The organism is Oceanobacillus caeni (genome assembly GCF_019037185.1).
Classification (GTDB): domain Bacteria; phylum Bacillota; class Bacilli; order Bacillales; family Amphibacillaceae; genus Oceanobacillus; species Oceanobacillus caeni.
This window is the reverse complement of record NZ_JAHHXM010000011.1, coordinates 1-85,956: the sequence shown is the minus strand read 5'-3', so window position 1 is coordinate 85,956 and position 85,956 is coordinate 1. Positions and strand designations below refer to the sequence as shown.

78 protein-coding genes, 1 tRNA gene and 5 pseudogenes are annotated in these 85,956 nt (G+C 36.1%); 21 read left to right on the top strand and 63 right to left on the bottom strand.

Annotated features, from left to right (window positions below; all coding sequences use genetic code 11):
- From KM885_RS08560 to KM885_RS08550, 3 genes are all read right to left on the bottom strand, one after another.
- Positions 1-368: helix-turn-helix domain-containing protein (locus tag KM885_RS08560; protein WP_216883783.1), on the bottom strand; the 368-nt coding region annotated here is incomplete at its 3' end.
- Positions 369-379: 11 nt separating this feature from the next.
- Positions 380-778 (bottom strand): IS200/IS605 family transposase, encoded by a 399-nt coding sequence (gene tnpA / locus KM885_RS08555; RefSeq protein ID WP_216883782.1) that lies wholly within the window; start codon positions 776-778, stop codon positions 380-382.
- 164 nt (positions 779-942) lie between these two features.
- The gene (locus KM885_RS08550; RefSeq protein WP_047184240.1) at positions 943-2,982 is read right to left on the bottom strand and encodes a catalase; all 2,040 of its coding nucleotides are present in this window, start codon (positions 2,980-2,982) and stop codon (positions 943-945) included.
- 121 nt (positions 2,983-3,103) lie between these two features.
- Between KM885_RS08550 and KM885_RS08545 the strand changes: the two genes are divergently transcribed.
- Positions 3,104-3,176: transfer RNA gene (locus KM885_RS08545), tRNA-Val, on the top strand.
- Positions 3,177-3,354: 178 nt separating this feature from the next.
- Here KM885_RS08545 and KM885_RS08540 read toward each other — a convergent pair.
- The 10 genes and pseudogenes from KM885_RS08540 to KM885_RS08500 all read right to left on the bottom strand — a co-directional run bounded on the left by KM885_RS08540 (position 3,355) and on the right by KM885_RS08500 (position 10,033).
- Complete coding sequence (locus KM885_RS08540) at positions 3,355-3,789, bottom strand: hypothetical protein (RefSeq protein ID WP_047186222.1); 435 nt, start codon at positions 3,787-3,789, stop codon at positions 3,355-3,357.
- Between the two features lie 516 nt (positions 3,790-4,305).
- Positions 4,306-4,488, bottom strand: a complete 183-nt coding sequence (locus KM885_RS08535; RefSeq protein WP_047186223.1) for a hypothetical protein — start codon at positions 4,486-4,488, stop codon at positions 4,306-4,308.
- 629 nt (positions 4,489-5,117) lie between these two features.
- A pseudogene (locus KM885_RS08530) lies at positions 5,118-5,616 on the bottom strand (transposase); the annotation flags it as partial.
- A pseudogene (locus KM885_RS18255) lies at positions 5,614-5,838 on the bottom strand (transposase); the annotation flags it as partial. The pseudogenes KM885_RS18255 and KM885_RS08530, both read right to left, overlap by 3 nt.
- A gap of 309 nt (positions 5,839-6,147) precedes the next feature.
- Positions 6,148-6,411 (bottom strand): hypothetical protein, encoded by a 264-nt coding sequence (locus tag KM885_RS08525; RefSeq protein WP_047186225.1) that lies wholly within the window; start codon positions 6,409-6,411, stop codon positions 6,148-6,150.
- Positions 6,412-6,532: 121 nt separating this feature from the next.
- Positions 6,533-6,805: a hypothetical protein gene (locus tag KM885_RS08520; protein ID WP_047186226.1), complete on the bottom strand. Its 273-nt coding sequence runs from the start codon at positions 6,803-6,805 to the stop codon at positions 6,533-6,535.
- A 200-nt stretch (positions 6,806-7,005) separates the two neighbouring features.
- Positions 7,006-7,698 carry an amino acid ABC transporter permease gene (locus KM885_RS08515; RefSeq protein ID WP_204798578.1) on the bottom strand — a complete coding sequence of 231 codons (693 nt, stop codon included), beginning with the start codon at positions 7,696-7,698 and terminating at the stop codon, positions 7,006-7,008.
- A gap of 4 nt (positions 7,699-7,702) precedes the next feature.
- The gene (locus KM885_RS08510) at positions 7,703-8,407 is read right to left on the bottom strand and encodes an amino acid ABC transporter permease (protein ID WP_047186228.1); all 705 of its coding nucleotides are present in this window, start codon (positions 8,405-8,407) and stop codon (positions 7,703-7,705) included.
- Positions 8,408-8,441: 34 nt separating this feature from the next.
- Entirely contained in the window at positions 8,442-9,266 is an 825-nt protein-coding gene (locus KM885_RS08505) for a transporter substrate-binding domain-containing protein (protein ID WP_084824108.1), read from the bottom strand.
- 23 nt (positions 9,267-9,289) lie between these two features.
- Positions 9,290-10,033, bottom strand: coding sequence for an amino acid ABC transporter ATP-binding protein (locus KM885_RS08500; RefSeq protein WP_047186229.1), 744 nt, complete (start codon positions 10,031-10,033; stop codon positions 9,290-9,292).
- A 261-nt stretch (positions 10,034-10,294) separates the two neighbouring features.
- Between KM885_RS08500 and KM885_RS08495 the strand changes: the two genes are divergently transcribed.
- Positions 10,295-11,452: an acyl-CoA dehydrogenase family protein gene (locus KM885_RS08495; protein WP_204798579.1), complete on the top strand. Its 1,158-nt coding sequence runs from the start codon at positions 10,295-10,297 to the stop codon at positions 11,450-11,452.
- 79 nt (positions 11,453-11,531) lie between these two features.
- Here the strand turns inward: KM885_RS08495 and KM885_RS08490 are convergent, their stop codons facing one another.
- The 9 genes from KM885_RS08490 to KM885_RS08450 all read right to left on the bottom strand — a co-directional run bounded on the left by KM885_RS08490 (position 11,532) and on the right by KM885_RS08450 (position 21,262).
- Positions 11,532-12,515, bottom strand: a complete 984-nt coding sequence (locus KM885_RS08490; protein ID WP_052771779.1) for a peptidoglycan-binding domain-containing protein — start codon at positions 12,513-12,515, stop codon at positions 11,532-11,534.
- Positions 12,516-12,750: 235 nt separating this feature from the next.
- Positions 12,751-14,283 carry an alkyl hydroperoxide reductase subunit F gene (gene ahpF, locus KM885_RS08485; RefSeq protein ID WP_204798581.1) on the bottom strand — a complete coding sequence of 511 codons (1,533 nt, stop codon included), beginning with the start codon at positions 14,281-14,283 and terminating at the stop codon, positions 12,751-12,753.
- Positions 14,284-14,301: 18 nt separating this feature from the next.
- On the bottom strand, positions 14,302-14,865 hold the full coding sequence (gene ahpC, locus KM885_RS08480) for an alkyl hydroperoxide reductase subunit C (protein WP_047186232.1): 564 nt from the start codon (positions 14,863-14,865) through the stop codon (positions 14,302-14,304).
- 181 nt (positions 14,866-15,046) lie between these two features.
- On the bottom strand, positions 15,047-16,141 hold the full coding sequence (locus tag KM885_RS08475) for a GerAB/ArcD/ProY family transporter (RefSeq protein ID WP_047186254.1): 1,095 nt from the start codon (positions 16,139-16,141) through the stop codon (positions 15,047-15,049).
- Positions 16,142-16,178: 37 nt separating this feature from the next.
- Positions 16,179-16,424, bottom strand: coding sequence for a hypothetical protein (locus KM885_RS08470; protein WP_204798582.1), 246 nt, complete (start codon positions 16,422-16,424; stop codon positions 16,179-16,181).
- Between the two features lies 1 nt (position 16,425).
- Positions 16,426-17,631: a Ger(x)C family spore germination protein gene (locus tag KM885_RS08465; RefSeq protein WP_244986957.1), complete on the bottom strand. Its 1,206-nt coding sequence runs from the start codon at positions 17,629-17,631 to the stop codon at positions 16,426-16,428.
- 21 nt (positions 17,632-17,652) lie between these two features.
- Complete coding sequence (locus KM885_RS08460) at positions 17,653-19,311, bottom strand: spore germination protein (protein ID WP_204798584.1); 1,659 nt, start codon at positions 19,309-19,311, stop codon at positions 17,653-17,655.
- Positions 19,312-19,710: 399 nt separating this feature from the next.
- Positions 19,711-20,835: a zinc-dependent alcohol dehydrogenase family protein gene (locus KM885_RS08455; protein WP_204798585.1), complete on the bottom strand. Its 1,125-nt coding sequence runs from the start codon at positions 20,833-20,835 to the stop codon at positions 19,711-19,713.
- Between the two features lie 31 nt (positions 20,836-20,866).
- Positions 20,867-21,262, bottom strand: a complete 396-nt coding sequence (locus KM885_RS08450) for an acyl-CoA thioesterase (RefSeq protein ID WP_204798586.1) — start codon at positions 21,260-21,262, stop codon at positions 20,867-20,869.
- Between the two features lie 243 nt (positions 21,263-21,505).
- Here KM885_RS08450 and KM885_RS08445 point away from each other — a divergent pair.
- A pseudogene (locus KM885_RS08445) lies at positions 21,506-21,649 on the top strand (DUF421 domain-containing protein); the annotation flags it as partial.
- A 191-nt stretch (positions 21,650-21,840) separates the two neighbouring features.
- Here KM885_RS08445 and KM885_RS08440 read toward each other — a convergent pair.
- The 7 genes from KM885_RS08440 to KM885_RS08410 all read right to left on the bottom strand — a co-directional run bounded on the left by KM885_RS08440 (position 21,841) and on the right by KM885_RS08410 (position 32,774).
- Entirely contained in the window at positions 21,841-23,466 is a 1,626-nt protein-coding gene (locus KM885_RS08440) for an amidohydrolase (protein WP_204798587.1), read from the bottom strand.
- 18 nt (positions 23,467-23,484) lie between these two features.
- Positions 23,485-24,831: an APC family permease gene (locus KM885_RS08435; protein ID WP_204798588.1), complete on the bottom strand. Its 1,347-nt coding sequence runs from the start codon at positions 24,829-24,831 to the stop codon at positions 23,485-23,487.
- 26 nt (positions 24,832-24,857) lie between these two features.
- Positions 24,858-26,426 carry a bifunctional GNAT family N-acetyltransferase/carbon-nitrogen hydrolase family protein gene (locus KM885_RS08430; RefSeq protein ID WP_216883781.1) on the bottom strand — a complete coding sequence of 523 codons (1,569 nt, stop codon included), beginning with the start codon at positions 26,424-26,426 and terminating at the stop codon, positions 24,858-24,860.
- 44 nt (positions 26,427-26,470) lie between these two features.
- On the bottom strand, positions 26,471-27,892 hold the full coding sequence (locus tag KM885_RS08425) for an NAD-dependent succinate-semialdehyde dehydrogenase (RefSeq protein ID WP_216883780.1): 1,422 nt from the start codon (positions 27,890-27,892) through the stop codon (positions 26,471-26,473).
- 11 nt (positions 27,893-27,903) lie between these two features.
- Positions 27,904-28,989, bottom strand: coding sequence for a C45 family autoproteolytic acyltransferase/hydrolase (locus KM885_RS08420; protein WP_204798591.1), 1,086 nt, complete (start codon positions 28,987-28,989; stop codon positions 27,904-27,906).
- Between the two features lie 59 nt (positions 28,990-29,048).
- Positions 29,049-30,431: an aminotransferase family protein gene (locus tag KM885_RS08415; RefSeq protein ID WP_216883779.1), complete on the bottom strand. Its 1,383-nt coding sequence runs from the start codon at positions 30,429-30,431 to the stop codon at positions 29,049-29,051.
- Positions 30,432-30,662: 231 nt separating this feature from the next.
- A complete protein-coding gene (locus KM885_RS08410) occupies positions 30,663-32,774 on the bottom strand; it encodes a sigma 54-interacting transcriptional regulator (RefSeq protein ID WP_216883778.1) in 2,112 nt (703 codons plus the stop codon).
- A gap of 257 nt (positions 32,775-33,031) precedes the next feature.
- On the opposite strand from KM885_RS08410, the gene nhaC reads away from it, so the two are divergent.
- Entirely contained in the window at positions 33,032-34,453 is a 1,422-nt protein-coding gene (gene nhaC, locus KM885_RS08405) for a Na+/H+ antiporter NhaC (protein WP_204798594.1), read from the top strand.
- A 445-nt stretch (positions 34,454-34,898) separates the two neighbouring features.
- Here nhaC and KM885_RS08400 read toward each other — a convergent pair whose 3' ends face one another.
- Together KM885_RS08400 and KM885_RS08395 are read right to left on the bottom strand one after the other, a co-directional pair.
- On the bottom strand, positions 34,899-35,822 hold the full coding sequence (locus tag KM885_RS08400) for an RpnC/YadD family protein (protein ID WP_204798595.1): 924 nt from the start codon (positions 35,820-35,822) through the stop codon (positions 34,899-34,901).
- Between the two features lie 120 nt (positions 35,823-35,942).
- Positions 35,943-36,425: an IS1096 element passenger TnpR family protein gene (locus KM885_RS08395; protein ID WP_204798821.1), complete on the bottom strand. Its 483-nt coding sequence runs from the start codon at positions 36,423-36,425 to the stop codon at positions 35,943-35,945.
- A 270-nt stretch (positions 36,426-36,695) separates the two neighbouring features.
- On the opposite strand from KM885_RS08395, the gene KM885_RS08390 reads away from it, so the two are divergent.
- Together KM885_RS08390 and KM885_RS08385 are read left to right on the top strand one after the other, a co-directional pair.
- On the top strand, positions 36,696-37,058 hold the full coding sequence (locus tag KM885_RS08390; RefSeq protein ID WP_204798820.1) for a helix-turn-helix transcriptional regulator: 363 nt from the start codon (positions 36,696-36,698) through the stop codon (positions 37,056-37,058).
- Positions 37,045-38,043 carry an HAAS signaling domain-containing protein gene (locus KM885_RS08385; RefSeq protein WP_216883777.1) on the top strand — a complete coding sequence of 333 codons (999 nt, stop codon included), beginning with the start codon at positions 37,045-37,047 and terminating at the stop codon, positions 38,041-38,043. Before KM885_RS08390 ends, KM885_RS08385 begins: the two co-directional genes overlap by 14 nt.
- Positions 38,044-38,400: 357 nt before the next feature.
- Here the strand turns inward: KM885_RS08385 and KM885_RS08380 are convergent, their stop codons facing one another.
- Positions 38,401-38,577, bottom strand: coding sequence for a hypothetical protein (locus KM885_RS08380; RefSeq protein WP_204798818.1), 177 nt, complete (start codon positions 38,575-38,577; stop codon positions 38,401-38,403).
- A gap of 307 nt (positions 38,578-38,884) precedes the next feature.
- Between KM885_RS08380 and KM885_RS08375 the strand changes: the two genes are divergently transcribed.
- From KM885_RS08375 to KM885_RS08365, 3 genes are all read left to right on the top strand, one after another.
- The gene (locus KM885_RS08375) at positions 38,885-39,685 is read left to right on the top strand and encodes an Fpg/Nei family DNA glycosylase (protein WP_216883776.1); all 801 of its coding nucleotides are present in this window, start codon (positions 38,885-38,887) and stop codon (positions 39,683-39,685) included.
- A 15-nt stretch (positions 39,686-39,700) separates the two neighbouring features.
- Entirely contained in the window at positions 39,701-40,534 is an 834-nt protein-coding gene (locus KM885_RS08370) for a deoxyribonuclease IV (RefSeq protein WP_216883775.1), read from the top strand.
- A 294-nt stretch (positions 40,535-40,828) separates the two neighbouring features.
- Entirely contained in the window at positions 40,829-42,544 is a 1,716-nt protein-coding gene (locus KM885_RS08365; RefSeq protein ID WP_204798815.1) for an ABC transporter ATP-binding protein, read from the top strand.
- Between the two features lie 160 nt (positions 42,545-42,704).
- On the opposite strand, the gene KM885_RS08360 is transcribed toward KM885_RS08365, so the two are convergent.
- The 14 genes and pseudogenes from KM885_RS08360 to KM885_RS08295 form a co-directional block, all read right to left on the bottom strand.
- On the bottom strand, positions 42,705-43,274 hold the full coding sequence (locus KM885_RS08360) for a Uma2 family endonuclease (protein ID WP_204798814.1): 570 nt from the start codon (positions 43,272-43,274) through the stop codon (positions 42,705-42,707).
- A 1,251-nt stretch (positions 43,275-44,525) separates the two neighbouring features.
- Positions 44,526-45,029 carry a hypothetical protein gene (locus tag KM885_RS08355; protein ID WP_216883774.1) on the bottom strand — a complete coding sequence of 168 codons (504 nt, stop codon included), beginning with the start codon at positions 45,027-45,029 and terminating at the stop codon, positions 44,526-44,528.
- Between the two features lie 51 nt (positions 45,030-45,080).
- The gene (locus KM885_RS08350) at positions 45,081-45,515 is read right to left on the bottom strand and encodes a hypothetical protein (protein WP_204798175.1); all 435 of its coding nucleotides are present in this window, start codon (positions 45,513-45,515) and stop codon (positions 45,081-45,083) included.
- Between the two features lie 919 nt (positions 45,516-46,434).
- Positions 46,435-47,484, bottom strand: coding sequence for a glycosyltransferase (locus KM885_RS08345; RefSeq protein ID WP_204798174.1), 1,050 nt, complete (start codon positions 47,482-47,484; stop codon positions 46,435-46,437).
- 37 nt (positions 47,485-47,521) lie between these two features.
- Positions 47,522-50,851, bottom strand: a complete 3,330-nt coding sequence (locus KM885_RS08340; protein ID WP_204798173.1) for a CDP-glycerol glycerophosphotransferase family protein — start codon at positions 50,849-50,851, stop codon at positions 47,522-47,524.
- 94 nt (positions 50,852-50,945) lie between these two features.
- Positions 50,946-51,554: pseudogene (locus tag KM885_RS08335) on the bottom strand (flagellin); the annotation flags it as partial.
- 278 nt (positions 51,555-51,832) lie between these two features.
- Positions 51,833-52,039, bottom strand: a pseudogene (locus KM885_RS08330) (flagellin N-terminal helical domain-containing protein); the annotation flags it as partial.
- Positions 52,040-52,398: 359 nt separating this feature from the next.
- Positions 52,399-53,385, bottom strand: a complete 987-nt coding sequence (locus KM885_RS08325) for a catechol 2,3-dioxygenase (protein ID WP_216883773.1) — start codon at positions 53,383-53,385, stop codon at positions 52,399-52,401.
- A 226-nt stretch (positions 53,386-53,611) separates the two neighbouring features.
- The gene (locus KM885_RS08320; RefSeq protein ID WP_060668574.1) at positions 53,612-53,803 is read right to left on the bottom strand and encodes a 4-oxalocrotonate tautomerase; all 192 of its coding nucleotides are present in this window, start codon (positions 53,801-53,803) and stop codon (positions 53,612-53,614) included.
- A gap of 27 nt (positions 53,804-53,830) precedes the next feature.
- Positions 53,831-54,619 (bottom strand): 2-keto-4-pentenoate hydratase, encoded by a 789-nt coding sequence (locus KM885_RS08315; protein WP_216883787.1) that lies wholly within the window; start codon positions 54,617-54,619, stop codon positions 53,831-53,833.
- A gap of 31 nt (positions 54,620-54,650) precedes the next feature.
- On the bottom strand, positions 54,651-55,661 hold the full coding sequence (dmpG, locus tag KM885_RS08310) for a 4-hydroxy-2-oxovalerate aldolase (protein WP_204798169.1): 1,011 nt from the start codon (positions 55,659-55,661) through the stop codon (positions 54,651-54,653).
- 21 nt (positions 55,662-55,682) lie between these two features.
- Positions 55,683-56,567: an acetaldehyde dehydrogenase (acetylating) gene (locus KM885_RS08305; RefSeq protein ID WP_204798168.1), complete on the bottom strand. Its 885-nt coding sequence runs from the start codon at positions 56,565-56,567 to the stop codon at positions 55,683-55,685.
- Between the two features lie 15 nt (positions 56,568-56,582).
- Positions 56,583-57,377, bottom strand: a complete 795-nt coding sequence (locus KM885_RS08300; RefSeq protein WP_204798167.1) for a 2-keto-4-pentenoate hydratase — start codon at positions 57,375-57,377, stop codon at positions 56,583-56,585.
- 10 nt (positions 57,378-57,387) lie between these two features.
- Entirely contained in the window at positions 57,388-58,851 is a 1,464-nt protein-coding gene (locus KM885_RS08295; protein WP_216883772.1) for an aldehyde dehydrogenase, read from the bottom strand.
- 255 nt (positions 58,852-59,106) lie between these two features.
- Here KM885_RS08295 and KM885_RS08290 point away from each other — a divergent pair, with 255 nt between their 5' ends.
- Entirely contained in the window at positions 59,107-59,910 is an 804-nt protein-coding gene (locus tag KM885_RS08290; protein ID WP_216883771.1) for an IclR family transcriptional regulator, read from the top strand.
- A 47-nt stretch (positions 59,911-59,957) separates the two neighbouring features.
- Here KM885_RS08290 and KM885_RS08285 read toward each other — a convergent pair whose 3' ends face one another.
- The 6 genes from KM885_RS08285 to KM885_RS08260 form a co-directional block, all read right to left on the bottom strand.
- Complete coding sequence (locus tag KM885_RS08285) at positions 59,958-61,262, bottom strand: TRAP transporter large permease (RefSeq protein WP_216883770.1); 1,305 nt, start codon at positions 61,260-61,262, stop codon at positions 59,958-59,960.
- Positions 61,252-61,821 (bottom strand): TRAP transporter small permease, encoded by a 570-nt coding sequence (locus KM885_RS08280; protein ID WP_216883769.1) that lies wholly within the window; start codon positions 61,819-61,821, stop codon positions 61,252-61,254. Before KM885_RS08280 ends, KM885_RS08285 begins: the two co-directional genes overlap by 11 nt.
- A 16-nt stretch (positions 61,822-61,837) precedes the next feature.
- The gene (locus KM885_RS08275; RefSeq protein WP_244986954.1) at positions 61,838-62,893 is read right to left on the bottom strand and encodes a TRAP transporter substrate-binding protein; all 1,056 of its coding nucleotides are present in this window, start codon (positions 62,891-62,893) and stop codon (positions 61,838-61,840) included.
- Positions 62,894-63,028: 135 nt separating this feature from the next.
- Positions 63,029-64,228 carry a 4-hydroxybenzoate 3-monooxygenase gene (locus KM885_RS08270; RefSeq protein ID WP_216883768.1) on the bottom strand — a complete coding sequence of 400 codons (1,200 nt, stop codon included), beginning with the start codon at positions 64,226-64,228 and terminating at the stop codon, positions 63,029-63,031.
- Between the two features lie 52 nt (positions 64,229-64,280).
- The gene (locus tag KM885_RS08265; protein ID WP_216883767.1) at positions 64,281-65,126 is read right to left on the bottom strand and encodes a DODA-type extradiol aromatic ring-opening family dioxygenase; all 846 of its coding nucleotides are present in this window, start codon (positions 65,124-65,126) and stop codon (positions 64,281-64,283) included.
- 21 nt (positions 65,127-65,147) lie between these two features.
- Positions 65,148-66,605, bottom strand: coding sequence for an aldehyde dehydrogenase (locus tag KM885_RS08260; protein ID WP_216883766.1), 1,458 nt, complete (start codon positions 66,603-66,605; stop codon positions 65,148-65,150).
- Between the two features lie 175 nt (positions 66,606-66,780).
- On the opposite strand from KM885_RS08260, the gene KM885_RS08255 reads away from it, so the two are divergent.
- Positions 66,781-67,734, top strand: coding sequence for an amidohydrolase family protein (locus tag KM885_RS08255; RefSeq protein WP_216883765.1), 954 nt, complete (start codon positions 66,781-66,783; stop codon positions 67,732-67,734).
- Between the two features lie 77 nt (positions 67,735-67,811).
- On the opposite strand, the gene guaC is transcribed toward KM885_RS08255, so the two are convergent.
- Complete coding sequence (gene guaC / locus KM885_RS08250) at positions 67,812-68,795, bottom strand: GMP reductase (RefSeq protein ID WP_216883764.1); 984 nt, start codon at positions 68,793-68,795, stop codon at positions 67,812-67,814.
- Positions 68,796-69,065: 270 nt separating this feature from the next.
- Here guaC and KM885_RS08245 point away from each other — a divergent pair, with 270 nt between their 5' ends.
- The 4 genes from KM885_RS08245 to KM885_RS08230 all read left to right on the top strand — a co-directional run bounded on the left by KM885_RS08245 (position 69,066) and on the right by KM885_RS08230 (position 71,607).
- A complete protein-coding gene (locus tag KM885_RS08245; RefSeq protein ID WP_047184473.1) occupies positions 69,066-69,797 on the top strand; it encodes an alpha/beta hydrolase in 732 nt (243 codons plus the stop codon).
- Positions 69,798-69,853: 56 nt separating this feature from the next.
- Positions 69,854-70,372: a YjcG family protein gene (locus KM885_RS08240; RefSeq protein ID WP_047184472.1), complete on the top strand. Its 519-nt coding sequence runs from the start codon at positions 69,854-69,856 to the stop codon at positions 70,370-70,372.
- The gene (locus KM885_RS08235; protein WP_216883763.1) at positions 70,369-70,791 is read left to right on the top strand and encodes a GNAT family N-acetyltransferase; all 423 of its coding nucleotides are present in this window, start codon (positions 70,369-70,371) and stop codon (positions 70,789-70,791) included. Before KM885_RS08240 ends, KM885_RS08235 begins: the two co-directional genes overlap by 4 nt.
- Before the next feature lie 108 nt (positions 70,792-70,899).
- Complete coding sequence (locus KM885_RS08230; RefSeq protein WP_060668588.1) at positions 70,900-71,607, top strand: YetF domain-containing protein; 708 nt, start codon at positions 70,900-70,902, stop codon at positions 71,605-71,607.
- 170 nt (positions 71,608-71,777) lie between these two features.
- Here KM885_RS08230 and KM885_RS08225 read toward each other — a convergent pair whose 3' ends face one another.
- Positions 71,778-72,020, bottom strand: a complete 243-nt coding sequence (locus KM885_RS08225; RefSeq protein WP_216883762.1) for a hypothetical protein — start codon at positions 72,018-72,020, stop codon at positions 71,778-71,780.
- Between the two features lie 85 nt (positions 72,021-72,105).
- Positions 72,106-72,312: a hypothetical protein gene (locus tag KM885_RS08220; protein ID WP_060668590.1), complete on the bottom strand. Its 207-nt coding sequence runs from the start codon at positions 72,310-72,312 to the stop codon at positions 72,106-72,108.
- A 243-nt stretch (positions 72,313-72,555) separates the two neighbouring features.
- Between KM885_RS08220 and KM885_RS08215 the strand changes: the two genes are divergently transcribed.
- Complete coding sequence (locus KM885_RS08215) at positions 72,556-73,038, top strand: CotY/CotZ family spore coat protein (RefSeq protein ID WP_216883761.1); 483 nt, start codon at positions 72,556-72,558, stop codon at positions 73,036-73,038.
- 76 nt (positions 73,039-73,114) lie between these two features.
- Here KM885_RS08215 and KM885_RS08210 read toward each other — a convergent pair whose 3' ends face one another.
- Positions 73,115-73,693, bottom strand: a complete 579-nt coding sequence (locus KM885_RS08210; protein ID WP_216883760.1) for a CotO family spore coat protein — start codon at positions 73,691-73,693, stop codon at positions 73,115-73,117.
- 189 nt (positions 73,694-73,882) lie between these two features.
- The gene (gene mgtE / locus KM885_RS08205; RefSeq protein WP_216883759.1) at positions 73,883-75,271 is read right to left on the bottom strand and encodes a magnesium transporter; all 1,389 of its coding nucleotides are present in this window, start codon (positions 75,269-75,271) and stop codon (positions 73,883-73,885) included.
- Positions 75,272-75,514: 243 nt separating this feature from the next.
- Between mgtE and prpE the strand changes: the two genes are divergently transcribed.
- The gene (gene prpE, locus KM885_RS08200) at positions 75,515-76,261 is read left to right on the top strand and encodes a bis(5'-nucleosyl)-tetraphosphatase PrpE (protein ID WP_216883758.1); all 747 of its coding nucleotides are present in this window, start codon (positions 75,515-75,517) and stop codon (positions 76,259-76,261) included.
- Between the two features lie 74 nt (positions 76,262-76,335).
- Here prpE and KM885_RS08195 read toward each other — a convergent pair whose 3' ends face one another.
- Genes KM885_RS08195 through yjbM form a run of 3 tightly spaced genes read right to left on the bottom strand, consistent with a single transcriptional unit; the run spans position 76,336 to position 78,662 of the window.
- A complete protein-coding gene (locus KM885_RS08195) occupies positions 76,336-77,205 on the bottom strand; it encodes an RluA family pseudouridine synthase (protein ID WP_216883757.1) in 870 nt (289 codons plus the stop codon).
- 18 nt (positions 77,206-77,223) lie between these two features.
- Positions 77,224-78,024, bottom strand: coding sequence for an NAD kinase (locus tag KM885_RS08190; protein WP_047184462.1), 801 nt, complete (start codon positions 78,022-78,024; stop codon positions 77,224-77,226).
- A 23-nt stretch (positions 78,025-78,047) separates the two neighbouring features.
- Complete coding sequence (gene yjbM / locus KM885_RS08185; protein WP_060668596.1) at positions 78,048-78,662, bottom strand: GTP diphosphokinase; 615 nt, start codon at positions 78,660-78,662, stop codon at positions 78,048-78,050.
- A gap of 281 nt (positions 78,663-78,943) precedes the next feature.
- Between yjbM and KM885_RS08180 the strand changes: the two genes are divergently transcribed.
- From KM885_RS08180 to KM885_RS08165, 4 genes are all read left to right on the top strand, one after another.
- Complete coding sequence (locus tag KM885_RS08180) at positions 78,944-79,516, top strand: CYTH domain-containing protein (protein WP_047184460.1); 573 nt, start codon at positions 78,944-78,946, stop codon at positions 79,514-79,516.
- A 107-nt stretch (positions 79,517-79,623) separates the two neighbouring features.
- A complete protein-coding gene (locus tag KM885_RS08175; protein WP_060668598.1) occupies positions 79,624-80,007 on the top strand; it encodes a globin domain-containing protein in 384 nt (127 codons plus the stop codon).
- 67 nt (positions 80,008-80,074) lie between these two features.
- The gene (locus tag KM885_RS08170; protein ID WP_047184458.1) at positions 80,075-80,908 is read left to right on the top strand and encodes a ClpXP adapter SpxH family protein; all 834 of its coding nucleotides are present in this window, start codon (positions 80,075-80,077) and stop codon (positions 80,906-80,908) included.
- Positions 80,909-81,170: 262 nt separating this feature from the next.
- Positions 81,171-81,353 (top strand): hypothetical protein, encoded by a 183-nt coding sequence (locus tag KM885_RS08165; RefSeq protein WP_204798150.1) that lies wholly within the window; start codon positions 81,171-81,173, stop codon positions 81,351-81,353.
- Between the two features lie 333 nt (positions 81,354-81,686).
- On the opposite strand, the gene pepF is transcribed toward KM885_RS08165, so the two are convergent.
- The 3 genes from pepF to mecA all read right to left on the bottom strand — a co-directional run bounded on the left by pepF (position 81,687) and on the right by mecA (position 85,571).
- Positions 81,687-83,498 carry an oligoendopeptidase F gene (gene pepF, locus KM885_RS08160; protein WP_204798149.1) on the bottom strand — a complete coding sequence of 604 codons (1,812 nt, stop codon included), beginning with the start codon at positions 83,496-83,498 and terminating at the stop codon, positions 81,687-81,689.
- 103 nt (positions 83,499-83,601) lie between these two features.
- The gene (locus KM885_RS08155; protein ID WP_204798148.1) at positions 83,602-84,795 is read right to left on the bottom strand and encodes a competence protein CoiA; all 1,194 of its coding nucleotides are present in this window, start codon (positions 84,793-84,795) and stop codon (positions 83,602-83,604) included.
- Positions 84,796-84,890: 95 nt separating this feature from the next.
- Positions 84,891-85,571 (bottom strand): adaptor protein MecA, encoded by a 681-nt coding sequence (gene mecA / locus KM885_RS08150; protein WP_204798147.1) that lies wholly within the window; start codon positions 85,569-85,571, stop codon positions 84,891-84,893.
- Positions 85,572-85,956 lie beyond the last annotated feature (385 nt).

Sequence of the window (85,956 nt, the reverse complement as noted above, 5' to 3'; positions counted from 1 at the left end):
TGAATATTACCGTTTACAACATTTGTTGTGTAGCTTTGCCTGTGTCGTTTACTTTTGAATTTCGGGAATTTGGCATTTCCCTTGAAGAATGCTTTATATGCCTTATCCAAATTTAGTTGTGCGTTCGCTAACGCTAAGGAATCTACCTCCTTTAGCCATTCGTACTCTTTCTTGTATTTGGCAGGAGTAGGGTTCTTCACCTTTTTTAAGGCATCTTTATCCTCTTTTAATAACTCATAAGTCTCTTTACGTTCAGCTAACATCTTGTTGTAGACAAAACGGACACATCCAAACGTTTTGCGTATGATCAAAGCCTGTTCTTCTGTTGGATACAATCTAAACTTGTACGCTTTATTTTGTTTAGCCATATCAAATCACCTCACTTTATCCCTTGATTTTCAATATATTTTTTCACCACTTCAATTGGTGAACCACCAGTCGTCAACAAACAAAAACTTCTTGACCAAAACATTTCTTTCCATAATTTTTTACGAACATGAGGAAAATCCTTCTTGATAAGTCTTGAACTGGCACTTTTATAGGCATTGATGAATTTCGATAATTCACTGTTAGGTTGTGCTTTGAACAAAATATGAATATGGTCCATATCGTGGTTCCATTCAACTAATGTAATATTATACCTTTCACTCAATGTCACAAATTTATCTTTGGCATAATCTGAAATGGTATCATCTATTACTTTTCTACGATACTTCACGACTAACACAAGATGATAATACATCGAGAACACTGAATGGTTATTACTATCTAATTTCATTTTTATATCAATCCTTATGTTTTATAAGACTGATTATACCTTAATGAACAATAAAGGCAAAAGAAAAAGCCTTGGGGCTGTCGCCCAACCGAAATTCATCTCCCCCTTACCATTGGGCTACGCCCTTCACACGCTTGAAGAGGGAGACTTCTTTCGGAAGTGCGTTAAACAACAGAACGATTCCAATGACGGTGAGCCGCTATTGCCTCTTTAAATTCCTTTGAAAACTTTCTCATATCATTCCCTACCACGACACCAGGATTTCCAACAAAGTGATTTACCTCAAACCATTTAATACCTTCGTGAGTTGCCCCAATCGGCTTATAATGAGAAAAAGCTTTATCAATAAAATATGCTGCATCTTTATTAAACTTTTTGCTTGTTTTACTTCCATTTATCATATATACCGCATCAAATAATACTGAATTCGTCGTTTCAAACGTATTATCTACTTCAAGTTCGGTACCTTTATTACCTACTACTTTCCCAAAGTTTTCGCTAATGATTTCAGGTTGAATTCCAGATGACTTTAATGCATCTAATACAAACAACACATCCGATTCAGGAAATCCATCTGTCAGAATTACAGCTACTTTTCTTGTTTCTACTGTTTTCTTCGTATTTTCCAAGCTCAAAGCTGGGGATGTTTTTGTTATGTTCGAAATCCCGCTTTTAGGCGGTGTTAACCCCAAATACGTGGCAATTTCCGTAGCTAATTGCAAATTAACATTGCCAAACATATCAACAACCTGCTGCTTCACAGATTCACTATGCACCTTACCTAATTCAAACTGAAACGCGTTTATAATATGTTTTTTCTCCGCATCGCTCATGCTATTCCAAAACAATGTGGCTTGAGAAAAGTGATCGGCAAAACTTTCACTTCTCGCCTGAACTTTTCGTCCTTCTACTTTTTCTTCATAATGTTTAAATCCACCTTCTGCCACACTTGCTTCAGCAGGTGTATTTCCCCACAACGTATTTTTATGATAGCTTACTTTCCCAACATTTATCGTTTGGCGATGATACCCATCACGCTGATTATTATGGAATGGACAAACCGGCCTATTAATCGGGATTTCATGAAAATTAGGACCACCAAGGCGGATTAGTTGTGTATCGGTATAAGAAAAAAGACGTCCCTGTAATAATGGATCATTGGTGAAATCAATTCCTGGAACGACATGACCGGGATGAAAGGCCACTTGCTCTGTTTCAGCAAATACATTATCGACATTACGATTCAATGTCATTTTACCTATGATTTTCACCGGTACATCTTCTTCTGGCCAAAGTTTCGTTGAATCTAAAATGTCAAAATCAAATTTAAATTCATCTTTTTCTTCAATAATTTGAACCCCTAATTCGTATTCAGGATAATTTCCCCTTTCAATATTTTCCCATAAATCACGACGATGGAAATCAGGATCCCTACCCGCTATTTCCTGCGCTTCATCCCAGATTAAAGAATGTGCACCTAATGTAGGCTTCCAATGGAACTTAACAAAGTGTGCTTTCCCTTCATCATTCACAAAACGAAAAGTATGAACGCCGAAACCTTCCATCATCCTGAAACTTCTAGGGATAGCACGATCAGACATAAGCCACATCGTCATATGGGCCGACTCTTGATTCGCGACGACAAAATCCCAATACGTATCATGTGCAGAACTAGCCTGTGGCATTTCATTATGTGGCTCCGGTTTAATGGCGTGGACAATATCAGGAAATTTGATTCCATCTTGAATAAAGAAGACGGGCATATTATTCGCAACTAAATCATAATTTCCTTCTTCCGTATAAAACTTCGTTGCAAACCCACGCACATCCCGAAACGTATCCGACGATCCACGATTTCCAACTACCGTTGAGAAACGGACAAAAACCGGCGTCTTCACAGTTGGATCCTGTAAAAACTTTGCTCTTGTATACTGCTTCATACTCTCATAAACTTGAAACTCTCCGTGCGCTGCATACCCACGTGCATGTACTACTCGTTCAGGAATTCTTTCATGATCAAAATGCGTCATTTTTTCACGAAAATGAAAGTCCTCCATCAAAGTCGGTCCACGTACACCTGCTTTTAACGAAAATTCATCCTCAGACACCTTTAGTCCTTGATTTGTTGTTAATTTTTCCCCTTTATCATGGACACGAAAAATTTCCAATTGTTCATCCTTCTTATTTTTTCGATCATTAGTCATTAATCACAATCCTCCTCCCAGTAAATAGTATGAACGCCTATGATAAAGGGTGATAAAACAACAGTGTAAAAGATTGACAGATTGCTAAAAACAGATTATATTGAATATATTGGTTAACAACGATTCCATAGCTCAGCTGGGAGAGCACTACCTTGACAGGGTAGGGGTCGCTGGTTCGAGTCCAGTTGGAATCATCTGAAACAAAAGCCTGAATCTCTTGTGAATCAAGGGGTACGGGCTTTTTTTATAGTCCAAAAATAGTATTAGTTTTTTGAAATAGAAAAAGACGATCCAGCTTAGATCGCCTTGTTTTACTTGCAGCATATAGTGAATTATGTTTCAACAATTGCACCGATAGTTGAATACCGAGTATTATTTCATTCTTTCCAAAATTAAATAGTCCTTCGTTTTAAATATCATTATATCGTGTTTCTCTGCAAATCCAATTAAATGTTCATACGCTTCTTGAGGTTCAAGTACAGATAATCTAATGTTGATTCCTTTTTTCACCTTTATAATTGCAGACTTTTTAGCCCACCCGACACGTATCAATTTCAGTTGATTTACTTGGCCTGGGTAAATTTCCTTTTGAATGATAGGTTTATTAAATAATAATATTTCATATATTAAATGGTCGGTGTGGATGGTAAATTTAAAACGAAAAGAAGCTAACCCTATTGCGATTAATAAAATGAATAAGAATAGCGATAAAGAGCGTCCGTAATAAGTTGACAATACATCCCACAATATAATAATAAATATAGTACTAAAAATTGATATCCTTTGCGAATTTATATTATACTCCACCGGAATCCCCCTCTCCCAAAGAAAGAATCAATTTACTAAACTATCCCACTGTCTTAGTAAAAATAGAACGCCACAGGAACATTGTTAAATTAAAAAACTATTTTTTCTAACAAGACCCTCTTAAAAATTACTGCAATACTATTAAGTTTTTTCTTCACCTGTTGGAAATCTAAAATCAAGAATATAATAAATAGAATAAGCTGAATAAGTCCATAAAAACCTAAAAATCAAGAGAAAACAGCTACATCTTAAGCTAATATCTTAGAAAGAAACATCGCCAATGAATGTGCCACCATAATATATGTATATAAGTTCTAAATCTATATTTTTCAATAAAGCCATAGACCATTATACAGATTGCTATTTTTTAATAATACTTCGCTATTACTTAAATCCTTCTCTCCAATAATATTTTGTGTTCATTTTAACACCTCTTATCCTATTAACCTGCCATTTAGCACAATAGAAGCTGTCTAATCGATAACTCATTCGTTCTTTAAGGCACCAGTACCGGAACTAAAACAGCAGGCTTTGAAAATGCATAATGATTATAACTAATGTAGATAAAGATCCTGCAAACAATAAAGTTATCATTTTTCGCCAGTTTATCTCTTTTGAAGATTTTACAGATTCTCGAGACACCGTAACCCATATTGCCATAGATACTATAACTAAGATGAAAATAACTTCTTTGGACATCTTTGACACCTCCATCATTTTTATTAATCAACGTACCTTATGTACGAATTAGAAAAATTAAAGTTTCACTATTATGGAATGTTGCCAGTAGATTATTTAAGAAACCAGATTCATTTTATTCAATTAGATCGTGTAATAATAGTGATTGTTGTGTTTTTTATTAGCTTTTCAGTTTTTAATCAGAAACAATAAGAGGTTTCTTGCATTCGGTCAAACGTGGGTAGATTGAAGCGGTGCAATCTTTAGGATATATTTTTCTTCCATACGTTAAGGAAGGTAATTGTACCTCAAGCCCTTGTTGAAGCCCTCCCTGATATAATGAGCCTGTTTTTAGTTATTATAAAAGCTTTATCCTTTGCGAACTTTATTATTAAAGAAAATAATACAAAATGATGATACAGTAACACATACGTCAATGAGTGCCGGAATACAAGGAGAAAATCAATATTCCGCAACTCATACAGCCAATACATACACTATGCCTGAAAAGTAAGTATCAAATTGTTCAATTAAAAAAATTAGATGATCAAATTAGGCATTTACTAGATGCTTTTCTCGTTTAAAGAGTTCATACTGTGATAATGTTTTAAATTAAATAGAAAGTCTAATCAAAATTAAAATGATACATGCTAAAAACAATGAGACTGGGACATAACTAGCCAAAAAAAGTAAAATAAAAAGGTTCCAAGCAATAAAAAATTTACTTGGAACCTTTTTTGTGTTTTTTTCCATCTTCCGCCACTATTTTACCGTCCATGGCGGCGTTTTTTCTCAAGTTAACCGCCACCCATGCAAATGCTAATTCATTTTTCACCATCTGTTTTCCCCTAAAGGAAAAACGGGTAAAACCCAAATTAGCCTTCAGAAAACCAAACACTGGTTCTGCGTCAATTTACGTTTTCCGTAAATTTCACCAGTTTTCTCGTCTGAAAGCTTCGTGCGTACATATTCTTTTTGGAACTCCCACTTTTCATTCATGTAGACCGTTCGGTTGTTCCCTTCTTTTGCTTTCGTGCATAAATCGCGGAGTGGACAGCCCAAATAGTCCTCACATTTTTACACTTTAAATTCACTGGTGAATCCGTACCTGTCTGTTCGTTTGGAATGATGGCTAAACCGTACTTTTTTACGACCAGAAAACGCGGATTGCGTATACCCACACAAAATGATTTTCAACATCATACGAGGATGGTACGCAGGACGCCCGGTTTGTCGTACGAAGTCCTCGAAAGCCTCTTCCGGAATACTCTCGACAAGATCATGGATCGCAAAGGCAATATCGTTTTCTTTCAATTTAATTTCTAAATCTAGTGGCAAAACTACTTGGTTCATGGTATAATGTTTAAACATAAGGACACCTCCAAAATTATTGTTTGCTCACTTTAATTTTATCAAAAGGTGTCCTTTTTGGTTACTAAAATAACGTTAAAAAAAGGCGTGGGGTCTACACTTTTTTAGTGTAAACTCCAACGCCTTAATTTTTATTTACTGGAGTTTTTTCCCAGCTTCTTCTAATACACCTTCCTTAAACGGAGTTCAAATTATTAATAAACAAGGTAAAAATAGACCACATAATCTAATAGACTAAGCCACTCTACTAAACTGCCAATTTATGACTCCTTATCTAAGGATTACACCAAATAATTAAATAAGGAATAACTAGTAATATAAAAAATATGAAAAGGAAAAAAATAAAATTAGGGATATAATAACCCTAATCCAGGTCAATTTTTTACTTATCCCTGCTTTATTTTCCAAGTAATTAATATACCCAATCGTTAATATAAAGCCAAAAATTATAAGTGCGTATCCTGTATTATCATTTTCTTTAATCAGATACCTTATTGCAGCTAAAATAATCAGTATGGTTCCAATTGTCCCCAAAACCATATTGAAATACAAAATTCGTTTATCTTCTTTCAATATCGATACCTCCTTCTTCCAATAAAATTTTCTAGTATTATATTTCAATAATATTGTGAAATAGAAACAAACGGCCCGGTTCGGATTACCTTGCTTTACTTGCACCAATTGTGAATTAGTGTTATTCCCTATTATTTATATTTAGCGACTTATAAAAGGAAAAAACCACAGTAGAAAGTCCAATTCCAAAAAGAATGCTACCAGTCACTAAAAAATTATTTGTCTTCGCCTTTACCTTAAATTCATAATCCATTGTGTCAATGTTATCTAAAGTAGCCAACAAACCATTAGTTAAGGTTGTTCCAAAATCATCACTAAAAAAAATAAGTATCAGTCCAATAACTCCTAGCAACGCACCTAAAATCATTAAACCTTTTATTTTATCCTTCCTCATATTCTTGCTCCTCCTTGATACTTCTTTTTTAACGCCACGCCATTTAGCTAGAATTCTTTGTAATGTAATATTAGCATGATATTTCAATTACTTATTAAAAATATTAGTTACTAATTTGACAGATTACCTTAGCAAGCTGCACAAATTATCTCCGTTAATAACAAAAGTCCGAATCTCTTATACAGAGCTTCAGACTTTGCTTAATACCCCTTCCTCAATCGAAGTTCAAATTTATTAATAAACAAGGTGAAAATAGAACACAAAATCCAATAGACGAAAGCCGCAGCAACAAACGCCTCGATATAGCTAAAATTATAAGCACCTAACAATTTTGCTTGTCCAAAAATATCTACAACCGATATTAAATACGCCAAGGATAAAGCTTTTATAATAACTAAAAACGAGTTCATGATATCAGGGAGCGCCTCAACAAGGGCTTGTGGTATAATTACCTTCCATAGCGTATGGAAGAAACCATATCCTAAAGATTGCGCTGCTTCAATCTGCCCGCGTTCGACCGAATGCAAGGAACCTCTTATTGTTTCTGATTGGAAAACTGAAAAACTAATAGAAAATACGACAATAACTGTTATGACAGGATCTAACTGATGAGGATTAAAATCTATACCCATCAACGATACAATATATTGAACGATAAAAGGTAAAGAGTAATATCCTAAGTATAATAAAACAACATTAGGCGTACCCCTTAAAAAAGATTGGACTACTGTAATAATAGTAAAAAGGATTGGTATTTTCTTTCGTTGGATAAGAGCCAGACATCCCCCCATAAATAGGGATAGTATTAGGATAATAACTGCCAATAGCAACGTTTGAGGTACAACCTTTAAAATGCTGAAAAAGTCTTCAATTAAAACATCTAATTGAAACATTTAATTAGGCTACCTCCTTCGTTGACCCATTATATGGAAGTCTTTGTTTTCTTCTCTCTAAATATTTAATCATTTGTTCGGATAACATGGAAACGATCCAATAAATAATTGCAATTAATAAATAAATTTCAATTTGGTTCATTCCATAATTACTGGAAATTATAATATTAGCAAGCCCCATTATATCCACTACACCGATTGCAAAAATCAAAGAGGTATCATGGATTAAATAAATAATAGCATTACCTAACCCCGGGAGCGCTATTGGGGCTACTTGTGGAATAATAATACGGTATAATTTCTTAAAAGGCGAAAATCCCAAGCTATCTGCTGCCTCATGTTGACCACGCTCTACCGCTAAATAAGCAGGGCGAACAACCTCCGACATATAGGCACCATTATAAATAATTAGAGTAATTATAGAAGCAGTCGTTGGGTTCATATCATTAATATGAATTCCCATTAATGCTAATACTACTGGTAAACCATAATAAATTAAAAATAATTGTAACAAGATTGGGGTACTTCTTGTGAAAGAGATGTACATTCCCATTATGGGGTTAAGCAACCTGACTTTCTTAATTCGAATTGCTACGACCAAAACGCTTAACAGAAAACCACATATGGTTGAAACAACAATAATTAATAATGTTATCGGAAGGACGCTTAAAAATTGGGGGAGTATCTCCAACATAAAGGTAATATCCATTTTAGTAACTCCTCCTCCCTTCCATTAATTCGCATCATTCATATTGAAATACATCTTCCCCATAGTATTTTACGGATAGCTCAGATAGTGTGCCATCTTCTTTCAATTCCGCTAGCGCTTTACTAATTTCCTCATTCAACGCTTCATTCTCTTCGGATTTATGAATCAGAAAATAAGTTGGAAATATTTTTACTGGCTCTGTTGTATGAATTTTTAACCCAGCCTGTTCAATAATTTCATTTTGACCTAAATTGGACGGTAAAACTAAAGCATCATATTTTCCAGATTCAACTTCCTTCAATCGATCCGCATAGGAAATACCACTGTCTGAAGTTTTAAATTCAATTTGGTTATCCGGATTTTCTTCATTATATTCAGTTAAAAAGTTAAAAACCCCTCCAGATGGGTTAGGCGGAGAAATATTCTTTCCAACTAAGTCTTCAAGTGTTTCAATATCTTTATTTTCTTCGTTTGTATAGATCTTCATCAAACTTGCCCCATTACTTTCGGAAGGTATTAAATATTTTTCTTCACGTTCCTCACTTAAGAACAAGCCTTGTGCGATTAAATCATATTTCCCTGTGTCTAATCCTACCTCTGCGGCACTATCCCCAACTCCTACAATATGAAACTCATAATCTTGTAATTTTTCATCTACTTTACGCAATATCTCAACTTCATAACCAGTTAGTTCACCATTCTCCGTATAACTTAACGGCTTTGCTGCAGGTGGTACGGCCACCTCAATTGTTCTAACTCCCGCTTCAGAACCTCCGTCTCCTGAAGCACCATCACTTCCACAAGCACCAAGTAGAAAAATTAAGCTCACCAATCCTATAAAAACAAATACCTTTTTCATAAAACCCACTTCTCCTTCCCTTTTTAGTTCTTTCTAGTATAAAATTGATTTAAAAATTCTCTTGTTCTCTCATTTGATGATTGGTTAAAGATTTCTGTTGGAGTCCCCTCTTCTACTATCTTTCCTTTATCCATAAAAACAACTTTTGTTGATATATTTTGCGCAAAGGACATCTCATGTGTAACTAGCACAATGGTTATTCCTGATTTGGCAACGGCTTCAATTACTTTTAAAACTTCCCCAACTAATTCGGGATCAAGAGCCGATGTTGGTTCATCAAATAGGATGACTTCGGGTTCTACAGCTAATGCCCTTGCAATACTAACTCTTTGCTGCTGGCCACCCGATAGTTGAGAAGGATAAGCATTTATTTTATCTATTAAACCAACCTTCTCCAATTCCTCCATACTTTTCTCATAGGCAGCTTTTTTTGATTTTTTTTGCACGACCATTTGCGCTTCCATCACATTCTCAATCACTGTTTTATGCTTAAAAAGATTGTACTGTTGAAATACCATCGCCGTTTTCCGACGGATTTTTAAAATATCTTTTTTCCGAATGGATTTATAGTCTAGGTGAACATCTCCTAATGTTATTTCTCCATCATCGGGTTTTTCCAAATAATTAATACATCTTAATAATGTTGTTTTACCTGTACCACTAGGACCAATTAATGTAACAACATCACCTTTGTTTACGGTTAAATTAATCCCCTTTAAAACTTGCTCATCATTAAAAGATATTTGCAGATTTTTTAATAATAGCATTTTATGTGTACTCACCTCCATAAACATTTAGTGACCCACTCAAGTTATCTTAATATGTATTCTTTACATATATTTCAATATTGTAATTTATTCTAAACACATAATTACTATCTGTCAACTTGGTTTTGATTTTTGATTAAAATATTCGCTATTATACAATTTATTGTATTAGACAAAAAGTTTGAGATTTCTTCAAAGTGGTGAAATAATAAACTATAATTCCAACTAAATTGATTAATTAACACAAAATGGAGGGATATGATGAATTTATTAAAACTAAGCAGTATGGACGAAAGAATAAATTTATTATCCAAAACAGTGAAACCTTTTAAGGAACGGGCAAAAGAACATGATGAAAATGCCAGTTTCCCTTTTGATAACTTTAATGACCTGAAATCAATTGGTTATCCAGCACTAACATTACCTAAGCAATATGGTGGGTTAGGAATCTCATTATATGAAATGCTAAGATATCAAGAAATAATTGGAAAAGCAGACGGTTCGACAGCCCTTTCCATCGGTTGGCATATGGGCATTATGAAACACCTTGGTGAAACCCAAGCATGGGATGAAAATAAGTATGCTTCGGTAGCTCAAGATGTGCTTAAGTCAGGTGCATTACTTAATAATGCTGCATCTGAACCAGCTACCGGAAGTCCTACACGCGGTGGCCAACCCGAAACGTATGCAACAAAAGATAGTTCAGGATGGACAATTAACGGTCGTAAAACATTCACAACACTATCTCCAATTTTAAGTTATTTTGTTGTTAGTGCTTCAATTGATGGTACGGATGAGGTAGGGAATTTCTTAATCAAACGAGAGAGAAAAGGAGTGAAAGTAGATGAAACCTGGGACTCTATCGCAATGCGTGGTTCAGGAAGTCATGACTTAGTATTAGAGAACGTTCATGTAGACGAAGATGATCTTGTACAAAAGTTAACTCCAGGTAAGAAAAAACCTGCTGGATGGCTATTACATATACCTGCATGCTATCTTGGAATCGCACAAGCTGCACAAGAGTCTGCCATTACATTTGCTACAACATATTCACCGAATAGCATTAAAGGCACCATATCGGAATTGCCAAATATTAAGCAAAAAATAGGTGAGATGGAACTTCTGATTTTAGAATCTAAAAACTTCCTTTATTCGATTGCCAATAAGTGGGATGAAAGTGATGAGGTTACAAGATTAACGATGGGACCCGAATTGGGTGCCGTTAAATTATCAGTTGTTAATAAAGCTTTGGAAGTAGTTGACTTAGCGATGAGAATTGTTGGTGCAAGAAGCTTATCACAAAAAAGTGATCTCCAACGTTATTATCGTGATGTACGTGCTGGTTTACACAATCCACCGATGGACGATATGATTATTATGCAGCTTGCTGGAAAATCTATCTCTGATAAGGTCGAATAAATGCCAAAAACCAATCCCCGGTTTCCAAACCGGGGATTTAACAAAATTTATTTGAGTTGTACCTCTATCTCCATTTCATTTAAAAAGTACCTTTATTTAACCTTCGTTGCAATTCTTTTACTACTAATGAAGATGGTCTGCTTAAGGCGCCGTCAACCGGGGTACCGAGATATCTTTGTAATTTTCGTATGGTCTCTGGTCCTAAATAACCATCTGCATTAGCACCAATTTTCTTCTGTAACGCTTTAATAACTAAACTCCCGCCAGAACCAAATGTGACACCGCCATATAACGCATTTGTCACGCTATTTCTCAACTGCTTACTTATCACACCATCTACGACTGTGCCTAATGCTTTTTGTAATGCTCTCGTAGTTGATGGACCCCATTTACCGTCTACAGTTAAATTAGCTTTAGCTTTAGGGGCAGGAGCAGTAGCTGGTTGAGATTTAGCATTAGCTTTTGTTTTAGGAGCGGGAGCAGTAACTGTTTGAGATTTAGCATTTGACTGTCCTGTTGGTTTAACTGCTGCGGTTCCTTTTTCAACATCCATTTTGAACTGTGCTCTAGAAATGCCAAAGGATGCTAGATAAGCATATGGGTCACTGTGAACTGTACCACCAATATTCCTTCTTATCCAATCGTGTGTTTTAATCCCTTTATCTGTAACCCTTGAACCAGTATCTAACTTTATCGGTATTCCTGCATCATTAGCAAGCTTTCGTAATAACCATACATATGCAGCGTAATCTTTTTTAAACGTTTCTATATTATTTGTTCTCGCTAATTCTACTTGAGCATAAGCATAGGGATTGGCTTTCGGACCAGCTCCATACTGTAATCTACCCACTTCAGCTACTTGAACAATTCTTCCTCCACCGCCAACCCAATGGGAAACAAAAGCGTTTTTCCAATTTCTAGTCATGAAATTAACTTCTCTTTCCAAAGAACCTGGTGTGACATTGCTAGGATTACCAGAATCATGAGCAACTATAAAGTTAGGAGCGATTAAACTTCTTTGGTTTAGCCCCGGGATGATTTTCTTCTGAATATTATAAGGCATTCAAATCCTCCCTCCTTTACTATATATCTATTTTTTCGCAATCCTTTTCGATTGGTCGAATAAACCACTTCTGAGAAATCCAATCATTAGCCCGTACATAATTTTTTTAATAAGTTTCCCTTGAAAAAAAATATCCCTGCTACTAAGCCAAGTAACAGGGACATAACGAATAGGTAAAAAAATAAAAGTCGTTTAACCATCAAAAATGACAGTTAAACGACTTTTTTATAAGTATTTAATTCCGAATCATATAATCAAATGCACCTAAAGCGGCTGTTGCACCTGATCCCATGGAAATGATAATTTGTTTGTATGCACTATCTGTACAGTCACCTGCTGCAAAGATTCCAGGAACATTTGTAGCGCCTGTCTTATCTACAACAATTTGACCGAATTTATTAAGTTCAACTTCACTATCTTTAAGGAATCCTGTACTTGGCACTAAACCAATTTGTACGAATACTCCTTCTAACTCAATATGATGTTCTTCCTCTGTTTCACGGTCTACATAACTAATACCGTTTACTGTTTCATCACCTGTAATTTCTTTTGTTGCTGCGTTTTTGATAACAGTAACATTAGGTAGACTGTAAAGACGATCTTGAAGTACGGAGTCTGCTTTAAGCTCTGGTAAAAATTCTAGTACCGTAACATGTTTGACAATACCCGCTAAGTCAATTGCAGCTTCGATACCAGAATTACCTCCACCAACAACAGCTACATGTTTACCTTCAAATAACGGACCATCACAGTGCGGGCAGTAGGCAACCCCTTTAGTTTCATATTCTTTTTCACCTGGGACACCTATGTTACGCCACTTAGCTCCTGTTGAAAGGATAGCCGTTTTACTTTTCAGAACAGCTCCATTTTCCAATTCTACTTCAACGAAATTATCTTTCTTCTCGATGTTTTTAACCGTTTGTAGATTCATTATATCAACATCGTATTCTTTCACATGTTCTTCAAGGCTAGCAGCGAGTTTCGTTCCTTCTGTATGTTTTACACTAATAAAGTTCTCAATAGCTGCTGTGTCTAGGATTTGGCCACCGAAACGTTCAGCGACAATACCTGTACGAATTCCTTTACGTGCGGCATAAATCGCAGCACTAGCTCCAGCTGGGCCACCACCTATAACAAGCACATCAAATGGATCTTTATTTTCTAACTCTGATGCATCCGGACCACTACCAAGTTTGGCAAGAATCTCTTCAAGTTCCATACGTCCATTACCGAAGGATTCCCCATTTAAGAAGATGGTTGGCACTCCCATGATGTTTTTACTATCTACTTCGTCTTTGAAAGCTCCACCCTCAATCATGGTGTGAGATATGTTAGGGTTTAGAACACTCATAATGTTTAGTGCTTGTACCACAACAGGACATTTTTCACAGCTAAGGCTGACATATGTTTCAAAATGATATTCGTCTTCAATTGCTTTAATTTGGTCAATTACTTTTTGTTCTACTTTTGGTGTACGGCCACTTACTTGAAGTAATGCTAACACAAGTGAAGTAAATTCATGACCTAACGGAACACCAGCAAAAGTAATTCCAGTGTCTTCCCCAATACGATTCACACTGAAGCTTGGCGTTCTTTCTAGTTGTGTATGTTCTATTTTTATTTTAGTAGAGATAGTAGCTAATTCATCTATTAGTTCGAGCATTTCTCTAGATACTTTATCAGAACCAAAGCTAACTTTTAGTAAAATATCATTTTCTAAAAGGCCTAGATACTGCTCTAACTGTTGTTTTATTTCTGCATCTAACATATTATAATCGCTCTCCCCTTAGATTTTACCTACTAAATCAAGACTTGGCTTAAGAGTTTCTTCTCCTTCTTTCCATTTAGCTGGGCAAACTTCACCAGGATTGTTACGTACATATTGAGCGGCTTTGATTTTATCAATAAGAACAGATGCGTCACGACCAATTCCTTCAGCATTGATTTCAACTGCTTGAATAACGCCATCTGGATCGATAATGAATGTTCCACGATCGGCACGGCCTTCTTCTTCTACTAATACTTCAAACATACGAGAGATTTGATGAGAAGGGTCACCAATCATAGCGTAAGTGATTTTACCAATTGCTTCTGAATGGTCATGCCAAGCTTTATGTGTAAAGTGAGTATCAGTTGATACGGAGAATACTTCTACACCTAGCTCTTGTAATTTTGGATATTCGTTTTGAAGGTCTTCTAATTCTGTTGGGCAAACGAAAGTAAAGTCTGCTGGATAGAAACAAACAACACTCCAATGTCCTTTAAAATCTTGTTCAGAAACTTCAATGAAATCTCCGTTTTTATAAGCTTGTGCTTTGAATGGTTCAATTTCTTTTCCAATTAATGCCATAGTTATATCCTCCTAAATATTTATTTATAATAATTTTAATTCAATACTTATTATTGTATATATTTGCCATTTAGTCAACTTATTAGGTTGCAATATTTTTGAACAATATCGTAATAATAACGGAATTTTCTCTCAATAATAATATTATCATTTACATATAAACAGAATAGATGCTATTTTTTTATTCTTTCTTTTTTTGTCTTATCTTTCCTACTATCAGAATAACCAACGGAAGACATAGTCCCATTGTAGCTGCGAAAAACACCCAATAATACGCAATCATTTCTTGATAATAAATAATATTCGGGTAAGATATTAACCCAAGAATAATCAGTATAAAACTTAATGGAGTAGAAAGGGTTGAGACATTTTTCAACTTAAAAAAGTGGCTAAAGCCTAAGGAAAGAACATAAAAGTTTACAGTAATTTTAAAAAAGATTGTGAAGAACCAAGCAATTGCAACCAAAATCTCGATTCGTTCTAAGAAATTGGCAATACTAATTTTTTTACCTAAAATATATGTCGGATAAACTTGTCTGCCGGTAAATTCAGCTCCTAATACAGCTAAACACATAAGAGTAATTAGCAATATCATAAAAGAAGCAACTATCGTGCCAATATAAAATCCCTTTTTAGCTTTTTTAAAGGCATTAACATATGGAATAATAGCGAGAAATACAATGAGTTCGAAATACGGGATTCCTAAAGTTGGAATGACGGTAGCAAATGCTGCACTCGCTCTATCTTCCAGAATTGGTTTAATCTTAGTAAAATCTGCTTCAGGAGATACTAAAACTATTAACAAAATTAACGAAACAATAGCATAAGGAAAAAAGATTTCACAACTTCTACCAATCACTTCTAGACCTAATTTTATTCCATATAAACTAGTTAAGGCAAAAAGTAACATAATAAATTGAATCGGAGTATCTACCATAATTTGAGTCGTCATAAAGTCACCAATTTGTCGTAAATTGGTTGCAGTAAGAAATAACATAAAGAATAAAAACAGTAAAATGACGACTTTACCAATAAATTTTCCCAATGCGAATTCCATTAATTCAAATAAATTCTTCTTTTCATCCATTGATGAAACTCGGATTAATAAAAAAACAATGCCAACCCCAATGATGGATGAGATAATGCATGTAATCCAAGCATCCATACTCGCATAATACGCGGTTAAGGATGGGTTTACAATAATACTTGTCCCTAAAGAATACATAAAAACTAATAACATGAATTGTCTGGCACTAATTCTTCCTTTTTCTAGCAATATTACACCATCCATTCTTAGCTCATTATGTGACCTTTTACAAATAACTTTCCAGTAATTTCCGTAAAGGGGTGGCTAGCGGTTCATAAATCCATTTCCATCCCTCTGTTGGATTTAGAAGAGGGACATCAAGGATATAGAGAAGAGTAAGACTAAAGGCAATAACAGAAAAAACGAGATGAAATATTTTATCTTTCATGGAATTTGAATCTTTTTTTATTAAATATTTATCCAGTTTAAAAATCAATCCAGCTAAAATGATAATGAATATTGCCTTAACCACTTTACTCCTCCTCTTGATCCATATTACCTTCTATTTCTTCAAAAAAGGATTGATTGGTCGTCCCAGTTCTTCTGATTTGAACATCCACATTTATATCCACTTCTAATTGATCTGAAAAGACTTCATCCCATTCATCCTCAACTGTTTTCCAGTATTTAAAATTACTCATTTTAAACTTTTCGCCAAAACCAAATAGATCTACACCCATTTCCTGTATTTCTTTAATACTATCTCTCGTAGTTTTTTCTATATCTTTTTCATGCTTTTTCTCTAACTTGGTAATTTCATTTGGATCGGTTAGGTCTACCGTACAAGATACATCCGCTATATTAGATTCAACTCTTATATTCACTTCCATTTTCGGAGTATCACCTTTAACTTTCGCTTTCTTCTCCACTTTGGTCTTAAACACTTCTAGACTCAAGTCCCCGTTTTTTCCACAAGGAATGGTAGTTACCGTACTTTGAACCTTACCGTTAATGTTGTTTACCGTTCTTGTTTGGGCCTCAGTTAACCAATCCACCAATTTATCATTTCGAAATGCACCTTCGTTATATGTTTCAATCCTCGTATATGGTAAAGATTTCTCTAAGTTAGTTAGTTTGGAACCAACCTCTGGGTCGTCAGTAATACTAAGTCCTGTAATGCTAGCCTCTTTCCCTTTGGAAGTAATAGAAGAAACTAAATCATCAATGTTTACGGAAGTAACCCCCGCCCAAATTTTTTCAGAGGTTTTGATCATCCCCCATATATTATTTCCAGGAATTTGTTCAAGAGGAGTTAAAATTTTCAACACGTCTTCCGCTGCGTAATCCTTGGCTACTGCGAAGAAGAAGTCAGTCCTCATCTCATGATCTCGCGAAAGAAAGTCTAATACTCCTCCAATCCCTTCTCTTGCAAATTCCTCTCCAAAAATAACAATTCGTAAATGACTTAAATATATTTTTCTAGGGGCAATACTAGTTAATCTTCTGATTGCTTCTATTAATGTATTTCCAGTTTCTGTGTACGTATTAACAGCAGGTTGAGTCGTTCCCGTATCCCCAGCAATTTCACCTGGGTTTAATATTTGTACGGTTACTTTATATTTATCATCTTCTTTATCAATACCTAGTATCGTGACAATCGATATATCGGTTAATTCTTTGGAATCCCAACAACCGGATAAAATTATGATCATGAATAGGATGATGCTAATTGGAATCATTCGCTTCAATGTCACTCACCATCACTTTCTATTTGGCGAAGGTTTATCCGTGTTTTCTCGAACAATATTTTTTTGATTCATTAATCTAGGCCTCGTACTTAATCTATATAACGGCAAACGAATAAAAGCATCTTTTTGATCTTGTAAAATCAATGGCCCCATTGGAGATAAGTATGGGATTCCAAAGGAGCGCAAACTCGCCAAATGCATAACCATAATAATCACTCCAATAATGATGCCAAGTAATCCAAACATTGCCGCTAAAGTCATAAAAGGGAATCGCAATAACCGAATAGAACTTGATAAATCAGGACTAGGAAAAACAAAACTACTAATAGCGGTTAATGATACAACAATAACCATCGCTGACGAAACAATACCTGCCTCTACAGCAGCTTGTCCTAACACCAAAGCCCCCACAATTGAAATAGCAGACCCTACCGCTCTGGGCATTCGTGTACCAGCCTCACGTAAAATATCGAACGTAATCTCCATGATTAAGGCCTCTACGAATGCTGGAAATGGGACCCCTTCCCTTTGTGCCGCTAAACTAATTAACAGTTGATTAGGAATCATTTCTTGGTGAAATGTTGTTAAGGCAATATATATAGATGGTGTTAACAGAGCTAAGAAAAATCCCAAATAACGTAATAGTCGTAAGAGCGAGCCAATATCCGCTCGTTGATAATAATCTTCACTAGATTGAAAAAAGTCTACTATGAACGTAGGAACAAGTAATACAAAGGGAGTACCATCCACAATGATTGCTACTTTTCCTTCAAGTAACCCCCCACAAATCGCATCCGGCCTTTCCGTATTGTACACCGTTGGAAACGGGGAATGGGGGTAATCCTGTATGTATTCTTCGATATAACCACTTTCCAAAATAGCATCCGCATCAATTGCATCTAACCGCTTTTTTACTTCTTTAACAATCTTGTCACTGACAATGCCGTTCATATAACAGATAGCGACGTCTGTTTGTGTTTTTTTCCCAATGACTTTACTTTCGATCCAGAGATTCGGATCTTTAATTCTCCTACGAATAAGGGAGGTATTCGTTCTTAACGTTTCAGTGAAACCTTCTTTCGGTCCTCTTATAACCGTTGTAGAGGATGATTCTTCTACTGATCTCGATTCATAGTCTTTTGAACCAATAGCAAAAGCTGTTTCATACCCATCCATTAAAATAATCGAATCCCCAGCAAGAATAAAACTAAATAGCTCTTGATAATCCTTACACTCCTCCACCTCACTATTCGCTAACGTTTGATCTTTCATCACTTTAAAAAGATCACTCTCTTGAGGATTAACTTTTGGCTTTATCCATTTTGCCTTTTTCCGTACATTTCCTTGATTTGGGGATGATCCCTTTCCGGAGCTATCTGCATTATTTCCAGTTGGTAAATCAGTTAGACGTAAATCAATCATCAATGTTTCCGTAATATAATCTGAAATGAACATTTTACTAGCCATGCCATCCATATAAAGTAAAGCAACCTTTACTAGTTGAGTCGAACCGATTTTAAATTCCCTTACTACAAAATCCGAGCTATTCCCAAGTATAGACTTCACATTTTCAATCGTTTGATCAATGTCTTTATGTAAGGGAGTAGCCAAATCTGAAGGTATATTCTCTACTTCCATTGGTTCTTTCTTCTTACTTAACCATTTCCTCATATACCAAAAGCTCCTAATCAAGATAATAATTTGTATATTATCTTTCCAAAATGTTGAATAATTATGTAAAGCACAAGGAAGGAATTGACGTTGGGTAGAAAACGGGTTTCATTTACTGAATATCGGGATTCACGTGATGGGTATCGGGATTTGGACCCGGGATATCAGCACTCATACAAGAGATTTCGGCGTTCGCAATCGGGATATCAGCAGCTCATACAAGAGATTTCGGCGTTCGCACTCGGGATATCAAGATTCATACGAGAGATTTCAGCATTCAAACTCAGAATATCAGCATTCATGTACATAAGAAAAACCCGAATATCAGACACTTTTTATCGGTGTCCATTATTCGGGTTTCATTCTTCACCATATCAATAAAAACTCTTTTTCTAACATCTATAATTTAATTATTATCCTACTAGACTCTCCTTTTGCCAACATATCAAATCCTTCATTTATTTGATCCAGCTCGATCATGTCACTCATTAGCTTATCTACAGGTAAACGCCCTTGTTTCAATAAGTTAATGAATTTCGGAATATCCCTTTTCGGGACACAACTACCTACATAGGAACCTTTCAAAGTTCTCTCTTCCGCAGTTAAACTCACATATGGAAACGAGAAATGGTGTTTTGGATCTGGTAGTCCTGTTGTTACGGTGGTACCGCCACGTTTCGTAATTCCGTAGGCTACTTCCATTGCGGGAACGGCTCCAGCAGTTTCAAAGCTATATTCCACTCCTCCACCCGTTGCTTCACGTACTTTTTCAATTACATCCATATCTGTGGAATTAAATGTATCCGTCGCTCCCAATTCTTTAGCAAATTCCAATTTAGAGTCATTAATATCAATGGCAATGATTCGTTCCGCACCTGCAGCAATAGCACCGATAAGCGCACTTAAACCAACTCCCCCTAAACCGACAACCGCAACTGTACTCCCTAGTTTAATATTTGCAGTATTAATTATCGCTCCTACCCCCGTAATGACAGCGCATCCAAATAAGGCTACTTTTTCAAAAGAAATATCCTTGTCCACCTTAATCAAGGAATTCCTAGATACAACCGCATATTCAGAAAATGCCGAAACACCTAAATGATGATTGATTTTTCCTTCCGCATTATGTAAACGTATATCACCGTTTAACAGTGTACCTTCCATGTTAGATTTTGCTCCTTCTTCACATAAAGCTAGGCGCCCTTCTTGACATGGTAGACAGTGACCACAGCTAGGAACAAATACACATACTATGTGATCGCCAACCTCTAAATCATCAACCCCTTCCCCTACTTGCTCTACAATTCCAGATGCCTCGTGTCCTAAAGCCATTGGCAGTGGTCTAGGTCGACTCCCATTCACAACAGATAAATCGGAATGACAGAGACTAGCAGCTTTTATTTTAATAAGCACTTCCCCATGCCCGGGTGGATCAAGATTAAGCGTTTCTATTTGAATAGGTTTACTTTCTGCATATGGTAATTCCTTCCCCATTTCACGTAATACAGCTGTTCTTACTTTCATATTGGCAATCTCCCCTTATAAAACGTTTTCGTTATTCTTGTATTAAGTGCTCTTCTAGTTGCAGTCTAATGTCATCTGGTATTGGTTCTGTGGCTTGCTTTTTACGATTAAAATTGACATATACAGCTCTTCCTTTTACACAGAGTTCTTCATTTTGAAACATCTCTTCATACAAAGTAAAACTAGAATTCCCAATTTTCTCGACGTGCGTTTTTATAATTACATCTCTTCCGTAATAAATTTGTTTCAAATAGTCCACGTTCATGTTTAAAATAATACAACGCCAATCTTCAAAACTTAAATCACTAGTAAACATTTTGAAAATTTCATTTCTGCCGGCTTCGAACCATATGGGGATGGTTGTATTATTGATATGACCTACACCATCTGTTTCACTGACGCGTGGGGTGATGATAGTTTTTAGCAAGACATCTGCCCCTCTCCCTTTCATTTTGATTCTATTATATTATAACACATTGGAATAGGAATTTTCATACTATTACTTCAACCTGCTAAGAAATAAATGACTTCCCCATTTTATTCCACCTTAGACGATAATGCTCCGAGTTTATTCATATATGATTAATTCTTATGGAATGGTTTTTTTAATCTTGTTCACAATATATTTAGGCACTTATTAAATACATTATTTAGAAACGGAGGATTTCACATGCATGATGTTTTGGAAGTAATCCTTAGAAGTATCGGCGCCTTCTGCTTATTATTGATAAGGGCTAAAATTTTAGGAAAACAAACCATTTCAAAAATGACCACTTTCGATTTTGTTGCCTCGATATCACTAGGTGCAATTGCAAAAGACATTAATAAAGATGATGCAGCCTTATGTAAAACGTTCTGTAAGGAAAAATGGGGATAGGCAACCTATGCACTATCTCCATCTCACCTACATTTCACCATTTACATGTTCTTTTATCTTTCTTACATTATCCGATCACTTCACCTCAAAACGCTTTTGGAAAAACTCCCCCCTTTTCCACTTTTCTATTAATTAGCAAGCTCCTTTTCACTTGCGTAAACAACTCTTCCATCCATTATTGTCATAGTCACTTCTGTTTCTGGTATCGTTTCGATTGAATTTTCAAATAAATTTTTATTTAAGACAACCATATCTGCTAATTTCCCTTCCTCAATGGTGCCCAGCTCGTTTTCCCTAAATGAGCCATATGCGGGAGTTGTGGTATATGCCTTGATAGCCTGCGCAAGACTTATCTTTTCAGATTCCTCCCATGACTGACCATTTAAATCTATTCTTTTCATTGCATGATAAATTCCTAATAAAGGATTTAAAGGTGCTACTGGGAAATCCGTTCCAAAAGTGATAGTAGCTTCTGTATCCATAATCGTCTTTACAGGAAAATATAAAGGCTGTTGTTGTTCACTTATTCTGCTTGTATATGCTTCCTTAGGCATTAAGGCAACATGGGATGGCTGAAATGATGCAATTACCCCTAGTTCTCGGAAACGTTGAACATCATCTCGATGGAGTACCTCTACATGTTCTATGACGTGTCTAGCATCTCTTTGACCGTTTTCTCTTTTAGCTTCCTCAAAGGCGTCCAATGCTAAGCGGACAGCTCCATTTCCAATCGCATGAAATCTAATTTGAAATCCATGCTTATCTGCCTGTTTAACCAATTGTTTGATTTCCTCAGGCTCCTTCGTAAGATCCCCCGCCGTCTCTGGACGATCTTTATAACTATCAAGTAAATAAGCCGTGTGACTAGTAACGACGCCATCAATAAATTGCTTAAGTCCGGAAAAAGTTAATTTATCTGACTGATATTTTTCTTTTAATCTATTTGCCTCTTCCATATCCTTTTGTAATTCTGGATAAAAATGAATGCGAGTCGTTAGAATTCCCTGTTCTTCAAGTTGGGAGTACACTTTTACATCCTCTTCCTGTTTCGGCCCAATATTTCCACCAAACAAATCATTAACGGATGTAACCCCGTATTTTGCTGCCTCCTTGAGCAGGCCTTTAATCAATGACACTCTTTTTTCTTCTGAAAACCGGTAAGCAAATTCTGTCACATAACCAACCGCATCTTCAAACAAAAGTCCGGTTAACTCACCTTTTTCATCTTTTCCTATTTTACCGTAATCCGGGTCAGGTGTATCTTTCGTTATTCCGCAAACTTCAATTGCTTTGCTATTGATCCAAGCATAATGAACTTCTGCATTAAACAGGATAACTGGGCGGTCCGGAATATATCTATCCAATACCTCCTTATGTGGTAATTCTTTATGTTGCCAACTGGTATGATCCCAGCCAAGGCCGATAATCCACTCCTCATTCGGTCTCGATTCCGCATATGCTGCTGTCATTTTAACAGCTTCTTCTGCCGACTCTGAATCATGTAAATGAACCATATCATTTTGTACTAAACTACCCATCATAAAATGAACATGGAAATCCTGAAATCCGGGAACAATTAGCTCATCCCCGAACTGATGGACAATAGTTTGTTCTCCAATCATTGGCTGTATTTCCTCTAAAGTACCTACAGCAGCAATTTTATTATTAATAATGGCAATGGATGCCTTTTCAGTTGTCTCTTGCAATCCGGTAAATACATGATTACTAGAAAGAACTAAATCCGCTTTCACCATAATATCCCTCCTTGAATTTTAAACTACCTCATCATCGATTTGATCAATCGAAAGCTCTGGTGGCTTCTTGGTAAACATCTTCGTAATAATCAATAGCAACACAACGCCGATAGCAAACCAACCTAGCCCTAATAGAAATGCATGTTGATCCAAACTGGTCCAAATCCACGCTGTAAAGGCCGCACCAATAAGTGGTAATATTAAATATTTCACTGTGTCCATTCCTGTTCGCCGTTTGCCTTTGATATAATAATGAACAACTACAGATAAGTTAACAAACGTAAAGGCGACTAATGCCCCAAAGTTAATAAGAGAAGATGCTTGCACTAAATCAACAAACAGTGCAGATAAGGTGAATACGCTTACAATTAGTAAGTTTAAAGCCGGTGTACGAAACTTTGGATGAATATAACCAAATATTTTCCTCGGTAATACACCATCCCGCCCCATCGCATATAGAAGTCGTGACACACTCGCATGAGAAGATAAACCAGAAGCTATACCACCTGTAATATAACCCGCTAAAAAGATAGACTGAAATAGATTCCCGCCAATATAAAACGCAATTTCTAATGCAGCAGAATCTGCATCTTGGAAAGAACCAAAGTTAGGAAATACAATGTGACTGACATAAGAAACTAATATAAAAAATCCTCCACCAATCATCGCGATTAAGAATATAGCTTTCGGTAGCGTCCTTTTAGGATCCACAGTCTCCTCTGCAAATGTTGTAACGGCATCAAAGCCAAGAAAAGACAAGCATAATATCGAAGCCCCTGCCATTACCAATTCAAATGGAACTTCTCCATTTACAAAAGGGGAACTCATAAATAAAGTACCTGAACCCAGACCATTCATAACACCTCTAACGGATAAGATGGAAAACAGGACAATAATAAGAAACTGACAAGAGATGAGAAGGATATTCACTTTTGTTGCTATTTTGACACCAACAATATTGACTACCGTTATGAGAGAAACAAAAGCAATTAACCAGACAGGAAACGGTACTTGTGGGAAATAGGCGCTTAAATAAATACCTATTAATAACCCATTAATCATAGGAAGGAATAGGTAATCTAAAAGAATAACCCATCCCACTATGAAGCCAACATGCGAATTAAATGCCTTTTGTGAATAAGTATAGGCGGAACCAGAGATTGGAAAAGCCTTTACCATCTGACCATAACTATAAGCGGTAAACAACATCCCAATTAGCGCAACAATATATGCTGCAGGCACCATTCCTCTTGTTATTTCAGCAACAACACCATATGTGGAAAATACAGTGGTTGGTGCCATATACGCTAAACCGAATACAATCAACGGGAAGACAGTTAATGTACGTTTAAGTTTCACATCCATATATCATTCAGCCCTTCTAAAATAAATCATGATTTTACTGTTATTTCCTTTTCTACCGCTTCTTCCGTTTTAATTTGATAAAGATCACTTCTCCTGTCATGTAAAGGAGTGACCATACCATTTAAACGATTTCGTCGCAATAACTCCAGATCCACTTTTCCAACCACCATTGTTTCCACGTTAGGATCACACTCGCTAACCACACCATTCTCCGATAAATCATAATCAATTGGCGAATAAATTCCAGATTGTGCATTTTGACTATTCATATGATGCACTTGCGTTAGATTTCCTGTAGCACCAGCCGTAACGACAAAAACCTGATTTTCTATAGCTCTTGCTTGTGCACAGAGTTTCATTCTTAATGATTCTTGTTTATCAGAGGCCGTGAATGGTGTAACCAAGATATCTGCTCCACGGTCTACTGCCATTCGAGCTACTTCAGGAAACAGTACATCGTATCCTAAGAGGATGCTAATTTGCCCACAATCCGTATCAAATACGTTTAATTCATTCCCAGGATGGATGCCCCACCACTTTTTCTCATAAGGAGAAATATGCAGTTTGTACTGTTTATCTACCTTCCCGTTTCGATGAAATAAAAAAGCTGCATGGTAAAGGGAATCATCTTTTTGAACAAAGTTAGAGCCCGCAACAATGTTAATACTGTAACGAATAGCCAAATCAGAAAAGAGTTCTTTATATTCATCGAGGTACGATGTTAATTGACGTACCTGTTTACTTGGGACCTTTTCATTAAGGTAAGATTGAAGCTGCATGGTAAATGCCTCAGGAAAAACAATGATGTCGGAACGTATTTTCGAACTGGCATTCACATAGTACTCACACTGAGCAGCAAATTCCTCAAAGGATGAAATCGGATTCAGATTGTATTGAACCGCCGTAATTCGTACTGGTAAAGATTTTTGATACCTTTGATTCGTATCCGCAATATATTCTGGATTTTTCCATTCCATCAATGTGGCATATTCCAATGATGCCTCATCTTTAGCTAAATAGTTTGGCATTACTTTTATTAGTTCAAAATCATTCATTAACTGAAAGGTTAGTACAGGATCATATAAATTCCGTTTGATTACCTGTTCCACATATTGTTCCGCGGTGAGGCTATTCGCATAATTATGATAATTCGGTATACGTCCCCCAAACAAAATACTCTTCAAATTAAACTTACGGCAAATTTCCCGCCGCGCCTCATACAAGCGGCGTCCGATTTTCATATGTCGGTAATCAGGATGAACAACGACTTCAATTCCGTATAAATTTTCCCCATTTGGATTGTGATTGCGGATAAAACCATCATCCGCAATCTGACTAAACGTATGATTCACCCCATAATCATCAAAATTTACAATAATACTGGAACAAGAGCCAATGATCTCGCCTTCATATTCAATACACACTTGACCTTCTGGAAAAATCGACAGTTGGCTTTCAAAATGTTCCCGTTTAAATGCTATTTCAGGATTTCCAAAGCCAAGCTGATTCATTTTTATAATACCTTCTATATCTTCATATCTTGTGTTTCGTACAATCAATTTTTTCTCAAATTCTGCAGTGTCTTCATTTGCCATGTGTCCTCTTCACTCCTTTAAAAATGCATTCCTCTTCCTCTGTCTTATTTTGTATTTACTGAAACAAGTTTCTCTTCCAAATAATCATCAAGGCCATACTTTCCGCCTTCTCTCCCCATACCACTTTCCTTCACTCCGCCAAATGGCGCTTGGACAGTAATAGGTGCAGCATCATTAATCCCTACAATCCCGTATTCAAGTTCTTCCATCATACGGAATCCACGACTTAAATCTTTCGTAAAGCAATAACCTGCCAAACCATAGGTAACGTGATTGGCCTTTTCAATCACTTCTTCTTCGGTTTTAAATGTAAAGATAGGCGCTACAGGACCAAATGTTTCCTCCTCTGCTATCTTCATCGATTCAGTGGCACCTTGAATTACCGTTGGTTCATAAAAATATCCTTGACCCTCATGATTCGAATAAACTTTTCCGCCACTTAACACCTTGCCGCCATGGTTAACAGCATCTTGGACATGGGTTTCTACTTTCTCCAAAGCGTGCTTATTAATGAGTGGACCAACATCTGTACCTTCTTCCATTCCGTTACCAACCTGTAGATGTGCTACTTTTTCAGCAAGTCTTTTGCCGAATTCCTCTGCAATATTTTCTGCAACATAAACCCGATTCGTACTGATACATGTTTGACCAGCATTTCTGAATTTTGATGCCAATACACCATCTACCGCCATTTCAATGTCCGCATCTTCAAATACGATTAAAGGGGCATGACCTCCCAATTCCATGGATACTTTCTTGACTGTGCCAGCACTGTCACGAAGTAGTTTTTTTCCAACAGCTGTTGAGCCTGTAAATGTAATTTTTCGAACATCCGGATTACTGGTCATTTCTGCACCAATCTCTTCTGCTGGCCCGATCACAAGATTCACTACACCTTTTGGTATACCGGCCTCATGAAAGCATTCAAAAACCTTAATTGCTGATAGTGGCGTAGCTGGTGCTGGTTTTAAAACGACAGTACATCCTGCTGCAAGAGCTGGTGCAAGCTTACGCGTAATCATCGAAAACGGAAAATTCCAAGGTGTGATTGCTGCTGCAACCCCGACTGGCTGGCGAAGTACTAAAATACGCTTGTCAGGATGGGAAGCAGGAACTGTGTCTCCATAAACTCTTTTTGCCTCTTCGGCATACCATTCTAAGTACTTGATCCCACTAATTACTTCCCCTGTAGCATCTACTAATGGTTTTCCATTTTCTTTCGTAATGGTTTCTGCTAATTCATCTTGACGTTCTTTCATCAGCTCTACAACCTTCGCGAGATATTCACCTCGTTTTTCACCAGTTTCTTTCTTCCATGATTTAAATGCCTCTTTTGCTGATTGAATGGCTTCCTTTGTTTCCTTTTGTCCTACGGATGCAACTGCTTCTATTACTTCACCTGTTGCAGGGTTGATTACATCTATTGTTTGATTGGACTCTCTCCACGCTCCATTGATATAGACCATTTCTCTTCACCTCACAAAATTTCTTCAAATTGACTTTCTGAAGGTTTTCCAACACATAAGAACATTTTTCGTTTTGATAGATTCATAATAATCGAGAAGACCGTTTCCATTTGTCGGTGTTCTGGCGCCATATGATTTGGAAAATGATTGATGGAATTTGGCTTATTGTATGTGTCTGCTAGCCAAGTTTTAAATAATTCCTCATCAAGTGATTGATTTGAAGCTCTCGCTATTTGAATCAGCTGCTCCGCTCGAAACTTACGCAGCATGGAATCGTCCTGCCGAAATTCATTCATATCTTTTAAGTGTTCTTTGACAACGTTCGAACAAATATGATTTGTATGTACCAATGTACCATTATTATCTGTCACATAATCCATTCCAAATGGGGATACTTCTCCATTTACAGCCATTCCATTTCCATTACCGTCATCACTTCCAATTAAAAAACTAGCGGCAGAAGCCATTTGTTCTCCTTTTATTTTTGAAATTGCCTCCGGTAACGAATGAGAATTCAGAACCGCACGTAAACCCAAATGAATTGGAATGGCGTCAGATTTTTTATCGGTTATCAAGGCATTAAAACAAACCCCAACACCTGCAGAGTTAAAGCCAATTTTTCCAATAATGCCGCCTTCCGTTACCATTTTTATGCTAGGTTTATTTTCACTGTGGATGTCCAATAGCAGCAAGCTTTCCTTCTGACGACCTTTCCAATCCCAGTTTTGTCCAATGATGGTCTCGGATGCTGCTGGTGGCATAACTCCAATTGCCGTACAACCATCAGAAAAGGAGGTTCCCTTATATCCAGCAAGAGCGATTTCACTGCGCGCATTGAGAGCAAGAATATCCTCAAAGTCTACCCCCGCACCAATTGCAATCCCTTCCATTTCTTCTATCATTTCTGCATCATAGCTTTCAATCGCCTTTAAATGCGGTAGTGCTCGTTCTCTGGCTTCTTTCCAGCTAATTCCCTGATAACCATGGAACAATTTTTCATAGGTTTCAAGACTTTGAAAGACTTGTTCCTTCCCCTCGCTCCCATGTGCTTTTCCTATTTCTTTTGAAGACCCTCGAAGTTCTAGTCGTTTAATCATGGTTCACTCCTCTTTCTTTCATAATGGGAAGAATGATTCATTCCTCCCATCTATAATCTTTAACCTAATTTTTTCACAAATGCTGTAATCGAATCATCAATAATTCCAATCATCTCTTCTATTTCCTGTTTATTAATAATGAGTGGTGGTGCTATAGCAATGATTTCTCGGTGCGACCCCAAAGTACGTAGAATCAATTTACGGTCGAAACATTCATCCACCACTACCGTTGCTGGTTGAACAGCGTCATCAAATAATTTATTAGTTTCTGGATCCTCATATAGCTCAATAGCTGCTAATAGGCCGAGTGATCTCGTATTTGTCACATGCTTATGCTTATCTTCTAAATAGCGGAATCCATCTTTCAGCACTTTTTCCATTGCCTGAACATGCTCAATGATATGGTCTCGTTCAAGTATTTCAATATTTTTCAAGGCAACTGCACATGCTGTTGGATGCCCGCTATACGTGAATCCATGACTTAATACTCCATCATACTGTACGAGCGTATTGCGAATTTCATCACGTAACATCACGCCGCCTAATTGCGAATAGCCGCTTGAAATCCCTTTAGCCATACTCATTAGGTCTGGAACTACATCCCAATGATCTACTGCAAACATCTTTCCTGTACGGCCAAAGCCACAAATCACTTCATCTGCAATCATCAAAATACCAAATTCGTCACAAAGCTTGCGAACTGCTTGAATGTAACCTTCTGGTGGTATATGAACCCCGCCAGACCCTTGTACTGGTTCCAAGATGACGGCCGCAATTGTATCCGCACCTTCTTTTTCTATAATACCTCGAATGGAACCTTCATAATTCGGATCACTCTTATCCCCTAACTCACAGTTAGTAAGATGCGCTTTCGCATGGTACACCTCACCAATATTAGACCCGGCAAAATTATGAAATGCAGGAATGCCCGTAGCAGTTTGCGCTGCAAACGTTACACCGTGATATGCATTATGAAGAGCTATAATTTTTCTCTTAGATGGCTTCCCTTTTAATTCCCAGTAAAATCTAGACAATTTGAAGGCGGTATCATTTGATTCTGATCCACCTGAAGTATAAAAGACTGAGTTTAAATCCCCTGGAGCAATTTCTGCCAACTTCTTTGAAAGTTCAATTGCAGGCTCATTGGAATATCCTTTAAACGAAGAAGAATAAGCCATGTTCATCATTTGATCATAAGCTGCTTGAGCAAGTTCTTTATTTCCATGTCCTAAATTCACGTTCCATAACATTGCTAGACCATCTAAATATCTTTCTCCATCTGTACTTGTAGCATAAACACCATTGCCACTTGAAAAAATAAGAGGCGATCCATCTGTAGCTTGGGCTTTTGCTGAAGTAGTTGGATGGATATAATGTTTCTTATCCCATTCTACTAATCTAGCCGTTTTATCTGTTGTAGTTTGTATATTTCTAGTAGTCATAATATAAAAACCTCCCAATTTTTATTGCTTGATAAAGTCCATCTCACATTTATATATGCAAAAACTATGCCAACAGAAGGTGTTTTTTCTTTAAAACCTTCTCAAATACCAATTAATTGGTATTTAAAAACTTTTTCTTTTAAAAAACATGCCTTTTCCTACTATTATAAATACTCTTTATTATGTAAAAATGCATACCATTATGCAGTGAAGCATAACGGTATGCATTCATTAGACAGGTCTTGATTGATTCTTACGTTCCTGAATCTTCTTATATTTACGACTAACTGCAGATTGACTTATTCCTAGTGCCCTAGCCGCTTTAGTTGTTGTTTTATACTGCTGGATTGCCAGTGTAATTAATTGTTCCTCTACATATTCTTGCGCTTTCTGGAGCGGCATTATCCCCGTAATCATTGGTTTAGACTTACCAGAAACATCGAACCGTAAAAATTGACTCACAACATCAGAAGTAATCACATCATCCTCCGCTGTAATAAATAACCGCTCAATTAAATTCTGCAACTCTCTGATATTCCCCGGCCAAGCATATAACTCTAGTAGACTAAGTGCATCTGGTGAAAAATGATATTTCTTCTGATACTTCTTATTTAGCTTTTGAATAAAATGATGAGCAAGTAAAGGAACATCTTCTGGACGCTCCCTTAACGGCGGAATGTTTAGTGGAATAACATTAATCCTATAATACAAATCCTCCCTAAAGGTTCCATCCTCTACCATTTTCTCTAAATTCTTATTCGTTGCTGCAATAATTTGAACATCAATTGGAACCGGATCGGTACTACCAATTGGAACAACCTCATTTTCTTGAAGGACACGCAATAATTTCACTTGCAACTGCTGCGAAATTTCTCCGATCTCATCAAGAAATAAAATCCCACCATTCGCCCTTTGAAAATAACCGATTTTCCCGTTGTTATCCGCACCCGTAAAAGCACCTTTCGTATAGCCAAACAATTCACTTTCCAACAAATTTTCAGGTATAGCCCCACAATTTATCGTAAGGAAAGTATTCTTTGACCGGCTTCCACGTTTATGGACTTCCTTTGCAATCAATTCCTTACCAACGCCGGATTCTCCTTGAATAAGTACAGTGGAGGAGAATTTGGCTAGCTTTTCAATTTGCATGATGATCTTTTCCATTTTTTGACTGCTATAGATAATACGATCGGAAGGACTTTCTTTATTTTTCAAATGATTTAGTTCTTCCTTATATTTATCTGACTTTTCTTTTGTCTTCTCAAGCTCCGACTTTAGCTTCGTATGTTCTGTAATATCCCTTGAAGCAATCACAATCCGAAGAAGTTCTCCATCTTCGTTAAATATTGGATTCCCGATGGATAAGATTTTCAATCCAGAATCCGTCTCTTGAACTACCGAAACTTTTTCCCTTTTCTCCATTACTAGTCTTGTAACGGACGGAGTAAACAAGCCTGCCTGTTCTAAATCAAGTAAACTTTTTCCTATCAATTCCTTTAAGTTGATTCTCCAAAAATCAGAAATATAATTTTCACTATGACGAATAAGCTCTCCTTCACCATTCACAATGAGAATCTCATCATAAATCGTAGCCAGAATAGCATTTAGATCGTGATTTAGGTTTTTGACAAAATCCATTTCCACAGCCATTTCTTCGACCATCGGTAAATCCTGGACAATAATGACCGCCCCGTCCACTTTTTCCTTTTCACCATCTCGGACCATAACAGGGCTGTAGTCGACTAGCACTCCCATTTCATCTGTAATATGAATTTGGTTTAGCATGGTTTTCCCTGTTAAAAAAACACTATTTAAATGCTCCTCCGAAAATATGGACCTAGCATCGGCACCAAGAACATCTTCTTTTTGACTGCGAATCATTTTCAACCCAGAATCATTATAATTTACAATTTTCTTATCCCGATCAACAATGAACATTCCTAGTGGTATCGAAGTTAATAAAAGCTTTATAAAATCTCCATTCTGGTTCTCTCTTTTCAACAATTCAATAAGTATATCTTCTCGATGAATATAGCCAATCAACTTACTATTTCTATCTTTAACCAAAATAATAGGTTGCCCTAACACTTGGAAAATAAAGGGAAAAGAGAGATCTTTCCCTTCATTAAAGATAACTAGTTCTTCTATCGGATTGGCATAGGATTGGATTTCTTCCCAATTCGCGTCATATTGCACCTCTTTGGTATAAACATAAGCATAAAGCTCATGATTCCTTTCCAAGAAGATATAATCGCTTTGATCATCGATGAGTTTTTCTTTTATTCTCTGATTTTCCGATATGACAATTATCGGCTTTAATTTACTTTGAATGGCTTCGAACATTTTGTACAGTCCCCCATTTCTTGCACATAAAATGAAAAGTATCTTAATTTATTCAAAAATGAATAGCTATGCTTTCTTGCATAAATATTAACAGAAAAATCATACTCTTTAAAGTTATGTTTACAAATTTATTATTTGTTATATTTAGTATTTTATCACAACCATTGGAAACCGCTTACAAATAACACTAATAAATTTAAATTTGGCATACTTTTTGCAAGAAAATGGTAAAGGGAATTTTACGAGGAGGAACGAAGATGAATCCAGAAACACAAAAAAAGCCTACGCTTTATGTAGCATTGATTCCGATTATCTTTATGGTTATTGCTCTAATAATCGGGATTGGAATCTATGAAACTGATCCACATATTCCTTTATTCTTAAGTGCCATTGTTGCATCCATTACTGCACTTTCGTTAGGATATTCTTGGAACACGTTAGAAAAAGGAATAATTAAAGGAGTTAGTTTATCATTACAAGCCATTTTAATTTTACTTGTAATCGGTATCATAATCGGAACATGGATTGCAGGCGGTATTGTTCCGACAATGATTTACTACGGGATGGAAATTCTGTCACCAACCTATTTTCTATTTGCAGCCTGCCTAATTTCTTGTATTGTTGCACTTGCATCTGGAAATGCTTGGACTGCCGCGGGTACTATAGGAATTGCACTTATGGGGGTTTCAGAAGGACTAGGGGTTAACCCTGCTATGGCAGCTGGTGCCGTCATTTCTGGTGTCTATTTTGGGGACAAAATATCTCCGCTATCTGAAACAACAAATCTTACGCCAGGAGTTGCTGGTTCAGAACTTTTCGAGCACATTAAACATATGTTATACACCACCATTCCATCATTAATTATCTCATTAATCATATACTTCATTTTAGGGTTCTTTTCATCTGGAGATGGATCAGATATCGAACAAGTTGCACTTCTTCAAGAAAATCTATCACAAATCTATAATCTATCTCCATGGCTTCTCGTTGTACCAGCAATCGTTATCATGATGATGATTCGTAAAATGCCAGCCATGCCAGCACTAGCCATCGGTTCACTAATGGGAGCTGTTTGCGCAATTCTCGTACAAGGGGTATCCATTAAAGAGACCCTTACAACCATGTATTATGGGTACTCTATCGAAACAGATATGGAGGTTTTAAACAATCTACTGAACAATGGTGGTGTAGAAGCCATGCTATGGACGGTGTCATTAATTCTAATCGCCATGAGCTTCGGAGGAATATTGGAAATAGCGGGATTTTTCGCCGTTATTGTAGAAAGCCTAATGAACTTAGTAAAATCTACTGGAAGCCTTATTACAACAACTGTCGGAACATCAATCGCCTCCAATATAGTTGGCTGTGATCAATACCTATCCATCATTATTCCTGCAAGAATGTATGCAGCAGAATATAAAAGAAGAGGGCTCAAGTTAAAAAACCTATCACGAACGGTGGAAGACGCTGGAACCATGACATCTCCACTTGTCCCTTGGAATACCTGTGGTGCCTTTATGTTTGCAACGCTGGGAGTCAGTGCCCTTAGCTATGCACCGTTCGCTTTTTTATGCCTTTTAAGTCCAATCTTCGCTATTATTTATGGATTCACAGGTTTTACGATAGAGTATGAAGAAGGTCATCAGGAACAAGAGGTGAAGGCTTTAAGTAACAGTTAATCATATGTTCAGTAACCATTTACGGAACCAGAATCCGTTCCGTTTCGAGCAAGATTTAAAACAAAATGAACTATTAGTCCTTTGATTGGTGTTATAACGATGTAATGGCGGGGAATTTCGAATATGCTGTGGTCTGAAACTTTAACCTGGACAATTCGTTATTCCCCAATGCATCTTTCCAATGATGCTATATCAAAATCACTTCTTGGACTACTTCTAGCTAGTAAGAGGGAAGATAATAATAGCAATATCCACTGTAATTCCTTGTCTTACTATAACTGGAAATATTCCAATTTCACTTTTACGCAATCTTCCTTCGTATATCCCATTTTTTCATAAGAAATGGTGTTACAGCTGGATTTGTCTAGATCTATAAAAACACATTTCTTTTAATTAAATAAAAGGGGCTGATACGAAATCCCATTGCACCAGCCCATCCGGATAACTAAATTTCGCCATCCAAATTATCTTTTATCTTTACTACTTTATCTATACTTAACCCCGACACTTCTGCAATTAGTTCAAGGGATAGCCCTTTTTTCAGCATGTTGTGAACTACTTGTTCTCTTTCTTTTTCAATTCCTTTTTCAATTCCCTCTTTTATTCCAATTTCAATTCCCTTTTCTATATAAGAATTGGGTAGTTCAAGGATTCGATCCGCTTCTTCTTTTGGTAATTTCGAAACTTCTTTATTCATTTGTTCTTCCTCCTTATCGTTTAACTTCAGATATGTTTCAAAAAAACCGTAGATTAACTCCATTTTTGCCGGATTTAATTCCATTCGACTAACCATACGCAAAAATTCCAGTTTTACTTGTACACGTTCTTCCTCCGTATATCCCATTTTGCTGAGTAGTGCAGCTGCAGCCGGATTGTCCTTATGGATAAATTGACGCCAGTTCTTGTTAATCAAATGAAGTTTAAGGTAACGAAATTCTAATACAGATAGGCTTGGGAACTTCACGGTTAATTGTTCAGGGACTTCTTTACGATCATTATAGCTAAAAATAGCGATTGGTAAAATGGGTTTGCGATGTTTTTCGTAGAGACGGGAATAATAAATAAACATACGTTCATGGAATTCTTGTTGGTAGTAAGACTGTGGTTCGATATGAATAAGAAGTATTTTATCTTCTCCTTTGAAGTTAACTTCGGCTAAGATATCAATTCTTCGCCTCTCACCTTTTATAATATCCGTAAATATTTCTTGTTCTAGGAATCTTGCTGTGGAAAAATTGATGTAGGAATACTCTTCGGGGAAAAACGCCTCGATGAATTCTTGGAAAAAGGTCTGAATTAACTCCTTGAACAAGCGGTCGTGGTCAATGTAAGGGGGTTTTCTTTCGAGGACAAATAATGATGATTCCAATAGATTACAACCTTTCTAAATTTTGATAGTAACTCTATTCGATTATACTAAAAATTACAACATTTATCTATATTTACTCCAGATTTATCAAAGATCGAAAAAAATAAAAAAGGATCCGTTTTACCACTTTCGGTCTATATCCTCCGGTTCAGCTTCCCCTAAACAGAATTGACCCCCACTATCTTCTTCGGGTGCCAAATATTCAGCATCAACACAGTGTGGATACTTGACCCCTTTTTCGGGCTTTATCTTTTTTAGTAAAGTAATTTCATGTCTCCAGTCATCACCAAAATCATATGTATAGATAACAGTATCTTTCGCCATTTTAAACCAATCAGATATTTTTTCTTTCTTTTCATCATATTCATCGTTCATGATAAAAAAATTATCTTCTTTCTCACTATTTGGCGTAATCGACACATCCTCTACCCTAGTCCCATTTGTCTTCGTAACGGAAAAGTCATGTAAATGATAATTATCCCAGTCAAATGCAATTTGTAGTATATGATGTAAATCATAAAAAGTTATCCTTCCGTCAACCTGAATTTTACGAAAAACAGATTCATCTAAAAGACGTAATGTAATTTTTAACTCATAAATCACAGGATCACCTCGCTTTTCTTTTATTTTAATGCATTACAATAAAATATAACAACTTAAGAAAGGGCAACTTTTTCCTAAAAAGGCAATTCGGCCCCAAATTAAAGTGGCTGTAAACCTTTAGACAAAATCCAAAGGGGCAAAGAATTCTATCTCAATATCAAAACCACATTAATAAGACCATTTTCTCTTTAGTACATTTTATAAGCAACATTAATGTGCACTTTACAATAGTGTGCATCATACATTATAATAAATCCAGGAGTTGATTATGTGGCTGACGCAAAGGAACATTTAGATAAATTGTTGCAGGAATTGAGACGAGGTACCATTACGATTGGTGTACTAAGCCAACTTTCTGAAGCCCAATATGGATATTCCCTCGTAACGATGCTAAGCGAAAAGGGGATACCTGTTGAGCCTGGAACATTATACCCATTGCTAAGAAGATTAGAAAAACAGGGTCTTTTAGATAGTCAATGGGATACGAATGAGGCTAGACCGAGGAAATATTATTTACTGAGTAAAACGGGAAAGGAAGTTTTTGATTTGCTGGTTGTAGAATGGAAAAGCATCGTTTCCAGCTTAAATCATGTTATTGAAAATGAAGGGGACGAAAAGAATGGAGACCATTGATCGGTATATCTATGCGGTTACCCAAAAGCTGCCACAAGCTCAACGAAAAGACATTGCTGATGAGCTTCGTGGATTAATTGAAGATATGTTGGAAGAACGAGTTGGTATTGCGAATATAAAAGAAAGTGATGTTGAGGATGTATTATTGGAACTTGATAGCCCAAATGAATTAGCAGAAAAATATCGGGGTACTAAGAAATATTTAATTGGTCCGGAACTTTTTGATTCCTATATTTTAGTATTAAAGATTGTTCTTATTGTGGTAAGTGCTGGTATTGGTATCGGCTTTTTAATCCAAACTATTTTAGATCCCATTTCTATTCTAGATTATTTTATTGATATGATTGTTTCACTGGTTACTTCCCTTCCGATGGCTTTCGGTTGGACGACATTTAGCTTTGCGATAGGTGAACGATCCGGGGAGGTAAAGCGAAAGGATTTAATCGGCCAGGAATGGAAACCATCCGATTTACCACCAATTCCAGATGAAAAGAGACAAATTAAACGTGGTGAATCCATAGCAGGAATTATTTTTTACGCTATTTTTATTGCATTTCTCGCCTTTTCCAGTGACTATTTTGGAATTTGGGTATTCCAAGACGAATTTACTGGTGTTGTTCCATTCTTGAATGAGCAAACGTATGGTTCGTATTTGATGTTTATCATTCTCCTATTTGGGTTCGGAATTTTAAAAGAATGCCTAAAACTCGTTTCAGGAAAATGGACATATAAGTTAGCAATTGTTACGATCATTGTGAATGCAGTTTCCATGGCCGCGATAGTATTTATAATAAATGGCCCTGATTTTTGGAATCCTGAATTTATGAACGAATTAGCAGAAGCCGGTGTGGTTACAGTTGGATCTGAAGCGTTTGACATTGTAAATAAGGTATGGGATCAGTTAACATTTTGGATTATCATTCTGCTTGTTATCGGTTTAGTGTGGGATGCTGTGGACGGATTTATTAAAGCTCGAAAAAAATAATATCTTCAAATGACGCATGGTTGAGTAGGATTATATTCAATTATGCGTTTTTGGTGATAACGCAGAGTAGCGAATTTTCTTACTCCTGAATTTCAACATACTTCTGTAGAAAATAAATACCCGAATAACGTTCACTACGATGTAAATCATTTGGGTATTATTTCTCATAATATTAAATCAATATTTCCACCAAGATGTGGTTGGGCAGCGCGTTGGATAGCGGAAAAAGTACCCCATGAATGAAAAAGAGATTCGGTTATTGAAGGAAAAATGGGGATAGGCAACATATGCACTATCTCCATCTTACCTAGTTTCCACCACTTAACTTTTCTTTTATCTTAATCACATTTTTTACACTTATTCCCGATAACTCCGCAATTTGTTCAACGGGCAGGCCCTTTTCAGCATGTTTTGCACTACTTTTTCTCGTTCGTTTTCTTTACCTATTTCAATCCCCTTTTCCAAATAAGAATTAGGTAATTCTAGAATGCGATCCGCTTCTTCTTTTGGTAATTTCGCAACTTTCTCATTCATTTGTTTTTCCCCTTTTCGTTTAACTTTAGGTAAGTTTCGAAAAATCCAAAAATTAACTCCATCTTTGCTGGGTTTAATCCCATTTTACATAGGAGTGCTGCTACTACTGGATTTTGCTTATCGATAAAAGTATCGGGCTTACACCTGCAATAGCTAAACCAATGGCAATCATCATGACTGACAAACCAATATTATGCAACCAAAAATGGAGTCTAGCTAGAGTTGTCTTTTCGCGATTAGGTCCACTCATAACTTATCCATATCGAGGGAATAATGGTAGTACACAAAATGTTGGAGGAGTCCGATTATGCCAGAATTACCCGAGATGGAAACGTACAAATCTTTACTACAACCATTAATTGGCGGCAAAAAGATCGCAGAAGTAACGATTAATCGCGAAAAATCCATTAATGTTCCAATCAACCAATTTAAAGCTCAAGTAGAAAACCAGAAATTAGAAACCATTCAAAGACGGGCAAAGTATTTAATATTTAAGCTTCAAAATGGGTCATGTTTACTTTTACATCTTATGCTAGGTGGAAAAATGTTCTACGGAGATGGACATGATAAGCCAGATCGGACGGTACAAGTGCGGTTATCTTTTGGAAATCAGCATCTTTATTTTATAGGTCTTAGGCTTGGTTACTTGCATCTTTTATCACAAGAAATGGTTGACCAGGAATTTCAAGACATTGGATTTGAACCACTTAATCCTAATTTTTCTTTGGATTCATTTAGGGACATGATGAATAAAAAAAGAGGCAAACTAAAATCTGCACTGCTAAATCAGGAGTTTATAGCCGGTATCGGAAATCGTTACTCCGATGAAATTCTTTGGCATGCACAATTATTGCCAGATAAAAACATACCAGATTTAGATGTAGCTCAGATTAACAACCTATACGAGTCAATGCGATATATTCTTCACCTTGGCATCCAGCAAGGTGGGTACATGGATCCCCTTTATAAGGAAGATAATAAAACAGGTGGTTATCAAATGTTCGTTCATAACCGGGAAGGAGAAGCATGTCCACGATGTCATGCGCCCATTGTCCAAAAAGAAATCTCGTCACGAAAAACATACTTTTGTAACAACTGCCAGCATTAAACAAGGAGAATAAATATGAATTTTGGTTGTCATCTTTCCATTGGAGACGGATATTTAGGAGCGGCAAAAAAGGCATTCAAAATGGGTGCTGCAGCATTTCAATATTTCCCGAAAAACCCACGAAGTCTGTCCATCAAAGACTTTAATAAAGATGATGCTGCTTTATGTAAAACGTTTTGTGATGAAAATAATATTTTATCTGTCAGCCATACACCATATCCAACGAGTATAACTCCCCATGACGTGAAAAAGCGTGAGCAGGTTATCCGTTCCCTCTTAAATGATTTGGAAATAACAGAGGGCTGTGGTTCGATAGGTGCAGTTGTTCATTTTGGTAAACACCTTAAAAACAAAACGTTAATCGAAAGCTATCAATTAATGATCGAAGTACTTAATGAAGTTTTATCCGAGTGGAATGGACAGGCTAAAGTATTGCTAGAAAACAACGCAGGAGTGCCAGGAACAATTGGTACGACATTAGAAGAGCTCGTACAAATTAGGAAACTTTGTGATTACCCAGAGAAAATTGGATTTTGTTTGGATACATGTCATGCCTTTTCTTGTGGTTTATGGAATGGAGATAATTGGGCGGAAGTTATTCAAAAAGGAAAGGACTTAGGCTATTTTGATGAACTAAAAGTCATTCATCTTAACAATTCCAAGTATCCAAGCGGAGAAGGAAAAGATCGTCACGCTCCTATTTTTCAAGGTGGGTACATTAAAGAAGACCAATTTGATCAATTAATGAAAACCCCTAAGTTGAAAGGAATTCCCTTTATTTTGGAAACTCCTAAAGAAGTAGTGCCACATGAGAAGGAGATTAAGCAATTGCAGGAAAAATGGGGATAGGAAACATTTGGACTAGTCCTTCCCCTTATCCCACAACGACATCTTACAGTTTTGGTCAATCTTATAGAAGTAACCCTCCATATTGCTTTTCTTCTCTTTTTCTGTCATTATGTATAATCGGAGCAGAAAGAAGGTTAATAGCGGGTTTGATATGATTAAATAGTTAAATAGAAATATAGTGTCCAGCCTTTCAATGAAAATGGTACAGACCAAAGGTAAAGCCATTATAATTAAAACTAATAAAAACTAAGCATAATCTTAGTTTTATAGATTAAAGAAAAGGAAGTGTGTTGTTTGCTACGCCGTTTTTTCTCGTATTACAAGCCGCATAAGCGGTTATTTATTATAGATTTTACAGCTGCAGTCATTGTTGCGATTTTGGAACTGGCATTTCCGATTGCTGTACAGTGGTTTATTGACGAACTGCTACCAGGGAATGACTGGAATCTGATTGTAACGGTTAGTGTTTTATTGTTGCTCGTCTATTTATTAAGTACATTTTTACAATATATTGTAACGTATCTTGGTCATAAACTTGGCGTGAACATCGAAACAGACATGCGAGAGGACTTGTTTCGCCATGTTCAGCGACAGTCATTCCGATTTTTTGATAATACCAAAACTGGACATATTATGAGCCGCATCACCAATGATTTATTTGATATCGGTGAGCTCGCACACCATGGGCCAGAAGACTTTTTCATTGCTATCATGACTTTTGTCGGTACATTTATTATTATGTTTACCGTCAACCCATTACTTGCTTTCATTATATTAATTGCCGTTCCTATTCTTATTTTCCTTATCGCTTTTAGTAATATAAAGATGAACAAAGCATGGAAGAAGATGTATGAGAAGATAGCCGGTGTTAATGCCCGTGTGGAGGATGCGGTGTCTGGCGTGAGAGTTGTCCAATCTTTCACGAATGAAACATTTGAAATGGACCGTTTTATAGAAGATAACAATAGTTTTCGAAAAACAAAAATTGGAGCATATAAAGTGATGGCGCTCGTCCATTCCAATATCTATATGCTGATGCGTCTGATTACACTACTCGTCCTTGTCGTTGGAGCATGGCTAACCTTTAATGGACAACTATCCTACGGGGGACTTGTCAGTTTTGTATTATATGTTAATGTACTATTCAATCCTATCCAAAAAATCACCGCGTTATTGGAATTGTATCCGAAAGGGATGGCTGGCTTTCAGCGTTTTGTTGATTTACTGGACGTTTCCCCGGATGTGAAAGATAAAGAAAACGCGAAAGAAGTTGAAACGTTAAAAGGAGACATTTCCTTTCATCATGTGACATTTGGTTATGAAAAAACGCAAGCTCCCGTGTTGAACGAGCTGAGCTTTGACATTAAAGCAGGACAAACCGTCGCCTTTGTAGGATCTTCCGGAGCTGGAAAAACAACAATATGCTCGCTGATTCCAAGATTCTATGATGTCACAGGAGGTAGCATCACCATTGACGGGATCGATATTCGTGATATAACGAAAAAGTCATTGCGGCAGCAAATTGGTGTTGTCCAGCAGGATGTCTTCTTGTTTACAGGTACCCTTCGTGAAAATATCGCCTATGGAAATCTACATGCGACAGATGAAGAAATTGAAGCCGCAGCAAGACAGGCACATATGGAGGAGTTTATTAGGGAATTACCAGATGGATACGAAACACAGGTCGGTGAGCGTGGTTTGAAACTGTCTGGTGGCCAGAAACAGCGGATTGCCATCGCCCGCATGTTTTTAAAGAAGCCGCCTATTCTAATCCTAGATGAAGCAACATCTGCATTAGATACGGAAACAGAAACAATCATTCAAAAAGCACTAAGTGATTTGGCAAAAGACCGTACAACCTTAGTCATCGCCCACCGGCTGGCAACGATAAAGAATTCCGACCGCATTATGGTGGTAAGCAAAGATGGAATTGAGGAAGAAGGCAGTCATGAAGAACTACTTGCACGTGATGGGATGTTTGCACACTTGCATCATGTACAGATGAGTTGATATAAAAAAAGAGAATTTCCTAGCCTGATAGGAGGTTCTCTTTTACTATTACTCTAATGTCTGTGACAACAATCTTTTTTTAAGCAACTGAAAACTAGTCAATGGCCCTATTCGAGCGGTGGCAAGCACTACTTAGAAGCACGGGGACAGGATCCATATTTCAAAATATTTCTTTAAGGTTTATTTCTAGTCCTCCAAAAAAATAAGATTTTATATCGTCTTCTATCGTAAAGAAGAGTGGCTTACCATATTGATTTTTACTATCCAAATAATAAACTTCTATAAGTTTGTTCAGTATATCTACTATCCAATATTCCTTTACGTTTGCCTTCTCATACAAATTCCTTTTCACTATTTTGTCCATTTTTACACTTGAAGGTGAAAGAATTTCAATAATGAAGTCTGGTGATCCTATACATCCTTGGTCATCAAGCTTATTTGTATCACAAATAACAGAAATATCTGGCTGCACAACATTAAATACCTCGTCATTCTTTTTCCCTTTAGAAAATAATCGTACATCAAATGGGGCAGCAAACACCTGGCAATTTCTCTCTTTAAAGAAATTCATAAGTTGAAAAGACAAATTCATAGAAACCTGTTGATGTTTTGTAGAAGGTGTGGGGGACATGTTGTAAGGGATACCATCAATAATCTCAATACGTTCTTCATCATCCCATAATAAGTAATCAGAATATGATAGTTTTCTATCAAATTGGGGAGTACTCATGAGTTTACCCTCCTTAAAAGATAATAAATCATAAGGATGAAAATAAAACCACTCAAAAGATTAGTTTAGTGAAAAAACAATATTTACTGTTTACCACATCTACCATATACTTTTATTGTAATGCAATACAATAAAAAATGACAACTTAAGAAATGGATGGTCATAATGGATTTTGTGCTTAATGTTAGCGAGAAGTAAATACAATGAATCGCTAAAATACAAGAAGTAGATTGCACTGACACGATTTCTGTGCTTTTCTTTAACAAAACACAGCAATGACAGGGGTTAAGACTATTTAAATATATCTTTTATGGAGAACTTGGAAGAAAGCAAAACTAATACTATTGCAAATGATAATATTGAGTTCTTAATAATTATCCCCCTACTTTTCTTTCCCCTCTGTTTATCCATTCAATCCCTATTCCTTGGCAATCTGCCTCGAACTACAAATTTCTCCGCAGTATCATAAGGAAAAAACTGCTTTCCATCCTTCTCCCATACTGTTTCAATTATAATTGCATAATCATTTACATCTCGTAAAATAACAACTTGCCCTGGCTTTAGTTCTTTATCAGTTTCAATTAATGTACCGTTTTTATCGTCAAAGTGGTATTCATATACCTACTCAAAATCATCAAATGTCTTGTGTATTGCATGATTTAATAACATTAAAACACTCCTTTAAATAGCTAATAGTGATTTAAATTAACATAATATTTAGTATAATATTTTATATAAATTGAATTGATAAGAAATTTATTACTCTGGGCTGGATTAAATATCACTCACTTGTAATACATTACAAAAAAAGGCATAATAATCAAAAAGAATATATATGAGTTACTTGTCAGCAAACACCTTGTAATACTAAAAAACGATCGGGCACTAAGGGCACCCGATAAATTCCAACTACATACCGCATAATAAGAGGTTGACCAAGTAAATGTTTTGCTTTAAAGAAGTAGCTACCCTAATCTTGGCCGAGAATGGGGCAGTTTACTTCTTTCTTTGATTGGTGACAAGTGCGATTATAGTTACAACCGCTGTTAATGCAGTAACAACAATAGGAGCTATTTATTTTTGTGAATTATTAAACATGGTAAATTTATCAATTGGGAATCATCCCCATCCGTGCAAGGTCAATAGAACTGACATCAGAGCCCATGACTTTACCATCCCTTTAATAATTCTTAGCAGGTTAAAGCACTTCAGAATCATAATGCTTATGCCTATCCATATGTCTTTATTAAACTATACCTTAAATACTTTTTCCAAACCTTTACTACCATCTTCTTGATAATCAAAATATAAACTAAAAAAATTATCTACCACATCAATTCCAGTATATAAATAATCATCGACTATTAATTCATTAATGTTTAATTTCTCCAACCCTTCAAACAACGATACAATCTCTTTAGCCCACTGAGGATTCTTTAAACTCACAATATCTTTTTCCTCTAATTTCAAAAGACTTTCTAGTATAGCAATATTAGTATAAACTGAGAAAATAATACTTCCTTCTAAAGAATATACGGGATACTTTAGTATAATTTCTACTGGGGATTCCTCACTATTAAATTTAACCTGAATACCTAAACCGCTTATATTATTCGAGTTAGACAACTGTTTTTTCGGATCTGAAGGCCTATCGTTTATTGAAGACTTGATCTCTGATAGGATAGAAACCCTTTTATATTTATTAATAACAGTAAAATCTGGAGTTGAATCTTTTCCGTTAGTAATTTTTAACACTCCTAATGGAGAAACATTTTCTAGATTCGCTAGTAAAAGAAATCCTAAACCCTACCCATATGACGAGGATATATCTTTTTTTCTTTCAGGTGTACAGGCTTTGATTAATTTCTCCTTCCCGATTAGTACCCCGTTAATTACGTCTAATGGATGTTGATTTAAGACTGGACAGTATGAATACGAAATTTGGTTTCTTCTAATTTCACTTATATAATAAAAATAATTTACTAGCCATCTAACTTGATTATGATGTATCTGAATATAATCTTGATTTCCCTTTTTAGCAACGATTATTGATTTAAAGCTTATCTGCCCTAATTTAAGTGCGTCCCTTAAAAAGGTTGAACTATCTAAATTCAATAAATTTGAATAAAGGGCCTGCATCTCCGTGCGCGCTTTATTTAATAATTGAATATCATTTTCAAAAGTGGGAACATCAATATTCGGAGCAATCATAAAATTCTCTTTTCTCTTTGTGACAACCAATAATTAATCCTCCTAGAATATTTAATACCCTATAAAAGATCTCTAAACTTAAAAAGGACTCCAGTAAAACTAGAGTCCCAATATTAATAAAAAAATTAACGAAGAAGTTGTAAAACTCCTTATGGTAATTGGTTGGCTTGCTTTGCGCTGTTCTTTTTGGTTACAGAATAGACTATATCTTCATCCACGTTTTCCATGGAGCTAGGCACTTTGAACAGTTTTCACTGCCCTACGAGATTCATAGTCATAGCTTTTTGGCTTAGACCGTACTTCTTTAGTCGTTGGACCTTCTCCAGAATTTCCTCATAGAAGCTTGACTGCTAATTATCCATTGTTTCATTTTTATTATTTTAAGACCTTCACGCTGACCGTTTCCAGTACGTTGTGGTTGATAAAGCTTTAGGAAGTTTCAGCAATTCACCCAGTTATACTCTAGTCATTATCAAGCTAGACACCCTTCTAATCAATATCTCAAGAGTTGTAATACTCCTTGAGACATCTGATTAGATTGGGCCAACATTGCTTACTGCTTGACCAAGAATTGAATTTTTAGTTTGTTCCATCATTTATTTCGCCATCGTGCGAATATTTACTTTCACAAATGACCAGACTATATCTTCACCCTCTAGCAACCTAGGGGGCGGGCACTTCGTATTCACAATGCTGATAACCATTGTTTCACCTATGGATTTCATCATCGCAGCTTACGCCTTAGATGGTCTATCCTAGTCGTTGAACCTTCCCCATCTTTTTGGGATAGGAGCTTAATAATCACTAGCCATTACCAGCAAGGATACTGTGCTGTCATTGTTCTATGTTTACCAAAGTACAGTCAACATCACGAATACAAAATCTTGAAATTGATGATTTTTCGAAGAACCATATCATCGAATCCTTTAAATGTTATGCTTCATAACATTCATATATTTTTCTGTTCAAAAACTGTCTGCATCTTGAATTTAATTATCCTTAATAATTCAATATATAATTTTGCCGAAGTATTATCAATCAGATTAAGATACTGTCCCCCATTCTCTACAAATACTTTTCGAAAGCTTTGATTATAAACTATCGTGGGATTGAGACTTTTAATCCAGTTAATAAGATGCTCTAAAACTTTTTTATGTACAAGTGCATCTTTTGTTTGTAAGGCACCCTCAAATATATATTTGATACTTCCAGCCACTACTCTACTAATATATATTTCTAACAAATATTTCTTATCATCAAATGATTCAAAATACTCCATACCAACCTTAAAAGATGCAAAGATATCATTCAATGAAGAGATTGGGTTTTTTGGAGCTATAAGCGAAAGAGAATCATATTGCTGTCTTATTCTGTAAAAATATGTAGTTGTAGGGGCTAAATAAATTTTATTTGCATATAGATAGGTATACATTGAAAAAGGTATATCCTCATTATAGTTAATATTTTCAGGAAAATAGAGGTTTTCAATCAACTCTTTTTTATATAACTTTCCCCAGGTATATACATTCGAAAATAACTCTGTGTTTATATAGTCAAATACCCTAATACCTTCAGATAAATCCACATAACTTTGGAAAATAGCAGGTAAATACATCCCATTGTCATTAAAGTTCTTATACATTCCCAAAACTAAATCCGCACTATATTTACTTACAATTCCCATCATGATTTGAACAGCATTCTTACTAAGTAAATCATCTGAATCAACAAACATTATATATGATCCATTGGCTAAGTCTAATCCAGTATTTCTTGCAACCGAAACACCCCTATTAAAAGTTTGACCGATTACTTTAATATTTCTATAAACTTCAGCAAAATGCGAAGCAATTTGAAGTGACTTATCGGTGGATGCATCATCAACTAATATAATTTCAACATTATTATAAGTCTGTTCCACTAAAGATTTTAAAGTTTCTTCTAGGTATTCTTCTACGTTATAGATTGGTACAATTATGCTCACCATTGGTTCATACACGTATACTCCCCCATTACAATATTAGCGGATTTTCTATTTAACAATAAAGTGATGATATAAATTTCCATACTCTTTCCGAAGACTTCCCGTCTTTATATTGATGAACTTTATCTTTAATTTCTTTTCTGAATAAACTATAGTAATCTTTATCTTTTTCATATTTTATCAATTCACATTGAAGTTGTTCCTGAGTAACAACTTTAGGGCCCGGAGTCCAATTTTCAAATGGTTTAAGGCAAAAACCTCTTTCTTCTTGATACTGTTCTAAGTCTGGTGTAGCAAAAACTATAGGTTTATCCAATAATAAATAATCAAAGTAAATTGAGCTATAGTCTGTAATTAAAATATCCGTTGCACTTAAAACTTCATAAAGGTCAGTAGTTTCCTTATAAGCTGTATGTTCAGGATACATACTTATTCTTGAATAACTGAATAAATTGCCGCTAAGATTCTTTTTATAAAGAGGATGAAGTTTTACTATTAGTTCGTAATTATTCACATTCAAGAAATTTTCTAATGAATCTAGGTTAAAATCTTTAAAACCAAAAAGGTTAGAAGAACTATTAGAATTTTGTACATCCTCATTACGAAAAGTAGGCATATAAAATATAAACCTTTGTCCATTATCCTCTTTTCCTAATAATTCCAACAGTAACTTCCTGCTAGTGTCCTGATTAAATAGAAAATCATTTCTGGGTGAACCAGTAATTATATATTTTTCAGGATCTACTTTAATTGAATTATTAATTGTATTACTATACAAATTTGAATATGATGTCAAAAAATCAACTTCGCTCCAAAATTGTTCAATTGAATTTTTATAAAAATAATATGGATCAGTATAAAACATATTTTTTAATGGGAAGCCATGCCATGTATCTATAATAATTTTTTCTCCAATATCAGAAATTTGTTTAGGATTGAATTCCATATTTGTTGTTACTATTACGTCACTCTTTAGAGCCTTTTCACTAAATTCATTTGTCGCTGCTTTAACAAATTCTATTTGAAAATTATCTGTGATGTATGATGGTATTGATTTATATAAAGCAAGGGTATTACAACCACTATAATCTCTATACCCCAGTAATACTTTAGGTTTCTTGGTTATATAATTTTGTTTCTGAATAATCTTTTTCTGTTTATAATCTACTCCGTCCATTTTTAAATTTTGCAAAATCCATTGTTCTTCTTCTTTTACTACCTCTATTGTAGAACTTTTTCTAACATCGTTACCGACCACTAACAGGAATTGAATACTAGCAAAATCACAATCTTTATTCAAAAAAGAAATATACGGATAACAAACAGTAAATTCATCCTTTTTTAGCGAAAAATGATTTATTAGATACTTATCTATATACTTCAAAAATACATCTAATATTTTATTTTGTTCGGTAATTATTATTTTAGTGCTTTCCTCATCCTTTAAGTTTTTTTCATTAGTAAGTGTGACATTTTTTAGATATTCACTGTGAGTAAATATCTTATTTACCTTTTCACTAACCTTTTTAAATACAAAGTTGTCCATTGTATTTTCCAAAACATACTTATAAAAACGAAAATCCTCTTCAAACGTATCCATTGCTAATTTCGCTACTTCTAAAACACTTTCTTTATCATTTGTTTCTATTAAACTATCAATTATATTTATAAAATCTTGCTCGTTAAATCTGTCCCAATCACATAAATCATATAGTTGCAAAGCTTCTCCTTTAAACTCATTAGAAAATAATATCCTAGCAACTTTAAGAATTGTTCCTTTATTAGTTTTTTCTATGTCCTCTAAAATTACATTACACAAGTCATATCTTTTATAAATAAAAAATTGCTGTAATGTATATACGATTAAATTCTCATCAAGATTTACGAGATACTCATTACCATCTAATAAATCCATTAATTCCCTAATCTGCTTACTCTGTTTCATAGAATTAATTAAGGGTATTAAATCATATTCTTGAGACACATAATCGTTTAATAATAATATATCGACAATATTAATCCAATTTGATTCTAACAATTTCTCCAAAACATCTGATTGTAATATGCCGTTTATTTCATCAATATCCCCTACATTACTAATACATAGTCTTTTAAGAATTGAAGCCTTTTGTAATAGTCTATATTTATCCGTATATTCTTTAAGTAAGTTTAATGCTAAAGAAGGGTTACCTACATCAAAACATGCTCTAACATATATTTGAATATTATTCTCATTCACTAGGTTGTTCGTTTTTAAAAAGGTTGCTATTTCATCTTCTGTATGAAATTTGTTTAGTAAGCACACTACCTTATTAATACTTTCTATATTGTTATTATTTATATTTAATACATTTGTAAAATGGTAAATTGCCCCATTATATTCTTCTTGGTTAAGAAATATTTCCCCTAAACGTAGGTGGGGCCTTTGGTCTTTTAAATCGGGTCTTAAAATAATATGCTGATATTTTTCATTATTCTCTATTAGTTCCTGAAAAGTAGATTTTGCATCCTCTAATTGCCCTCTCAAAAAGAAGATTTCACCTTTTAAACATGGAAATTCGGGGGAATTAGCATAAATTTTTTCAGCGTCCACAATAACATTTAATGCATCGTTATATCTTTTTAGATTAATTAAACATATAATAATTTGAATTAATGCAGTAGATACCCATGCCAACCTAAAATCCTTTTTTAATTTATAGGCTGCTAGATATGCATCTAATGCCTTTTCATATTCACCAATTGAACAATACTCATTTCCTATATTAAAGTGATCAAATGCTTTATTACTTCCGTATTTTATTTCCTTATCGATTAATTCTTTATTTCGCCGTCTTTTTTCTTTTTCAACAACTGTATTTTTTAAATACCCCGAATGAAAAATTAACAGATTGGACTTACTATTTTTCAATGGTTTTCCTGAGTTGGTTTTAAATTGTTCATGAATCTTTCGATAATAGCTAATTTCACCGTTATTTTTATAAATTCTATCATGAAAGTTCTGAACTAAAGTTTCTCCAAAACTTCCAGCAAAGTTAAGTATTTTGACAAAGTATGAGTCATATTGACCGTTATCTTCTTTTAACTTTAGAATAAAATCTTTAAAATTTTCCTCATCAACATACTCATCTGCATCTAATACAAGTATCCACTCCCCTGCGGCTTTTGAAGCTGCATAATTTCGCGCAGCTGAAAAATCATTAATCCATTCAAAGTCGTAAATTTTTGATGTATATCGTGATACTATTTCTTTAGTTCTATCTGTAGATCCAGTATCTACAACAACTACTTCATCTACTAAACGAGAAATAGAGGATAAACAGCGTTCTATTACTTTCTCTTCATTTTTTACAATCATGCATAATGAAATAAATGGTCTCATATTGTTAAACCCTCCTAAGGAGTAATAAACTAAATAAAAATATCGTGCTATAGTCACAGCACGATATTTCTTTTAACTTACTACTCCATTAAAATTAACGAAGTAATTGTAAGACACCTTGTGGCTGTTGATTAGCTTGCGCAAGCATTGCCTGAGAAGCTTGTGCAAGGATAGAAGCTTTTGTTTGTTCCATCATTTCTTTTGCCATATCAACATCACGAACACGAGATTCTGCAGCAGTTAAGTTTTCAGAAGATGTGTTCAGGTTATTAATAGTATGGTCTAAACGATTTTGCAAAGCACCTAGTTGTGAGCGTTGTTTAGATACGGCTTCAATAGCACTATCTATATGGGAAATAGCTGTACTTGCCGCAGCATTAGTACCAACAGATACATTAGCAGTTGTCATACTTAAAGCAGAAGCTCCCATGGCAGAGATCGCAACATTAATAACTTGTCCGGAATTCGCTCCAATTTGTAATGTTCCTGAGAATGACCCACCCAATAGGTTTTGACCATTGAATGCTGTGGTATCCGCGATTCTATCGATCTCAGACATTAATTGATTTAATTCGTCTTGAATAGCACCTCGATCAGCTGATACATTAGTATCATTTCCACCTTGAACAGCTAGTTCACGCATACGTTGAAGAATAGAGTGCGTTTCATTTAATGCACCTTCAGCTGTTTGGATTAGAGAAATCAATTATGTTATCGCAGTGGTTTTTTATCCTCTGCTTCTTTATGTTTCCATAAAGTTCAGGTCATATCTTCACCCCTAATCAGGGTGCCCCGCGCTCGTGGGTGGGTTATTGGTACGGTTCCTCACCACCTGACCGTCACACCTTCCTAATTACCAAACTACCGATTCATTAGGCTTGGCTCGGTATTGCCCACCATCCGCATTTGCTGGTTTGGGGTTCCACCGAATTCACGGAGTGTTTATCTAAGTATTACTACTTAGAGCGGCATTTCTAGTCTACCGTCTTGAGAGTTTTTAGCAGCCATATCTAACCCTCGAATTTGTCCACGCATTTTTTCTGAGATTGCAAGACCAGCTGCGTCATCTGCTGCACTATTAATACGAAGCCCAGAAGATAATTTCTCCATTGATTTAGATTGTGCATTGTTTGCCGCACCTAACTGACGATAAGTATTAAGCGCCGCAATATTGTGATTAATTCTCATTTGTTCCTACCTCCATGTGTTTGTTTTAGCAAGTCACGTCCTTGTGTCTCGCTTTAAATTTATAATAACTCCATCAAATGGAATTACTACCAAATAAAATTTGCTCCAAAAAGATTTTTGAAGACTTAAATGATTACCGGTATTTCCTAACGTTAGGCCGTTGTAAACATCTTCCTGACGTCTACACTATTATTATCGGTGGAGTTTTAACAAAGTTTAATAGTTTTTATAAAAATATTTTTTCAAACCTAAAATTTTCTCTAATATTATGCCTTACATTCTTACCATAAAGGGCACTACAAGATACCACAACAAAGAAAAATGTCTTCCTCCCAACAGGAAGAAGACATTAAATATTCCTATTTATTAATCACAGTTGATTGCACATTTGGAGTTCCATATTTAAAATACGTATCTGGTAACGGGGCTCCATAGAAGATAATTGCTCTTTCTACTTGCTCTTCTGCCCACGTTACTGGTTTCCAATCTGGATCAAAGATTAAATATCCAGAATCCCCGAACAGTTCAACACGGTTACCACCTGGTTCGATGACATACATACACATTGCTTGGGATACCCCATGTTTTAATGGACCAGCTTCGATTTGAATTCTATTTTCAGTAAGTACTTCCGAAAGATCGTGTAAATGTTGTGGAAATCCGTACCAGAATGCAACATGGTGAAGTTTCCCAAGGCCTTGCTCTGAAGTTGATGCATCACCCATAAACGCCAACTCATGAACGAGCGGGCTAACACTTAACCAAGAGCCAATTTCTGACCCATCATTTCTTACTACATGCTCTCTTAATCTAAAACCAAGTTCATCCATCATAAAGTCCTTATTTCTTGTTACATCACTAGACATTAAGTTCACATGATCAAGTCTGCGCACCGGAACACTTGTAAGGGGGCGTTTTTGTGGTCGGTTATTTAATACAGTGAATTGACTTTCATTCGGTTGAAAATAATCAACATCCCAAAGAATTTCCATGTTATGGTTGTCAGGAGTAACGAATTGATATGCTGCACCATGACCTAGGTCACCATCAATCCAACCTTTACCCGCTCCTGATTTCTCTAGTTCCTTCACACGTCTCTCTAAAGCTTCTTTAGAACTAGCCCTCCAGCTAATATGACCTAAACCAGGCTCATTTCTTTCCGTCACTTTTAATGTATGATGATAAAAGTCTTCATAACCACGGAGATAAACAGACTGTCCTTCCCTAGCTGTTTCTTGCAGCCCTAATAATTCTTTAAAGAACCATAGAGTACCGTCTGGATCTGGAGTAAAGATTTCCACATGAGCTAATTGTGCAACATCAAACTTTTTCAATTCCTTTTCCATTCTAAATTCCCCCTTATTATAAAATTTCAACCATTTGGTAACGTTTTCATTAGTTTTCAAAAGTTTTACTAGATCATTAGACTACTTGATTCGATTATAAAGGATAAACAAGTAATAAAAACCCAATAGTTCCCCTATGCGGAACATTCTAAAAATTTTTATCAAATAATTACAGACATTCATTGTAAAAGGAGACCCTACATTAGAATCTCCTCACCACTCTTAATTACCTACCTAAATTCTTAGCACTTGTACCACCTATAGCCCAATGTGTTTTCGGTACTTCCGTTACAATAACACGAACATTTTCTTTCGGTGCATCCAGTGATTCGCTTACCGCAGTGGTTACATTTTTCAACAGAGTATCAATTTTTTCTTGGGATCTACCTTCCATAATAGAAATTTGAACGATTGGCAAATCAATCCCTCCTATCTTGATAGTTAATTATTCTTTCACAAAGAAAGAAACATCACCAATTCCACCAACTTTTACATTTACGAAATCTCCGGGAGATAACATAACAGCCGCTGTAAGTCCACCTGTTAAAATTGGCTCTCCCGCTATTACTTTTTCCCCTTTTTTCGCTAACATGTTTGCTAGTCTAGCAACCGAATTAGCTGGGTGACCAAGTACTGCAGCACCAGCACCTAAAGCTTGGATTTCTCCGTTTATCGATAGTGTTACACCAACTACATCTAATTCCAAATTGTCAGGTCTTTTCAAAGTGGTACCGAATACCGCTCCTGCTGCAGATGTATTATCTGCAATAACGTCTGGCAATGTGAAGTTAAAATTTTCATAGCGACTATCAATAATCTCAATTGCTGGGAATACATATTCTGTTGCGGCAAGAACATCTAATGCTGTTACATTCGGACCTTCCAAATCCCTTGATAAAACAAACCCAATCTCAGGCTCTACTTTTGGATGAATGTAGTCTGATATCGAGATAGAATCCCCTTCATTAACTACCATGTAATCAAAAACATAACCATAAATCGGATCATCTACATTCATTTGTTTCATTTTCGCTTCACTCGTAATACCCATTTTCGGTCCTACAATTTTCTTTCCTTCTTCTAGCTTTTGTCTTACTAATTCTTCCTGGACTAAATATGCCTCTTCAATTGAAAGCTCTGGGTACAAATCAGCAGTAATTTTTGTAATCTCTCTTTTTTCTTTTTCTGCGCCATGTGTATAATTCGCAAGTTCCTTAATTAAATGTGTATCCATTTTAGTAACCATTTTCAGCCTCCTGATTGTATTAAACCAACGATTTTGCTTTCGCTAATTCCGCCGCAACATCGATAATCATATCTTCCTGTCCACCGACCACTTCTCGTTTTCCTAATTCTACTAAAATATCGCGGGAGTCAATGTTGAATTTCTTTGCAGCACGGTTTGCATGTACTTGGAAACTAGAATAAACACCCGCAAAGCCTAATGTTAAACTATTTTTTGTAATTTCTTGTGGCTGTGGTAAAATCGGTGCCACGATATTTTCGGCAAGATCCATCATCTTGTAAAGGTCAATTCCCGTATCAATTCCCATTTTTTCAAGAACAGCCACCAATACTTCTGTTTGAGTATTCCCAGCACCCGCTCCTAGGCAACGAACACTACCATCAATCCGGGTAGCACCCTCTTCAATTGCAGCTAATGTATTCCCCATCGCAAGGGAAAGGTTGTTATGAGCATGGAATCCAATTTCCACAGACAACTCTTGTTTGAGTGCTTTGATTCTTTCTTTTACCTCATGCGGAAGTAGTGCTCCAGCTGAGTCGGTTACATAAACGACATCCGCACCATAGCTTTCCATTAATTTCGCTTGTTCTACCAGTTTTTCCACTGGTGCCATGTGACTCATCATTAAAAATCCAACTGTTTCCATCCCTAATTCTTTTGCCGTTTCAATATGTTGCTTGGAAACATCCGCCTCCGTTACATGAGTTGCAACCCTTACCATTTTTGCTCCAAGATTTTCAGCAACTTTTAGATCCTCAATAGTACCGATTCCCGGTAACAGCAATACCGAAATCTTAGAAAAATCAGCAACGCCAACTGCTGCTTCGATTAATTTTAATTCGTCCGTCCTTGATAACCCGTATTGTAAAGAAGATCCTCCAAGTCCGTCTCCATGTGTTACTTCCACATAAGGAACACGTGCTTCATTTAACGCTTTCGTAATGGATGTTACTTGTTCTACTGTAAACTGATGACTAATCGCATGACTTCCATCTCGTAATGCAACTTCTGTAATTTTTAAATTGGACATATTCATCCTCCTCCCCGCTACTTATTTCGTTGTGACGTTCAATCTACTTTTCGCAAATTCTTCCGCTACTTTCACTGCTGCAGATGTCATAATATCCAAGTTCCCTGCATATTTCGGTAGATAGTGTCCTGCACCTTCCACTTCTATGAACACGGTTACTTTATTTCCATCAAAAATTGGATCTGTACGTAATTTATATCCTGGAACATAAGACTGTACTCTTTCTGCCATTTGTACAACAGAATCCGTAATTGCCTTTTCATCAACAGCCCTAGGATCTACAATCGCATGAACCGTATCACGCATCATGATTGGTGGTTCGGCAGGGTTTAGTATAATAATTGCTTTTCCTCTTTTCGCCCCTCCTACTTGTTCAATCCCTTTTGCTGTCGTTTCGGTGAATTCATCAATGTTCGCTCGTGTACCGGGGCCTGCACTCTTACTTGAAATCGTTGCAACAATTTCTCCATACTCGACTGGCGCCACTTGATTAATCGCATGGATAATAGGAATCGTCGCTTGCCCTCCACAAGTAATGAGGTTCACATTATCTGCATCCAAATGAGAACCTAGGTTTACTGTTGGAACGATAAATGGGCCTATTGCAGCTGGGGTTAAATCTATCATTTGTTTTCCTAGTTTTTTAGCCACTTCCGCATTAGCGATATGCGCTTTAGCACTTGTCGCATCAAAAATAATATCTACTAAATTAGGATTATCTAGTAAACCGTCTATCCCGTTATCAAACACTTCCAAACCGATTTCCTTCGCATGTTTCATCCCTCTTGATGTCGCATCAATTCCCATCATGGTTGTAACTTCTAGTAATTCGGATTTTCTTAATTTCACCATTAAATCGGATCCGATATTTCCAGAACCGATAATTCCAACTTTTACTTTACTCATGTTCATCCCTCCTCTTTACTCTGAAAATGAAACTTCCACGGAACCTAATTCAGCAAATTTCACATAAAAATGATCGCCTGGTTTTGCTTCTACCATGGCAGACAATGCTCCGGATAAAATAACTTCACCAGCTTTAAGCGTAATCCCGTAGTTTGCTAGTTTATTAGCCAACCAAGCAACACATTTCGCAGGATCTCCTAATGCTGCCGCACCAACTCCCGTGTTTTGAAGTTCGCCATTCTTATATAAAGCCATTCCAATTTGCTTAATATCTAAATTTGCCGGTTTTTTAAATGTTTCTCCAAGCACATAAAGTCCTGATGATGCATTGTCGGCAACCGTATCTGCTAAAGTGATTTTCCAGTCTTTAATCCGACTGTCAACGATTTCAATTGCTGGCACAATGACATCTGTCGCTTTTAACACATCTAAAGAAGTGACATTTGGACCAACTAAATCTTCTTTTAAGATAAAAGCAAGTTCGCCCTCAATTTTTGGTTGAAGAACACGGTTAAAAGGTACGGTACCTTTATTTTCCACATGCATATCATCTAATAAATGTCCATAATCCGGTTCCCCAACTCCAAGCATTTCTTGGACTGCTTTAGAAGTTAATCCGATTTTTTTACCTGTAATACGTTTCCCATTTTGCAAATATCTGTTAATCGTGTGCAATTGCACTTGGTACGCTTCATCAATGGAAATGTCAGGATCCAGCTCTGTAATTGGCTGAACCCCTTGTCCATTACTCCATGCACTTGCTAAATGTTTGACATGACTTTCTGTTTTAGCTGTCGTTTCTATATTCATCTGGATCCTCCTATAGTTTTAGCGTGACATTCGTTATTTCAGAATAGAAATCAAAACTATGTGCTCCACCTTCACGGCCAATTCCACTACGCTTCGCACCACCAAATGGGGTACGTAAATCACGTAGGAACCATGTATTGACCCATACCATTCCCGCTTCAATTTGTGCAGATAATCTTGCCGTACGTTTTACATCGCCAGTCCAAAGACTTGCACTTAATCCGTAATGCGTATCATTAACTTGTTCCATGACCTCTTCCTCTGTATCGAATGGAAGAACGGTTACAACGGGACCAAAGATTTCTTCACGTACACAACGAGAATCTCTTCCCAAACCGGTTATAATCGTTGGCTCTACATAGAAACCTTTTTCCATATCCGCTTTCTTACCACCAGTTAAGAAGGTACCTCCCTCTTCTTTTGCAATAGCTAAGTAGCTAAGCACCTTATTATAATGTTCCTCACTTACTAGTGCTCCGACTTTTGTATCTTCAGCAAAGGGATCGCCAACTTTTAATTCTTTTGTTTTTGCAACGAAACGCTCTAAAAATTCATCATAGATAGCACGTTCTACATAAATTCTTGACCCGCAAAGACACACTTCCCCTTGGTTGATGAAGCTTGATTTCAATGTAGTCTCAATTACATCATCTAAATTTGCATCCGCAAAAATAACATTTGGGTTTTTTCCTCCTAATTCAAAAGATAATTTCTTCAAAGTTGGTGCAGCAGATTTCATAATGGCACTACCAGTAACCGTCTCCCCGGTAAAAGCAATGGCATCTACATCATCATGAGATGTAAGGGCGGCACCTGTATTTCCAAAACCATGTACCATATTAACCACACCTTCTGGTACACCTGCATCTGTACAAATTTGTGCTAAAACAGTCGCTGTCATTGGTGTTACTTCTGATGGTTTCATAACTACTGTATTTCCCGCCGCAAGTGCTGGAGCCAATTTCCAAGTCATTAGTAGTAATGGTAGGTTCCAAGGATTAATTAATCCAACCACTCCAACTGGACGACGAACAGAATAATGAATCGCAATATCATCCTGTTGATAAGATTCATTGCCAACTGTTGTCATAAAATCCGCGAAGAAATGAAAATTGTATGCCGCTCTTTCAATATCAACGCTGTTTGACAACCATATTGGTTTACCGGTATCTAATGTTTCCAGTGTCGCTAACTCTTGTTTTCTTTCTAAAATTAAATCCCCAATTTTACGGATAATAGCAGAACGCTTGCGAACTGGCATGTTCCCCCATTCACCTTTCAATGCCTTTCTCGCTGCTTCTACCGCCTCATTAACGTCTTCTCTTCCTCCTTCCGCAACTAACCCTATAACTTCCTCTGTTGCAGGATTGATATTTTTAAAGGTTTTTCCACTTTTTGATTCTACGTATTTCCCTCCAATATAATGGGAACAATTAATTGGTTTAATCTCTACCTTTTGTTCAGTCGTTTGCATGTAAAATTCCTCCCTAACATATTTCTTATTTCATCGCTTAACAGTTATCTTTTCTTTACAAATTCATTATAAAATCGAAAAGTGGAATTAAAAAGGTCGCAGTTCCTCTATACGCAACAATAGTTAAAAAATTTGGATTATTTATAGTATAATAAAAAGTAACCGTTACCAAGGATTGATAAAAATAGCATTTCATCATGAGTTTCACAAAAAATGATTGTTCTTATAGACAGAACATGTATTGGAGGAGAAATGATGAAAAAGAAGAATAGTGATCCACAAATCCTTTCATCTGTTAAAAATGCATTACGAATACTAAAAAGCTTTTCCACATTTGAACCAACACAAAAAGTAAGTGATCTTGCTGAGGAATTAGGTTTAGCAAAAAGTACGGTTAGTAGACTCCTTTCTACGCTTGCTAGTGAAGGATTTGTAATCAAGGATGAAGGAACGCGAGATTATCGGTTAGGGTTATCGGTTTTAACACTTGGAGGAATTGTAACGAACAACCTAGAGATTCATAATGAAGCCGCCCCTGTTCTCAATCGATTAGTGAATGATACTGGTGAAACTGCACATTTATCTATTTTGGATGAACTAGATACCATTTATATTCATAAAGAGGAGTGTCATCATCCTGTCCGTATCTTGACGCATATTGGTCGACGCAACCCCTCTTTTTGCACGGGATCTGGTAAAGTATTACTGGCATTTAATGACGATAATACTTTAGAAAGGGTCATCGAAAAAGGATTAGTCTCTTATACCGAGAATACGATAACGGATCCAAACAAACTGAGAAGAGAAATGGAAGTAATCCGAAAGCAAGGTTATTCGATTTGTACAGAAGAGCTAACAGTTGGGACAAGATCTGTTGCTGCACCAATACGGGATTACACAGGAAAAGTAGTTAGTTCCATTTCTGTTGTAGGACCGATTCAACGAATGAAGGAAGGTAAAATTCCTGATATCATAAATAAAGTAGTAAACGCAGCAAAAGATGCATCCGAGCGTTTAGGGTATGATGAACGATACTTTAGACAGCGTTCAAGGGTATAATAGAACAGGCTAGTCCGTGCGTGAAAGACTAGCCTGTTCTTTTTCATTTATCCTGTTAAAGATGGTAAAAACGTTACAATACCAGGGAAGATAATTAAGATAATCAAAAAGATAATCATGACCCCAATTGCCGGTAAAACACCTTTAAAAATTTGTTCGATCGGAACATCCTTCACCACACCACTAATAATATACACACTTAGTCCTAGTGGTGGGGTCAGCACACCGATATTAATCATTAATACCATGATAATACCAAACCATAAACCATCAAATCCTAACGAAGTGATTATTGGAAATACGATTGGTAATGTTAATGTCATGATCGCAATACCCTCTAAGAACATCCCTAAGAATAAATAAACGAATAAAATTAACGTTAGAATGACATATGGTGATACATCCATGGATACGACCGCATTGGTAAGATGCGCGGGTATCCGACTTAAAGCTAGGAAACTCCCAAATAAATTCGCACCAATAAAGATTAGAAAAATCATCACGGATAATCGTAAAGATTCATCAAGGGATTCTACCATACCTTTGATATTTAATCGTTTCATAATAATCGTTACGATAAATGCTAGAAACGCTCCAATTCCACCCGCTTCACTTGGGGTAAATACACCCATGTATATACCACCAATACTAATAAGAAAGATTAGTAGAAATGGCCAAATGGATTTTAGTGAGGCAAACTTTTCTCCCAACGATACCGATTCCGCTTTGACTGGCGCTATGGAAGGTTTTAGTCTAACTTGTAGATGGATTAAAAGAATAAACAAAATAGCTAACATGATCCCAGGAATAAATCCACCGATTAATAATGGACCTATTGGCACATTGGTTAGTGCACCATATATAATTAATAGGACACTTGGTGGTATTAACGCCCCTAACGTACCACCTGCTGCTACAGCTGCTGTAGAAAAAGTTGTCTTATAGTTATACTTATCCATTTCCGGTATACTAACCCTTGCTAACGTCGCGGTCGTTGCATTGGAAGATCCCGAAATAGATGAAAATATAGATGAGGCACCGATTGTAGCAATCGCAAGGCCTCCACGCCATTTTCCAAACCATGTATTTACTGAGCTAAATAAATCATTTCCTAATCCAGAATAGGACAAGAACATCCCCATTAAGATAAATAATGGAATAACACTTAGCCCATAGTCATTGGACGTCCCAAACGCCGCCATTGATAATTGTGCTAAACCTACTGTACCGTCTGTTATCCAAGATACTCCTAAAAATCCAATCAAAAATAAGGATAGACCAACAGAAACTCGTAGGAATATAAGAACAAGTAATAATATAATACCTAAAACCCCTGTCACCTCAGGACTCATCTGGATTCACCACCTTTAATAGAGAGTTAAAGCCATCCAATAATAATGTGAGTGCAAATGAGAAAGAACCAATAATCGTAAGGCCAGAGAAGATATACAATGGTAAACCAAGGTCACCACTTGTTTCCCCGCCAATCCAAACCCTTACAGAATACTCATATAGTTGCCATGTTGTTAAACATAGTAGAATAAATAATACGAATGACGATATGCTATAAAGAATGTGTTGGCTTTTAGCAGACATTTTTCTAGTGAAGAAGTCAATTTCAATATGATTTTTCTTTAGTTGCCCTGCGCCTAAACTATAAAAGATCATTAAAGCAAGTAATAAACCTGTTAACTCATAAGTTCCGATAATTGGAGCGTTGAAAAAAAATCTTCCAGCTACATCGGCTGTTGTTAAAAACATTAACGCCATCAATAAGACACTAGAAATTTTGTGCAATACATCATTTAAATGAACTGTAACTTTTTCTAAAGCCCTTGTAAATTTGACCAGACTGGACGTTTGATCAATCGTAGCATTTAGTTGTTTTTCTTCATTTAATTGTGGACTCATTCTCCCAAACTCCTTTCTATTCATTGATTTCTTCTATTAAACGAACTGCTTCATCATAAATTTCTTGTCCTGGAATCCCTCGCTCTTCCATTCTGTTAATCCAGTTTTCGGCAACATGTTGGGATGCATCTTTAAATTTATTCACTTCTTCTTCCGATAGCTCGATGAATTCTACCCCCGCTGCTTTTGATTCCTCTACTGCTTTTTCTTTTTGTTCGTCGAACGTTCTTCCCGCTAAAGCTGCCATCGGTAATCCAAGCAATTCTTCCTCTAGTAATTTCTGTTCATCTGTAGTGAATTTTTCCCAACTATTTTCATTCATAGAAACATAGAATAAATTCGTATTAAAATAACCTATCGTTACATAATCTACGAGATCCGTTAAATTAAAGTCTTTGATTGCTGCAATTGGTAGAACCCCACCATCAATAACTCCTTTTTGAATCGCATCATAAATATCTGGTGCCCCCATCGATACAGGAGTTGCTCCCCACGCCTCTAGCATTTGACTACCTTCTTCAGATGGCGTTCTTAACCGAAGTCCTTTAACGTCTTCAAAACTACGAACTGCTTTACCCTTTGTGATAATTGCATACGGATCTGCCGCATGAATCCATAAAGATTTTACATCCCAGTACTCATCTTGTATTTCCGGAAACGTGTCATATAATTTCTGGGCAACGATACTTAACTCTTCACCAGTACCCTCTGCCATAAAAGGAAGATTTAGCACAGACTGCACTGGATACCTTCCAGCATTGTATCCGTGAATTCCTCTCCCAACATCCATTAAGCCAGTTACAATATTATCGAGCGTTTCATTTGGCCCTCCTAACGAACCACCCATATACATGCGAAAGTCTACCCTTCCGTCTGTTAACTGTTCCACTTTTTCAGCAAATGCTGGGAAAGTAACTGCATTTTGTACGTGTGGTGGACCATCCATGCTACCAAAATTAAGTGTGACGCTTTCACTTTCTTTCGCTGAACTAGCAGAACATCCGGCTAACACGATGAGACCAACCATAGTAAAAATAAAAACGGATATCCATTTCAACCTTGTTCTGATCATATTCTTACTCCTTTCTATATAAATCTGTTTCATACATTAACTGAATATTGGCAATATTCAATAAACTATGAGTGTACGACTACGTTTTTTAAGGTTAACCTGCCACCATTTATGGTAGCAGATTATTATTAACATTTACTCTACATAATTTGGCACTTTAGGAAATTCCACTTTTAAGTCCGCATAATTTTCAGCTATTGTTTTAGATGCCGCTTCTGATGAAGAAATATATTCTAATTCCGCAAGTTGCACTCCATTTTCAAAGTCTGATTTCTGATCATGATGATGAAGCAAATTCGTCATCAGACTTGCAAATCGTTGGGCTCTCCATACACGGCGTACGCATACCTCAGAATATTGTTCAAGTGCTCGCTCACTACCTGTTTCATAAAAATATTTAAGTACTTCTGCTAATACGCGGATATCCCCTATCGCAAGGTTCAATCCTTTCGCTCCAGTTGGTGGTACAATATGTGCTGCATCGCCAGCAAGGAATAAACGTCCGTGTTGCATCGTTTCACAAATGTAGCTTCTCATCGACACAATATTCTTTTGAAATATTGGTCCTTCTTCAATTTTCCAATCATCTAAATCCACTCGTGCGTGTATCTCATACCAAATCCGCTCATCAGACCAGTTATTAATATCGTCATTAGGATCCACTTGCAAATAATAGCGCTGTACTTCTGGTGTCCTTGTACTTATAAGGGCAAACCCGCGTTCATGATACGCATAGATCAACTCTGGATTGGCTGGTGGTGTTTCTGTTAGAATACCTAACCATCCAAACGGGTGGACAAATTCAGATTCCTTTAAAAGCTCCTCTGGTATTGCTTTACGACTTGGTCCATGGTATCCATCACAACCTGCGATGAAGTCACAAATCAATTCTTGTTCTTCCCCGTCATACTCAAATCTTATTTTTGGCTCTTTCGCATCAATATCGAAAGGGCTTACATTTTTGGAATTAAATAGAATCCTTCCTCCTGTATTTAAGCGTGCTGCGATTAAATCCTTTAATACCTCATGTTGTGGGTAAACCATAATTTTCTTTCCACCTGTAAGCTTTTCAAAATCGATGCGATGACGTTTCTTATTAAATTGAAATTCGATTCCTTTATGAGGATCACCAAGTTTCATCATACGCTCGCCGACACCAGTTTCATTTAATAAATCCATTGTACTTTGTTCCAACACACCTGCACGAATAGTACTTTCAATTTGTTCTCTCGATTTCTTTTCAAGAATAACAGAATCTATCCCTTGTAAATGTAAAAGGTGAGATAACATTAACCCCGCAGGTCCTGCCCCGATAATTCCTACTTTTGTCCGCATATAAATTTCTCCCTTACTTTGATTTCTTTCAGTCAAATCTAATTTTCTTTCACTATGCAAGAACAATCTTAGGTGATTCAGCTAGGTGGGAATAGTCCTTTTCTGCAAACGTAATTAATGCATTCCAGCTTCCAGATGATTGACCATCAGCCAAATAGCTTGGTGTCCAGCTTTTATCGATCATACTAAATAGCATTGCGATATGGCGGCCACCAGATTCTACTCTTGCCATTCTTGCATACTCAGGAAGCATATTATAAGCAGATTCATAGTCTTTCTTCTTCACTAAATTAACAAACTGTTTATCCAGTGCATGCTCGGAGACAGTTGGAACATTATGTCGTCCTCTTACTAAATTATGGGATAAAGCACCACTGGACAGAAAGACATATTTCTTATCGCTTTCTCTTAAGACTTGAGCGATGACTTGCCCCCATTTATTTGTTTCTTCTAAACTTGCCGCTAAGGTAACCGACAAATTCACAATTGGAATATTTTCCTTCGGTGTTAGATAGCGTAGTGGAACAACACTACCATAATCCCAAACAAAGTATGGGTCATCTACCCCTTTAACATCCAGGTTCGCTTCTATTCCAGCTTCTACTAGCTGATTTCCTAATTCTGGATCCCCCGGGAAGTAATAAGGGACATCCTTAATTAAATCAGGTGCTTCTGTCGCTGTTAGGGAACCTTTATGAACAGATGTACAATCAACATAGTGAAAGAAAGTAGATGGCCAATGACAAGAAACAAGGATAATGGCATCTGGCTTAATTTTATCGATTTCCTTACTTATCTTTTTCATCGCATTTACCATTTCTCTTTGAAACTCAGGAACTTTCTCCTCATGTGTAATACTAGGTACATGTGGAACCAATGCTGCCAATTCAATAGTCATGTGAATAACCCCCTAAATTTTTTATAGTTTAATTGTGATATTCGATAACTCAGTATAAAAATCAAGACTATGCATTCCTCCGGCCCTTCCAATACCACTTTGATTCGTTCCTCCAAATGGCGTTCGTAAATCCCTTAAGAACCAAGTATTCACCCAGATAATCCCAGCTCGAATGGATTGTGCTACACGATGAGCACGTTTGATGTCATTCGCCCAAATGGTGGCACTTAAACCATAATGGGTATCATTTGCTTGCATAATCACTTCTTCTTCCATATCAAATGGGGTAATGGTTACAATTGGGCCGAAAATTTCTTCGCGAATACAACGAGAGGTTCTTTCTAGTCCAGTAATAATGGTCGGCTCGATATAATAACCTGAATCTAAATCTTCCGGACGGCCCCCACCTGTTACTATTTCTCCACCATCGTTTTTAGCAATTGCCAAGTAATTTATAACGCTTTCATAATGTTCCTTACTAATTAGAGCGCCAATATCTGTATCTTCATGCAACGGATTCCCTACTTTTAATTCTTTTGTTCGTTCAGCAAACTTCCTGACAAATTCTTCATAAATTGGTCGTTCTACATAAATTCGGGATCCACATAAGCAAACTTCACCTTGGCTAATGAAACTTGATTTAATCGTAGTTTCAATTACCTCATCAACGTCTGCATCCGCAAAAATGATATTCGGATTTTTTCCTCCTAATTCAAATGACAGCTTTTTCAATGATTCCGCACCAGATTTCATAATTGCCTTACCTGTTTTCACTTCACCGATAAATGAGATCGCATCAACATCCGGGTGTTTAGAAATTGCTTCACCAGCAGAATCCGCACCATAACCATGAACTAAATTAACTACTCCATTAGGCAACCCCGCTTCCTGACAAATTTCCATTAATACAGTAGCAGTTAATGGTGTCCACTCAGAAGGTTTAATAACGGTTGTATTTCCTGTAGCAAGCGCTGGGGCTAACTTCCATGTTAAAAGGAGTAACGGTAAATTCCATGGTTTAATCAGTCCAACTACCCCAACTGGATGTCGATAGGAATAATGAAACGCTTTCTTATCTTGTTGATAAGCTTCATTTCCTATTGAGATCATGTAATCCGCATAAAAATGAAAATTATATGCTGCTCGAGGAATATCTATTTTTTTCGCCAAGGATAATGGCTTTCCTGTATCTAATGACTCTAAATACGCTAGTTCTTCTACTCTTTCTAAAATAAGATCACCGATTCGTCTAAGAATCCTCGAACGATCCTGAAGTGTAAAGTCTTTCCATGGGCCATCTAAAGCTCTTCTCGCAGCTGCAACAGCATAATTTACTTCTTCTTCCCCTGCTTGAGCGACCGTACCAATTAATTGTTCTGTTGCAGGATTAATATTTTGGAAAGTTTTTAGATTCTGAGAATCAGTAAACTGACCATTAATAAAATGTCGGCAATGAATCGTTTTTATTTTCGTTTCCATCCGCAAGCGCTTCCCCCTAATAAAAAATATATCAATCTATCTAAATTAAAGTTACCAATGAAAAATTCCAGTTTCAACTTCCAGTTCCTCTATACGCAACTATGTTCTTTTTTTTGCAAAAATTTAGTATAGAATGATAAATAACAAGAATGTTTTAATGAGGAGGTAAGGATAGTTGTTCGATTTTCATACACATTTTATTCCTAATCACGTTTTAACTTGGTTACAAGATCATAAAAAAACAGTCCACGCAAAGTGGGAAAAGAAATTACCTGATAAACATAAGTTTCTAACCGTAAATGGAAAATGGGGATTTGAATTAAAACCAGCCTTTTACGATTTAACCTTGTATAAACAAGAATCTGTTGATGTTGGTGTTACTCATTCTGTTTTATCACCTATTCCCCAATTATTTATGTACGACTTTAGCCCGGAAATAACTACAGAGGTTTCACAAATCTATAATTCTTCTTTAGCAGAAATTATAGGCAATTCACCTGATCGTTTTTCTGCTCTTGGAACCTTACCACTAACTGCACCTGAAAAGGCTGCAACTATTTTAAACGAAGCAATGAATCAGGGTTTAAAAGGAGCTATCATAGGCCCAGGATTAGGAGAGAAACTCCTATCCGATAACTTCTTCACTCCTTTATTTGAAGAGGCCAACCGATTAAAAGCGATTCTTTTTATTCATCCACTTTTAAGCACAGATCCTAGAATTAAGTCGAAAAAAATGCCGAATTTAATTGGGGTACCTTGGGAAACAACCGTGACTGCAACAGATATCATTTTAAGTGGACTCATTGACAAATACCCAGACATAAAAATCGTCTTTGCTCATGGAGGAGGCTTCCTTCCATATCAGTTAGGAAGAATGGATAAAGGATATGATCAATGGAAAGATGTATCATCAAATCTAAGTGCAGCACCATCTGAATACGCAAAAAGTTTCTGGTATGATACGGTATTATGGAATTCAAATAGTATAGATTTGTTAATAAAAACAGTCGGAAAAGATAAAGTCGTTCCAGGCTCAGACTTTCCTTTTGATCTCTCGGTATGGCCACCGGAAGTTAATAGTGAAAAAGGAAGTCAAACTTTATTGGGATTAATAAATATGAATTTCTAATGTTGATATTGTTGTTAAATCCGTACGAGTAGACGAAAAATGAGTGAGATACCCCATCCCACTCATTTTCATTACTATTAATACACTTTATCTCCATTAAATATAGAATTCTTTACAACTACATAATCAACATTTCGTATCGCTTTTAGTTCTTTTCCACCTGCATAAGAGATAGAAGATTGCAAATCCTGTTCCATTTCGTCTAAGGTGTCTTGTAGGCTTCCTTTATACTCTACATACATCTTCTTACCTTCCACGTTTTTCTTTTCACCTTTTTGAAATTCAGATGCGGATCCAAAATATTCTTTAAATACCTTTCCATCTCTCTCCACTGTTTCACCTGGCGATTCTTCATGACCTGCAAATAAGGATCCAATCATGATCATCGACGCACCGAAGCGAATAGATTTTGCAATGTCACCGTGCGTGCGAATTCCACCGTCGGCAATAATTGGTTTTGTAGCTGCTTTCGCACACCAGCGAAGCGCCGCTAATTGCCAACCTCCTGTACCAAAACCTGTCTTTATCTTTGTAATACATACCTTACCAGGCCCGATTCCAACTTTAGTTGCATCTGCCCCCGCATTTTCTAATTCTCGAACCGCTTCTGGTGTTCCAACATTCCCAGCAATGACAAAGCTTTCTGGTAAATGTTTTTTAATGTGTTGCACCATGGCAATAACCTGATTGGAATGACCATGCGCAATATCAATCGTAATATATTCAGGGGAAAGTCCCTCTTCTTTCATTTGTTCAACAAAACGATATTCTTCCTCTTTTACCCCGACACTAACAGAAGAATACAATCCACGCTTATTCATATCTTTAATGAAATCTATTCTTCTTTCTGGTTGGAATCGATGCATAATGTAAAAATAACCTTTTTCTGCCAAATAAATTGCAAGTTCTTCATCTATAATGGTTTGCATATTTGCAGGAACCACCGGTAATTTAAAAGTACGATTTCCTAACCTTACAGTTGTATCACATTCGGAACGACTTTCCACAATACACTTTGCAGGAATTAATTGAATATCTTCATAATCGAATACATTTTCCATATTTCCACCCCTAAAACGCGAATATTATTTATATTTAAAACAAAAAATATACGTTTATCTAATAACAACTTACCTAAATTATGATTACCTGTCAACAATTATTCATGAAATCACGAATATAAATAACATTTCAGATGCATTAAATACCTATTTTCAATTATCAATTATTCCACTCCGTAAATTAGAATATTTTGCTTATTCATGATAGGCTTAAGTTTAGAGAAACTACTTTGAGAACTCAGGATTTAGGAAAAGGTTGGGGGCATGAATATGAAAAGAAAAGGAAAAATGATTACGAAAGAAATAGACAGCAAGTATTTAAATGAAACTAAGGAAATTAAAATATACCAACCAGAAAGCTTTTCACCACTATATAAATACAATATTTGCATGATGCAAGATGGAAATGACTTTTTCCAAATGGGACGTGTCGCTACATTAAGTGATCGACTTCACGACGATGGAGAAATAGCAAATACCGTATTTGTCGGAATCCATTACAAAGACAGAGCAGATCGACGGAGAAAATATCATCCAAATGGAGAAGAATATGAAGCATACACAAAATTCATTGTAAAGGAAGTCATTCCCCTTTTAGATGAAATAGTTCCGACCCTCATGCTAGGAAAAACTCGTGCACTCATGGGAGATTCACTTGCAGGAACATTCGCACTCGTGACAGCATTAAGATATCCGAATACATTTGGAAAAGTTATTATGCAATCACCATATATCGATGAATCCGTACTAAACATTGTGAAAAAATCTGAAATAAATTTTTCCTCTCTTGATATTTATCATACAATAGGAACAAAAGAAGACGAAGCACCATTATCTGATGGAACTATAGAAGATTTACTCACTCCAAATCGGGAATTAAATAACCTTTTAAATGAAAAAGGTGCAAATTGCACATATTATGAGTTAGAAGATGGTAACCACACTTGGAAATACTGGCAAAAAGACATGCCACGAACATTAATTTCTATGTTTTCCGAATAGGAAAGTTTTGATATAATGTTATAAAATTCAAACGTAAATAATGAGGAGGATCTAGCATGAAATACGGGATTGCAATCTTTCCATCAAAGAACATTCAGGATGAGGCAAATTCATTTAGAAAACGTTATGATCCACATTACGCCTTAATTCCACCACACATCACATTGAAGGAAGCATTCCATGTGGAGGAAAATGAGTTGAAGGATATGGTTACAGAACTAAAACGAATTGCAAACGAAACAAAACCATTTACCATTAACATTAATAAAGTAAGTACGTTTGCGCCTGTCACGAACACCATTTATTTTAAGGTAGAACCAGTTCCAGCATTAATGGATTTACAGAAAAAGCTGCAAGAAGGTACACTTACAAATAATTTGACGCATTCCTTCGTTCCACATATCACCATCGGACAGCAATTAATGGATGATGAGTATTCAGATGTCTTTGGTACTTTGAAAATGAGTAAATTTACGTTTGAAGATACGATTGATCGTTTTCAACTTTTATATCAGTTAGAAAATGAATCATGGACCGTTTATGAAACATTTGTTTTCGGAAAGGAATTTATATGAACGTAAAAATTGTAGAATCAGAACAAGAATTACAACAAGCCTACGATATACGAATGGTCGTATTTGTAGAAGAACAAAACGTACCTCCTGAAGAAGAAATAGACGATCTCGAAGGCAGCGCAATCCATTTCATCGGTTATGATCATGAAAACCCAGTTGCCGCAAGCCGTCTTCGCTTCGTAGAGGAATATGGGAAATTAGAAAGGATTTGTGTGTTAAAAGAGGCTCGTGGGAAATCCTTTGGCAAAGAAATCATACAAGCAATGGAAAAAGTTGTGCAAGAAAAAGGTTTTAAAAAAGCTAAATTAAATGCACAAACACACGCTGAAGGTTTCTATCAAAAACTTGGCTACCACACTATATCTGGAGAGTTTATGGACGCGGGTATTCCACACGTTACGATGATTAAAGAATTATGATTTAAAGCACTACATCAATAGATGTAGTGCTTTTTATTTTGGTTCGAATGACTTTTCATACAATGGATACACTAATTATTAAACGGTTTTAACTGGGGGATTGAATATATGACAGATTATTTATCCATGTCCATCGATCTTATTTTTGGGTTTATTGCCTTATTCATTGTAACTAAAGTATTAGGAAAAACCTCGATGTCACAAATCACACCATTTGATTTTGTATCTGCTGTTCTACTGGGAGAACTCGTCGGTAACGCTTTATTTGATAAAAAAGCAGGTGTACCTGAAATAGCCTTTGTTGTGGCATTATTCGGAATTCTGATGTGGCTTTCGGAAAAAATAACACAAAAATTCAAACGAACAAGAGCACTTATCGAAGGTTCTCCTTCTGTCGTTATCCATAAAGGAAAATTGTATAGAGATTCTTTGAAGAAAAACAATTTAGATTTAGATCAATTGCAACATTTATTAAGAGTGAAAGATGTGTTTACTTTACAAGAAGTAGAATTTGCAATTTTAGAAGCAAATGGTGAATTATCTGTTTTGAAAAAATCTGATTACCAAACTCCTACACGGAAGGATATGAAATTAAGTCCAAAAGAAGTAAATCTTCCAGCAGCTCTTATTAATGATGGGGAGCTTATTGAGGATAATTTGAGGGAGAAAAATTTAACAAAAGAATGGGTCATGGAGCAAATTAATGCGCAAGGGTTTGATCGTATAGAAGATGTGTTTTACGCTGAATACGAGAAAGGTGAAGATTTATTAATTTATCCTTTTTTAAATCGAAATCATATGAAATGGGATGGCTAATGGACATCCCATTTCTTATCGTCCAGCTCCAGCGCCCAGCGACTAGCGAGACTTCCTTCACCTTCGTACGATAAGTCAACATCGACTCACTCCGTTCGTCGTGTTTCCTTTATCTCCTACGGCTCAGTCCAGTCCGTACGTCGCTAAACGGGCGCTTGCGCTTTCTTTTTTTAAACTAATGCATGAAAATGCTTACCTTTATAATCGTGCTGTAATTTCTTTCTAGGAGTTGTTGAGGTGGTTTCAGCGTGATAACGTTCGTAACTATTACGGATTTCTTGATGGTGCCTTTCCAGAACAGCTTTATATGACTTTTCTACACTTGTTGCTCCTATTCGTTCAGTAGAATTCACACGTATTTGATAACCATTAACTGGATAATGATTAATTGGCAAAATATATCCCATACTCAATCTCCTTCTCCCTACTTTTCTGATTATTTTAATTATACTTATATTTCATTTTTCTGTCTACTTATATTATCCATACCCCTTTTTATTATTCCTCAAACGCCTTTTCCAATCGTTTCATGACGGACTCCATTTGCTGTATTTGTTTTAGAAAAGAATCATTCCACTTATTGGCGTTTTTTTCGAAAGTCCTTATCTTCTCCTCCGGCTTTTGGAACCACTTCTCATTTTTTTCTAAATGCTTACCTAAGATCCCAACATTTTCTATCCAAGGGTTTACCTTTCGTTTACTCAAGTTTCACCATCCCTTCTTCTAACGCTTATTTGTATTTTATGTAAAAAAATAGCGCAGGAATCGATGATTTAACAAATTAGGCGCCCAACCTTTTCTTAACGTTTTAATTGTTGGTGAAATAGGTAGAAAATAGGCATGTATTATACAAAAAAGAGCCAAATATTGATATATGCCCACACCAACAGCGTAGTCCCACATATTCTATTAGGGAAAAGTAACAAATTATGAAAGGAGATATAAATCATGGGTTGTGGAAAAAAATTTGACTCAGGTAATTGCGTTGCTGATATCCTAAGAGATATTGTTGATGCGCAAAATGATATTGTTGAAAACTGTTGTGATACAGGTTGCGAACAATCAATAGGTGATTTATTAGGTGAAACGGACAATGGAAATGGGCTAGATACGGTACCTGTTATTCTATATTGCGACTGCAAACCTTTTAAAGGGTTCGGTGCTGAGAGGAAAACGAAGCATGGTCACTTTGGAATGGGTGAAATCGTATCGAGCTTCGTCTTCCGCGTGAAATCTGTAGATAAGGATAACTGTGCTGTATTAGAATTACTATTATCAGATGGCCAGGGCTGTGGTCACGATAGTCTGAAAGATCCGACCGACCAGGTAACGAAGCAATTAGAAGCAACTGGAATTTGCATCACTGTAGATCTTGACTGCTTCTGCCATGTAACATGCTTACCAGCTATTAGCGTTTTTAACAATGACTAATTTCGTCATTTAAAATAAAATTCACCTAACCATCGAAAAGGGAACACCATGAGAACAAATCATGGTGTTCTTTATTTTAAAATCCAAGTAATCGAACTGATATTATTTCCTCAAAAGGTATCTGCTGCATTCTTTTTCCGCTTTGGAACGTAACTTCTTCATCTTTAAAAGAAACAATAATTCCACGAAACGTTCTTTGTTTCGTCTTTACTTCACATCTCATTTTTGGTGCATATTCCGATGTATTTGCAAAATACTCTACTCGCTCACGAATGCTCATGTCTCTAAATTGCTTTCTCTCTCTAACCGGTTGTTGTTCTTCTTCCGTTTCATTCGTCACTTCGCTTTTCGTTTCCGTTTTTTCATCAGGAACTAGCTCCTGGTCTAAAGAATCAACTGTGTCTTTTTCACCCTTTTTAGATGAATATTTCTTTTTAGGAGTTTCAACCGATTTCTCTTCTATCGCATCTTCCATGGTAACTTCTTCTTCCATAACAACTTTCGGTTCTTTTCCTTTACTTATTACTTCTTTTTTTGGCTTTGCCTTTTTCTTCGGGGTAATATAGCTCTCCTGCATAGGTGCCATAGGAAACGTTATGCCTTTATTTTGCTGTATAAAAAGCAATGGTTCATTCGCATATTTTCCCTTGCTCATACTAACCTCTCCCTTATAACAATTTACAATCTAATATATGTTATTCACCCATCGAGTGTGTTTTTGCCTATAAAATCGTGGTGGGATATTGGGGATTATAAGAAAGAGTGAGTATATTGTATTCACATCGTTAAAACGTTGAAACCACAAAAAAAAGCATGAACCCCATCATGGTCCATGCTCTTCTATTCACGAAACTAAATAACCCATAAATGTAGTTGCCATTCCAAAATAAATTAAAATAGAAATAATATCATTAATGGTTGTTATAAATGGCCCAGACGCTACCGCAGGATCAACGTTTAGGCGATCCATTAGGATAGGTACAAGTGCCCCGGATAATGTCGCAACGATTAAGGATGCCATGATAGATACACCTACAATAATACCTAGATATATATCAGCTTTCCAAAAATAAATAACAACGGCAATGACGATTCCGCAAACAGTTCCTGTAATTAGTCCAGTAGTTGTTTCTCTAGCAATGAGTCGCATTTTTCCTTGGTTCCCGTATTCTCCATTAGAAAGTCCACGAATCGCTACAGCAAGTGCTTGTGTTCCTGTATTTCCAGCCATCCCGCCAATGAGTGGAATAAAGATAGCTAACACGGCAACTTGATTTAACGTATCTTCAAATTGACCGATTAAGCTCGCGGTAAACATTCCTAAAAACAAAAGAATAATTAACCAAGGCAGACGTTTTTTTGCCGCATCGAATGCACTATCATCTGGTTTAACTTCTTCTGAAATACCAGCCAATTGGGAGAAGTCTTCACTTGCTTCTTCTTCCATAACGTCCAAAATATCATCAACGGTAATAATCCCAAGTAAATGATCTTGAAAATCTACAACTGGAAGTGCTAAGAAATCATAATCTCGGAACATTTGCGCGATTTCTTCTTGGTCTTTTGCAACAGAAACTTTGACAATCTTTTCACTCATTATTTCTTCTATTTTTACCTGATTATCCGCTACAATTAAATCTCGTAATGATAGAACGCCGACAATTCGCTTATCTTCATCGAGTACATATAAGTAGTAAATGGTTTCCGCTCCAGGCGCTTCTTCCTTTAATTGTTGCATCGCTTCGACTACGGTTTTTGTTTTGTATAAAGCAACAAATTCAGTAGTCATAATACTACCGGCTGTTTTCTCCTCGTAATGAAGAAGTTGCTTAATTTCAGCGGCAGCATCTTGATCCATCATCGTAAGGAAGCTAACTACTTCTTCTTTATGCATGTTATTTAAAATATCCACCGCATCATCTGCGGGCATTTTGGATAGAATCATCGCCCCTTGCCTTGGATTCATTTCTGTAAAATAGCCAGGGGTATTTTCCAAATCAATATTTATCATAATCTCCGCTAATTCATCGGGAGATAAATATGCATAGATTCTTATTCGATTTTCTTGGGATTGATCAACAAAGAACACAGATTGATCATATGGGTGCATTTCAAGGAATTTTTCCCTAAACTCATCTGTCTGTTCTTCATTTAATGCTTCGTACACTTTTTCCCAATGTGCTTTATACTCTTCTTCATATTTTTCTTCGTAATTATTTTGTCTCTCTTCCATAAGGATACTTCCTTTCTCTTACGAAACAGTATAGAACCTATTCCCCGTTCCGCTAATTCGAAACTTCTACTTACGATTTTTCACAAAGCTTGGCATACGTCAAATCCTTAGCTTGTACTTTTGTTGAAAAGATTTACACTTTCCCCGTTTGTCAGGTCAAGAATTTCTACTTGAATAAAACTTATAAACTTAATCAATGATAAACTTATACATATCTAATAACCGATAGCAAGGAGGAGTTTTATGAAAATAGACGTTATAGGTGACATCCATGGTTGCATCGATGAATTGCATGCGCTATTTGAAAAACTCGGTTACCAAAAAGAAAATAATATCTTCGTTCACCGCGAAGGTCGTATTCCGGCATTTGTTGGTGATTTAACAGACAGAGGTCCGGATTCATTAGCAGTTATTAGACTTGTCTATCAAATGGTTGTCGAGCATAAAAGGGCAAAATACGTCCCAGGTAACCACTGTAACAAATTATATCGCTTTTTTCTAGGGAACAAAGTCCAACAAAAGCACGGTCTGGAGACTACTGTTCAAGAATATGAGACATTATCTACTAGAGAGCAAAAAATAATAAGTAAACAGTTCAGAACGCTTTATGAACAAGCTCCATTATATTTAGAAATCCCGGAGGTTTCCGCAGTTATTGCTCATGCAGGAATACGTGAAGATTACATTGGTAGAACCGATAAGAAAGTACAAACCTTCGTATTATACGGTGATATCACTGGTGAATTTCATTCTGATGGCCGCCCGATTCGTAGGGATTGGGCCAAACACTACCATGGTGACCGGTGGATAGTATATGGTCACACTCCTGTGATGGAACCACGTATCAAAAATAAGACAATCAACATTGATACTGGTTGTGTTTTTGGTAATAAATTGACCGCTTTTCAATTGCCAGAAGAAAAGATAGTGGCAGTCCCATCCGAACAGCCACTAGTCGAAGAAAAATTTAGTTATTTCGATAATGATTAAAGTGCATGTTCAAAAGGAGGATGATGTATAGCACCGAAGTCGTCTAAGTGCACAACTTCCTTTTGAACAACTTTTCAAAGAAGTTCCTTCATATCACTCGGTAAATTAGATTCAAGCTGGATGTATTCTTTTGTAAAAGGATGTTCAAATGCAAGCTTATAGCAATGTAAGGCATGTCTCTTTATATAATCCGTTTTCCCGCCATATAAATCATCCCCCGCTAATGGATGATTTATATGGGAGAAATGGACACGAATTTGATGTGTTTTACCTGTTTCCAGTTGAATGTTTACCAAGGTATGTAAGGGTAATCGTTTCTCTACTTTAAAATGAGTTACCGCCCGTTTCCCAGTTTCCTTCACCATTCTTTCGATAATGGAACCCTCTTTCCGATCAATTGGAGCATTTATGGTTCCACTATCTTTCATTAAATCCCCTTCCACCAATGCTTTATATCTTCTCTTTATTTTTCCCGCTTTCTGTGCCGTAGACAATAAGGAATGACTATAACGGTGTTTGGCTATTAATAACAAACCAGATGTATCCCGATCAAGCCTAGTTACGACATGGATCGTATAAGGGATATTATGTTTTTCGTAATATCCTAAAATCCCATTAGCAACGGTTCCTGTTGGATGATGGAGAGATGGAATGGTAGCAATTCCAGCAGGCTTATCCACCACGATAACTGAATCATCTTCATAGACAATGGACAAGTCCATTTCATCTTTAACCATGTACTCTCCTACCTGCTCTTTAGGAAATGAGATTTCCAGTAAGTCCCCTTCCTTCAAGCTGTATCGGACCGTTTGTGGAATACCGTTAATAAGAATCTTTCCTTCCAACTTCACAGCGGTCAAGATTCTTCTAGAAAAACGTTGATATTCCTTTAAGTAATCCCGAATCATCATACCAACATGTTCGGAATTAATCATCCATTTCATAACTACTTCGCCTCATTCTTATTTCCCATCTTCCGTAACAAAAGAATCTCTGACTCGATTCCAAAATGGGAATTGTCTAAATCTAGCAAATCGTACTCTTTCTTTCGCCACCCGACATTGAATCGACTTCACATCATTATAGGTTCGACTAAAATGATCAATGGAAATTAGGAAGCTTTTGTCCTTCTTCGGTTCCAGTAAACATGTATGATGTTTTGGCAAAATTAAAGGAGAGCCTATCGTACGGAAAACCCGATTATTAATAGAAGCCATTTCTGTTAATTGAATTGCTTCAATGGCTGGGTGTATGATGGCACCACCTAATGCCTTATTATATGCAGTACTTCCGGAAGGTGTAGAAATACAAATTCCATCTCCACGGAACGTTTCAAAATACTCCCCTTTAATTTTAACATCAAAGACAACAGAGCCCTCCGCTGTTTTAATCATTGATTCATTTAAGGCGAGAAAACGATCCCTTTCACCGGAGTTTTTTCTTATAATCACTTCAAGTAATGGATACTCAACAACTTGAAATGGAGTTTTCGCAATTTCTATCACTAATTTTTCGATTTCATCTGGTGTGTAATCTGCATAAAACCCAAGATGACCAGTATGAACTCCAATAAAAGCCGTTCGATTTAAACGATGGACGTAGCGATGAAAGGCCTCCAGAAACGTTCCATCTCCTCCAACAGAAATAACGATTTCAGGTTCCTCTCGATCGTATTCCAATTCAAAATCTGTTAAATATTGTTTCATCGTTACTTTTATTTTTTCTGAACGCTTATCCTCTCTAGATACAATTTTAAATTTCAAGTCGTTCCTCCCCTTTAATAAAATTAATTATATTTCCTATTAAAGATTCGCCGCGCTTCTTGAATTTCATGTTTTATTTTTGACATTTCTTCATCTAATTTAAAAGCCGCTTCAGCAGCATTCTGCAATCTTATTTGGATATCATCAGGAATACTACCTTTATATTTATAATTCAATGAATGTTCATTCGTCGCCCAAAAGTTCATTGCTAGCGTACGTATTTGGATTTCGGCTAAGACTAGTTTTCTCCCCCGAACCATTTCTACTGGGTATTGAATAATCATATGATAGGAGCGATATCCGCTAGGCTTTTTATTCGTAATATAATCTTTCTCTTCTACAATTGAAAAATCATCACGATTACGAAGCATTTCAACAATAGCATAAATATCATCTACAAATTGACACACGACCCGAACACCAGCTATATCATATATTTCTTTTTCAATATTTTCTAATGGGACTCCCCTATTTTTAGCTTTTTCTAAAATACTTTGGACTGGTTTTACTCTTCCGGTAACAAATTCGATTGGCGAATGAGATGATTCGTATTCAAATTGTGATCGCGTTCCTCTTAATTTTACTTTAAGCTCATCAACCACCTGTTTATAGGGGGCAAGTAAATATTCCCAGTTCATAACAAACACACTCCTACACTTAACTGTAACATGAATCTTTCACCATCGTTATTTAGAAAACTTGGCATTTTCTCCAAAAGCTTTAATCATTGTCTCCGCTACACTTTGTGGGAAGAAAACATTGTATTTCCTAGCCTGCAATCAAAGACAAAGTCCACTCAAATTATAGCTTATATTCGTGTAACATACTAGCTTGATTCCTTTTCTTTGCAAATTTATCCTATATTGGCGATAATCATTAATAATATATTTTTACATTATAATTGGAGGCCAAATTTTTTATGGCACAAGAAATAGAAATTGAATTTAAAAATTTGTTAACAGAAGATGAATTTAACATTTTATTGGATAAATTGCCATTCCCTGAATATAGTGTAAAACAAACGAATTTTTATTTTGAGACAAAAGATCTTTCATTAAAGGACAAGGGATGCGCACTTAGAATTCGGGAAAAACAAGGGAATTATCGTCTAACATTAAAAGAACCACATGAATTAGGCTTACAAGAAACACACGATACGTTAACAGAAGAAGAAGCAAAACATTGGTTAAATGGAAAAATCATTCCAAAACCTGAGACAACCCGACAATTGCAAAACTTAGGCGTTGATCAAGAGGAATTAGTATATTATGGAAGTCTCACAACAGAGCGTCGAGAGGTTGAATACCAGGATGTCCTCATTGTTCTAGATGTTAGTACTTATAATGGTGTTCAAGATTATGAATTTGAATTAGAAGCAAAGGATCAAAAAATAGGACTTACAAGATTTCATTCTATTTTAAATCAATTTGGAATTAAGAAGAAGGAAACACCTAATAAAATAGTACGTTTTTTTAATACATCACCTAAATAGGAAGCATTTAATCAGATTTGTTGCCCATTCTATCATCCACTTGTAAAATTAAAAGCAGGAAAATTATATTATATATGTTTTTGTAAACCATAAATAAGGAGAAGCGGATGGAAATAAAACACGGAACGATTTATGAAGCAATTGGTGGCTTTGATACAATAGACAGATTAGTTACTGCTTTTTATAAACGAGTCGGGAAACATCCTGATTTAATTCCCATTTTCCCAGAGGATTTAACGGAAACGGCAAGAAAACAAAGATTATTTTTAACCCAATTTTTTGGAGGTCCTAGACTTTATGAGGAAGAACGTGGTCAACCAATGATGAGAAGACGCCACTTGCCATTCCCCATTACACCAACAAGAAGAGATGCATGGTTAAGTTGTATGAAAGAGGCACTTGACGAAGCTGAAATTGAAGAACCGTATCGTTCGGTGATATTTGAAAAATTGACCCTTACAGCAAATCATATGATGAATAAACTAGATTGATAGAAGAAGTTGTTCAAAAAGTGCGTCACCCTCCTTTTTGAACACGCACTAGAAAGGAGAATTCGATGTGAGTTGGGATCAAACTGAGCTAAAAAAGTTTAATAAGTCAAACACATCGGAAAGCTGCAACTATCTTGACAGTCATTCTAAACCGATTGAAATGTATGTGTTTATAGACCCACTTTGCCCGAACTGCTGGTATTTTGAGCCTTATATAAAAAAGTTTTCGCTTGAATATGGACGATTTTTCACTATCCAACAAATTTTAAGTCCTTCTATAAATCGTGATCAACTGTCTTGCAGAAAATCGTCTTATTCATCTAATAATTTTACTGTTTCTAATCCTTGGATTGTATCTTTTGCTATTAAAGCCGCCGAGATTCAAGGAAAAAGAGCAGGAAAAACATTTTTGAGAAAACTACAAGAACACCTCTTTTTGCGAAATCTTGACATTTCCAATGAACAAATCCTAATGGAAATTGCCCGTGAAGCAAAATTAGATTTAGAAGAGTTTGTAGAAGATATGCACTCCGCCACCGCTAGGAAAGCTTTTCAAAGTGATGTACAGCTTAGACACGAAATGGAAATAGATATAACACCAACTGTTGTCTTTTTTAACCATTCAAATGATGACCAAGGGATTAAAATAGTAGGTCTTTATCCATATGAAGTGTATGAATTTATATTACAGGAAACCTTACAAATTACCCCAATTCCATCAGAGAAACCACCATTAGAGGAATTTTTAAAACGACATAATATGGTTAGAAGCAAGGAAATTTCCATTGTTTATGATTGGAGTTTATCGAAAACAGAGAAAGAATTGAAAAAGCTGCAATTCAGACAACGAGTAAACCGAATAAATGAAAACGAAAGATGTTATTGGAAATATAAGGAATAATAGTATATTGCAAAAAAAGGATATGCGGGGCAGCGCATATCCTTTTTCATTCTTTGTATAAATACAAAGGGGGATGGGAGAAAGTTTCATGATCAAACAAAAGGGGTATTTGTTTGTGTAATTAACTTACAAATTAATAATAACAAGTATTTTAATGTTTGACAACCCTCTGTTCATAATTTCACAAAATGTTCAATTCTATTATTTTCTTTGTTGCATATACTTGATATAAAAATGAATTCTATGTAAGGAGGGTCTCTTCGTGCAACTACTCTTTCCTCTCTTCTTCTTCGTCTTAGCACTCATTGCATTTGGCTTAAATATTTTAGGAATCATGCAATTAATCCCTATTTATATTACATTACCAATTTTATTTATTGCAATTTATCTCACCATCTATTCTTTGTTCAATCAAAATACATTTCACCGGAGAAGAATGAGATAATTCGTATTTTATGCCTGGAGTTTAGGAGGTGGCTCCCTTCCTTAAATGTGCATCATGGATAAAAGGAATGACACCTTTACTCTAAAAGCTTTATAAAAAAGAAAAAAGAAAAAAGGATATGCGGGGCAGCGCATATCCTTAGTCCGTCTTTGTATAAACAAAGGGGGGATGGGAGAAAGTTTCATGATCAAACAAAAGGGGTATTTGTTTGTATTAAACTTACAACTATATAATATCAAGTTCATGTCGAATTTTCAAGGTTTTTGTTCATGCATTCACAAAAAGTTCAATTTTTTATTTAAAAAGGAGCAGGTACACCTGCTCCTTTGCTTATTAATTTAATAATAGTTTTTCCATTTCATTTAACTTCTCTTCGAAGACATCCAAAGCACCTAAAATGGGCTGTTTCGATGTCATGTCTACCCCTGCTTTTTTCAATACTTCAATTGGGTCATCACTACTTCCTGCCTTCAAAAATTCTAAATAACGCTCTACAGCAGGATCTCCTTCTGTTAAAATTTGATTTGCTAAGGCTGTTGCGGCGGAATAGCCTGTTGCATATTGGTACACATAGTAATCGTAGTAGAAATGCGGAATTCTTGCCCATTCTAAACCAATTTCTTCATCAGATACTACTGCATCACCATAATATTTTTTATTAAGTGCATAATAAATTTCCGTTAATTTATCTGCTGTCAATGCTTCCCCATTTTTTGCCTGAACATGAATATCGTGTTCAAATTCAGCGAACATCGTTTGACGGAATACGGTTCCTCTAAAGCCTTCTAGAAAATGATTTAATAAATATAATTTTTCTTTTTCATCTTCTAAGTTTTTTAACATGTAATCATTTAATAATGCTTCATTACATGTGGAAGCTACTTCTGCAACGAAAATGGAATAATTTCCGTAACGATATGGTTGATTTTTTCTTGTGTAGTAACTATGCAAGGAATGTCCAAGTTCATGTGCTAATGTAAACGTATTATTTACATTGTCTTGCCAGTTTAACAGGACATACGGATTTGTTCCATACGCACCTGAAGAATAAGCCCCACTACGTTTACCTTTATTTTCAACTACATCAATCCAACGATTTTCAAAGCTTTGTTCAAGGATCTTTCCGTACTCTTCACCTAATGGTTTTAGTCCTTTAATAACGTAATCTTTCGCCTCATCATAGCTTATTTTCATCTCCACATCTTTTACTAATGGAGTATACATATCGTACATATGAAGTTCATCCACACCAAGAACTTTTTTACGAAGTTCGATATAGCGATGTAGTAATGGTAGTTTATCATTCACCGCTTCAACTAGGTTATCATAAACTTCTTCTGGAATATTATTGTTATCCAATGCAGATTGTCTTGCAGAGTCATAATTTCGCACTTTCGCTGAGAAATTATGTGTTTTCACTGTTCCGCTTAAAGTGGATGCAAATGTATTCTTGAATTGGCCATACGTATCATACATTGCTTTAAACGCATCTTTACGGACTCTCCTATCTTTTGATTCCATGAAGCGACTATAACGCCCATGTGTTAAATCAATTTCTTCCCCATTCTCGTCTTTAATTGCTGGGAATGGTAAATCGGCATTATTTAACATACTAAAAGTCTGAGAACCTGTCGATAATGCTTCAGAAGCCTCTGCTAATAGAACTTCCTCTTTTTCGCTTAGTACATGTGGACGTTGGCGGTTAATTTCATCTAGAACCTTATTATATTCTTGTAATTCTTTCTTTTCCTGTAAAAAGGATTCCAATTTCGCTTCATCCATCGTAAGAATCTCAGGAACTACATAACTCATTGAACTTGATGCAAGCGTCAATACCGTTTCTGCTTGAGCATTCATTGCTTGGTAAAAGGAATTCGTCGTATCTTGGTCATAGCGCATATGAGCGTATGTATATAACTTCCCTAATCGTTCTCCAAGTTCATCTTGCAGTTTGAATAGATTATAAAGGGTGTCCGCTGATTCGGATAGTTTTCCTTGGAACTTTGTAATTTCAGGAATATCTTTTTGTAATTGTTCAAACTCTTTTTTCCAAAGATCATCGGTTTCGAATATGTCTTCGAGTTTCCATGTTTTTTCTACAGGTACTTCTTCACGTTTTGGTAATTGTTTTGTTGATTGTGCCATTACAAATTCCTCCTTTAATTCCTTATCCTTAATAATTCTAGATTTACTAAAATATTCCTTTTTATTCTCTCCTATTTACTTAGTATATCGAAATACAGTAGATTCATGCTCGGATTTTGTTTCCTTCCTTCATTATTAATTGCTTGATTAACGCCTTATCTCCGTTTACCGCCTCTTCTACGTGAGTATATAACGAAAGCTGCTGATTCATTTTATAGGTATGGTTGGGCAAGATGGATAATATATTTAGTTTTTCTAGAATTTGAAGGTACTCTTTAATTGGGTCATCCTGGTATTGGATTAAAGGATAGGAAGATGTAGGTTTCATTTGTTTTCTTAGCTGATATTGGATGGAATGAAAGGAAATGATACTTCCAATTTCTAAAGGTTGTAGGAGATTCATGCAAATTCTACTTTGCCAATCCCATGGTGGTGATTTCATTCGGTATTGTGCGGACACAGGTAAATATACAATGGAAGGAAGACTTTCTACATGAACTTGTTTCAAATATAACCACTGATACCAAGCTAATTCCATCCCATATAAATTATTTCTTGGTTTAAGACGGAAGTGTAGCTTACGTTTTTCCCACAATGAATAGATTTCTTTTTTCATAAAATGCGAGAGTGCAAACAATTCTTTAAAATGAAATTTCCTAATATCTATTACTTTTAACTTTCCAATTGCTTGGGTTTTTGTAGTAAAAAAGAGATCTTGGATAAAAATAAATTGAAGCGTTTGGGGGCAAAAGTAATATAATACAGTAGGCAGCTCGTAGGAAAATCGATGAATAAATTGTTGCGTGAAGGAGTTGATTTTAAAGGTGTTTTTTCCTTGCCTTTCTAACAGGTTTGCTCCTAAAATCCATATCGGGGTTATTCCAATCGATTGATATCCTCGATTGCGTCTGTTAACTTCCTCTACTGGAATTCTTGCACATTGGTATTCTACTGCAATTTGCTTTTTATTAATTTTCAACAGGATGTCTGGTCGTTGACGGATCTCGGGGATATATTTCTCTAATGTTACTTCTAAGCCTTGTTTCTTTAACCATTGATAAAGTAAAAATTTCCCTTGTTCATGATAGATTCCCTCTCCCCTATCACCCGCAGAACATTGACTTGTTGCATAATGAGCAAAATGCGGAATCATTTTCTTTCCAGCTTTTATTAAAACGGCTTCCTGGCAAGCTGGACAATAAAACTTCACTTCTTTTTGCTTTAGTCTTTCTATTTCTTTTCTTGTTAGATTCATTAGCGTAACCATTTTTCCATTTTTTAATTTTGCTTGCAGCATATGTTCACCACCTCACTACACTAATTCGACAAACATATACAAAATCCTTTATTCATAAAACAAAAAAATAGGCACCCGTTTTAGTTAACGAGCACCTATACCTGTGCAGGAAAGTAGGAACGAATTTGTTCGAAGGCGTTATATTCAAAAAGCTTCTTCCCATATTCTTCTAATACATGAATCGACATATCCGAATCATTTGCAAACTCCAACACTTGACTAATCAGATCTTCTTGTAAGTGGTCATCTAATAGGTCTGGTGAGAATTCCAAATAGAGATAGTATTTATTGTGATAAGAATAAACCGTTTCTTCCACACTATCCGTATCATCTTGGAAGTAATGGCTTAGTTGAATGGCATCTTCAAAATTATCAAACTCAGCGATAATCCACATCCCATCCTCTATCAAATCAATTTCTTCTTCATCATCTTGGCCTAAGTTCTTCCCAAACTTATCTTCAAGGAAATTCTCTAACTTATCCTCTAAGTGACCGTCCAGCATTCCATCCGCTTGTAACTCACCATTGCTACCTATTTTGGCTTTAGTTACAATAATCTCTAAACCTTTTTCAAGAGCTTGGACTTGAATCCACAAAGGACCATCTATGTTAAAATCCTCTTCCTTGTAGTTTACTTCATCCATCATTTGCCAGAAAAGCTGCTCACTTCTTTCCCGATCATACCAAATTTCCTCACGCTCAAAGCCAAGGTCTTCAATGTCTAGATAAGAAATATAAAATTTAACCGTATTTTCATTTATTCTCTCTATATCCATCCTTCTTTCTCTCCCTTCTTCATTAGATAAGCAATTAGCTCACTTTCTAAAGTTCTCTATAAAGTAATAAACAGTAGGTGGAAGAGATTACTTCACCATATCTATATATTGAAAAAATGAAATGCTTTCGCTATGAACTGCTAATTAAACCACTCTGTTAATTCCATTGTATGATAGTGTACGGAATAATGGAAATTAATATGCCTATATATTTTTTATAAATTTTAAAAATAAATCCATTTTGCATATTTCCATACAATCAAAGTAGAATGGTTAATTCATTATTGTAACGGATTTAAGTAATTTTGGGCTCTACGTCAAGTGACGTTGGTACTGTATTTTAGTCGACTTTTAATATGTATTTGATTATCACACTCTAGGGAAG

What these genes read in the sequence shown, in the direction of transcription:
- KM885_RS08300 (WP_204798167.1), bottom strand. Translation starts at nt 57,377, where the DNA reads ATGAATATAGAAACGACAGCTAAAACAGAAAGTCATGTCAAACATTTA.
- KM885_RS08215 (WP_216883761.1), top strand. Translation starts at nt 72,556, where the DNA reads ATGGGTTGTGGAAAAAAATTTGACTCAGGTAATTGCGTTGCTGATATC.
- KM885_RS08260 (WP_216883766.1), bottom strand. Translation starts at nt 66,605, where the DNA reads ATGGAAACGAAAATAAAAACGATTCATTGCCGACATTTTATTAATGGT.
- KM885_RS08315 (WP_216883787.1), bottom strand. Translation starts at nt 54,619, where the DNA reads ATGGATACACATTTAATTAAGGAACTTGCGAATTATACACATGGCGCA.
- dmpG (WP_204798169.1), bottom strand. Translation starts at nt 55,661, where the DNA reads ATGTCCAATTTAAAAATTACAGAAGTTGCATTACGAGATGGAAGTCAT.
- KM885_RS08495 (WP_204798579.1), top strand. Translation starts at nt 10,295, where the DNA reads ATGAATTTATTAAAACTAAGCAGTATGGACGAAAGAATAAATTTATTA.
- KM885_RS08500 (WP_047186229.1), bottom strand. Translation starts at nt 10,033, where the DNA reads ATGCTATTATTAAAAAATCTGCAAATATCTTTTAATGATGAGCAAGTT.
- KM885_RS08180 (WP_047184460.1), top strand. Translation starts at nt 78,944, where the DNA reads ATGGCACAAGAAATAGAAATTGAATTTAAAAATTTGTTAACAGAAGAT.
- KM885_RS08245 (WP_047184473.1), top strand. Translation starts at nt 69,066, where the DNA reads ATGAAAAGAAAAGGAAAAATGATTACGAAAGAAATAGACAGCAAGTAT.
- KM885_RS08325 (WP_216883773.1), bottom strand. Translation starts at nt 53,385, where the DNA reads ATGGAAAAGGAATTGAAAAAGTTTGATGTTGCACAATTAGCTCATGTG.
- ahpF (WP_204798581.1), bottom strand. Translation starts at nt 14,283, where the DNA reads ATGTTAGATGCAGAAATAAAACAACAGTTAGAGCAGTATCTAGGCCTT.
- nhaC (WP_204798594.1), top strand. Translation starts at nt 33,032, where the DNA reads ATGAATCCAGAAACACAAAAAAAGCCTACGCTTTATGTAGCATTGATT.
- KM885_RS08535 (WP_047186223.1), bottom strand. Translation starts at nt 4,488, where the DNA reads ATGTCCAAAGAAGTTATTTTCATCTTAGTTATAGTATCTATGGCAATA.
- KM885_RS08460 (WP_204798584.1), bottom strand. Translation starts at nt 19,311, where the DNA reads ATGAGGAAATGGTTAAGTAAGAAGAAAGAACCAATGGAAGTAGAGAAT.
- KM885_RS08430 (WP_216883781.1), bottom strand. Translation starts at nt 26,426, where the DNA reads ATGGCAAATGAAGACACTGCAGAATTTGAGAAAAAATTGATTGTACGA.
- KM885_RS08520 (WP_047186226.1), bottom strand. Translation starts at nt 6,805, where the DNA reads ATGAGGAAGGATAAAATAAAAGGTTTAATGATTTTAGGTGCGTTGCTA.
- KM885_RS08550 (WP_047184240.1), bottom strand. Translation starts at nt 2,982, where the DNA reads ATGACTAATGATCGAAAAAATAAGAAGGATGAACAATTGGAAATTTTT.
- KM885_RS08410 (WP_216883778.1), bottom strand. Translation starts at nt 32,774, where the DNA reads ATGTTCGAAGCCATTCAAAGTAAATTAAAGCCGATAATTGTCATATCG.
- KM885_RS08285 (WP_216883770.1), bottom strand. Translation starts at nt 61,262, where the DNA reads ATGAGTCCTGAGGTGACAGGGGTTTTAGGTATTATATTATTACTTGTT.
- KM885_RS08175 (WP_060668598.1), top strand. Translation starts at nt 79,624, where the DNA reads ATGGAAATAAAACACGGAACGATTTATGAAGCAATTGGTGGCTTTGAT.
- KM885_RS08380 (WP_204798818.1), bottom strand. Translation starts at nt 38,577, where the DNA reads ATGAATGAGAAAGTTGCGAAATTACCAAAAGAAGAAGCGGATCGCATT.
- KM885_RS08360 (WP_204798814.1), bottom strand. Translation starts at nt 43,274, where the DNA reads ATGAGTACTCCCCAATTTGATAGAAAACTATCATATTCTGATTACTTA.
- KM885_RS08270 (WP_216883768.1), bottom strand. Translation starts at nt 64,228, where the DNA reads ATGCGGACAAAAGTAGGAATTATCGGGGCAGGACCTGCGGGGTTAATG.
- KM885_RS08375 (WP_216883776.1), top strand. Translation starts at nt 38,885, where the DNA reads ATGCCAGAATTACCCGAGATGGAAACGTACAAATCTTTACTACAACCA.
- yjbM (WP_060668596.1), bottom strand. Translation starts at nt 78,662, where the DNA reads ATGAACTGGGAATATTTACTTGCCCCCTATAAACAGGTGGTTGATGAG.
- KM885_RS08295 (WP_216883772.1), bottom strand. Translation starts at nt 58,851, where the DNA reads ATGCAAACGACTGAACAAAAGGTAGAGATTAAACCAATTAATTGTTCC.
- KM885_RS08435 (WP_204798588.1), bottom strand. Translation starts at nt 24,831, where the DNA reads ATGGATGTGAAACTTAAACGTACATTAACTGTCTTCCCGTTGATTGTA.
- KM885_RS08305 (WP_204798168.1), bottom strand. Translation starts at nt 56,567, where the DNA reads ATGAGTAAAGTAAAAGTTGGAATTATCGGTTCTGGAAATATCGGATCC.
- KM885_RS08240 (WP_047184472.1), top strand. Translation starts at nt 69,854, where the DNA reads ATGAAATACGGGATTGCAATCTTTCCATCAAAGAACATTCAGGATGAG.
- KM885_RS08370 (WP_216883775.1), top strand. Translation starts at nt 39,701, where the DNA reads ATGAATTTTGGTTGTCATCTTTCCATTGGAGACGGATATTTAGGAGCG.
- ahpC (WP_047186232.1), bottom strand. Translation starts at nt 14,865, where the DNA reads ATGGCATTAATTGGAAAAGAAATTGAACCATTCAAAGCACAAGCTTAT.
- KM885_RS08230 (WP_060668588.1), top strand. Translation starts at nt 70,900, where the DNA reads ATGACAGATTATTTATCCATGTCCATCGATCTTATTTTTGGGTTTATT.
- KM885_RS08195 (WP_216883757.1), bottom strand. Translation starts at nt 77,205, where the DNA reads ATGAAATGGATGATTAATTCCGAACATGTTGGTATGATGATTCGGGAT.
- guaC (WP_216883764.1), bottom strand. Translation starts at nt 68,795, where the DNA reads ATGGAAAATGTATTCGATTATGAAGATATTCAATTAATTCCTGCAAAG.
- KM885_RS08235 (WP_216883763.1), top strand. Translation starts at nt 70,369, where the DNA reads ATGAACGTAAAAATTGTAGAATCAGAACAAGAATTACAACAAGCCTAC.
- KM885_RS08290 (WP_216883771.1), top strand. Translation starts at nt 59,107, where the DNA reads ATGAAAAAGAAGAATAGTGATCCACAAATCCTTTCATCTGTTAAAAAT.
- mecA (WP_204798147.1), bottom strand. Translation starts at nt 85,571, where the DNA reads ATGGATATAGAGAGAATAAATGAAAATACGGTTAAATTTTATATTTCT.
- KM885_RS08505 (WP_084824108.1), bottom strand. Translation starts at nt 9,266, where the DNA reads ATGAAAAAGGTATTTGTTTTTATAGGATTGGTGAGCTTAATTTTTCTA.
- KM885_RS08155 (WP_204798148.1), bottom strand. Translation starts at nt 84,795, where the DNA reads ATGCTGCAAGCAAAATTAAAAAATGGAAAAATGGTTACGCTAATGAAT.
- KM885_RS08275 (WP_244986954.1), bottom strand. Translation starts at nt 62,893, where the DNA reads ATGATCAGAACAAGGTTGAAATGGATATCCGTTTTTATTTTTACTATG.
- KM885_RS08385 (WP_216883777.1), top strand. Translation starts at nt 37,045, where the DNA reads ATGGAGACCATTGATCGGTATATCTATGCGGTTACCCAAAAGCTGCCA.
- KM885_RS08490 (WP_052771779.1), bottom strand. Translation starts at nt 12,515, where the DNA reads ATGCCTTATAATATTCAGAAGAAAATCATCCCGGGGCTAAACCAAAGA.
- KM885_RS08415 (WP_216883779.1), bottom strand. Translation starts at nt 30,431, where the DNA reads ATGACTACTAGAAATATACAAACTACAACAGATAAAACGGCTAGATTA.
- prpE (WP_216883758.1), top strand. Translation starts at nt 75,515, where the DNA reads ATGAAAATAGACGTTATAGGTGACATCCATGGTTGCATCGATGAATTG.
- KM885_RS08425 (WP_216883780.1), bottom strand. Translation starts at nt 27,892, where the DNA reads ATGGTCTATATCAATGGAGCGTGGAGAGAGTCCAATCAAACAATAGAT.
- KM885_RS08455 (WP_204798585.1), bottom strand. Translation starts at nt 20,835, where the DNA reads ATGAAAGTAAGAACAGCTGTATTACGTGAAATGGGGAAGGAATTACCA.
- KM885_RS08420 (WP_204798591.1), bottom strand. Translation starts at nt 28,989, where the DNA reads ATGATTAAACGACTAGAACTTCGAGGGTCTTCAAAAGAAATAGGAAAA.
- tnpA (WP_216883782.1), bottom strand. Translation starts at nt 778, where the DNA reads ATGAAATTAGATAGTAATAACCATTCAGTGTTCTCGATGTATTATCAT.
- KM885_RS08440 (WP_204798587.1), bottom strand. Translation starts at nt 23,466, where the DNA reads ATGGTGAAAGCGGATTTAGTTCTTTCTAGTAATCATGTATTTACCGGA.
- KM885_RS08510 (WP_047186228.1), bottom strand. Translation starts at nt 8,407, where the DNA reads ATGGATATTACCTTTATGTTGGAGATACTCCCCCAATTTTTAAGCGTC.
- pepF (WP_204798149.1), bottom strand. Translation starts at nt 83,498, where the DNA reads ATGGCACAATCAACAAAACAATTACCAAAACGTGAAGAAGTACCTGTA.
- KM885_RS08465 (WP_244986957.1), bottom strand. Translation starts at nt 17,631, where the DNA reads ATGATTCCAATTAGCATCATCCTATTCATGATCATAATTTTATCCGGT.
- KM885_RS08210 (WP_216883760.1), bottom strand. Translation starts at nt 73,693, where the DNA reads ATGAGCAAGGGAAAATATGCGAATGAACCATTGCTTTTTATACAGCAA.
- KM885_RS08515 (WP_204798578.1), bottom strand. Translation starts at nt 7,698, where the DNA reads ATGTTTCAATTAGATGTTTTAATTGAAGACTTTTTCAGCATTTTAAAG.
- mgtE (WP_216883759.1), bottom strand. Translation starts at nt 75,271, where the DNA reads ATGGAAGAGAGACAAAATAATTACGAAGAAAAATATGAAGAAGAGTAT.
- KM885_RS08340 (WP_204798173.1), bottom strand. Translation starts at nt 50,851, where the DNA reads ATGAGACCATTTATTTCATTATGCATGATTGTAAAAAATGAAGAGAAA.
- KM885_RS08280 (WP_216883769.1), bottom strand. Translation starts at nt 61,821, where the DNA reads ATGAGTCCACAATTAAATGAAGAAAAACAACTAAATGCTACGATTGAT.
- KM885_RS08265 (WP_216883767.1), bottom strand. Translation starts at nt 65,126, where the DNA reads ATGACTATTGAATTGGCAGCATTGGTTCCACATGTACCTAGTATTACA.